This window comes from Vreelandella sp. 162(4c) (assembly GCF_058152265.1).
Map to the genome: position 1 here is coordinate 3,953,372 of NZ_CM176981.1, position 111,897 is coordinate 4,065,268.

At 55.2% G+C, this 111,897-nt stretch carries 109 protein-coding genes and 1 pseudogene (2 of these 110 only partly in view); 68 read left to right on the forward strand and 42 right to left on the reverse strand.

The features are described from left to right. Both betT and AC4EYZ_RS18140 read right to left on the reverse strand, forming a co-directional pair. Window positions 1-1,529, reverse strand: partial view of a choline BCCT transporter BetT gene (gene betT, locus AC4EYZ_RS18135; protein WP_009287370.1) — the 5' portion only. 520 nt of this gene lie to the left of the window's left edge; only the first 1,529 of its 2,049 coding nucleotides appear in the window; the start codon lies at window positions 1,527-1,529; the stop codon falls past the left edge of the window. Window positions 1,530-1,732: 203 nt separating this feature from the next. After that, window positions 1,733-2,155, reverse strand: coding sequence for a hypothetical protein (locus AC4EYZ_RS18140; RefSeq protein WP_027958072.1), 423 nt, complete (start codon window positions 2,153-2,155; stop codon window positions 1,733-1,735). Between the two features lie 149 nt (window positions 2,156-2,304). On the opposite strand from AC4EYZ_RS18140, the gene AC4EYZ_RS18145 reads away from it, so the two are divergent. Beyond that, on the forward strand, window positions 2,305-3,255 hold the full coding sequence (locus AC4EYZ_RS18145) for an alpha/beta hydrolase fold domain-containing protein (protein ID WP_342584366.1): 951 nt from the start codon (window positions 2,305-2,307) through the stop codon (window positions 3,253-3,255). 13 nt (window positions 3,256-3,268) lie between these two features. Here AC4EYZ_RS18145 and AC4EYZ_RS18150 read toward each other — a convergent pair whose 3' ends face one another. Further along, on the reverse strand, window positions 3,269-3,769 hold the full coding sequence (locus AC4EYZ_RS18150; RefSeq protein WP_342584367.1) for a hypothetical protein: 501 nt from the start codon (window positions 3,767-3,769) through the stop codon (window positions 3,269-3,271). 366 nt (window positions 3,770-4,135) lie between these two features. Here AC4EYZ_RS18150 and AC4EYZ_RS18155 point away from each other — a divergent pair, with 366 nt between their 5' ends. The 4 genes from AC4EYZ_RS18155 (at window position 4,136) to AC4EYZ_RS18170 (ending at window position 8,246) form a co-directional block, all read left to right on the forward strand. Next, a complete protein-coding gene (locus AC4EYZ_RS18155) occupies window positions 4,136-5,149 on the forward strand; it encodes a Bug family tripartite tricarboxylate transporter substrate binding protein (protein WP_009287368.1) in 1,014 nt (337 codons plus the stop codon). 97 nt (window positions 5,150-5,246) lie between these two features. Then, the gene (locus AC4EYZ_RS18160; protein WP_027958069.1) at window positions 5,247-5,696 is read left to right on the forward strand and encodes a tripartite tricarboxylate transporter TctB family protein; all 450 of its coding nucleotides are present in this window, start codon (window positions 5,247-5,249) and stop codon (window positions 5,694-5,696) included. Window positions 5,697-5,705: 9 nt separating this feature from the next. After that, a complete protein-coding gene (locus AC4EYZ_RS18165) occupies window positions 5,706-7,214 on the forward strand; it encodes a tripartite tricarboxylate transporter permease (RefSeq protein WP_009287367.1) in 1,509 nt (502 codons plus the stop codon). A 21-nt stretch (window positions 7,215-7,235) separates the two neighbouring features. After that, entirely contained in the window at window positions 7,236-8,246 is a 1,011-nt protein-coding gene (locus AC4EYZ_RS18170; RefSeq protein ID WP_039859385.1) for an AbrB family transcriptional regulator, read from the forward strand. On the opposite strand, the gene AC4EYZ_RS18175 is transcribed toward AC4EYZ_RS18170, so the two are convergent. The 6 genes from AC4EYZ_RS18175 to AC4EYZ_RS18200 form a co-directional block, all read right to left on the reverse strand. Further along, window positions 8,239-9,618, reverse strand: a complete 1,380-nt coding sequence (locus AC4EYZ_RS18175; protein ID WP_009287365.1) for a sensor histidine kinase — start codon at window positions 9,616-9,618, stop codon at window positions 8,239-8,241. The genes AC4EYZ_RS18170 and AC4EYZ_RS18175 overlap by 8 nt on opposite strands. Next, window positions 9,611-10,297, reverse strand: coding sequence for a response regulator transcription factor (locus AC4EYZ_RS18180; protein ID WP_009287364.1), 687 nt, complete (start codon window positions 10,295-10,297; stop codon window positions 9,611-9,613). The genes AC4EYZ_RS18175 and AC4EYZ_RS18180 overlap by 8 nt, the downstream gene beginning before the upstream one ends. Window positions 10,298-10,311: 14 nt before the next feature. Continuing rightward, window positions 10,312-11,007: a response regulator gene (locus AC4EYZ_RS18185; protein ID WP_009287363.1), complete on the reverse strand. Its 696-nt coding sequence runs from the start codon at window positions 11,005-11,007 to the stop codon at window positions 10,312-10,314. Between the two features lie 87 nt (window positions 11,008-11,094). Beyond that, window positions 11,095-12,501 (reverse strand): ATP-binding protein, encoded by a 1,407-nt coding sequence (locus AC4EYZ_RS18190; RefSeq protein ID WP_009287362.1) that lies wholly within the window; start codon window positions 12,499-12,501, stop codon window positions 11,095-11,097. Continuing rightward, a complete protein-coding gene (locus AC4EYZ_RS18195) occupies window positions 12,501-15,626 on the reverse strand; it encodes an efflux RND transporter permease subunit (RefSeq protein WP_342584368.1) in 3,126 nt (1,041 codons plus the stop codon). Before AC4EYZ_RS18195 ends, AC4EYZ_RS18190 begins: the two co-directional genes overlap by 1 nt. Continuing rightward, complete coding sequence (locus AC4EYZ_RS18200; protein ID WP_230803726.1) at window positions 15,623-16,837, reverse strand: efflux RND transporter periplasmic adaptor subunit; 1,215 nt, start codon at window positions 16,835-16,837, stop codon at window positions 15,623-15,625. Before AC4EYZ_RS18200 ends, AC4EYZ_RS18195 begins: the two co-directional genes overlap by 4 nt. 409 nt (window positions 16,838-17,246) lie before the next feature. On the opposite strand from AC4EYZ_RS18200, the gene AC4EYZ_RS18205 reads away from it, so the two are divergent. Continuing rightward, window positions 17,247-17,837, forward strand: coding sequence for a TetR/AcrR family transcriptional regulator (locus AC4EYZ_RS18205; RefSeq protein WP_022522312.1), 591 nt, complete (start codon window positions 17,247-17,249; stop codon window positions 17,835-17,837). 26 nt (window positions 17,838-17,863) lie between these two features. Here AC4EYZ_RS18205 and AC4EYZ_RS18210 read toward each other — a convergent pair whose 3' ends face one another. Together AC4EYZ_RS18210 and AC4EYZ_RS18215 are read right to left on the reverse strand one after the other, a co-directional pair. After that, window positions 17,864-18,667: a helix-turn-helix domain-containing protein gene (locus tag AC4EYZ_RS18210; protein WP_022522313.1), complete on the reverse strand. Its 804-nt coding sequence runs from the start codon at window positions 18,665-18,667 to the stop codon at window positions 17,864-17,866. Window positions 18,668-18,775: 108 nt separating this feature from the next. Further along, window positions 18,776-19,786 carry a zinc-binding alcohol dehydrogenase family protein gene (locus tag AC4EYZ_RS18215; RefSeq protein WP_022522314.1) on the reverse strand — a complete coding sequence of 337 codons (1,011 nt, stop codon included), beginning with the start codon at window positions 19,784-19,786 and terminating at the stop codon, window positions 18,776-18,778. 122 nt (window positions 19,787-19,908) lie between these two features. On the opposite strand from AC4EYZ_RS18215, the gene AC4EYZ_RS18220 reads away from it, so the two are divergent. Together AC4EYZ_RS18220 and AC4EYZ_RS18225 are read left to right on the forward strand one after the other, a co-directional pair. After that, the gene (locus AC4EYZ_RS18220) at window positions 19,909-20,793 is read left to right on the forward strand and encodes a LysR family transcriptional regulator (RefSeq protein WP_009287358.1); all 885 of its coding nucleotides are present in this window, start codon (window positions 19,909-19,911) and stop codon (window positions 20,791-20,793) included. A 117-nt stretch (window positions 20,794-20,910) separates the two neighbouring features. Continuing rightward, window positions 20,911-21,795, forward strand: coding sequence for an alpha/beta fold hydrolase (locus tag AC4EYZ_RS18225; protein WP_039859383.1), 885 nt, complete (start codon window positions 20,911-20,913; stop codon window positions 21,793-21,795). 61 nt (window positions 21,796-21,856) lie between these two features. Here AC4EYZ_RS18225 and fabF read toward each other — a convergent pair whose 3' ends face one another. Then, complete coding sequence (gene fabF / locus AC4EYZ_RS18230) at window positions 21,857-23,128, reverse strand: beta-ketoacyl-ACP synthase II (RefSeq protein ID WP_041158842.1); 1,272 nt, start codon at window positions 23,126-23,128, stop codon at window positions 21,857-21,859. 81 nt (window positions 23,129-23,209) lie between these two features. Here fabF and AC4EYZ_RS18235 point away from each other — a divergent pair, with 81 nt between their 5' ends. After that, window positions 23,210-23,851 carry a TetR/AcrR family transcriptional regulator gene (locus tag AC4EYZ_RS18235; protein ID WP_027958059.1) on the forward strand — a complete coding sequence of 214 codons (642 nt, stop codon included), beginning with the start codon at window positions 23,210-23,212 and terminating at the stop codon, window positions 23,849-23,851. Between the two features lie 172 nt (window positions 23,852-24,023). Then, the gene (locus AC4EYZ_RS18240; protein ID WP_039859382.1) at window positions 24,024-26,207 is read left to right on the forward strand and encodes an OsmC domain/YcaO domain-containing protein; all 2,184 of its coding nucleotides are present in this window, start codon (window positions 24,024-24,026) and stop codon (window positions 26,205-26,207) included. Window positions 26,208-26,415: 208 nt separating this feature from the next. On the opposite strand, the gene AC4EYZ_RS18245 is transcribed toward AC4EYZ_RS18240, so the two are convergent. After that, window positions 26,416-27,189: a LysR family transcriptional regulator gene (locus AC4EYZ_RS18245; RefSeq protein WP_474191644.1), complete on the reverse strand. Its 774-nt coding sequence runs from the start codon at window positions 27,187-27,189 to the stop codon at window positions 26,416-26,418. Window positions 27,190-27,289: 100 nt separating this feature from the next. Here AC4EYZ_RS18245 and AC4EYZ_RS18250 point away from each other — a divergent pair, with 100 nt between their 5' ends. From AC4EYZ_RS18250 to AC4EYZ_RS18260, 3 genes are all read left to right on the forward strand, one after another. Then, window positions 27,290-27,505: a DUF2798 domain-containing protein gene (locus AC4EYZ_RS18250; RefSeq protein WP_022522320.1), complete on the forward strand. Its 216-nt coding sequence runs from the start codon at window positions 27,290-27,292 to the stop codon at window positions 27,503-27,505. 185 nt (window positions 27,506-27,690) lie between these two features. Then, the gene (locus AC4EYZ_RS18255; RefSeq protein ID WP_009287354.1) at window positions 27,691-29,154 is read left to right on the forward strand and encodes an alanine/glycine:cation symporter family protein; all 1,464 of its coding nucleotides are present in this window, start codon (window positions 27,691-27,693) and stop codon (window positions 29,152-29,154) included. Between the two features lie 42 nt (window positions 29,155-29,196). Beyond that, window positions 29,197-30,210, forward strand: a complete 1,014-nt coding sequence (locus tag AC4EYZ_RS18260) for an asparaginase (RefSeq protein ID WP_039859381.1) — start codon at window positions 29,197-29,199, stop codon at window positions 30,208-30,210. 5 nt (window positions 30,211-30,215) lie between these two features. Here the strand turns inward: AC4EYZ_RS18260 and AC4EYZ_RS18265 are convergent, their stop codons facing one another. The 5 genes from AC4EYZ_RS18265 to AC4EYZ_RS18285 all read right to left on the reverse strand — a co-directional run bounded on the left by AC4EYZ_RS18265 (window position 30,216) and on the right by AC4EYZ_RS18285 (window position 35,236). Continuing rightward, window positions 30,216-31,082: a DMT family transporter gene (locus AC4EYZ_RS18265; protein WP_009287352.1), complete on the reverse strand. Its 867-nt coding sequence runs from the start codon at window positions 31,080-31,082 to the stop codon at window positions 30,216-30,218. 163 nt (window positions 31,083-31,245) lie between these two features. Further along, on the reverse strand, window positions 31,246-32,475 hold the full coding sequence (locus AC4EYZ_RS18270; protein ID WP_027958055.1) for a nucleoside recognition domain-containing protein: 1,230 nt from the start codon (window positions 32,473-32,475) through the stop codon (window positions 31,246-31,248). Between the two features lie 81 nt (window positions 32,476-32,556). Beyond that, window positions 32,557-33,489 carry a LysO family transporter gene (locus AC4EYZ_RS18275; RefSeq protein ID WP_009287351.1) on the reverse strand — a complete coding sequence of 311 codons (933 nt, stop codon included), beginning with the start codon at window positions 33,487-33,489 and terminating at the stop codon, window positions 32,557-32,559. After that, window positions 33,490-34,131, reverse strand: coding sequence for a hypothetical protein (locus AC4EYZ_RS18280; protein WP_083868797.1), 642 nt, complete (start codon window positions 34,129-34,131; stop codon window positions 33,490-33,492). Window positions 34,132-34,300: 169 nt separating this feature from the next. Continuing rightward, window positions 34,301-35,236 (reverse strand): 2-hydroxyacid dehydrogenase, encoded by a 936-nt coding sequence (locus tag AC4EYZ_RS18285; RefSeq protein ID WP_039859378.1) that lies wholly within the window; start codon window positions 35,234-35,236, stop codon window positions 34,301-34,303. Window positions 35,237-35,540: 304 nt separating this feature from the next. Here AC4EYZ_RS18285 and doeA point away from each other — a divergent pair, with 304 nt between their 5' ends. The 11 genes from doeA to AC4EYZ_RS18340 all read left to right on the forward strand — a co-directional run bounded on the left by doeA (window position 35,541) and on the right by AC4EYZ_RS18340 (window position 46,079). Continuing rightward, on the forward strand, window positions 35,541-36,740 hold the full coding sequence (doeA, locus tag AC4EYZ_RS18290; RefSeq protein ID WP_027958052.1) for an ectoine hydrolase DoeA: 1,200 nt from the start codon (window positions 35,541-35,543) through the stop codon (window positions 36,738-36,740). Between the two features lie 38 nt (window positions 36,741-36,778). Then, window positions 36,779-37,798 (forward strand): N(2)-acetyl-L-2,4-diaminobutanoate deacetylase DoeB, encoded by a 1,020-nt coding sequence (doeB, locus tag AC4EYZ_RS18295; RefSeq protein ID WP_022522327.1) that lies wholly within the window; start codon window positions 36,779-36,781, stop codon window positions 37,796-37,798. 8 nt (window positions 37,799-37,806) lie between these two features. Next, window positions 37,807-38,283, forward strand: coding sequence for an Lrp/AsnC family transcriptional regulator (locus AC4EYZ_RS18300; RefSeq protein ID WP_022522328.1), 477 nt, complete (start codon window positions 37,807-37,809; stop codon window positions 38,281-38,283). Window positions 38,284-38,507: 224 nt separating this feature from the next. Continuing rightward, window positions 38,508-40,004 carry an NAD-dependent succinate-semialdehyde dehydrogenase gene (locus AC4EYZ_RS18305; protein ID WP_027958051.1) on the forward strand — a complete coding sequence of 499 codons (1,497 nt, stop codon included), beginning with the start codon at window positions 38,508-38,510 and terminating at the stop codon, window positions 40,002-40,004. A 140-nt stretch (window positions 40,005-40,144) separates the two neighbouring features. Further along, on the forward strand, window positions 40,145-41,578 hold the full coding sequence (locus AC4EYZ_RS18310; protein ID WP_474192240.1) for an aspartate aminotransferase family protein: 1,434 nt from the start codon (window positions 40,145-40,147) through the stop codon (window positions 41,576-41,578). 129 nt (window positions 41,579-41,707) lie between these two features. Beyond that, window positions 41,708-42,385, forward strand: coding sequence for a haloacid dehalogenase type II (locus AC4EYZ_RS18315; RefSeq protein WP_027958050.1), 678 nt, complete (start codon window positions 41,708-41,710; stop codon window positions 42,383-42,385). A 61-nt stretch (window positions 42,386-42,446) separates the two neighbouring features. Further along, window positions 42,447-42,794, forward strand: a complete 348-nt coding sequence (locus AC4EYZ_RS18320; protein ID WP_027958049.1) for a putative quinol monooxygenase — start codon at window positions 42,447-42,449, stop codon at window positions 42,792-42,794. Between the two features lie 33 nt (window positions 42,795-42,827). Then, window positions 42,828-43,295 (forward strand): S-ribosylhomocysteine lyase, encoded by a 468-nt coding sequence (locus AC4EYZ_RS18325; protein WP_022522331.1) that lies wholly within the window; start codon window positions 42,828-42,830, stop codon window positions 43,293-43,295. Window positions 43,296-43,456: 161 nt separating this feature from the next. Then, on the forward strand, window positions 43,457-44,068 hold the full coding sequence (locus AC4EYZ_RS18330; protein WP_474192239.1) for a LysE family translocator: 612 nt from the start codon (window positions 43,457-43,459) through the stop codon (window positions 44,066-44,068). A 98-nt stretch (window positions 44,069-44,166) separates the two neighbouring features. Beyond that, window positions 44,167-45,204, forward strand: a complete 1,038-nt coding sequence (locus tag AC4EYZ_RS18335) for a CNNM domain-containing protein (RefSeq protein ID WP_009287346.1) — start codon at window positions 44,167-44,169, stop codon at window positions 45,202-45,204. 224 nt (window positions 45,205-45,428) lie between these two features. Then, window positions 45,429-46,079 (forward strand): peroxiredoxin, encoded by a 651-nt coding sequence (locus tag AC4EYZ_RS18340; RefSeq protein WP_022522333.1) that lies wholly within the window; start codon window positions 45,429-45,431, stop codon window positions 46,077-46,079. 170 nt (window positions 46,080-46,249) lie between these two features. On the opposite strand, the gene AC4EYZ_RS18345 is transcribed toward AC4EYZ_RS18340, so the two are convergent. Together AC4EYZ_RS18345 and AC4EYZ_RS18350 are read right to left on the reverse strand one after the other, a co-directional pair. Continuing rightward, entirely contained in the window at window positions 46,250-46,453 is a 204-nt protein-coding gene (locus AC4EYZ_RS18345) for a zf-HC2 domain-containing protein (RefSeq protein ID WP_081742556.1), read from the reverse strand. Between the two features lie 16 nt (window positions 46,454-46,469). Then, entirely contained in the window at window positions 46,470-47,039 is a 570-nt protein-coding gene (locus AC4EYZ_RS18350) for a sigma-70 family RNA polymerase sigma factor (RefSeq protein ID WP_474192238.1), read from the reverse strand. Window positions 47,040-47,188: 149 nt separating this feature from the next. Between AC4EYZ_RS18350 and AC4EYZ_RS18355 the strand changes: the two genes are divergently transcribed. Next, window positions 47,189-47,989, forward strand: a complete 801-nt coding sequence (locus tag AC4EYZ_RS18355) for a ZIP family metal transporter (protein ID WP_009287345.1) — start codon at window positions 47,189-47,191, stop codon at window positions 47,987-47,989. A 7-nt stretch (window positions 47,990-47,996) separates the two neighbouring features. On the opposite strand, the gene AC4EYZ_RS18360 is transcribed toward AC4EYZ_RS18355, so the two are convergent. Beyond that, window positions 47,997-48,476, reverse strand: a complete 480-nt coding sequence (locus tag AC4EYZ_RS18360; RefSeq protein WP_022522335.1) for a MerR family transcriptional regulator — start codon at window positions 48,474-48,476, stop codon at window positions 47,997-47,999. Window positions 48,477-48,544: 68 nt separating this feature from the next. On the opposite strand from AC4EYZ_RS18360, the gene AC4EYZ_RS18365 reads away from it, so the two are divergent. After that, window positions 48,545-50,755, forward strand: a complete 2,211-nt coding sequence (locus AC4EYZ_RS18365) for a heavy metal translocating P-type ATPase (RefSeq protein ID WP_490203940.1) — start codon at window positions 48,545-48,547, stop codon at window positions 50,753-50,755. Window positions 50,756-50,780: 25 nt separating this feature from the next. Here AC4EYZ_RS18365 and AC4EYZ_RS18370 read toward each other — a convergent pair whose 3' ends face one another. Then, entirely contained in the window at window positions 50,781-51,797 is a 1,017-nt protein-coding gene (locus tag AC4EYZ_RS18370; RefSeq protein WP_009287343.1) for an isocitrate dehydrogenase, read from the reverse strand. Between the two features lie 642 nt (window positions 51,798-52,439). On the opposite strand from AC4EYZ_RS18370, the gene AC4EYZ_RS18375 reads away from it, so the two are divergent. The 3 genes from AC4EYZ_RS18375 to cfa all read left to right on the forward strand — a co-directional run bounded on the left by AC4EYZ_RS18375 (window position 52,440) and on the right by cfa (window position 56,190). Further along, window positions 52,440-53,930: a SulP family inorganic anion transporter gene (locus AC4EYZ_RS18375; RefSeq protein WP_039859372.1), complete on the forward strand. Its 1,491-nt coding sequence runs from the start codon at window positions 52,440-52,442 to the stop codon at window positions 53,928-53,930. Window positions 53,931-53,949: 19 nt separating this feature from the next. Further along, a complete protein-coding gene (locus AC4EYZ_RS18380; protein ID WP_041158837.1) occupies window positions 53,950-54,807 on the forward strand; it encodes a universal stress protein in 858 nt (285 codons plus the stop codon). A gap of 222 nt (window positions 54,808-55,029) precedes the next feature. Next, window positions 55,030-56,190 (forward strand): cyclopropane fatty acyl phospholipid synthase, encoded by a 1,161-nt coding sequence (cfa, locus tag AC4EYZ_RS18385; RefSeq protein WP_474191923.1) that lies wholly within the window; start codon window positions 55,030-55,032, stop codon window positions 56,188-56,190. 17 nt (window positions 56,191-56,207) lie between these two features. On the opposite strand, the gene AC4EYZ_RS18390 is transcribed toward cfa, so the two are convergent. The 3 genes from AC4EYZ_RS18390 to AC4EYZ_RS18400 are packed head-to-tail and all read right to left on the reverse strand — an operon-like array spanning window position 56,208 to window position 57,995. Next, window positions 56,208-57,164, reverse strand: a complete 957-nt coding sequence (locus AC4EYZ_RS18390) for an arsenic resistance protein (RefSeq protein ID WP_009287340.1) — start codon at window positions 57,162-57,164, stop codon at window positions 56,208-56,210. A gap of 46 nt (window positions 57,165-57,210) precedes the next feature. Then, entirely contained in the window at window positions 57,211-57,597 is a 387-nt protein-coding gene (gene crcB, locus AC4EYZ_RS18395) for a fluoride efflux transporter CrcB (protein WP_027958040.1), read from the reverse strand. Beyond that, window positions 57,594-57,995, reverse strand: a complete 402-nt coding sequence (locus AC4EYZ_RS18400; protein WP_474191924.1) for a fluoride efflux transporter FluC — start codon at window positions 57,993-57,995, stop codon at window positions 57,594-57,596. The genes crcB and AC4EYZ_RS18400 overlap by 4 nt, the downstream gene beginning before the upstream one ends. Window positions 57,996-58,159: 164 nt before the next feature. On the opposite strand from AC4EYZ_RS18400, the gene AC4EYZ_RS18405 reads away from it, so the two are divergent. After that, window positions 58,160-59,014 (forward strand): universal stress protein, encoded by an 855-nt coding sequence (locus AC4EYZ_RS18405; RefSeq protein ID WP_490203941.1) that lies wholly within the window; start codon window positions 58,160-58,162, stop codon window positions 59,012-59,014. 11 nt (window positions 59,015-59,025) lie between these two features. Here AC4EYZ_RS18405 and AC4EYZ_RS18410 read toward each other — a convergent pair whose 3' ends face one another. Beyond that, a complete protein-coding gene (locus AC4EYZ_RS18410; protein WP_474191926.1) occupies window positions 59,026-60,222 on the reverse strand; it encodes an MFS transporter in 1,197 nt (398 codons plus the stop codon). Window positions 60,223-60,301: 79 nt separating this feature from the next. Here AC4EYZ_RS18410 and AC4EYZ_RS18415 point away from each other — a divergent pair, with 79 nt between their 5' ends. Further along, complete coding sequence (locus tag AC4EYZ_RS18415) at window positions 60,302-60,643, forward strand: TraR/DksA family transcriptional regulator (RefSeq protein WP_027958037.1); 342 nt, start codon at window positions 60,302-60,304, stop codon at window positions 60,641-60,643. 25 nt (window positions 60,644-60,668) lie between these two features. Here the strand turns inward: AC4EYZ_RS18415 and AC4EYZ_RS18420 are convergent, their stop codons facing one another. Next, complete coding sequence (locus tag AC4EYZ_RS18420) at window positions 60,669-62,360, reverse strand: 2-isopropylmalate synthase (RefSeq protein WP_009287338.1); 1,692 nt, start codon at window positions 62,358-62,360, stop codon at window positions 60,669-60,671. Window positions 62,361-62,638: 278 nt separating this feature from the next. Between AC4EYZ_RS18420 and AC4EYZ_RS18425 the strand changes: the two genes are divergently transcribed. From AC4EYZ_RS18425 to AC4EYZ_RS18450, 6 genes and pseudogenes are all read left to right on the forward strand, one after another. After that, on the forward strand, window positions 62,639-63,124 hold the full coding sequence (locus AC4EYZ_RS18425; protein ID WP_022522347.1) for an Lrp/AsnC family transcriptional regulator: 486 nt from the start codon (window positions 62,639-62,641) through the stop codon (window positions 63,122-63,124). A gap of 71 nt (window positions 63,125-63,195) precedes the next feature. Continuing rightward, window positions 63,196-63,552 carry a RidA family protein gene (locus AC4EYZ_RS18430; RefSeq protein WP_022522349.1) on the forward strand — a complete coding sequence of 119 codons (357 nt, stop codon included), beginning with the start codon at window positions 63,196-63,198 and terminating at the stop codon, window positions 63,550-63,552. 48 nt (window positions 63,553-63,600) lie between these two features. Next, window positions 63,601-63,918 carry a transposase gene (locus AC4EYZ_RS18435; protein WP_400675342.1) on the forward strand — a complete coding sequence of 106 codons (318 nt, stop codon included), beginning with the start codon at window positions 63,601-63,603 and terminating at the stop codon, window positions 63,916-63,918. Window positions 63,919-63,929: 11 nt separating this feature from the next. Then, window positions 63,930-64,535: a DDE-type integrase/transposase/recombinase gene (locus tag AC4EYZ_RS18440; RefSeq protein WP_490204292.1), complete on the forward strand. Its 606-nt coding sequence runs from the start codon at window positions 63,930-63,932 to the stop codon at window positions 64,533-64,535. Between the two features lie 58 nt (window positions 64,536-64,593). Next, the gene (locus AC4EYZ_RS18445) at window positions 64,594-65,586 is read left to right on the forward strand and encodes an IS30 family transposase (RefSeq protein WP_490203942.1); all 993 of its coding nucleotides are present in this window, start codon (window positions 64,594-64,596) and stop codon (window positions 65,584-65,586) included. Between the two features lie 8 nt (window positions 65,587-65,594). Continuing rightward, window positions 65,595-65,882: pseudogene (locus tag AC4EYZ_RS18450) on the forward strand (transposase); the annotation flags it as partial. A 97-nt stretch (window positions 65,883-65,979) separates the two neighbouring features. On the opposite strand, the gene AC4EYZ_RS18455 reads toward AC4EYZ_RS18450, so the two are convergent. Together AC4EYZ_RS18455 and AC4EYZ_RS18460 are read right to left on the reverse strand one after the other, a co-directional pair. Beyond that, window positions 65,980-66,843 carry a MurR/RpiR family transcriptional regulator gene (locus AC4EYZ_RS18455; protein ID WP_009287337.1) on the reverse strand — a complete coding sequence of 288 codons (864 nt, stop codon included), beginning with the start codon at window positions 66,841-66,843 and terminating at the stop codon, window positions 65,980-65,982. A 214-nt stretch (window positions 66,844-67,057) separates the two neighbouring features. Continuing rightward, window positions 67,058-68,413, reverse strand: a complete 1,356-nt coding sequence (locus AC4EYZ_RS18460) for an aldehyde dehydrogenase family protein (RefSeq protein WP_490203943.1) — start codon at window positions 68,411-68,413, stop codon at window positions 67,058-67,060. 211 nt (window positions 68,414-68,624) lie between these two features. On the opposite strand from AC4EYZ_RS18460, the gene AC4EYZ_RS18465 reads away from it, so the two are divergent. The 12 genes from AC4EYZ_RS18465 (at window position 68,625) to lpxL (ending at window position 79,425) form a co-directional block, all read left to right on the forward strand. Further along, window positions 68,625-69,773 (forward strand): GNAT family N-acetyltransferase, encoded by a 1,149-nt coding sequence (locus AC4EYZ_RS18465; RefSeq protein WP_474191815.1) that lies wholly within the window; start codon window positions 68,625-68,627, stop codon window positions 69,771-69,773. Between the two features lie 156 nt (window positions 69,774-69,929). After that, window positions 69,930-70,268, forward strand: a complete 339-nt coding sequence (gene ftsB / locus AC4EYZ_RS18470; RefSeq protein ID WP_022522352.1) for a cell division protein FtsB — start codon at window positions 69,930-69,932, stop codon at window positions 70,266-70,268. Beyond that, a complete protein-coding gene (gene ispD / locus AC4EYZ_RS18475; RefSeq protein WP_474191814.1) occupies window positions 70,265-70,972 on the forward strand; it encodes a 2-C-methyl-D-erythritol 4-phosphate cytidylyltransferase in 708 nt (235 codons plus the stop codon). The genes ftsB and ispD overlap by 4 nt, the downstream gene beginning before the upstream one ends. 16 nt (window positions 70,973-70,988) lie before the next feature. After that, the gene (gene ispF, locus AC4EYZ_RS18480) at window positions 70,989-71,477 is read left to right on the forward strand and encodes a 2-C-methyl-D-erythritol 2,4-cyclodiphosphate synthase (RefSeq protein WP_161463107.1); all 489 of its coding nucleotides are present in this window, start codon (window positions 70,989-70,991) and stop codon (window positions 71,475-71,477) included. Then, window positions 71,470-72,501, forward strand: a complete 1,032-nt coding sequence (truD, locus tag AC4EYZ_RS18485) for a tRNA pseudouridine(13) synthase TruD (protein ID WP_474191813.1) — start codon at window positions 71,470-71,472, stop codon at window positions 72,499-72,501. Before ispF ends, truD begins: the two co-directional genes overlap by 8 nt. Window positions 72,502-72,670: 169 nt before the next feature. Continuing rightward, a complete protein-coding gene (gene surE / locus AC4EYZ_RS18490; protein WP_474191812.1) occupies window positions 72,671-73,417 on the forward strand; it encodes a 5'/3'-nucleotidase SurE in 747 nt (248 codons plus the stop codon). Beyond that, on the forward strand, window positions 73,404-74,081 hold the full coding sequence (locus AC4EYZ_RS18495) for a protein-L-isoaspartate(D-aspartate) O-methyltransferase (RefSeq protein ID WP_022522357.1): 678 nt from the start codon (window positions 73,404-73,406) through the stop codon (window positions 74,079-74,081). Before surE ends, AC4EYZ_RS18495 begins: the two co-directional genes overlap by 14 nt. Next, window positions 74,078-75,037 (forward strand): DUF368 domain-containing protein, encoded by a 960-nt coding sequence (locus tag AC4EYZ_RS18500; RefSeq protein WP_474191810.1) that lies wholly within the window; start codon window positions 74,078-74,080, stop codon window positions 75,035-75,037. The genes AC4EYZ_RS18495 and AC4EYZ_RS18500 overlap by 4 nt, the downstream gene beginning before the upstream one ends. A gap of 6 nt (window positions 75,038-75,043) precedes the next feature. Next, window positions 75,044-76,123, forward strand: a complete 1,080-nt coding sequence (locus tag AC4EYZ_RS18505; protein ID WP_083868793.1) for a peptidoglycan DD-metalloendopeptidase family protein — start codon at window positions 75,044-75,046, stop codon at window positions 76,121-76,123. Window positions 76,124-76,288: 165 nt separating this feature from the next. Then, a complete protein-coding gene (rpoS, locus tag AC4EYZ_RS18510) occupies window positions 76,289-77,263 on the forward strand; it encodes an RNA polymerase sigma factor RpoS (protein ID WP_022522360.1) in 975 nt (324 codons plus the stop codon). A 134-nt stretch (window positions 77,264-77,397) separates the two neighbouring features. Then, window positions 77,398-78,498, forward strand: coding sequence for an alanine racemase (gene alr / locus AC4EYZ_RS18515; protein WP_022522361.1), 1,101 nt, complete (start codon window positions 77,398-77,400; stop codon window positions 78,496-78,498). A gap of 12 nt (window positions 78,499-78,510) precedes the next feature. Continuing rightward, the gene (lpxL, locus tag AC4EYZ_RS18520) at window positions 78,511-79,425 is read left to right on the forward strand and encodes an LpxL/LpxP family Kdo(2)-lipid IV(A) lauroyl/palmitoleoyl acyltransferase (protein WP_009287327.1); all 915 of its coding nucleotides are present in this window, start codon (window positions 78,511-78,513) and stop codon (window positions 79,423-79,425) included. A gap of 308 nt (window positions 79,426-79,733) precedes the next feature. Here the strand turns inward: lpxL and speD are convergent, their stop codons facing one another. From speD to AC4EYZ_RS18545, 5 genes are all read right to left on the reverse strand, one after another. Further along, window positions 79,734-80,528: an adenosylmethionine decarboxylase gene (speD, locus tag AC4EYZ_RS18525; RefSeq protein WP_022522363.1), complete on the reverse strand. Its 795-nt coding sequence runs from the start codon at window positions 80,526-80,528 to the stop codon at window positions 79,734-79,736. Then, a complete protein-coding gene (locus AC4EYZ_RS18530) occupies window positions 80,525-80,953 on the reverse strand; it encodes an OsmC family protein (protein WP_022522364.1) in 429 nt (142 codons plus the stop codon). The genes speD and AC4EYZ_RS18530 overlap by 4 nt, the downstream gene beginning before the upstream one ends. A gap of 71 nt (window positions 80,954-81,024) precedes the next feature. Then, complete coding sequence (locus AC4EYZ_RS18535; RefSeq protein ID WP_027958028.1) at window positions 81,025-81,447, reverse strand: gamma-glutamylcyclotransferase family protein; 423 nt, start codon at window positions 81,445-81,447, stop codon at window positions 81,025-81,027. Between the two features lie 3 nt (window positions 81,448-81,450). Further along, window positions 81,451-82,119, reverse strand: coding sequence for an N-acetylmuramate alpha-1-phosphate uridylyltransferase MurU (gene murU, locus AC4EYZ_RS18540; RefSeq protein WP_039859362.1), 669 nt, complete (start codon window positions 82,117-82,119; stop codon window positions 81,451-81,453). Next, a complete protein-coding gene (locus AC4EYZ_RS18545) occupies window positions 82,116-83,126 on the reverse strand; it encodes an aminoglycoside phosphotransferase family protein (RefSeq protein ID WP_022522367.1) in 1,011 nt (336 codons plus the stop codon). Before AC4EYZ_RS18545 ends, murU begins: the two co-directional genes overlap by 4 nt. 70 nt (window positions 83,127-83,196) lie before the next feature. Here AC4EYZ_RS18545 and AC4EYZ_RS18550 point away from each other — a divergent pair, with 70 nt between their 5' ends. The 5 genes from AC4EYZ_RS18550 to apaG all read left to right on the forward strand — a co-directional run bounded on the left by AC4EYZ_RS18550 (window position 83,197) and on the right by apaG (window position 89,085). Beyond that, window positions 83,197-85,647, forward strand: coding sequence for an LPS-assembly protein LptD (locus AC4EYZ_RS18550; protein ID WP_278371487.1), 2,451 nt, complete (start codon window positions 83,197-83,199; stop codon window positions 85,645-85,647). A 39-nt stretch (window positions 85,648-85,686) separates the two neighbouring features. Beyond that, window positions 85,687-86,712 carry a peptidylprolyl isomerase gene (locus AC4EYZ_RS18555; RefSeq protein WP_027958025.1) on the forward strand — a complete coding sequence of 342 codons (1,026 nt, stop codon included), beginning with the start codon at window positions 85,687-85,689 and terminating at the stop codon, window positions 86,710-86,712. Window positions 86,713-86,723: 11 nt separating this feature from the next. Continuing rightward, window positions 86,724-87,788: a 4-hydroxythreonine-4-phosphate dehydrogenase PdxA gene (pdxA, locus tag AC4EYZ_RS18560; RefSeq protein WP_278371486.1), complete on the forward strand. Its 1,065-nt coding sequence runs from the start codon at window positions 86,724-86,726 to the stop codon at window positions 87,786-87,788. 95 nt (window positions 87,789-87,883) lie between these two features. Further along, window positions 87,884-88,711, forward strand: a complete 828-nt coding sequence (rsmA, locus tag AC4EYZ_RS18565; protein WP_027958023.1) for a 16S rRNA (adenine(1518)-N(6)/adenine(1519)-N(6))-dimethyltransferase RsmA — start codon at window positions 87,884-87,886, stop codon at window positions 88,709-88,711. After that, complete coding sequence (apaG, locus tag AC4EYZ_RS18570; RefSeq protein WP_022522372.1) at window positions 88,708-89,085, forward strand: Co2+/Mg2+ efflux protein ApaG; 378 nt, start codon at window positions 88,708-88,710, stop codon at window positions 89,083-89,085. Before rsmA ends, apaG begins: the two co-directional genes overlap by 4 nt. Here apaG and AC4EYZ_RS18575 read toward each other — a convergent pair. Together AC4EYZ_RS18575 and AC4EYZ_RS18580 are read right to left on the reverse strand one after the other, a co-directional pair. Then, a complete protein-coding gene (locus AC4EYZ_RS18575) occupies window positions 89,082-90,530 on the reverse strand; it encodes an FAD-dependent oxidoreductase (RefSeq protein ID WP_027958022.1) in 1,449 nt (482 codons plus the stop codon). The two genes, apaG and AC4EYZ_RS18575, sit on opposite strands and share 4 nt — an antisense overlap. Beyond that, window positions 90,530-90,709, reverse strand: coding sequence for a hypothetical protein (locus AC4EYZ_RS18580; protein ID WP_081742558.1), 180 nt, complete (start codon window positions 90,707-90,709; stop codon window positions 90,530-90,532). The genes AC4EYZ_RS18575 and AC4EYZ_RS18580 overlap by 1 nt, the downstream gene beginning before the upstream one ends. Before the next feature lie 219 nt (window positions 90,710-90,928). Between AC4EYZ_RS18580 and AC4EYZ_RS18585 the strand changes: the two genes are divergently transcribed. Together AC4EYZ_RS18585 and AC4EYZ_RS18590 are read left to right on the forward strand one after the other, a co-directional pair. Beyond that, the gene (locus tag AC4EYZ_RS18585) at window positions 90,929-91,750 is read left to right on the forward strand and encodes a symmetrical bis(5'-nucleosyl)-tetraphosphatase (RefSeq protein WP_159177238.1); all 822 of its coding nucleotides are present in this window, start codon (window positions 90,929-90,931) and stop codon (window positions 91,748-91,750) included. After that, on the forward strand, window positions 91,747-92,904 hold the full coding sequence (locus AC4EYZ_RS18590) for a tRNA nucleotidyltransferase/poly(A) polymerase-related protein (RefSeq protein ID WP_052475663.1): 1,158 nt from the start codon (window positions 91,747-91,749) through the stop codon (window positions 92,902-92,904). The genes AC4EYZ_RS18585 and AC4EYZ_RS18590 overlap by 4 nt, the downstream gene beginning before the upstream one ends. A 1-nt stretch (window position 92,905) precedes the next feature. Here AC4EYZ_RS18590 and folK read toward each other — a convergent pair whose 3' ends face one another. Continuing rightward, entirely contained in the window at window positions 92,906-93,454 is a 549-nt protein-coding gene (gene folK, locus AC4EYZ_RS18595; protein WP_009287322.1) for a 2-amino-4-hydroxy-6-hydroxymethyldihydropteridine diphosphokinase, read from the reverse strand. Further along, window positions 93,451-93,831, reverse strand: a complete 381-nt coding sequence (gene folB, locus AC4EYZ_RS18600; protein WP_041158827.1) for a dihydroneopterin aldolase — start codon at window positions 93,829-93,831, stop codon at window positions 93,451-93,453. Before folB ends, folK begins: the two co-directional genes overlap by 4 nt. A 90-nt stretch (window positions 93,832-93,921) precedes the next feature. Here folB and plsY point away from each other — a divergent pair, with 90 nt between their 5' ends. Further along, on the forward strand, window positions 93,922-94,494 hold the full coding sequence (plsY, locus tag AC4EYZ_RS18605; RefSeq protein WP_022522379.1) for a glycerol-3-phosphate 1-O-acyltransferase PlsY: 573 nt from the start codon (window positions 93,922-93,924) through the stop codon (window positions 94,492-94,494). Here plsY and tsaD read toward each other — a convergent pair. Continuing rightward, window positions 94,491-95,540 carry a tRNA (adenosine(37)-N6)-threonylcarbamoyltransferase complex transferase subunit TsaD gene (gene tsaD / locus AC4EYZ_RS18610; protein WP_022522380.1) on the reverse strand — a complete coding sequence of 350 codons (1,050 nt, stop codon included), beginning with the start codon at window positions 95,538-95,540 and terminating at the stop codon, window positions 94,491-94,493. The genes plsY and tsaD overlap by 4 nt on opposite strands. Before the next feature lie 223 nt (window positions 95,541-95,763). Here tsaD and rpsU point away from each other — a divergent pair, with 223 nt between their 5' ends. The 3 genes from rpsU to rpoD all read left to right on the forward strand — a co-directional run bounded on the left by rpsU (window position 95,764) and on the right by rpoD (window position 100,213). Beyond that, window positions 95,764-95,979: a 30S ribosomal protein S21 gene (gene rpsU, locus AC4EYZ_RS18615; RefSeq protein ID WP_008956349.1), complete on the forward strand. Its 216-nt coding sequence runs from the start codon at window positions 95,764-95,766 to the stop codon at window positions 95,977-95,979. Window positions 95,980-96,264: 285 nt separating this feature from the next. Further along, window positions 96,265-98,136 (forward strand): DNA primase, encoded by a 1,872-nt coding sequence (gene dnaG, locus AC4EYZ_RS18620; RefSeq protein ID WP_027958017.1) that lies wholly within the window; start codon window positions 96,265-96,267, stop codon window positions 98,134-98,136. Between the two features lie 226 nt (window positions 98,137-98,362). Further along, on the forward strand, window positions 98,363-100,213 hold the full coding sequence (gene rpoD / locus AC4EYZ_RS18625; protein ID WP_027958016.1) for an RNA polymerase sigma factor RpoD: 1,851 nt from the start codon (window positions 98,363-98,365) through the stop codon (window positions 100,211-100,213). A 112-nt stretch (window positions 100,214-100,325) separates the two neighbouring features. Here the strand turns inward: rpoD and AC4EYZ_RS18630 are convergent, their stop codons facing one another. Next, window positions 100,326-100,973, reverse strand: coding sequence for a hypothetical protein (locus AC4EYZ_RS18630; protein ID WP_474192203.1), 648 nt, complete (start codon window positions 100,971-100,973; stop codon window positions 100,326-100,328). A 209-nt stretch (window positions 100,974-101,182) separates the two neighbouring features. Here AC4EYZ_RS18630 and AC4EYZ_RS18635 point away from each other — a divergent pair, with 209 nt between their 5' ends. After that, window positions 101,183-102,550 carry an L-serine ammonia-lyase gene (locus AC4EYZ_RS18635; RefSeq protein ID WP_159177236.1) on the forward strand — a complete coding sequence of 456 codons (1,368 nt, stop codon included), beginning with the start codon at window positions 101,183-101,185 and terminating at the stop codon, window positions 102,548-102,550. Window positions 102,551-102,561: 11 nt separating this feature from the next. On the opposite strand, the gene AC4EYZ_RS18640 is transcribed toward AC4EYZ_RS18635, so the two are convergent. Continuing rightward, window positions 102,562-103,458 (reverse strand): LysR family transcriptional regulator, encoded by an 897-nt coding sequence (locus AC4EYZ_RS18640; RefSeq protein ID WP_041158816.1) that lies wholly within the window; start codon window positions 103,456-103,458, stop codon window positions 102,562-102,564. 130 nt (window positions 103,459-103,588) lie between these two features. Here AC4EYZ_RS18640 and AC4EYZ_RS18645 point away from each other — a divergent pair, with 130 nt between their 5' ends. The 4 genes from AC4EYZ_RS18645 to mtgA all read left to right on the forward strand — a co-directional run bounded on the left by AC4EYZ_RS18645 (window position 103,589) and on the right by mtgA (window position 107,405). Next, window positions 103,589-104,572 carry an MBL fold metallo-hydrolase gene (locus AC4EYZ_RS18645; protein ID WP_342584388.1) on the forward strand — a complete coding sequence of 328 codons (984 nt, stop codon included), beginning with the start codon at window positions 103,589-103,591 and terminating at the stop codon, window positions 104,570-104,572. Between the two features lie 45 nt (window positions 104,573-104,617). After that, window positions 104,618-105,727, forward strand: a complete 1,110-nt coding sequence (locus tag AC4EYZ_RS18650; RefSeq protein ID WP_027958011.1) for an S-(hydroxymethyl)glutathione dehydrogenase/class III alcohol dehydrogenase — start codon at window positions 104,618-104,620, stop codon at window positions 105,725-105,727. Window positions 105,728-105,823: 96 nt separating this feature from the next. After that, window positions 105,824-106,678, forward strand: a complete 855-nt coding sequence (fghA, locus tag AC4EYZ_RS18655) for an S-formylglutathione hydrolase (protein WP_027958010.1) — start codon at window positions 105,824-105,826, stop codon at window positions 106,676-106,678. 10 nt (window positions 106,679-106,688) lie between these two features. After that, window positions 106,689-107,405 (forward strand): monofunctional biosynthetic peptidoglycan transglycosylase, encoded by a 717-nt coding sequence (gene mtgA / locus AC4EYZ_RS18660; RefSeq protein ID WP_009288686.1) that lies wholly within the window; start codon window positions 106,689-106,691, stop codon window positions 107,403-107,405. A gap of 395 nt (window positions 107,406-107,800) precedes the next feature. Here the strand turns inward: mtgA and AC4EYZ_RS18665 are convergent, their stop codons facing one another. Then, window positions 107,801-108,739 carry a DMT family transporter gene (locus AC4EYZ_RS18665; RefSeq protein ID WP_400672329.1) on the reverse strand — a complete coding sequence of 313 codons (939 nt, stop codon included), beginning with the start codon at window positions 108,737-108,739 and terminating at the stop codon, window positions 107,801-107,803. A gap of 144 nt (window positions 108,740-108,883) precedes the next feature. On the opposite strand from AC4EYZ_RS18665, the gene AC4EYZ_RS18670 reads away from it, so the two are divergent. The 3 genes from AC4EYZ_RS18670 to AC4EYZ_RS18680 form a co-directional block, all read left to right on the forward strand. After that, complete coding sequence (locus AC4EYZ_RS18670; protein ID WP_474192627.1) at window positions 108,884-109,276, forward strand: DUF4168 domain-containing protein; 393 nt, start codon at window positions 108,884-108,886, stop codon at window positions 109,274-109,276. Window positions 109,277-109,538: 262 nt separating this feature from the next. Further along, window positions 109,539-111,449 carry a DUF294 nucleotidyltransferase-like domain-containing protein gene (locus AC4EYZ_RS18675; RefSeq protein ID WP_027958007.1) on the forward strand — a complete coding sequence of 637 codons (1,911 nt, stop codon included), beginning with the start codon at window positions 109,539-109,541 and terminating at the stop codon, window positions 111,447-111,449. Between the two features lies 1 nt (window position 111,450). Then, window positions 111,451-111,897: the 5' portion of a 3'-5' exonuclease gene (locus AC4EYZ_RS18680; protein WP_022522392.1), read on the forward strand. 279 nt of this gene lie beyond the right edge of the window; the window shows 447 of its 726 coding nt (coding positions 1-447); the start codon lies at window positions 111,451-111,453; the stop codon falls past the right edge of the window.

A 111,897-nucleotide genomic window follows, 5' to 3' on the forward strand; every position in this document is an offset into this window, starting at 1 on the left:
TTGCTACCTTCAAGTTTCAGCGCTTTATACATGCCCACCATTACCGCGAAAATCACCACTGAGAAGGGCAGTGCGGTTATAACGACGGCACTCTGTAGTGCGTTCAAGCCTCCGGCCATCAGCAGAGCAATGGTGATCAACCCTATCGTCGCAGACCAGAAAATACGCAGTTTCACCGGCGCATCGTGGTTCACGTCGCTCAAAATAGAGGTGAAGTTGGCCAGTACCAGTGCACCGGAGTCCGCTGAGGTAATAAAGAACACGATACCCAGCACGGTGACAACCGCCGCAGTTAGGCCGACATAGGGGTAGTACTCAAGCAGCGTGTAGAGCGTTGTTTGTGGGGTGTTCAGAGCCTGTTCACCCAGTTCGACAACGCCCTGGTTGGCCACCAGCTCAATGCCGCTGTTACCAAATACCGACATCCACACCATCATAAAGGCCAGCGGAATAAACAAGGCGCCTGCGACAAATTCACGAATGGTGCGGCCGCGGGAGATACGTGCCAGGAACAGACCCACAAACGGTGTCCAGGCAATCCACCAGCCCCAGAAGAAGATCGTCCACCACATCTTCCACTCTTGGGCGCCTTCATCGGCAAAGGCGTAGGTGTCAAAGCTTGCAGCGACAAAACCGGATAGATAATCACCGGCGTTATTGACCACCTTATCCAGCAGTACCAGGGTGTCGCCTGAAAAGAGCACAAACAGCATCAGCGCCAATGCCAGCAGCATATTGAACTCAGAGAGGCGGCGAATGCCTTTCTCAACGCCGGTCACCACAGAAATCGTTGCTAATACCACCACCAGTACAATCAAAATCACCTGCACGGTGAGCGTTTCCGGCACGCCGAACATATAGGTGAGGCCGTAGTTGAGCTGCATCACCCCGATACCCAGGCTGGTAGCAATGCCGAACACGGTAGAAATAACCGCGGTAATGTCCACTGCGTTGCCAATGGGGCCGTGGATACGCTTCCCTAGAATTGGGTAGAGCGCGCTGCGGATCGCTAGCGGCAGGCGATGGCGGTAGCTAAAGTAGGCCAGCGCCATACCCATCAACACGTACAGCCCCCAGCCGGAGAGCCCCCAGTGCAGATAGGTTTGGACGACGGCGTTACGCATCGCAGCTTGGCTCTCCGGGGTTAAATCCGGCGGTGCCAAATAGTGGGCCACTGGCTCGGCAACGCTGAAAAACAGCAGGTCGATCCCGATACCCGCGGCAAACAGCATGGCTGACCATGAGAGCAGCGAAAACTCGGGCCGGGAGTGGTCGGGCCCTAGGCGAATACTGCCAAAGCGTGACATGCCAATAGCAACCACAAAGACCAGGTAGGCAACAATCGCCAGCATGTAGTACCAGCCAAAGGTTTTGCTGACCCAGGCAAGCCCGGCATCAAAAAAAGCACCGGCTTGCTCGGTGAACAGCATGGTGAGTACTAAAAAGATAACGATACCCGCCACACTGCCGTGGAAAACCACGGGATTGAGGCGGTCGCGGGAGGGGAGGATGGGGTTGTCTTTCGCCATGCAGGCGGACTCCTGTTGTTGAAAGATGAATTTTTATTTTGAATGAACGTTCAAATAAAATACGCGATTAAGTGTCCCCCTTCAAGTTAACCTTCCTATTTGGGTTGAATTAGCGTGGAGTTATCAGCGTGCTGATGAAAGCGCAGACACAAAAACGCCCGGAAAACCGGGCGTTGGATCAAGGTTTGAGGCTTGGCCTGCGTTTATTCGCTGTCGGCGTTTTCGTCACTATTACCATCGTGATGGCCACGTTTGCCGTGCTTGCCACGATACTCTTCATGGGCTTCTTGCATGGCGTTGCGCAGTGCTTGCTGCTCTTCTTCTGTGAGAATTTCAGCTACCCGTTCGTGATGCTCTTCACGCAGTGCCTGCATGGCTTCGCGATGTTCAGCGTGTGCTTCGTTAAGCTCTGCCTGTTTCTCTGCTGAGATATCTGCACGCTCGTACACTTCCTGGCGACGCTCCTCCATGCGCTCTTCCATGCGTTCGCGATCAGGGCCTTGCCCTTCATGGTCACCGTGGCTATTTGCTTGAGCGGTAAACGCTAATGGAGCAATGGCGATAGCCAGCAGGGCGGGGGCGAACAGTTGGCGAATTGACATTTTCCTAGCACTTGAAACGTTCATAAGTACTCTCCTGATGAGTTGACGATGACAGTATCGCTAGGTGACGTGCAAACCGTTTGCAGATAGTGTGCAACAATCATGATCTTATTGGCTTGTTGCAGGTCGTAGTTGCTAGGTGAGGGGTCACCTACTTTTCAAGGAGAAGCATCATGTCGCGAACCGAGCAACTTCGCGTATGGCAGCAGCGTTGCGCGTTTACCTCTCTCCGCCGCGTGACTGGCCTGGGGGCCATTGCCTTAATGCTGAGTGCTTGTAGCGCTGCCCAACACGTTAGCCAGGGTGAGCCTGCGATTGAGAGCAATGCGCTGCGCGAACCCCAGCCTTTTACGCGCTTGTCACCTGCCACTTATACGCCTGAAGAGTGGCTCCAGGCGTTAACAGCTGATGTTTATCTACCCGACGACTCGCTCGGTGGGTTGCGACCTGCTGCCTTAGTTGTGCATGGAGGCGGCTGGCGTAATCGCACACCGGAAGATATGCAGGGCATCGCTGAGCGCTTAGCAGGGCAAGGCTATGTGGCGGTTAATATTGAGCACCGCTTTGCGCCGGAGTATCGCTTCCCCAGCCAACTGCACGACTTGCAACAGGCGATGGCCTGGATTCACGCCAATGCCGATAGGTGGCAGGTGGATACGAGCCGTATTGTCGGGGTGGGGTTTTCATCGGGGGCGCATTTAGTGAGTTTGCTGGCAGTGGCGGGAGTAGAGGGGCCGCTGGCTGAACCTTACGGCGGTGAGCAGAGCCGTTTGGCTGCAGTATTGGCAGGAGGACTACCTAGTGATTTGCTTAAGTTTGACGATGGACGCTTAGTCGTCGACTTTATCGGCGGTACCCGCGCTGAAGAAAACGAAGCGTATCGCCTAGCCTCTCCCGCACGGCAAATTACTCCGCAGACGCCGCCATTTTTTCTGTTCCACGGCAAGTGGGATCAACTGGTGCCGGTGGATCACGCCACGGACTTCTATCAAGCCCTGCAGGAAAATAACATCGAGAGCGAGCTGTATCTGCAGCGCTGGCGCGGCCACTTCGCCAGCTTTCTATTCCGTGGCGGCGCCATTGATGCAGGCATTGCGTTTCTTAATCGGCAGGTCAATCCTTAACGGTTATACGTCATCAAGACATGGCCAATGACATCATTTCGATAACAGCGCCATCATCAAGATCCATCTGAGTGACGAGTTTGCTTAGTTGGCTCATAGCCTCTTGAAGCGAATTATTGAGGCTACTGATTTCCTGTTGCAGGGCGTCGAGTTTTGCTTGGCGTTGTTCATCGTTTAGGGACTTGTCGCGCATAACATCTTCAAGTTCCTGCTGTTTCTCCTTTAACTTTTCTCTATATTCAACAATTCGCTTTAGTAGTTCTTTAATCTCCTGCGGGAGATCGCTTTCATCGATTTTGGTGTTCTTCGCTTCCTGTGTGTTACCAGCCTTTTCTGAAGCTGAGGCGATGCCTCTAGCCACGGGCGAAAGATCCAAATGAATGCTGGTGTTGGCTTCTTCCTGGGCGGCGTTAGAAGTGACCGGTGTAGTTGTTACCTTCTCGGCATTTAACGGCTCACTACGTAAAGGATGTGCGTCTAAAGAAGCACTTCCGGTAGGTAAAGAGATGGTCATGGCAATCTCTCGTTAGTGTTAAGGGCTATTTTAAGCAGGCGCGACCGCGGCTACACAGGCTTGCTTAGAGAAATAGGTTCAAAGCAGGCTAATAGTGTTATCGACAGCCCGAGACAATACTTTAGCTTACGCTAAGGAACACCCAGGTGACCTGGAAGTCAGTGCAATAGGGATAGCCATCATTGCTGCATGACCATTGATGCAGGCATCACGTTTCTTAATCGGCAGGTAGTTAGCAGGGGTTAGACTTTAGTTGCGTTCTTACTTTATGCAAGGTTGGTGACAGTTTCGTGGGGTAGCGTCTTAAGCACACAAGGTAAGATCTGTGTCGAAAACCAAACAAACCTATAAAAAGAGAGCCACGCTATGCTTAACACTTCCAGTGCTTCCTTATCGTTTAATATCAAATCGATACTGGTAGGGGCAACGGCCGCCATTGCCTCTTTATCAATGGCGCTTCCTGCTGTAGCTGACGACTTTCCCTCTCGACCGCTCAATATGGTAGTAGGTTTTGGCACCGGCGGAAGCGCGGATCGTATGACCCGCATGATGTCAGGGCCTATTTCCGAAGAGCTAGGTGTACCGGTACAAGTAACTAATCGCCCCGGTGCGGGCACTCAGGTTGCTTCTAATTACGTTCTTAACGTGCCTGATGATGGTTATACCGTCTATGCCTCGACGTTTGCTCCCTACTTAACCAACTCGATCCTTACTGGTGATGCAGAGTTTAGTGTCGACGACTTTTCTTATATCAACTTCCAGTGGTTTGATTTGGATCTAATCGCTGCAAATAAAGACAGCGGCTATGAAGACCTGCCAAGCCTGCTTGAAGCGATCCGCGAAGAAGAGGGTCAAGTACGTGGCGCGGTGGTTCAAGGTTCTGCTGGTCACTTAATGGTGCGCTTGCTACTTGATGAGGCAGGCATTCCCCAAGATAACCTCAACTTGGTGACCTATAACAGCGGCGGTGAAGCCCGTTCAGCGGTAGCGGGTGGGCAGGTGGATTTCGTCTCTATTAGTGCCCAGGGCAGTGAGGGAATCCGTGAGTTCTTAACCCCGTTGGCGATCGTAAGTGATGAGCGCATTGAACAGTGGGATGCACTCCCTATCAATGAAGCGCTGGCACCGATGAATCTTGAGGTGCCCGTTCTTCAGGGCTCAATGCGCGGCTTTGCAGTGACCAGTGAAATGGAGCGCCAGCATCCTGAGCGTTTCGAGAAGATCTCCTCGGCTATTCAAAGTGCGCTTGCCCGCAAAGATGTTCAAGAGCAGCTCGAGCGCAACGAAATGGGCGGCGTTTGGGTAGGCCCAGAGCGCTCCAACGAGCTGATGCGCGAAAACTATCAGGTGTTTGAAAAGTACGCTCACCTGCTTAACTAGTTTTCACGACCAGGTTTTTCCGAACAGCTTTTCCGAACGAATCCTTCCATGATAGCTGGCCCCTCACATTAATGAGGGGCCAGTATGGGGTTTTACCATGTCTGAATGTAAACGTGACTATGGGGACTTTATCGTTCTCATGGGTCTGGCTGGCTTTACACTATGGTATTTATTAGATGCCATTCGCGTATCCGCCACACCGCAAAACCTGCTGCTTATACTGCCACTTGCCGTTATCGTGTTAGCGATTATTGCACTCGAGTTGATCCTGCGTATTAAACACGGCTCGCTGTTTCGCTCCTCTGAAGAAGAACCGCTGCATAAAACATTACCTGTTGTGGGCCTCTTCGCCGCCTATGTAATGTCGCTTGAAGCGATAGGCTTTGATATTGCCACCGTAGCGTTTCTGGCGCTTTTCCTGATCCTTAAGGGGGAGCGCAATTGGTTGTTGGTAGGTGGCTATAGCGTCGTTTTTGGGCTGAGTGTCGCGTTCTTTTTCTCGCAGATGCTGCCGTACCCGATGACACTGCTGCTGCTTCCAAGCTGAGGAGATACCATGATTGATTTTGGCGCAGTAGGGCAGAGTTTTGATCTGCTTTTTTCTAATTTTGGCCCTTGGTTGGTGGTAGTGCCGGGTATCGTACTCGGGCTTATTTTTGGCGCAACGCCAGGCCTGCAGATATCAATGGCTATGGCCATTTTCCTGCCAATGACCATGTACATGGACTTTATTCAAGCCATGTTGTTCCTTACCGCTATTTTTACTGGCGGCTCATTTGGTGCCGGTATCCCAGCCATTCTGATGAATATTCCGGGTACCTCTTCGGCAATCGCTACCGCGTTTGATGGTTACCCCATGGCGCGGAAGGGGCAGCATAACCAGGCGTTAGGCGTCGCGTTAGCCTCCTCGGTGATTGGCGCGCTGATGGGCTACGTGGTGCTGTTCTTTATGATACAACCGCTTTCCTACATGGTGCTGAGATTGGGGCCAGCAGAGATGTTTGTAGTGATTCTCTGGGGGATGACGCTGATCGCGAGCTTAAAAGGCGAACAGGTGCTTAAAGGCTTGATTGCAGGGTTTGTTGGCCTGTTAGTCGGGACGATTGGGTTTAGCGAAATCGGCTTGGCACGCGGTACGATGGGGCAGACTTACCTGTTGGACGGCGTGCCTGTTATCCCTGCCATGATGGGTATGTTTGCGGCCTCTGAGCTATTTAAGCTGGCCAACAAGGGCTTCATCGTTGAATCCGCCGATGCCCGTAAGGTCAAGGTGAGCGAGATCTTCGAAGGTTGCAGAATGGCGATGCGCTACCCTGTTGTGATGATTCGGGGTGGTTTGATCGGGGTGTTGGTCGGGGCGGTTCCTGGTGTGGGCTCATCCGTGTCTAACCTGCTCTCTTACATAGAAACTAAGCGCCGTGACCGGGATCCCGATTCATTTGGGAAGGGCAATCCGAAAGGGGTCGTGGCATCTGAGGCGGCTAACAGCAGCTCCGAAGGGGGCTCGATGGCAACACTGCTGGCACTAGGAATTCCCGGCGGTGGCGCTACAGCAGTAATGTTAGCGGCTTTTGCTATGCATAACATCACTGGCGGCCCGCAGTTTATTCGCCAGCAAACGGATGTGGTTTACGCGATTATCTTCGCTAACTTTGCCCAGGTGTTTCTACTGGTGATCATCGGCTTACTGTTTATTCCTCTCTTGGCCAATATCGTCAAAGTGCCCATGCGCTACTTGATTCCTTCTGTGTTGGTGCTGGCGGTAATGGGATCCTTCGGGCTAACCGGCAATATGACTGGGCCCGCTACGGTGCTGGTGTTTGCGGTGATCGGTTGGATATTTCGCCACTACGGCTACTCCGTACCCGCTGCCGTGATCGGCATGCTATTAGGATCGTTGGCTGAAAAATCACTACTTCACTCCTATCAAATCAGTGGTGGCGACATTACGTACGTTTTTGAGCGCCCAGTAACGCTGGCTATTTTTGCCTTACTGCTGATCTCACTATTTAGCCAGCCTGTAATGAAGCGGCTTAAAGCGCGTCAAGAGGCTGCTCAGCTATGATTCCTGAATTCAGAATTTGAAATGTTGAAAAGAACTGTCATTACCGTTGGCTTGGGTTTTATGGGTGGCTGGTTTGCCACCCTTTTTTCATTGCCCTTGGCTTGGATGCTTGGGTCTCTGTTTATGGTGATGGGCTTATCACTGATGGGGGTGAAAACAGGTGTCGATAAGCGCGTACACCGCACCGCCATCGCACTGCTAGGGCTATTTATCGGGAGTCGAATCCAAGCAGATGAGCTCGTAGGATTGGTTTTGTGGTACCCCAGTGTGCTGGCAATGCTGGTTTATATGGGACTAATGTTGATCGGCGGGTTCTGGATTTTTAACCGAGCAAGAGTAGGGCGGATGAATGCTATTTTTTGCTCGTACCCAGGGAGTATGAATTCAGCGCTGGTGCTGGCTGAACGTGCAAATGGAGATTTACGTTGGATCGCCATCTCTCACTCACTACGCTTAGTCACCGTGGTCTCGGGTGCGGCTTTCGTGGCGAGTTTTTTTGTTGATGATGTGGCGCTTGCCAGTTCGCCATCAGCGCTAGCCTTAGTCGATATCTTGCCTCTGTTATTGGCACCACTATGTTGGTGGTTAGCGCGCTTGTTAAGAATTCCCCTGCCTGAGTTTTTAGGGCCCATGGCCGCAGGGGCCATTATTGCTAACCTTGGATTTGATTACTCCCTGCCGACTGGGGTAGTGCTTGCTGCATTTCTGGTGCTGGGGGCTTCTGTAGGCTCGCGTTTTTCAGGAACTCAGTGGTCGCAGGTAGTCAGCATGGGGCGCTATGGGATTACATTTGCCCTATTTGCGTTGGTGGTAGCGGCGCTAATGGCATGGTTGGTTTCAAGTTTTACTCAGCTAGCCTTCGTTGCCGTCCTGCTTGCGTTAATTCCTGGTGGAGTAGGAGAAATGGCGGTGATCGCCATGGTGATGGGTATCGACCCAGTCTATGTTGTTTCTCACCACATACTGCGCCTACTGCTATTGATCTTTATGACCCCGCTAATGCTGCGGATAGTCAATCAGCCGCTTAAATAGCGGGGAAAGTCACCGTGACCTCAAAGCCGCCCTGGGGCCGATTCGTTAACGCCAGTCGGGCAGAGTGCGTCGTTGCAATTTGTTCCACAATGGCCAGCCCTAATCCGCTTCCAGGCGTATGTTTGTTGTGGCGGAAAAAGCGCTCCGTCAATTTGGAAAGCTGCGCTTCCTCCACGCCGGTACCCTCATCGCTAACCGTTAACGTTACTTGGCGCGTGTCAGCCGTTAGTGCAACGGTTATAACGCCTCTATAGGCCATGCTGCCACCCGCATGCACGCTGGCATTTTCGATGAGATTGGTCACCAACCAGCGCAGCATAATGGGGTCGCCCAAAATGTTAGGTATTGCTTTATGTTGATCAAAGGCGAGTTCTTGGCTTTGTTTATAAATATTAGGGGCAGTCTGGGCACAGGCATCATGGCAAATGGCGATTAAATCGACACTTTCGAGATGAGACGTATCGACTAATTCGCTGCGTGTCTTGGCGTATTTAAGCAGTTGCTTAACGGTATGACTGGCATGTTCAGCGATGCGTTGAATCTCTCGCAGGCTAGTATGAGCGGGTGATTGCGAGGGGTCTTTAAGCGACATTTCCGTTAAAGCGCGAATCTCTGAGACCGGTGTTCTAAGCTGATGCGAGACATCAGCATTGAGCTGCTGAGTGCTTTCAATACTGCGCCGCATACGCTGCATTAAATGATTAATACTCTGGATTAGCGGCAGGATCTCTTTTGGGGCTGCATCATCCAATGCATGCAAGTCATTCGGTGAACGTTGTCGCAAGGCTTGGCTAACCGCGTTAAGAGGTGCTAACCCAAGGTGAATGGCTAAAAGTGCAATTGAAATTGCTAGTAATCCTGTAACGACCATTAATCCTGTGAGCGTTATCATGAAGTCGTTGGTAAGGGTGTGGCGGGCTTCCTTTGATTCGGCGACGACGACTTCAATGTCTACCGGTTCGCCTCCGCGCCGGAACGGAAGGGTGAGCGCAACAGCTCTTAAAGCATTGCCCGCATAATCTACATCATAAAAAATTGGCTCATGCGACGTTTGGGGTGGATCTGTCAAACCGCTAAAGCCTGCGATTATGTCTCCGTCATTTTCTTTAATGCGATAGAAAATTTTTCCTTCACCTCTGCTGCCAAGTGTACTGATGCTGAAATAGTGCATATTGATGCGTAGCTCACCATCCGCTGTGTAAATTCGACGCTCCAGTCTCTGAGCTGCATTAAGTAGCAGGTCATCAAAGGTGGCATTAATTTGGCGAGACAGCAGCAGGTGACTAGAGATCAATGCCAAGATCGCGAGGGCGGTGAAAGGCAGTCCAATCCATAAAAGCAGCCGACTGCGGATCGATTGGCGTTTATTCATAATCAGGGGCTTTCACTTCTTTAGATTCCAGGTAATAGCCCAGGCCGCGTACCGTTTTTAAGCCGAAATCGTAGCCAATTTTTTTACGAATCCGGGAGATGTAAGTTTCCACTGCGGCGTAGCTGACCGACTCATCGGAGGTAGATAGTCGGTCGATAATTTGATCCTTATTAACGAGGCGATTTTGGTTTATCAGCAGGTACTCCATGACTTCTAACTCGCGGCGATGCAACAGCAAGGGTTTGCCATCAAGCCGAAGCTCCATGGCATCGGGTAAAAACTCTAAGCGCCCACACTGCAGCGTTTCTCCGCCAAAGTGCTTGGCACGCCGCACTAACGCACGGGCACGTGCAGTAACTTCTTCCAACGAAAAAGGCTTGCATAGATAGTCGTCTGCGCCCACTTCAAGACCATGTATGCGCTGATCCAGGCTGTCGCGTGCCGAAATAATCAAGACAGGGATCGTATCCTGCTGGTGGCGTAATGTGCGTAGTAGGGAGATGCCATCCAATTCAGGCAGGCCAAGATCCAACACCAACAGGTCGTATCCGCCCTGTTCAAGCATATGGAGTGCTTTTCTGCCATCGTCGGCGACATCAATGCTAAAGGCAGCCTCGCTAAGTGTGGCTGCAATAGAGTTGGCTAAATTAACGTTGTCTTCTACTACAAGCGCCTTCATAAGCAGTCCTGTTGTTATCCCTCCGGCTGGTACTTATACCCTACGCCATAGACAGAACGGATGATCTCCAGCTCCGGAAGCGCTTCGTGGATCTTCTTGCGCAGCTTTTTGATGTGGCTGTCTACGGTGCGCTCCGAGACGATGCGGTTGTCGCGATACATGTGATCCATCAGCTGTTCGCGGCTGAAGATACGTCCTGGCGCCTGCATCATCACCCGCAGCAGTTGAAACTCCACCGCCGTTAGGCCTAAATCCTGCCCGTGGGCGAGCGCTTGCCAGCCGTCTTCGTTTAATACCACGGGGGCGTTTTGCACCTTGGTTGGGGCATCGGCGACTGCTTGGCTGCGGCGCAGCACCGCCTTCACCCGGGCGACTACTTCCCGGGGGCTGAATGGCTTGCAGATGTAGTCATCGGCACCCAGCTCTAGCCCCAGCAAGCGATCCACCTCTTCTACCTTGGCGGTGACCATAATGATCGCAATGGTCGGCCACTTTTGACGAATTTCCCGGCTTAGGGTGAGGCCATCTTTGCCTGGTAGCATGATATCGAGCAGCACCAAAGCGGGGGAGTGTTGCTCCAGCCACGGCATTACCTCATCGCCATGGCCTAAGGTCGTCACCTCAAAACCATGAGTGGTTAAGTAGTCCGTCATTAGGCGGGCAATCTTCGGTTCATCCTCAACAATCAGTAAAGAGGCAGCATCAGACATAGCGGTAGACTCGCTTAACAGTGAACGTAAAAGCAGGGCGTAACGGTTCTTGTACTATCAGTTTTGGTGACACTAATCCCGGAAATATTAATCAGCAGCCAACAGCGGAAAACGTAGCGTCCAGCGTAGCCCACCTAGCGTTGAGCTAGAGGGTGTCAGCGTTGCGCCGTGGGCATTAACCAGGGCGCTGGCAATTGAGAGTCCTAAACCGCTGCCGCCACTGGCACGGCTGCGCGAGCCTTCAACGCGATAGAGCCGCTCGGTCAAGCGGGCTAATTCACCTTCCGGCACGCCTGGCGTACTGTCTTCCCAGATGACTACGGCCATTCCCTGCTGAGCGGTAAGCGTGACGCGTAGCTCTCCCGGCGGCTGGGTATAAGCGCAGCTGTTATCCAACAGGTTGTTCCACAGCTGGCGCAGGCGTTGGGCATCGCCACGAATCATAATGCCAGGCTCGATCTGTTCGGTCAGCGTTAAACCGCTTTCGACTAACCAGCGGTCGGCGTCGGACAGGCGGCTGGCAAGGCAGTCGCTAAGATCCATCGGCGCCAGCTGAATATCCAGCGCGCCAGCATCGCTTTGCGATAGCAAGCGTAAATCCGCCACTAAACGCTCTAGCTGCCCCACTTCCTGGGCGAGGGAGCTAAGGTTCTCCTGATTCAATGGACGAATCCCATCCTGCATGGCTTCGATTTCGCCGCGCAGCACCGCCAGCGGCGTGCGCAGCTCGTGGGCGGTATCAGAAACCCAGCGGGCGCGGGCATCGCGGCTGGCCTCCAGCGTTGCCGCCAATACGTTGAAGTCGCGTGCCAGGCGCGATAGCTCATCGCGACCGCGTTCAGGCAGTCGAGTGCGATAGTCGCCCTCGGTAAGCCGCAGCGTGGCGCCCGCCAGTGCCCGAGTGCGTCGCCCCAGCCACCAGGAGAGCCCGCCTGCCAGTAGCAGTGAGGCAACGCAGAGTGATATCACGATAAGCACCAAGTTACGCTGTTGGCGCTCAAGGAAGCGGCTCTCCATACGCTCCATCATTTCTCGGGGCGGCCGAAAACCCAGCGAGCCGATATCGGTATCGCCGCTGCGAAGGGTGAGCCAATGCCAACTGCCCGAACCTTCGCGCCCGCTCCTGGGGAGCACCACAAAACGGCCATCCGCTGCGCGCAGGGTGAAGTCCCGCGCCTCACCGAGTGGCGAAGGGCGGTCACTATGCTCCTGACCCAGTTCAAAGCGGACAATATACGGCCAGCGTTCCGGTGACTGCTCCAGCCATCCCCAGCTCTGCTGGGTTTCCCAGCGAGTCACGAGGCCGTCAGCCAGCAGTGTGGCACGGCGTTCCTGGGCCTGGTTGAGGTAGTCGAGAAAGCCGCGGTCAATACTGTACGAGACAGCAAGAAACATACTCGCTGAGATCGCTACATTGACACTGAGAATAATCACGAACAGCTTGAGCCCCAGCCGAGAGGGGCGCCATTGACGTATGGCTGTGAGCAAGGCCATCAGTGGGCTCCTTCTTCTTCTTGGCTAGGGTTTTTATCTAGTGTCGGTTGGCGTGGCGCGCTGAGCCGCTCGCGAACATTCTCCATGCCTAAATAGAGGCAGGGCACCAGGATCAGCAGTATCACTGTGGCGAAAAGCATACCGAAGCCGAGCGAGATCGCCATGGGGATCATAAAGCGCGCTTGTCTGGACGTTTCCAAGATCATCGGTGCCAGACCTAGAAAGGTCGTCAGCGTGGTCATCATTATTGGGCGTAAGCGGCGGGTGGCTGCTGCCACAATGGCTTCCCGGGCGGCCATGCCCTCACGGCGTTTGCGGTTGGCGTAATCAATCAGCACCAAGGCGTCGTTAATGACCACGCCTGAGAGCGCCAGCATACCCAGCAGGCTAATGATGGATAGCCCGAAGCCCATGATCATATGTCCAGCGACGGCACCAACAATGCCAAAGGGGATCGCGGCCAGCACCAGCAGTGGTTGTAGGTAGCTTCTAAACGGGATCGCCAGCAGTGCATAGAGCGCGGCAATCATTAACCACATGGAAGTTCTTAGCGTGGCTAAATTGTCGGCGGTATCCTGCTGACGGCCCCCCATGCTGACTTCCAACCCCGGCCAGGTCGCTTCCAGACTGGGAAACTCCTCTTCCTGGAGCGTGGCGAGCACTTGATTGATGGCCACATCGCTTTCCGAGTCAGCGGTAACGGTAATAATCCGCCGCCCGTTAATGCGTTCAAGGCTGCTAGAGGCTTGGCTGATGGTAATGTCGGCCACTCGCGATAGCGGTACACTCAGCCCATCAGGTGTGCGCACCGGCATGCGGTAGAGCTCATTCAAACTGTCGCGGTTGTCGGTGGGTAAACGTACCTCAACGCTGATTTCGCTGCGCCCCACGTACTGTTCAAGCGCGGTGGCGCCCTGGAGTGGCCCGCGCAGGGCTTGGGCTAGATTATTACCCGTGAGCCCCAAGGCGCGGCCTTCGGCCGAAAGACGCATCTCTAACTGCGGTTTACCGTCACCAAGGCCGCTGTCGATATCTGTGAGGCCATAGCCGCCCAGCGTTTCCGCTAAGCGTTCGGCGGCGGCTTCCAGCACCTGAGTATCCGGGTGCGAAAGACGTAGGCTGAGTGCCGCGCCGCTACCGGGCCCGCCGACATCGGCTTCAAAACGCACCGACTGGGCGCCGAGTAAATCGCCGGTGAGATCACGCCACTCCCGGGCGATACGCGAGGGTGGCCACGCTTCCAGGCTCTCGCTGGCAATATCCAAACGCACTTCCAAACTTTCGCCATCTAAGCGGCTGCGTGAGCTGCTGAAGCTAAGTGTCTCTTCGCGCTCGCTGAGGGCATCGGCGGCGTCGAGCAACTGTTGGCTAAGCTCGCGGCTAACGTTGATATTGCTGCCAATGGGCAGGGTGACCGTGGCCTGCACCTGATCCGATTCGACCCGTGGCATCAGGGAAAAGCCCAAACGCCCACTCATCGCCCAGGAGAGCGCGATCAACAGAATCGCGATGCCCAGCGAAACACTGAGCAGGCGCTGATTGAGGGCGCGTTGCAGGAACGGTTCGAACTGGTGATAAGTAAAGTGGTGCAGGCCCCCCTGAAGGCGCTGGCGCAGTGCTTCAAGGGGACGCTGCCACGCCGGGGTTTGGCGCGGTTTGCGACTATGCGCCAGGTGAGCGGGTAGAATCACCAAGGCTTCCAGCCAGGAGATCAAGAATACCGTGACCACCACTACCGGCACGGTGGCAAAAATCAGCCCCAAAAAGCCGGGTAAAAATAGCAGCGGCAGGAAGGCGACGATATTGGACAGAATCGCGAAGGTTAGCGGGGTGGCAATTTCGCTGGCACCTTTGACCGCCGCATCGCGCAGTGAGTAACCCTCTTCCCGGTAGCTGTAGATATTCTCACCAACGATAATGGCGTCATCTACCACGATCCCCAGGGCGATAATAAAGGCGAACATCGACATCATGTTGAGCGAGACGCCGATCCAGGGCAGAAACAGCATAGCACCCAGAAACGCCGTTGGAATGCCCAGGGTGACCCAGAACGCCAACCGCGCTTCCAAAAATAGCGCCATGAGTACCAATACCAGCGCTAGCCCCATCCAGGCGTTTTTTAACAGCAGGCTAAGACGATCTTCGTAAACTTCTGAGCTGTCGCGGGAAATATCCAGGCTGACGCCTTCTGGCATACCTGCGCGTAGGCGCTCAAGCTCACCGTTGACCGCTTCCGAAATACTGGTCGGGGTTTGATCACCAATCTGGTAAACATCCACAGAGAGACCGGGCTGGCCGTTATAAAACTCCTCTCGGTCGGTTTCGGCAAAGCCATCGCTGACTCTGGCGATCTCGCCCAGGGTAATCGGCGCCCCCTGGGTGCTGGTCAGAATCGGCAGCTCGGCAAAGGCCTCGGCGCTGTTACGCCGCCCCTGATAGCGAATCAGCCACTCACCTTCTTCCGTTGTGAGCTGGCCACTAGCAAGGTCAAGGGCTTCTTCGGCAATGCGGTTGGCAAGTTCCTGGTGATCAAGGCCATAGCGCTCGATGGCCTCTTCGTCCAAGTGGACTTGAATCTCTCGCTCGCGGTTGCCGGATAGCTCCGCACGGGAGATGCCGGGAGTGGCTTGCAGTTCACCGCGCACGTCTTCGGCCGCGTTGTGCAGTGCTTCCAGACCGACTTGGCCGTAAACCTGTAGGCTCAACACGCTGCGGGAGCGCCCCGCGAGGGTAAAGCGGGGTGGATCGGCAGCGCTGGGTAGGGTTGTGATGGCGTTCACCGCCTGCTGGATATCCTGATAGGCGCGCATCACATCCACACCATCAATCAGCGTTGCGTAGACGCTGGCGCTGCCTTCACTGGCCGTCGCGGTCAGCTCGTCGATGCCCTCTACATCGGAAATCGCGGCTTCCACCGGTAGCAGCAGGCTCTGTTCCACATCCTCCGGCGTGGCGCCAGGGTAGCTGATAGTGACTTGCACGACTTCGATGTCGAATTCAGGAAACACTTCCTTTTTAATCGCTAGCGACGCCATTAGGCCGCCGACGATAAACAGCACCATCAATAAGTTGGGGGCTACCCCGTGATCTACCATCCAAGCCAATGGGCCGCGTGGTACCTTCATGATTCATCTCCCGGTCCATCTCCTGCTTGAGCCGGGGTGTCGTTGGGGTGACGAATGCGCACTAGCTGGCCTTCTCTGGGCTGGGCCAAGCCCGCGGTGACGACCTGCTGGCCGGTTTCCAAGCCGCCCCGAATCAAAGCATCATCTTCCCCGCGATAAGCCAGGGTGACCGGCGTTCGGCGTAAACGATTCTCTTCATCTACCCGCCACGCTACGTCACCCGGGCGGAGAGCCGCAGAAGGTAGTGAAATAAGCTGCTCCTGAATAGCCGGTTGAAAAGAGGCGCGCAGGACATCGCCCAGGCGCAGGGCAGGGCCGTCGGTCTCTAGGGCGAGCGGGTCGTTAACCGCAATCAACAGCTGTGCCTGCAGGCCATTCTCTTCAAGGCTGGGTAGCATTGAGACCAGGAGTCCTTCGCGTGTGGCGCCTTCGGGCCAGCCGCGGCTGGTTAACGTAACGCTGCTACCCGCTTCCAGCCACTCCGTCCACTCGCTGGGAAGCGAGGCGCGCACCCAAAACTGCTCAACGCCCACCAAGTGGACTACTTCTGTACCCTGACTGAGCAGGCTGCCGGCGCCGACCAGGCGCTCTTGCACCATGGCCCGCCAGGGAGCAGTGAGAGTGGCGCGTTCCACATTCAGAGCCGCTTGGTCGCGGGCCACTCGTGCTTGGGTGACTTGGGCCTGTGCTTGGCGCAGCTGCGGTTCGCGTAGTACCAGTGACCGCCGCTCTGCTGAGAGCTGACGACCAAAAGATTCGTACTCGCTGCGGGCGCGTTGCTGCTCCGCCTGCTCTAGCGCCAGCTGCGCTTGAGCATTGGCTAGTTGCGCCTCAGCATCTTCAAGGCTCAGTGCCAGGTCGGCTTGATCAATATAGGCCACAGGGGCTTGCTGCTCGACCACCTGACCGGGCACAACGTTATCAGCAAAACGCTCCAATTGGCCCGCTACACGGCTGGCCAGCATCGTCTCCTGCTCTGCTTCAACACGCCCAAAAGCGTACAGGTTGGGTGCCTGGGAACTGGCATTCACCGTGACGACGTCTACCACACTAGGCAGAGGCTCAGGCGGTGGGGTACGCTCTATACGCGGTGGTTGAGTAATGATCCACCAAGCAAGGGTCAATGTGGTAATAAGAATCAATAATGCGACCACAGCACCCAAACGAATGCGGCCATGTTGATTCGTAGCGTAATAGCGAGAAAGAGTCATTACCGCGCGTCATCCATTGGGAGCGAAAATTCCAGAAAAATAAGCGTATGATGCTAGGGTTTGTACGAAAAGTCGCCGAGCGAAGGCTAGATAAGGCAAAAATCAACGAAAAAAGGATCGGATTCGCGTGCGAATTTACGGGTGTAAATGAGCATTTTGATCGGACTCGCGCACGAGTTGATTTTTAACGCCGTATTGGCGAGAGCAGTCAGTTTTCGTACAAAGCCCAGCATCGCGCATTGTTAAGCAGCCATTAGTCAAAAAATGTGCAAATAACATGCAACTGCCACTTAACCAGGCTTTCTTACAGCTAGATTTTCTTACAATTGGGTTCTCTTACAAATTGGCTTTCATTCACTTGGCTTTCTCTCACTTGAAAGCAATAGACTGACTGGTCTACTTTAGGCATATGAAAAATACTGCAACGCGCGACAAATTAATCGATAGCGGCGCCCAGCTGATTAGTCAGCAAGGCTACAACGCAACGGGCATTAATGCCGTTTTAAAAACCTGCGGTGTGCCTAAAGGCTCTTTCTATCACTACTTTTCCAGCAAAGAAGATTTCGGGTTGGCGGTGATCGAGCGTTTTGCCGCCAGCTATGATGAAACGTTGATGGCGCTGCTGGAAGATAATGACACGCCGCCGCTTGAGCGTCTAAAACGTTACTTCGCGGCTGGCCGTGAGCATATGCACGAGTGCGACCACGCCACGGGCTGTTTGATTGGCAACCTTGGCCAAGAGCTTTCGGGGCAGAGCGATACCTTCCGCGATGCGCTAAATCTAGTCTTTCAGCGCTGGGAGCAGCGTTTTGTGCGCTGCCTGGAAGATGCCCAGGCGCGGGGAGATATTGCCACCCATTCGCCCCCAGAAGCGCTAGCCAGCTTTATTCTTACCGGCTGGGAAGGCGCTATTCTACGCGCCAAGACGTTGAAATCCGTCGAGCCCATGGAACACTTTGAAAAGATTCTGTTCCAGCAAGTGCTGGTGCCTTCCTCTTAACGCTTACCTACTTAAACATCCGTGCTCTAGTGACGAGCTCTGAAGTGATGCTCATCAGCGGCCACATCGTTTCGAGTGGCGGCTATTAGAGCGTCATCAAGTGAAGGGTCGTCCAGTGTTATTAAACCGCACTGTGCCAGCGCTTCGCGCAGGCTGACCTGTTCATCCAGGCGTTGATACACCACCCGCACACAGCAGGGCATGCGTTCACTGTTATCCGCCACGCCTATTTTTAAGCCGGTCAAACGCGTTACTTGGCTCTGAAAACTCGGAAACAGAATCGTCTGAGTGATTTCATGGCCGTTAAGGGTTTCGTGGTCGACCAAAAAGAGTCGATCAGCAAGCTTAACCGCGGTACCTACATAACGATTGTGACACGGGCGGGAGCCGGGCGTGGTCTGCATCCGCTCGGTGCGCTGATAGACCACGCCACCTTCCCGTGCTTCCAGGCACACCAAAGTTCGCATTAACTGCCCCGGTCGCGACATTGAGTGATAAAGCTCAAAGTAACGGCCAATATAGCGCTCCATGCCTTCGCTGCCGCGCTGAACCAGCGCGTTAGGCCAAGGCAGCGTTGCTGGGGTTGCTTCTCTATTGAGCTGGCCGGTTTGTACCAGAGCACGAAAATCATGATGGGGTAGCGCGATATCCTCAGTGGTGACGCCGAAAAAGTGGCAAATGCGCTGAAGAGCGGCGTGGCTGGGGCGGTAGCGCCCACTCAGGTAGCGGTTAAACTGAGCACGGTTGATCGTTAAACGCCGACAAACCTCTGCAATAGACGGGTAGTAGCTGCAGAGCAGGCGCAGGTTGGCCACAAAATCGTCATGCATGGGGTGACTCGATTCTCTTGGTGTCGTGGCTGCCTAATGTGATGGTTCACGCCTCAGAGTGCAACGGCCTTGTGCCAGGGCCGTCGCGCCCATTAAGCAATTTTTTGTTTAAAAACCTTCCAAGACCAGTTTGCCGATCGTGCGGTTGCTCTCAATAAGTGCGTGCGCGCGTTTTAGATTCTCAGCATTAATGGGGCCTAACACCTCGCCTAAGGTGGTTGTTAGCCTTCCATCATCGACCATGGCTGCCACTTCTGTGAGCAGATCGTGCTGCTTGGCAAGATCGTCGGTGGTGAATAACGGGCGGGTAAACATCAGCTCCCAATGCAGCGAAAGGCTTTTCACTTTGAGCTTCCGCACATCGATCAGTTCCGGGTCATCAATCAGTGCCAATTTGCCCTGAGGCTTAAGGGCTTCAACAATGGCCTCAAAGTGGTGATCGGTTTGGTTAAGGCTGATCACCATATCCACCCCGTCAAAGCCTGCCACTTTAAGCGCCTGATCAAGTGGTTGGTGGTGGTCAATCACTGCGTCCGCGCCTAGCGACTTCACCCAGGATTGGCTTTCGGGCCGAGACGCCGTACCAATAACAGTAATATCGGTGAGCTGTTTGGCAAGTTGCACAAGGATTGAGCCCACGCCCCCCGCTGCGCCAATCACCAACAGGCTTTTGCCTTGGGTATCGCGCATGCCCAGCTCTAGCCGGTCAAACAGCAGTTCCCAAGCGGTAATGGCGGTTAATGGAAGCGCAGCGGCTTCAGTGTCAGAAAGGCTTTTTGGCGCTAGGCTGGCGATGCGCTCATCGACCAGTTGAAACTCGGCGTTAGAGCCTTGGCGAGCAACGTTACCCGCATACCACACCCGGTCACCTGGCTGAAAACGCGTAACGGCGCTGCCAACGGCATCCACAATGCCCACAGCATCGTACCCAAGTACGCGCGGCTCGCCGGTTTTCGGCAAGGCGCTGTTGCGCACTTTGGCATCAACGGGGTTTACGGAAATGGCGCTAACCGCAACACGAATATCGTGGGCTTCTGGTGTTGGGATCGGTAACTCAATCTCTTGAAGTGCATCAGGATGATCAATAGGCAGACTTTGGGTAAAGGCAATCGCTTTCATAATGGGGAGTCTCGTGAGTTGTCGTTGCGCCATCATGCCTGGATGTTGTTTTGCTAAAAAGAGGGGTAATCTTGCTAACAGTTTCTAATAAATTTTGAAGATAGCAGGCGCCAGGGGGTCTAATGCGTGTCGATGATCTAAAAGTGCTGACCTATGCCGCCGAGTACGGCAGCCTTTCTGCCGCTGCGCGGGAGTTAGCGATTACTCCAGCGGTGGCCAGTGTGGCCATCAAACGTTTGGAAGACGCGCTAGGCACACGGCTATTGGTGCGCTCTACCCGCAGTTTGCGGCTAACCACCGCGGGCGCACACTACCTTGTGCACGCTAAAGCGGCGCTCAATGCTCTCAACCAAGGCGAGAAAGAACTTCACCGCGAGCGCCAAGAGATCGCTGGAGAGCTCAGTCTTGCCATGCCTTCCGACCTGGGTCGCAATGTGCTGCTGGGCTGGTTGGACACCTTTATGGCCCAGCACCCGCAGTTGCATTTACGCCTGCGAGTAAGTGACCGCGTGAGTGACCTGTTCCGCCAACCCGTAGAAATCGCCCTGCGATACGGCGTTCCGGAAGACTCCAGCCTCGTCGCATTGCCGCTTAAAAGCGATAACTATCGCGTGGTATGTGCCTCTCCAGACTATATTACGCGTCATGGCAGTCCTGCTTACCCCGACGATTTACACCAGCACAACTGTCTGTGTTTCGTGCTTGGCGAACGTGTTCATAACCAGTGGAAGTTCGGGAGTGACAACATCAACGTAAAAGGCAATCGGGTGAGCGACGATGCCGATTGTGTGCGGCGCTGGGCATTGGCTGGCGAGGGCATTGCTTACAAGTCACGGCTAGACGTTGAAGAAGATCTTCGCAATGGTCGCCTAGTGGCAATGCTGGAGGAGTTTCCCTGCGAGCCAACGCCGCTTTACCTTGTGTGCCCTCATCGCCTTTCATTGACGCCTGCCGTGATAGCGTTAAAAGACTTTCTTATTCAGCAGTTAAAAGGTTACAGCCGCTAGCGACTGAGGTCAGGGTTTAACATCAACTTGTATTGCGAATCACTGATATAGGCGTTTATAAAAGGGTTACGCGATTACGTTGTGTTAGTTACATTGCCAGCAGACCAGGAGAACACCATGTTTCATGGGTTTGAAAAACAAACGCGCCACGTTAATGGCGTCGAGATCGCTTTTCGAATGGGTGGCAGAGGCCCGGCACTGCTACTGCTTCATGGCCACCCTCAGACCCACGTGATTTGGCACAAAGTGGCAGAAGAACTTGCCCCATATTTCACCATTATCGCCGCGGATCTGCGCGGATACGGTGACAGCAGTAAACCCGACGATGATCCTGAGCATCTAAATTACTCCAAGCGCGCTATGGCGCAGGATATGGCTGAGCTAATGAGCGCGCTGGGTTTCGAGCGTTTTAAAGTGCTGGCCCATGATCGCGGCGCGCGGGTCGCCCACCGTTTAGGGGTTGACCACGCTGAACGCGTAGAGCGCATGGTGCTATTGGATATCGCCCCGACGCTTGCCATGTATCGCGGCACCAACGAGGCCTTTGCACGCAGTTACTGGCACTGGTTCTTCTTGATTCGGCCTCAGCCGCTGCCGGAAATGCTGATCCAGAGCGATCCCGCCCAATATCTGAAAAGCGTAATGGGTGCCCGCAGTGCCGGTATGGCGCCTTTCTCCTCAGAAGCCCTGGCCGAATATGAGCGCTGCTTGTCGCTCCCCGGTACCGCCACCGGCATTTGCGGCGACTACCGCGCCAGCGCCACGATTGATTTAGCGCACGATCAGGCAGATATCGACGCGGGTGTAAAACTCACCTGCCCGATAAAAGTGATGTGGGGCGCTGAAGGCGCTATTGAAGCCTGCTTCGATGCTTTAAGCGAGTGGCAAAAAGTCGCCACCGATGTAGACGGCAAAGCGCTGCCTTGCGGCCACTACATCGCTGAGGAAGTTCCCGAAATGCTGCTTGAGGAAGCGCTGTCGTTTCTATGCAAGAAAGGGTGACAATAGTGTTTAGATAAACCGATCATAGCCTGGCGGCAGATCGGTTTATTTATTTCCGTCTTTAACGCTCGATACTGCTAACAATAAGCGCCGCATTGACGCCACCAAAACCGAATCCGTTGCACAATACATGCTTAGTGACGTGCTTCTGATGAGTCGCCGTGACGAAGGTTAAATCCTGCATATCATCATCGCAGTGCTCAAGATTGATGGTAGGCGGAAGTTGCTGCGTATTGGCTGCCAATACAGAAAAAATACTCTCTATGCCCCCTGCTGCGCCTAAGAGATGGCCTGTGGCGGCTTTGGTTGCCGAAATAGGAATGGCGGGCAAGCGCTCACCGAATACATTACGCAATGAGGCAATTTCAGCCCGGTCGCCAACGGGCGTCGAGGTAGCGTGGGCATTGATATGGTCAATAGCATCAGTGGTAAGGTTCGCCATGCCTAGCGCCGCTTGAATCGCTGCCGCTGCGCCGGCCCCATCCTTTGGGCCTGCCGTTAGATGATAGGCATCTGCGCTGGTGCCGTAGCCGCTAATCACCGCTAACGGCGTTGCACCCCGCGCGACCGCATGCTCAAGCGTTTCGATCACCATAACGCCAGCGCCTTCTCCCATCACAAAACCGTTACGGGCTTTATCAAAGGGTCTGGACGCGCGTTCAGGGTTGTCTGCTTCTGTGGAAACGGCCTTTAGAGCGTTAAAGCTGGCCAGTGAAAGCGGGTCAATACATGCCTCGGCGCCGCCGACGAGGGCTACATCGGCTTCTCCATTGCGTATGATGCGCATACCGTCACCAATGGCCTGTAGACCTGCCGCGCAAGCTGTAACCGGGCACCCCAGTGGGCCTTGAAAGCCATAGCGAATGGACAGATTGCCAGCAGCCAAATTGGCTAGAAAGGCGGGCACTGTGAAGGGGGAGAGTTTGCGATAGCCGCGCTCGGCAAGGTTTTTTTGGGCTTGCGTAATGGTCGGGAAACCGCCAATGCCAGAACCAATAATGGTGGCCGTTCTGCGTTTTTGAGCCTGCTCAGCGGGGAACCAGTTGGCCTGTGACAGTGCCTCATGGGCTGCTGCTAACGCGTAAAGGCTGAACAAGTCCATTTTGCGCTGCTCTTTGGGGTCAGCTATCTCATTCAGGTCAATACCGCCGCTGGGGTCTTGGTTAATGCTAGGCACCACCCCAGCAATTTTGATCGGGATATTGCTGGTGTCAAAGCGGTCAATGGTGCTGATGCCAGACTGGCCGTCAACCAGTCGCTGCCAACTTTTATTGACGCTGTTGCCTAGCGGGCTGACCATACCCATGCCGGTAATCACGATAGGTGAGTGCATAGTGGCTCCTAATTTATTGATATGGTCACCCTAGCAATGGGCACTATATGATCAAGATAATATTTAGCTGACGAGGTAGATATGCCTTATCCCAAGAGCCATAAATCGAAAACCAAAGAGCGCATTTTGGCTTCGGCGACAGAGCTATTCAGCCGTAATGGGTTTCAAAAGGTATCGATTGGCCAGATCATGAAGCTAGCCAAGATGACGCATGGCGCTTTTTACGCCCATTTCGCTTCCAAAGAGGCCCTTTACAATGAGTCTGTTCGCCTAACCATTGATAACAGCCGGGCGGCCAGGCTGGTAAAAGGCCCACTTTCGTTACAACATCTAACCGAATTAGTCGCCAACTACTGCAATCTCCAAGAGTTGGAAGCTAAGCATAAGCCGGGGCCTGAAGCGGTACTGTTCAACGAAATAGGCAGTGAAAAAGCCGAAATCCGCACCTTGTTTGAAGCGTCATATATGAGTATGAAAAAGATGCTTGAAACGCGATTGATAGCGCTGAGTAAGCTGAAACAACTTCCCTTTGCCGATGACCGCAAAGCGATTGCTGATAAATCCCGGGTCATATTGGCCTCCCTGGTAGGGGCCGTCGCCATTGCCAAAAGTTTGCCGGGGGAGGTGGAGCGAAAGCAGGTGTTGGTAGCCACACAACGCCAGATTTTGCTGATGCTCGGGGTCAGCGAAGCTGAGGCGGAGCGTATGATGCAAGCTCAATAGTTCGTGAAGAGAACCCCGAGTTGCTGCTGTAGTAAGAACAACCATTTTTGCACGACATGTGGTAGATGATTTGGGAGACTGACCAAGACGAAGCGGGTAAAAAACTGGATAATGGGCCGCAATTCGCCTACTGCCTACTGCTAGGCAAACTCATTGCTCCGGATGCCCGCTCATGGAAATCAAAGTTAACTATCTCGACAACCTCCGCTTGGAGGCTAAGTTCGACGATTTTACGGTTATCTCCGACCAGCCGATTCGCTACAAAGGTGACGGCTCGGCACCGGGGCCGTTTGACTACTTTCTGGCATCGTCTGCCATGTGTGCGGCCTACTTTGTAAAGGTGTACTGCAACGCCCGCGATATCCCTACCGAAAATATTCGCCTGTCACAAAACAACATCGTCGACCCGGAAGACCGTTATAAGCAGATTTTCAAAATTCAGGTCGAGTTGCCGGAAGATATTTCTGAAAAAGATCGCCAGGGCATTCTGCGCTCCATCGACCGCTGCACGGTTAAGAAGGTGGTGCAAACCGGCCCTGATTTCCAGATCGAGACGGTAGAAAACATCGACGAGGACGCCCAGGCGCTGCTGATGGGCGCACCGGAAGGCGGCAGTACCTACATCGAGGGTAAAGACCTGCCGCTGGAGCAGACCATTGCCAATATGAGCGCGATACTGGCCAACCTAGGCATGAAGATCGAAATCGCCTCCTGGCGTAATATCGTGCCTCATGTTTGGTCACTGCATATTCGCGATGCGGCCTCCCCCATGTGCTTTACCAACGGCAAAGGCGCGACCAAAGAGAGTGCGCTGTGTTCGGCGTTGGGCGAGTTTATCGAACGTCTGAGCTGCAACTTCTTCTATAACGACCAGTTCTTTGGCGAAGAGATGGCGGGCAGCGCCTTTGTTCACTACCCCAATGAGAAGTGGTTCAAGCCAGGGCCGAATGACGAGCTCCCCGAAGGGATTCTCGATGAACACTGCCTTGATATCTACAACCCCGAAGGCGAGCTGTGCGGCTCGAATCTGATTGATACCAACTCTGGCCGCGAAGACCGGGGCATTGTCTCACTGCCGTTTGTGCGCCAAAGCGACGGTGAAACGATCTATTTCCCCTCCAATTTGATCGAAAACCTGTTCCTGAGTAACGGCATGAGTGCGGGCAACACTCTGGTGGAAGCCCAGGTGCAGTGTCTGTCGGAAATTTTCGAACGGGCAGTGAAGCGTGAAATCCTTGAGCAGGAGCTAACCCTGCCGGATGTACCGCAGGAAGTGTTAGCAAAGTACCCAAGCATAGTAGAGGGTATTAACGCTCTGGAAGCCCAGGGGTTCCCAGTGTTGGTCAAAGATGCCTCCATGGGCGGGCAGTTCCCGGTGATGTGCGTCACCTTGATGAACCCGCGCACCGGCGGCGTGTTTGCCTCCTTTGGCGCCCATCCAAGCTTTGAAGTGGCGCTGGAGCGCAGCCTGACCGAGCTGTTGCAGGGCCGCAGTTTCGAAGGCCTGAACGATCTGCCGCTACCGACGTTTAATTCGCAGACGGTTTCCGAGCCCAATAACTTCGTTGAGCACTTTATCGACTCGGTAGGTGTGGTCTCCTGGCGCTTCTTTAGCGCCAAGCCCGATTTTGAATTCAGTGAGTGGGATTTCTCCGGCAGCAACCAAGAAGAGGCCGACACGCTGTTTGGTATCTTTGAAGAGCTAGATGCCGAAGTGTACATGGCGGTACACGAAGACTTGGGCGCACCGGTGTGCCGTATTCTGGTGCCGGGCTACTCGGAGGTATATCCCATCGAGGACTTGATCTGGGATAACACCAATAAGGCGTTGGATTACCGTGAAGATATTCTCAATCTGCACCACCTGGATGACGATCAACTCACCGACCTAGTCGAGCGGCTGGAAGAGAGCCAGATGGATGACCACGCCGATATCATTACGCTGATTGGTATTGAGTTTGATGAAAACACCGAGTGGGGACAGCTGACGATTCTGGAACTGAAGCTGTTGGTCTACCTGGCGCTTGGCCGTCACGAAGAAGCGCTGGACTGTGTTCAGATGTTCCTGCAGTACAACGACAATACCGTCGAGCGCGGCCTGTTCTACCAGGCGGTGAACGCGGTGCTGGAAATTGTGTTGGATGACGAGCTGGCGCTTGAAGATTATCTGCATAACTTCCAGCGCATGTTCGGCGAAGCCACCATGGTGGCGGTGGTTGGTTCAGTGAGTGGCGAGGTGCGTTTCCACGGCCTAACGCCCACTAACATGCAGTTAGAAGGCCTAGAGCGCCACCAGCGCTTGATTGAAAGCTATAAAAAGCTCCACGCTGCTCGGGCGGCAAAAGCGGGCATCTAAGCATTATCCAAAAATGATGATCGTTAACTGCTGGCGTTACGGCGCCAGTAGAGAAGCCAGTTTGCTCCGTACAGTCGGTCTAATCAGCAGAGTGGAACCAGGATTGGTGACTGAGGAATTCGATTAACTCGCTGCGAAACAGCTTGGCCCGCGCTGAAAGGCTTCGCCGGTAGGGCCATACCAGGAAAATTTCCCTGTTGAGCCCCTGCTACTCAGGCAGTACTCGGATTAACTCCCCCGTTTGTAGGCTGTTGGCCACCATGCTGGTAGGCATCAAGGAAACGCCGGCGCCCGATTGGGTGAGATTCAGCACAATACTCATGTCGTTACTGATGTGAAAATGGCTTTTGCGGCAAGTGTACTGACTGCCTTCCCTGTGCGTGAGATGCCAGTCGCTAAACATTTTGGCGGCCACGCTGGGGCACGCTTCTAACTCATCAATCTTACTGGGAAGAGGATGCATCATGGTGGGTGATGCCACCAATATGATCTCTATATAGCCCAGGTATTTCTGGATCAGCGTATCGTCTTTTTGTGGCCCAGAGCGTAGTGCAATATCCGCTTGTTGGCCGCGAATGTCGGCTACGTTGTTGTCCAGCTCGATGGTCAGCGAAATCTCAGGGTAGCGATGGATAAAGTGACGCCAAAATGCATCTAGCGGCCCGCTGCCCAAATTGACCGGCGCCATAATTTTCAACGGCCCGCTTAGGCTATGCAGCGTTTGATCCAGATCCAAAATGCGCTGATCTAGTGCGAGCACCAATTCCTCACATTCGCGGTAGTAGGATTCGCCGTGAGGCGTCAACGTCAACCCCTTGGTTGAGCGATAGAGCAACTCAACGCCTAGCGTGGCTTCTAATGCGCTTATACGCCTCGACACGGTGGCAATAGTCATCTTCAACGATGCCGCCGCAGCCGTGAGACTGCGTTGATTAGCGGCCACGATAAAGATATTTAGGTCATCTAACGAGGGTTTTCGCATTTTGCAATTCTGTAAAATTGATTCTCATATATTGGCATATATTACCGTTATAGATGTTTGTTAATCTACCTGCACTTATACATCATCCTTAGGTACTCTCATGAAACATAGAATTATCTTCGCTATTCTCATGTCGTTTACGCTATCGCTAATTATGTCTGCCTGGGTGACCTACGTGAATATCGGCATGCATGCTGATTTTGTTGGCATCTGGATGCACGCTTGGTTTCTTGCCTGGCCAGCCGCTGGGATCATTGCGTTTATCAGCGGCCCCTTTATCCATAAGTTAGCCCACCGCATTGCCGAGAAGGTCTGACGGCTTGCCTGATGCACTATGGTGCACCCACTGATGCAGCGAGTGCACACAACTGCACCGCTGCGCCAAATTTAATCCTGCCCCACACTTGGTAAAACGTTCTCCGCGGCGCGAATTCCACAAGCGCGATAACAAACGACGCGAATTCAAACATAACGCTAATACAAAAACGCGGAGAGAATCACATGCTCGATATGCTCAATGACCTCCTGTGGGGGAAGGTTCTACTAGTGCTGCTGGTGGGCGTTGGCATCGGTTTTACCGTTGCGTCCCGCTTTGTGCAGTTTCGTTATTTCGGTGAGATGTTTCGCATCCTCGGTTCCGGCCAAGCCTTTAAGCGCAATAAACACGGCCATTTAAGCTCGTTTCAGGCGCTGGTGCTCTCAGTGGCTGGGCGCGTTGGTGGTGGCAACATCGCCGGCGTAGCGGTTGCGATTACCTTGGGTGGCCCAGGGGCGATTTTTTGGATGTGGTTGGTGGGCTTAATGGGTATGGCCACCAGCTTTTTGGAATGCACCCTGGCACAGACCTATAAAGAAGCCGAAGGTGACGGCACCTATCGCGGCGGCCCCGCGTACTACATTGTTAAAGGGCTGGGTAAGCAGTGGCGCTGGCTGGCAGCGTTCTACTCGGTACTGCTGCTGTTGACCTTCGGTTTTGCCTTTACCGCACTGCAATCCTATGCGGTGGCAACCTCTTTCGGCGATGCTTTTGGCGTACCGGTGTTGTATAGCGGCATTGCTCTGGCGATGTTGGTAGGGCTGATTATTTTCGGCGGTATTAAGCGTATTGCACGTATTTCCGAGGTTTTGGTGCCCTTTATGGCGGTGAGCTATATCGCCATTGCGCTGCTGGTCATCGCCATGAATATTACGGAAATACCTGGCGTGATTGTGCTGATTGTAAAGAGCGCTTTCGGCCTTGAACCACTGATTGGTGGCGGTATTGGCGCGGCAATTATGATGGGCCTGAAGCGTGGCCTGTTCTCTAATGAAGCGGGCTTGGGTAGTGCGCCAAACGTCGCGGCGGTGGCCTATGTGCCGCACCCTGCCAACCAGGGCATCGTGCAGGCGTTTTCGGTATTTATCGATACCGTGATTATCTGTTCCGCCACGGCGTTTGTGATTCTGCTCAGCGGTGCTTATGACCCGACCGTAGGTGCTGGTGTTGAAGGCATCGCCCTGACCCAGGCAGCGCTGGCCGACCATGTGGGCGAATGGGGCCGCACTTTTGTCAGTTTGGCACTGTTGCTGTTTGCGTTTAGCACCATTCTCTACAACTACTACTTGGGTGAGAACAGCCTCAACTTCTTTAGCCGCGACAACCAGAACCTGTTTAACGCCTTCCGCGTTGCCATCGTGCTGTTGGTTTGCTGGGGCGCGACCACTGATTTGGGCACCGTGTTCGGCTTTGCTGATGTCACCATGGGGCTGCTCGCAGTGGTCAACCTGATTGCGCTGATCATGCTGTTTAAGTGCGGCCTGCGCATTTTGAAAGACTTCGATGGTCAGCGTCGGCAGGGCATCAAACAGCCGATTTTTGACGCTAACCAGCATCCGGATCTTGACCTGGATCCAAAAGCCTGGGAGCTAGAGCCTGAAGAGGCCGAAGCGTTAAAGCAGCGCCTGGAAGGCGCGCCTGCGAAGTAAGTATTTATTTAGACGACTGTACTGATTAGGAAAGGAGTGACCATGCCCCGCGTACTGATGCTCTATACCGGTGGGACTATTGGTATGCAACCATCGTCACAGGGTTATATACCTTGCGCGGGGCTGGCCGAACGCCTAGCGGCGTATTTGGCATTGGACGATCTTTACCGGCTGCCAGCGTTTGATGTGCTGGAAATGCAGCCGTTGATTGATAGCGCCGAGCTAATGCCAGAGGCCTGGAACCGTTTGGTGGCACAGCTGGAAATCCACTGGTCGTGCTATGAAGCGTTTGTGATACTCCATGGCACCGATACCATGGCGTACAGCGCCGCGGCGCTTTCGTTTATGCTCGGTGCGTTGAATAAGCCGGTGATCTTCACCGGCTCCCAAATTCCACTGGGTGAGCCAAGAAGCGATGCGCTGAATAATGTGTTCAGCGCGCTGCAGCTTGCGGCTCACCCCGCAACACCTTGTGAAGTAAGCCTGGTGTTTCACGACCGGCTGTTGCGCGGTAACCGAGCCCGCAAGGTGCGCACTCAAGGCTTGGATGCCTTCGACTCACCCAACTTCCCCTGGCTTGCCGAGCTTGGTATTGGCATTAGTTTTCCCCAACCTTCGGCGCTGCTAAGCGGTATACCCAACTTTGTACCTATTGAGGTGGACGACGAGGCGGTGGCGGTACTGCCGCTGCATCCAGGAATGTCGCTGCGCCGCGCAAAGGCGTTGCTGGCGGATAAAACGCTAAAAGGGCTGGTGCTTTATAGCTACGGGGTTGGCAACCCGTTGAGCTTTGAAGGCGAGCTGCTTGACGCCTTGAAGGCGGCCAGCGAGAGAGGCGTAGCGCTGCTTAACGTCACCCAGTGTGCCCAAGGTGAGGTAGTGCAGGGCGCCTACGCCAGCGGTGCTGCACTCAATCAAGCGGGCGTGATTGCCGGCAGCGATATCACTCTGGAAGCCGCCATCGCAAAGCTCACCGTACTCATTGGGCAAGGGCTGGTGGGGTCAATGCTGAGCAAGGCATTGAGTGCGCCCATGCGCGGTGAGTGTAGCCGTTAAGCTTATCAGCGGGAAGAAACGCTCAGCGCGGTGACGGTTAGCAAGATGATCCCCATACCGACCATTTGAATAACGCCCAGGCTTTCGTTTAACACCGCTACACCAAACAGGGTGGCGGTAATCGGCTCGACCATGGCAACCATGGAGGCTAGCGCAGGTGCCGCATGCTTGATACCTACCACGTACAGCAGAAAAGATAGTCCAGCGCCGAGAATGCCCAGCGCCACAAACAGCGGCAGCTCCGGAGCGCTGATAACGCTGACAGCCTGGTTAATGTCCGTTGGAAACAGCAGTGCGATGGCTAGCACGGTGAAGGCGACCGAAAGAATTGCCTGAGGACTGCCATGGGGCGCGGCATACTTGAAACCAAAAATGAACGCTGCATAAGAGAGCCCGGCAAGCAGCCCGGTGCCTACGCCAATTAACGAGAGACCACTGGCGCTGATGGCATACAGCTTGGTTAACAGCACAATACCCACCATGACCAGCGCAATGGCCAGCCACTTGGCAGCGGTGGGGCGCTCTAGTTTGAGGGAAAATGAGACGAGGTAGACAAAAACAGGGGCGCAGTACATCAGGGTGGCAGCGACCGCAACGTTGCCATACTCAATACTAAGAAAATAGAACGTAAAATTGCCAGCGACGCCCAGGCCTGCAACCACTGACCAGAACCAAAGCCGCTTGCTGTTTAGTCCGCTATGCCGACGTTGAAGCAGCAGCCACCCAAGTGCGAAGAGAAGCCCTATAAACCCTCGATAAAATGACACGACGGCTGCATCCCAGCCGTCGTCTAACAAAATGCCTGCGATTCCCCCAGATATCCCCCAGCAGAAGGCCGCCAGCGCTATCAATAAACTGCTTGCGCCTGCCATATTTCACCTATCGTCCTTGAGCGGTAAACACTCGGGAGCAACGAATGTTTAAACGCATTTCTACTGCTTAGCGATGGCTCCTGATCTACTGCCTGTAGACCTTAATGCGGCTCCCCTGAAAGGTAGACGCTGAGCCCAGTGAACGAAAGCCAGCTAACACCAGCTATCCAAAAAACCAGTAACACACCGCAATCGCAGTGGTTACTCCCGCCACATCGGCGACCAACGCACAGCCCAACCCGTGGCGAATGCGAGTGATACCCACGGCGCCAAAGTAGACAGCCAGCACATAGAAGGTGGTTTCAGTGCTACCTTGCATAGTGGCCGCGAGTAGCCCGGCGAAGCTGTCTACGCCGAAAGTATCCATGGTTTCGATCATCATGGCGCGGGCGCCGCTGCCAGAAAGCGGTTTCACAAAGGCGGTGGGGAGAGCATCGACAAAGCGGGTGTCCCAGCCAAAGCCTTCTACTATCCAGCGGATACCGCCTAAGCCAGCGTCTAAAACGCCGCTGGCGCGCAGTACGCCGACCGCCACCAGCATGGCGATCAAGTAAGGCAGCAACGTGATGGTAAAGCTCAGCCCCTCTTTTGCGCCTTCAATAAAGGCGTCGTACACCCTCACCCCACGTAACGCCCCGACCACTAAAAACATCATCACGATGCTAAATAGCGTCAGGTTACCGACTAGCGTAGAGGCCGCGGCTAGCGCCTGGGCGGACATGCCTGCCAGCGTGGTGATCAGTAGCCCCAACGCAAGTGCAGCAATCGCTAAATAGGCTAGCACCACGGGCTGCCAAAGTTTTAAGCGCTGCATCAGTGCCACCGCCAAAAGCCCTGCCAGGCTGGAGGCGGTTGTCGCTAGTAAAATAGGTAAAAAGACCAGCGTGGGGTCGGCGGCGCCTTGCTGGGCGCGATACATAAAAATCGTTACCGGCAATAGCGTGAGAGAAGAGGTATTGAGCACCAGAAACAAAATTTGTGCGTTGCTGGCGGTCTCACTGCTGGGGTTAAGGCTCTGCAGCGAGTGCATCGCCTTGATGCCAATCGGCGTAGCGGCGTTATCCAGACCCAGGATGTTCGCCGCGAAGTTCATACTGATTAGCCCCATAGCAGGGTGGCCGCGGGGAACTTCTGGCATCAAGCGGCAGAACAGCGGGTCGAGCACCCGTCCAAGCAGGCGAATCAAGCCTGCCTTTTCGGCAATCGAAAGAAACCCCAGCCACAGCGTCATGGTGCCCAGCAGCACCAGGATAATATCAACGCTCACTTCCGCCATGTCGAACAGCGACTGCACCAAGCGGGCAAATACCTCGCTATCGCCGCCAACCAACCACTGCCAGAGTGAGGCCGCGAAGGCAGCGATAAAGAAGCTTAACCAAATTCCGTTGAGCATGGGGAGTGGGCATCCTGGGGGTTAAGAGTTTTTATATCTCCAGCAATGCCACTTATCCTAACCAATGAGCGCCCGTCACCGCTAACCTGACAGCGAAAGAAAGAACAGAATTAGCGGCGGGGAGAGCAGTGAAAGGATAAACCCGCTGACCACGGCAATGGGTACGCAGGCCACACCGCCGTGCTGCTGAATGACGGGCAGGGTGAAATCCATGGAGGTGGCGCCGCCGTAACCAATCGCCAGTGCGGTATGGCGGTGAATCACCAGTGGAATCAATATAAACGCCAGCAGCTCCCGGGTCAGGTCGTTGAAGAACGCCACACCGCCCATCAGTGGGCCTAGCTGGTCGCCGATCAAGATGGCCGAAAGAGAGTACCAGCCAAAGCCTGACGCCATCGCCAGGCCTTCGTTCCAGCTTAATGAGAGCAGCGGGGCGGCAGCCAAGCCTGCCAGCAGCGAACTTATTGCTAGCGTCACCGCAATCGCCAGCCCCATGCGGTTAAGTAAGATCTGCCTGAGTGGCATGCCGGAGTTACGCAGCTGGCAGCCAATCAGTGCCAGCAGCAGGTAGAGTACCCATTCGGCCAGTAAATCTGCGCTGTTGAAAAGCCTATCACCCAGGAGTGGCCCCAGCAGCAGGCCAGCGATAACGCCCCCTGCCACCACTGCGACCAATAAAAGCGAACCCTGCATGGCCGCCAGCTTACTGGTCGGAGCATTTTTCACCACCGGTGAGCTACCGGCCTTAAGCGTTAAACGGCGCGATAGCCACCATAGTGCTGCTAAGTTAAATAGCGTGGTAATGCTAAATAACAGCAAGGCGTTGCCACCCAGGCGCGAAAGCTGGCTAGTCAGGTTTTCAAGCCCGGCAAGGCTTATGCCCATGAATAGCAGAATCAGGTAAACCGAGCCATTAACCGCTCGGTTGATCAGATTCTGTAACTGTATGGAACGGACGCGAACCAGATAGCCAAGAAAAAGCGGTAGTAGAACAATCAATAAACCGGAAAACATTTAGGGCGTCGCGCCACCGTTTGGGTTGAAGTTAGTTAATGTCAGCTGCGTTTCGCGGCGACCCTCTTTTCGATACACCGCAGAAAGAATCAGCCCGGGCCAGTCAGGGTGAAAGCTAATGGTTAGCAGGCGGTCGGGCTTCTCGATATCGATGAGCGATACGTTCAGTGCTTCAAACTCTCCTGCGGGAACCTCAATGCTGCCTGGGGCGGTAACATAATATTGAAAGTGCTCATCGCGGCCTTTTTGATCGACAAACTCAATCGCGCAGGGCGTACTCTGTGTACAGTTTTCGTGTCCCGCCCGGCGGGAGAGATCAAATAGCGCCGCTTGGCGATCTAAAGTGGGGATCTCACCTTCGTTCAGTTGATAGCTATCACCCACGCCCAGCACCGAATAGCTGCTGCTAAAGAGCAGAGCGTTGGTGTCATTGCCATTGAGCGAAAAACGGCTGAACTCCTGGCCGCGCGCCACGGTGATTGAAAAGCGCATATCGCTTAACCAGTGATTCCCTTCGTTAGAGAGGCGATGGGTAATGGTAGCCCCAGGCCAACCGCGAACCTCAAGCCGGTACTGTGCTTCAAAGGGCTGGGGGGTTTCAAAGGGCTGCGGCTCTTTGAATGTCTCAGTTGCTAATGCCATGCCACTTGAGCAGGAAATAGCAAAACCCAACCCCACACACCTGAGCGCGCGGCCAGGTAGTCGTGCGAAAACATTGACCAAGGGCCTTTCCTCCATAAAGGGTATCTTCCTAAGAGCCTTTAGCCACTGCTTGGTTCCCAGTGCGCCAGTATAGCCTGGGTGGGGGGCGTCAGTAACCTGCCTCCGGGTTGATGGTGGAGAGTTTTTCACCCGATTCAAAGGCATGCAAGTAGGCGATCACTTGGTCGATGGCATCATTCAGCGGAGTAGGTGCCGCCATATGGGGTGTGACGATTACCTTAGGATGCTGCCAGAGCGGGTTGTCAGCGGGCAGCGGCTCTTCCTGGAATACATCCAATAGCGCACCCCGCAGGTGCCCCGGCTGGCGACCGCTACCCAGTGCTTCCAATAGCGCCTGCTCATCAATCAAACTACCTCGGCCAGGATTAATCACACTAGCCCCTTGGGGCAGCTGGGCCAGCCGCTCGGCGTTGAGAATATGTTGAGTGGCGGCCGTATCGGGCAAAATGGTGATCAGGCTCTGCACTTGGCCGAGCAGTTCGCTTAATCCATCGTCGCCATGAAAGCAGTGCACACCACGGATCTGCTTGGGGGAGCGGCTCCAACCCAGTACTGGGAAACCTGCTTGCTCCAAGGCGCTGGCCACAAAGCTGCCAATAGCGCCCAGGCCTAATACACCCACCGGCCACTGGGATTTTTCCACCACCTCTTGCGGCGCCCAAGTGGCGCTTTGCTGCTGCTCTGAGTAACGATCCATGCTGCGGTAAAAGTGCAGTACGCCATAGAGGGCGTAATCGGCCATCAGCTCTCCCATGCCCGCATCGCGTAATTTTACAATTGGCACGTCGTTGGGTAGGCCTGGGGTTTTCAGCAGATAATCCACCCCTGCGCCTAAATTGATGATGCCTTTGAGCTGGGTCTGCTCTTGCAGTAAATGGGCGGGGGCTTTCCAGATGGCGAGATAGTCAGCATCTTTACGCTCATCCGCTGGTGCCTCGCTGGTGAGTACAGTGGCTTGGGGCAACGCTTCCGCAAGCGCCGCTTGCCACTGTGCCGCCTCATCAATATGCACGACAATTTTCATTTCGTTTCCTCTCGCTAAACGTGTTTCCAATGCAGGTTATCATGGTGAGCGATAGGGGCCGTTGCAAGCTCGCATAGTGCAAATAACGATGCCGTATGCACTTTTTGTCATAAAGCCTTTGACCGCTAACCAAGGGTCGGTGCTAGTATCGGCTTAAGACGACATTGGCGGGCCTGCTGCAAGCGCGGCAGATGCAACCCCGACGCCTGATCGGTGGTGGCCAGGTCGATCCTGTGGCCCAGCGTTGCGTGCCTATCGTAGGCAGTGCGCTGGTTCTTGGTGATCTTTAATGGCGAGTTGCCCGATGACTCAGGTTTCCCTGCCTTTCACGCGCGAAGAGTACGCTAACCGCCTGTGGAAAGTGCGTGCTGAAATGGCCAGTCGTGGTATTGACGTACTGATCGTCAGTGACCCTTCCAATATGGCTTGGCTGACCGGCTACGACGGTTGGTCGTTTTATGTGCATCAGTGTGTGCTGGTGGGCCTTGAAGGCGAGCCGGTATGGTTCGGGCGGCGCATGGATGCCAACGGTGCTCTGCTCACCTGTTGGATCGATCCCGAAAACATTACCTACTATCCAGATTACTACGTACAGAATCCGGACATGCACCCGATGGAGTATCTGGCTCAGTCGATCATGCCGGATCGCGGCTGGCATCTGGGGGTGGTGGGTATGGAGATGGATAACTACTACTTCTCCGCCAAGGCCTATCTAAGCCTACTGCGCGAACTCCCCCATGCGCGTTTTATGGATGCCAATGCGCTGGTTAACTGGTGCCGGGCGATCAAATCGCCGCAAGAAGTGGCCTATATGCGCATTGCCGCCAAGATTGTGGAAGGCATGCATACGCGTATTCTTGAAGTGATTGAGCCTGGCTTGCCCAAGAGCAAGCTGGTGTCAGAGATTTACCGCGTTGGCATCGAAGGTTTTGTGGATGAGAACGGCAAAGTATTTGGCGGCGACTATCCCGCCATAGTGCCCATGCTGCCTACTGGTAAAGACGCCGCCGCGCCACACCTAACCTGGGACGACACGCCGTTCCGCAAAGGTGAAGGTACTTTCTTTGAGATTGCCGGGGTGTTTAAACGCTATCATGCGCCGATGTCGCGCACCGTATTTCTGGGCACCCCGCCGACGGATTTTATTCGCGCGGAATCAGCTCTGCTGGAAGGCATCGAAAATGGTTTGGCAGTGGCCAAACCTGGTAACCGTACGGCGGATATCGCCATGGCACTGGGTGCGGCGATGGATAAATACGGTTTTGACCGTGGCGGCGCCCGCTGTGGTTACCCTATCGGTATCTCCTACCCGCCTGACTGGGGCGAGCGCACCATGAGTCTGCGCCCCTCGGATGAAACCATTCTCCAGCCAGGCATGACGTTCCACTTCATGCCTGGGCTATGGGTCGATGACTGGGGCCTGGAAATTACCGAAAGCATTCTGATTACCGACGATGGCTGTGAGACGCTGGCCAATTTCCCGCGCCAGCTGTTTGTGAAGTAGTGCTGAGATAGCTGCCCGTAACATAAAGGAATTTTTTCATGACGACGATGCGACCAAGTCCCATTTCCGCCACCGTTGATTTTGATGCCGATGGCGTTCAGCACGGCTTTTTAAAACTACCGATCTCTACCGATGAGTCTGCCTGGGGCGCGGTAATGATTCCTGTGACCGTGGTTAAAAACGGCGAAGGCCCCACGGCACTGCTGACCGGCGGCAACCATGGCGATGAATATGAAGGCATCACCTCGCTACTGAAACTCTCTTCAACGCTGAAGGCAGAGGACGTGACAGGGCGGGTGATTATTGTGCCGTGCATGAATACTCCGGCAGTCATGGCAGGCAAGCGTACCTCGCCGATGGACAAGGGCAATCTCAACCGCAGCTTTCCCGGCGACCCCAATGGCAGCGTCACGCCGCAAATTGCCGACTACTTCACCCGTGTGTTGGTACCCATGGCGGACGTGGTGCTCGACCTTCACTCGGGCGGCCGCACGCTGGATATTCTGCCCTTCGGCGCGTCTCACGTGCTGGATAATAAAGAGCAGCAGCAGGCCGCTCTGGAAGGTGCCAAAGCGTTCGGCGCCCCCTATGCCATGGTGATGTTTGAGCTGGATGCGGAAAAACTCTTCGACACTGCCTGCGAGCGCCAGGGCAAAGTCTTTGTGGCCACCGAGCTTGGCGGCGGCGGTACTTCCACCCCACAAAGCATTGCCATTGCCGAGCGCGGCGTGCGCAATTTCCTGATTCACTACGGCCTTGTAGAAGGCGAAGTGGAAATGCCCACAGGTGGGCAGCTGTATCTCGATATGCCCGACGCCAGTTGCTACGTGCAGAGCCAGCACTCCGGCGTGTTAGAGCTATTGGTGGCCCTGGGTGATGAAGTGAAAAAAGGCCAAACCATCGCCTACGTGTACGACATGACCCGCAGCGGCACCGATCCGGTTGCCTATAAAGCAGAGCGCGACGGCATTCTAATGGCTCGCCGTGCCCCCTCACTGATCAATATGGGGGATACCCTGGCGGTGATTGCCGATGTTGTTGAACGCCTGGAGGCGTAATCCTCGGCATGATGAAACTTGACCGTTACGATCTGAAAATTCTCGATATCCTCTCCCGCGATGGGCGAATCACCAAGTCGAAGCTAGCCGAGGCGATCAATCTCTCGGTCAGCCCCTGCTGGGAGCGGGTAAAGCGCCTGGAAAAGGCTGGCATCATTGAAGGGTATACCGCGCGCATCAACGCGGACGTGTTGGTGCCGCGCAATCCTGTCTGGGTGCAGATTGAGCTCAAGCAGCACAACGCCGAAAGCTTCACTCGTTTTGAAGCGCTAGTGATGCAAACCCCGGAAGTTACCGAGTGTGTGGCGGTGGGCGGTGGGGTGGATTACTTAGTGAAGTTTGAAGCGCGCACCATCGATAGCTACCAGCGTTTGATGGATAAGTGGCTGGTCTCTGAAGCCGGTATCGAGCGCTACTTCACCTATATCGTGACCAAAACCGTCAAGCGCGTTCCTATAGGCATTGATACCGACGACATTCTTTAATGTAGTTTTGGCCCCCTATCGTAAGCCCACCAAAAAAAAAGCACTGCCAAACGCTCTCTGACAAAAAAAGTCGCGTGATAAGTCTCGGTTTTCAAAAACACTTCGTGGCTCCTCTCCGTTAACCTGTGGGCATTCGACGGCAAGGCTAATCAGCGCTTGCTGACAATGCCACACAGTGACTGCAGCGCTCGGTTAGCCAGACTGCATTTGAGGGGGAGGTTCCCATGACCACACTATCGACCACGCTCGCCAAGCGCCTGGAAGATCCGCGTCTGTTCCGGCAGTACGCCTACGTGAACGGTAAGTGGACTCACGGGGAAGGCGGTCGCGAAGAGGCTGTCTATGACCCCGCTACCAATGAAGCCATTGGTCATATCCCGTTGCTGGAAGCCGAGCAGATAACCGCCGCTGTAGATGCCGCTGAAGCCGCTTTTGTACAGTGGCGGGCGCTACGCGCCGATGAGCGCTGCGAGCGCCTGCTGGCCTGGTATGACCTGATTCAAGCTAACCGTGAAGACCTTGCGACCATCATGACGCTGGAGCAGGGTAAGCCGCTGCCCGATGCCCGTGGGGAGGTGCAGTACGGTGCCAGTTTCGTGCGCTGGTTCGCCGAAGAGGGTAAGCGTACCTATGGCGAAACCATCCCCAGCCATATTCCCAACGCATCACTCGGTACCATTAAAGAGCCGGTGGGCATCGCGGCGATGATTACGCCGTGGAACTTTCCGCTGGCGATGATTACCCGCAAAGCTGCGGCGGCGCTGGCAGCGGGCTGCCCGGTGATCGTCAAACCCGCCAATGAAACGCCCTTCTCGGCGTTGGCGCTGGCGGAGCTGGCCGAGCGTGCTGGGATTCCCGCGGGGATTTTCAATGTGGTGCTGGGCGACCCTGCGGAAGTCTCAAAGATTCTCTGCGCCGAATCGCGTATTCGGGCGTTGTCGTTCACCGGTTCCACCCGCGTGGGCCGTCTGCTGATTGAGCAGAGCGCTAATACCGTCAAGCGGCTCTCCCTGGAGTTGGGGGGCAATGCGCCGTTTATTGTTGGGCCCGATATGGATCCCAAAGAGGCGGCCTTTGCGGCCATTGACGCCAAGTTCCAAACCGCTGGGCAGGACTGTCTGGCTGCCAATCGCATTCTGGTGCATGAATCTATCCACGATGAATTCGTAGAGCATTTCAGCGAGCGTATGGCGGCGCTTACCGTGGGCAATGGCCTCCACAGTGAGATAGACCTTGGCCCGTTGATTCACCGTCAGGCGGTAGAAAAGGCGGCCGCGATTGTCGATGACGCCATTTCCAAAGGCGCCAAGATGGTGGGTGGTGATCAAAGCCAGGCACCGGGGGAAAATTTCTTTATGCCGGTGATGCTGACCGGCGTGACGGCGCAGATGAAAGTGTGGCGGGAAGAGAACTTCGCGCCTGTGGCCGGGATCACCGCCTACAGCACCGACGACGAAGTGATTGAAATGGCCAACGACACTGAGTACGGCCTGGCGGCGTATATCTATACCCACGATATTCGCCGCATCTGGAAGCTGATGCGCGCCCTGGAGTACGGCATGGTCAGCGTTAACTCGGTTAAGATGACCGGCCCGCCGGTTCCCTTTGGTGGCGTGAAGCAGTCTGGCCTTGGCCGTGAAGGCGGTGCCACGGGTATCGATGAATACCTGGAAACGAAGTATTACTGCCTGGGCGCGCTGGGCTCAGTATCGGGTAGTTAAGTCCGGGAACTTGAGTTGGCCTTGTGGGAGGCCGGCTCGGCCGGGGGAAGGCACCGTTAGGTGCCCAAAAATAAGTTCATCATTAATGAATAAAGCACCTCCCCGCTGACTGGGGAGGTTTACCGTACAGAGAGAACACTATGAGCTTGCATCAGGATTTGATCGAACGCGACCGTAAAGTCACTTTCCACGCCTCTACCCACTTGCGCGATTTCGCCCATGGCGATGCGCCGGGCCGCGTGATTACCGGCGGCAAAGGCATCAATATCGTGGATAAGGACGGCCGCGAATTTATCGACGGCTTTGCCGGGCTTTACTGCGTCAACATCGGCTACGGGCGCACCGAAGTCGCCGAGGCGATCTATAAGCAGGCACTTGAACTCTCTTACTATCATACCTACGTAGGTCACTCCAACGAGCCGCAGATCGAGCTTTCCGAGCGTATTCTAAAAATCGCCGGGATGAATATGTCCAAGGTTTACTACGGCATGTCGGGTTCTGATGCCAACGAAACCCAGCTCAAGATCGTACGCTACTACAACAACGTGCTGGGCCGTCCGCAGAAGAAAAAGGTTATCTCACGTATGCGTGGTTACCATGGTTCGGGCATTGCCTCGGGCTCGCTGACCGGCCTGAAAGCGTTCCACGACCACTTCGATCTGCCCATCGATACCATTCGCCATACCGAAGCGCCGCATTACTACCTGCGTGCCGCCGAACAGCACGGCATGACCGAGCTGGAGTTCTCTGCGTATTGCGCTGAGAAACTGGAAGCGATGATTCTGGAAGAAGGCCCGGATACCGTGGCCGCCTTTATCGGTGAGCCGGTACTGGGTACTGGCGGTATCGTACCGCCGCCGGAAGGCTACTGGGATGCCATTCAAAGCGTGCTGGCGAAGTATGACGTGCTGCTGATTGCCGATGAAGTGGTCTGTGGCTTTGGCCGTACCGGCTCTGACTTCGGTAGCCACCACTACAATATGAAGCCTGATCTGGTCACCATCGCCAAGGGCTTAACTAGCGCCTACCAGCCGCTCTCCGGCGTGATTGTGGGTGAGAAAGTCTGGCAGGTGCTGGAGCAGGGCACCGGTGAGTACGGCCCCATCGGCCACGGCTGGACCTACTCTGGCCACGCCCTGGGCTGTGCGGCAGGGCTAGCTAACCTGGATATCATCGAGCGTGAAAACCTGGTGGGTAACGCGTCGGAAACCGGTGCTTACTTCCAGCAGCAGCTAAAAGCCAATTTCGAAGGTCATCCGTTGCTGGGCGACGTTCGTGGTGTAGGCCTGATGGCGGCACTGGAGTTCTCTCTGGATGCCAAGCAGCGCCTGCACTTCGACCCAGCGCTTAAAGTTGGCCCTCGCGTGGCGGCTGCCGCCATGGAAGAGAACCTGATTGCCCGGGCCATGCCGCAAGGCGATATTCTCGGCTTTGCGCCGCCGCTGACCATTAATCGTGGTGAAGTGGACGAGATGATTGGCCGCGCCAAGCGCGCCATTGACCGGGTTACCGATGAGCTTACGCGCTCTGGCGACCTGAAAAGCGGTGAAAAAGAGGCCGCGTTTACGGTCTGACCGAGTGTCGTAGCCTTCTGAGCGCCGCTGCCTGTGCAGCGGCGCTTTTGTTATTGAAGGTGTCGTCTATGCTAAAGATATAAGCTGAACTCAGGTCACAATCAATTGAAAGTTAAGGAGTAGCCAACGATGCAACCGGTCTTAGCCTTCGATGTATACGGTACGCTGATCGATACCCAAGGCGTTACCGTTGAGCTCGAACATCGCCTAACGGATGCTTCCAAAGCTGGCGAATTTGCTCGCCGCTGGCGCGATAAGCAGCTTGAGTACAGCTTTCGCCACGGCCTGATGGGGGCTTACGTGCCGTTCTCGGAGTGCACCCGCGAAGCGCTGGTTTTTATTGACCGTGCACTGCAAACCGGGCTTTCGGATAATGACCAAGATCATCTGATGACGGTGTATGCTGAGCTGCCCGCGTTTGACGATGTAGTGCCTGCGCTCGATCAGCTTCGCGAAGCGGGCATACGCTGCGTGGCGTTTTCGAACGGCACAGCAGATGCCGTGTCCAAGTTACTCACTCGAGCAGGCGTTGAGAGCCATATGGACGATGTAATCAGCGCCGATGAGGTAAAACGCTTTAAGCCAGACCCCGCAGTGTACGCGCATTTGCGTAGCCGCTTAGAGACACGCCCCGAGCACACATGGTTGGTTTCCAGTAACCCTTTTGATGTGATTGGCGCCACCCACGCAGGCCTACGCAGTGCCTGGATACGGCGCAGTTCCGACGCCCCTTTCGACCCTTGGGGTGTCGAGCCGGATATGACGGTTACCGATCTAGAAGCATTGGCAGAGCGCATAATCCGCTAGGTTGTTAACCTACGTCGACAAGCCGCATAATGACGTACGCTTAACGACTTAGGAGATGACCATGTCAGAAAAAATTTACTGTGTTGCCGGTTTTAGGCCCAAACCTGGCAAAGAAGAAGCGGTATTCAAAGCGCTTCAGTCGTTAGAGCCGAACACCCACCGGGAAGATGCGTGCATTCACTACACCGTAACCCGGCAGATTGATAACCCCTTCGCCCAGGGCACCAGTTATCCGATTGTTTTTCATGAAATCTGGGCCAGTCGCGAAGAGTTTGAAGCCCATTGTCAGCGCAAAGAGATTCAAGACTTCTTTGCCAAGCACGTTGAAGCGCCGGATGGCGATATCGAAGATGCCAACGTGTGTGTTTATACCGACGAACCATGGAATTTTGACGCGCCCAAGGTTTAAGCGAATCAAGGTTTCAGTGAAAAAGGAGCCAACATGACCGATAAAAAGATGAACGTCGAGAGCTTTAACCTTGATCACACCAAGGTAAAAGCCCCGTACGTTCGGTTAGCCGATATTAAAGAAGGCCAGAACGGCGACCGTATTCATAAATATGACTTGCGTATCTGCCAGCCCAATAAAGAGCATATGGAGATGCCGGCGCTGCACTCCCTTGAGCACTTGATGGCTGAGCTGTCGCGCAATCACACCGATAAAGTGGTCGATATCAGCCCCATGGGCTGCCAAACCGGCTTCTACATCGCAATGATTAACCACGACGACTACGACGGTGTGATCACTATCATCGAACAAACCCTGAACGATGTGCTAGAAGCCACCGAAGTACCTGCCTGCAACGAGATGCAGTGCGGCTGGGCCGCCAGCCACAGCCTGGAAGGCGCTAAAGAATTGGCCAAAGGCCTACTGGCCAAGCGTAGTGAGTGGACTGAAGTGTTCGCCTAAGCGCTATGTGGCAGCAAAAGGTCGTTAGACGGCGCCTCCCCCTTGTTACATATAGCAAAGGGGAGGCGTTTTTATTGAGTGTGCTTTAACGAATGGAAAACGCCGACCAACAGTGACATGCTGGCGCATTGAAAGCATTTTTTCATGGGGGAGGCGTTACTATGCTGTTGGACACGTGGCTTTTATACCTAATCGCCTGCCTTGGCCTTTCGCTTTCGCCTGGGCCAAACGGCCTGCTGGCGCTGGCCCACGGCGCGCTACATGGCAGCCGTAGAACCCTGTTTACCATCGTAGGCGGCGCCACAGGATTTATGCTGATTATTGCCCTGTGCATGTTTGGCATTGGTGCGCTGCTTAAGTCGTCGGTGGTGTGGTTAACAGTGCTGAAATGGGTCGGTGGGGGGTATCTTATTTGGCTGGGCATCCAGGTATGGCGCTCGCCGCCGATTACGGGCGAGGTGGATGTGAGCGCAAGCCAAGCGAGCGGGTGGCATCTGTACCGCCAGGGGGTGCTGGCATCGGTTACCAACCCCAAGGTACTGTTATTTTTTAGCGCTTTTCTACCTCAGTTTATCGACCCACAGCGCAGTTTGATGCTGCAATATTTCGTGCTGGCAGGCACCTTTGTGGCTATTGAATGTATGGTTGAAGGCCTGCTCGCCAATATGGCTAACCGCATTCGCCACTGGCTGAAGCGTGTTGGCCGCGGCTTCAATCGCACTTGCGGCGGCATCTTCGTTGCCATCGGGGCTGCGTTGCCGCTGCGCCCATGAATGCGGCTTTGCGTGGTGGCGAGCGCACGATAGAGAACCATTGACTTCCGCTTATGATGCCCCTATAAACTGGGTACAACCCATCACTCTAGGCCCTCATGTTCCTCCTAATCACGATTGCTACCCTTTCAATCGCGTTCTCGTTTTTATGTTCCATCCTTGAAGCGGCGCTTCTTTCAATTACACCCAGCTATATTGCTAAGCAGAAAGAAGACAACCCCAAGCTGCACGCCTCGCTTACGCGCCTGAAGGCTAATATCGACCGGCCCCTAGCCGCTATTTTGACGCTCAATACGATTGCCCATACTGTGGGTGCAACTGCTGTGGGGGCTCAAGCGGCGGTCGTGTTTGGCGAAGCCTCTATTGCCATCGTTTCGGCAGTAATGACAATGGCGATTTTAATACTGTCGGAAATTATTCCTAAAACCATAGGCGCGACGTACTGGCGCGGCTTGTCACCGTATTTGCCACGCCTGTTAAACCCGATGATCATTGGCTTGCTGCCTTTTATCTGGATGTCGGAGCAGATCACCCGCCGGCTAGGTAAGTCAGAGCATGATGTCGATCTGCGTGATGAAATTAAAGTACTTGCCCGCGTCGGCCTGGAAGAGAAGGTTCTGGACGAGGACGAGTCGCGCACCATTATCAATATGCTCAACTTGCACGATATCGTCGTCAGCAAAGCGATGACGCCGCGCACGGTGTGTGAAACCGTTTTGCCTGACATGACCGTGAAAACGTTCGATGAGCAGTATGGCAAAGCACCGTTTACGCGCTTCCCAGTGATGGACAACGGTGAGCAGGCCTTTGGTTATGTGCATAAAGCAGATATGTACCACGCTGACGATGCCAAAACGATGCGCGAGTTGATGCATCCGATTGGCAGCGTGGACGTCTCACATAACATCGAGCAGGTATTCACCTCTATGCTAAAAGATCACCTGCACATGCGGGTTGTCTACGACGAGCATGGCACTTTTGTAGGTTTAATCACGTTAGAAGACATTATCGAAACCATTCTGGGGCAAGATATTGTCGATGAGACCGACAATGTGGCCAATCTACGCCACTATGCTAAACAGCAGTGGATCAAGCGGGTTAAACGGGAAGATAAAGCTGCCAAAGCAGCCGAGTAATCCCAAAGAAGGTGCTCTCTGTTGTTGATTTAAAGCGGCGCCTTGGGGCGCCGTTCTGCTTTTACAGGCATTTATATTCAGGCTTTTACGCCGTTAGACTACGCTTGGCAGAGCGAGGGAACGTTGTACTACGACTCGCTGTCTTAGCGCTAAATGATCTATAGTGAAGGTGTTGAAAGTCAAATAAGCTATTAGGGCGTCTAACGCCCATTAAGGAGGAAAGCATGTCATTACGTATTAATGCAGTCGTGCCCGATTTCGAAGCGGAGACGAGCCAAGGGCCGATTCGTTTTCATGACTGGATTGGCGACAGCTGGGCGATCCTGTTTTCGCATCCTAAAGACTTTACCCCGGTTTGCACGACAGAATTCGGTGCCGTCGCGCAGCTGAGCGCAGAGTGGAAGAAACGTGGCACCAAAGTAATCGGTGTTTCCGTGGATGGTGTTGAAGACCACAAACGCTGGGGCAATGACATCCAAACCGTCAGCGGCAGCGAAGTCGATTTTCCGATCATCGCCGACGACGGTCTTACGGTGTCAAAGCTGTATGACATGCTGCCGGAAGATGCCTACCTGCCCGATGGCCGCACGCCAGCAGACAGCGCAACGGTGCGCTCGGTGTTTATTATCGGGCCGGATAAGCAGTTGAAGCTTTCCATGACCTATCCAATGACCGTAGGGCGTAACTTTGCGGAAATCCTACGCGCCCTGGATGCATTGCAAACCACGACGAAACACGGCGTTGCCACCCCAGCTGATTGGACGATAGGTCAGGACGTGATTATTCCGCCTAGCGTTTCTGACGCCGATGCCAAGCAGAAGTATGGCGAGTATGAAACGGTTCTTCCTTACCTGCGTAAGACGCCACTGCGTTAATTGCGTTAGTAGAATAGTGTAAAAAGCGAAAAGCCAGCGCCTATGCGCTGGCTTTTGCATGGGCCATCAAGTGGACTCTATACAATGTTTTTGTCGGGCGTACGTAGGAGTTCGCTGACGGAGAAGCGAAGCAGGAGAGAGTAGTGGTTTGCAGCACTTAGCCGAAAAAGCTAATCGTCTAGCGTTTTGCGGGAAGAGATTCGCGAGGCGGGGTGGTGGTCGCTAATGTTGTGCAACAGATCAAATTGGCGGGCGCAGTGACGGCAATCCCGGCACATCGACAGGTGAAGACGAAGAGCCATCTTTTCACGCAATGTTAATATTTTGTCCTGTTTTAAAGACATCAACCTCGTGGCTTCGCGGCACATAAGCATATCAGGTTCCCCTCAGCTAATTTAACCAACCATGATCCAAGCACTCTCTTAGCCGTAAACGCGCACGGTGTAAGATGACCCAGCAGTTGGTTTCAGTAATGCCGGTTTCCTTACAGATCTCTGTGGTGGAGAGCCCCATGAGTTCACGCAAGGTAAATACGCGTGCGATATTCTCCGGTAAGGCTATCAAGCAGGCATCAAATACTTGCCAAAAACGCTGGTTTTCTAACACCTGCTCAGGCTCTCCCCAGTGGCTGGGGCGGGCAGCGCTTTGCCAGTGACCATCCTGTTGAAATAGACGGTCAAGGGTGTCGTCATCTAAGTCCAGGCCTAACGGTTGCCAAGTACCTTGACGGCGCTGTTGACGCAGTTGATCCAGAATTTTGTATTTTAATATGCCAAATACCCAGGTCTCGAACTCGGAGCGCCCTTCAAAGGTGGCGCTTTTCTCAAAGGCGGTGAGCAGGGTCTCCTGTACAGCATCTTCAGCGGCGGTAGAGTCGCGTAACTGCAGGCGCGCAAAGGCCACTAAGCGGGGTCGTAGCTGGGTAAAGTGGGCGGCGTCGAACGTAGCGGAATGAGGCACGAGAATCCCCTTTTAATGTTCCCAAGGCGCACTACTGACATCGCGCTAATGAAAACCATCGTTATTTATTCATTAGGCATTAATGCGTTAAAGTACGTGTTGATACCACGTTAGACAACAACGTGTCGTTCTCTTTGATGCCTTTCTGAATGCCAACCGAGTTTATGCTGTCCATGGAAAATACGTTGTTATTAGGGTTTTTGGGCAGCTTAATTGCTGGATTGTTGACGGCGGTAGGTGCGCTACCGGTGCTGCTAGGTAAAACGCCTAGCCGTGGCTTTCGTGATTTGGCGTTAGGTTTTGCGGCGGGGGTAATGCTGGCAGCGTCATTCTTTTCGCTGATTATTCCAGCGCTTGACGCTGCGGAAATCTATTATCCCGGTGGCCCCGTGCCTGCCGCGATTGTTTGTGCGGCTATTTTGTTAGGAATGGGCGCGATTGCGCTGCTTAACGAGCATCTGCCCCATGAGCATTTTGCCCAGGGCCGTGAAGGGCCGGAGGCTGCATCGCTTCGCCGGGTGTGGCTGTTTGTGTTTGCGATTACTATCCACAACCTGCCGGAAGGCATGGCAGTGGGCGTTGGCTTTGGGGCCAATGGGTTAGAGGGCGGTATGCCCCTGGCGATCGGTATTGGCTTACAGAACATGCCAGAAGGACTCGCCGTTGCGGTCGCCTTAATGGGCGAAGGCTACTCAAAGTGGCGCTCCTGGTCGATTGCTGCGCTAACCGGCCTAATCGAGCCCGTTGGCGGGCTATTTGGTGCCAGTATTGTCAGCGTTTCCCAAATACTGCTGCCCTGGGGCCTGGCCTTTGCCGCCGGCGCGATGCTGTACGTGATCAGCCACGAAATCATCCCCGAAACCCACCGCTGCGGGCACCAGAAAAAAGCCACCTTTGGCTTGGCGATGGGGCTGGTGATTATGCTGTTCTTGGATGTGTGGCTGGGTTAATTGCGCGTTAACCTATGACATCCGCGCCACCGTGAGGCCCCGTTTGATGGCACAATCGGTGGTCGCTGAGTACGTCAATAATATGGCACTGGCCAACATTGCCCCCCGCACATTGATTGATCATGCGTTTGAGCTCATCGCGTACCGAGGTGAGTCGTGCAAGTCGTGCCTCGACCTCGGCTAGGTGACGCTTCGCTAGCGTGTCTACCTCTTCGCAGGGCATAGTGGGGTAATCCGCCATTTGTAACAGCTCCCGGACTGCCTCCACCGAAAAGCCAAAATCCCGCGCATGGCGAATAAACGTCAAACGGCGGATAGCAGCAGTAGTGTAGCGCCGCTGATTGCCTTCGTTGCGCGGTGCTGAAGGCAGTAGCCCAATCTGTTCGTAGTAGCGCACCGTTTCTGGCTTGCAGCCGGACTCGCGTGCCAGCTCACCAATGCCGATATAACGCTCAGTGGCAGTTGGCTCAGGGGTTTGATCTTTCATTACTTGAACCTCTAGTGACTACAGGTATTACGCTGCTCCTAAGATAGACTAACTTGGAGCAAAGAGCGATGAGTACGACCACACCGGCTAAAACCTCTGCAGTTTCTCCGTCGCCGACCACCCTGCGCGTGCAAGGTATGGACTGCGGTGGCTGCGAACGTAAAGTTGAGGCGGCGCTAAATCGTTTAAACCATGTTGAACATGTTTCCGCGAGTTCTGTCACCGGCTCGGTGCGATTAACCGCACCGCCCGGTAAGACCCTGCCACATTCCGATATTGAGTCAACGATCACGGCTCTGGGCTACCAGGTAATCGATGAGTCGGTGAACACAACTGAATCGGAAAAGTCGTCCTCATGGTGGCAGTCGCCTAAAGGGCGTTTGGTGATTGTCAGTGGTGTATTGCTGGCGCTTGCCTGGGGGCTTAAATTCGCCTGGCCCACCCTGGGCAGTTGGCCGTTCATCGCCGCAACGGTCGTTGGTCTTGTGCCGGTTATTCAGCGTGCTTGGCAGGCGCTTAAGATGGGTAACCCTTTCACCATTGAAATGCTGATGAGCATCGCAGCCCTAGGGGCACTGGCGATAAACGCCGCCGCTGAAGCGGCAGTGGTGGTGTTTCTATTTGCAGTGGGGGAGATGCTGGAAGGCGTTGCCGCCGCTCAGGCGCGCCGCAGTATTTCGACGCTTTCCAAGCTGACTCCCTCTACTGCGCGGTTGATGGAGCAGGGCGAAGCTCGGGAAGTTGCTGCCGCGTCTCTGGTGCCGGGGCAACGAGTGCAGGTACGCCCTGGCGACCGTCTGCCCTGTGACGGGCAAATTATTGCCGGTCACTCCTCGATTGATGAATCGCCTGTGAATGGTGAGTCGGTGCCACGGGAGCGTAGCGAAGGCGAGTCAGTATTTGCTGGCACCGTCAATCTGGATGGCGTGCTTGAAGTTGAGGTAACCCGCAGCGCTGAAAACAACACCATCGCCCGAGTGATTAAGCTCGTGGAGGAGGCTCAGGCGGCCAAAGCACCAGTGGCGCGTTTTATTGACCGCTTTGCGTTTTACTATATGCCTGCGGTCGTCGGGGTGGCGCTGCTGGTCGCTATCGTACCGCCGCTGGTATCGACGATGCTGTGGTCGGAATCCATCTATCGCGCCCTAGCGCTACTGCTTATTGCTTGCCCCTGTGCGCTGGTGATTTCGACGCCCGCGGCCATTGCAGCCGGGTTATCGGTGGGCGCTCGCAACGGTCTGCTGATGAAAGGCGGTGCGGTATTAGAGCAGTTAGGCAAACTCAAGCGGGTCGCGCTGGATAAAACCGGCACGCTAACCGCGGGCAAACCCACCGTGACGGATGTAGAGAGCCTTGAAGCTGGTAGCCGTCTTGATAAAAGCCGTTGCGCTGAGATAGTGCGTCTTGCTGCCGCTCTGGAGCAGGGCTCGAGCCACCCCCTCGCTGTGGCGATCAGTGACTATTATGACCGGCAGGAGGGGGCTTCGGTACCTACTGTGCAAGGTGCTCGTGCGCTAGCAGGGCAGGGCGTTGCCGGACACGTCGAAGGACGTGAGTTAATGCTGGTGAGCCCGCGCTATTTACAATCTTTCACCCAGCACACCGGTGAGATAAAAGCCCGTATTGCGGCGTTGGAAGCGCAGGGCAAAAGCCTGGCCGTACTGATAGAAAGAGGGATAGAAGGAGAGGACGGGATAGAAAGTGAGCGCCTATTAGGACTAATCGCTCTGCGTGATGAACCCCGTGAAGATGCTCGCGAAGGTCTTCAAGCGTTAGAGCGCCTAGGTGTGCAAGCCGTGATGCTCAGCGGTGATAATGCCCGCACCGTGGCGGCCATTGGTGAACAGTTGGGCATTGAAGCAGAAGGCGAGCTGATGCCGGAAGATAAAGCCCAGCGCGTGCGCGAGTGGCAGGCGCAAGGGCTTGGGCCAGTGGGTAAAGTGGGCGATGGTATTAACGATGCACCAGCACTCGCAGCGGCAGAAGTGGGTATTGCCATGGGTAGCGGTACCGATGTGGCGCTTGAAACCGCCGACGCCGCGCTGCTTAAAAACCGCGTAGGTGGGATAGCCGAGATGATCGCACTTTCCCGGGCGACCATGCGCAATGTAAAAACCAACGTGGCCTTGGCGCTTGGCTTCAAGGCGCTGTTTTTGGTCTCTACGGTGCTGGGGATTACAGGGATGTGGGTCGCGGTAATGGCTGACACTGGGGCGACCGTGCTGGTCACCCTCAATGCATTGTACTTATTGCGTTACCGCTTTAATGAAATTGGCTAGAAAGCGATCAGCTAGAAAGAGTCGACTAGTGGCTCTGTACGTACTCAACCAACGCCTGGGCGAAGGAGTCGGTAGAGCCAGTGCCGCCCATATCGGGGGTGACCATATCGCGGCGGGTTTCCAGCACGGTACGGATACCCTGGCGGATGGCGGTGCCTTTCTCTGTCATGCCCAGGTGATCAAGCATTTGTGCTGCGGCGAGCAGCAAGGCGCAGGGGTTAGCGATGTTTTTGCCTTCGATATCCGGCGCTGAGCCATGCACAGCTTCAAAGATCGCTGCTTTTTCGCCGATGTTCGCCCCTGGAGCCAAACCCAAACCGCCGACTAAGCCTGCGCAAAGGTCAGAGAGAATATCGCCAAACAGGTTGGTAGTGACCACCACATCAAACTGATGTGGGTTCATTACCAGCTGCATGCAGGCGTTATCGACGATCATCTCTTGGAATTCGATCTCGGGGTACTCTTTGGCAATCTCCCGCGCTACGTCCAGAAATAAACCCGAGCTGGTTTTGATAATGTTGGCTTTGTGTACCGCGGTGACTTTTTTGCGACCGTTGTTTTTGGCCAGCTCAAAGGCGTAGCGCACAATGCGCTCGGAGCCTTTGCGAGTCACTTTGATCACCGAAATGCCAGTATCGCCGTCGTCGATCATCTCCTGGCCGTCGGAAAGATACGCGCCTTCGGTGTTTTCGCGCACGGTGATCATATCAATATCGTCGTAGCGCGAACGAGTACCGGGGAAGCTAATCGCCGGGCGCACGTTGGCATAAAGGTCAAAGTGACGACGTAGCTGTACGTTAATCGAGGAGAAGCCCTTGCCAATCGGCGTGGTTAGCGGGCCTTTCAGCGCGATGCCGTATTTTTCGATGGCATCCAACGACTCTTGAGGAATCAGCGTGCCATGCTTTTCAAGGGCACCTAAACCAGCATCGATGTGCTGGTAGGTTAAGCCACAATCCAAGGCGTCGAGTACTCGCAGCGTGGCCTCCATAATTTCGGGGCCGATACCGTCGCCCTTGATGACTGCAATAGATTGGCTCATTGACTGCTCCTCTTTAAATCGGCAGGCGTGTTCAGTAAAGAATAGCGTGCCGCTTCAACGTGCAAAGTTGGGATTTAATATCCTGTTAGTTAGCGGCGCAATGGTACTTCAGAAAGGGGGCAGAGGTCACTTTACCTATCGTAGTGGTCTATTACGTAGTGGTAGAACCTGACTAGCGGTGTTAGACGTGAGGTGCAATGCAGCAGAATTCCTGGTAGGATACGGCACTTTGTCGCACCTTGCTTGCCTACAATATGCTTTTTTGCGACACGTTTTATGCACGACTCTTTCTTTTCGCAACTGTAAAAGAATCTCTGCCAATGAATGTATTCAAACATTGCTTTTCAGGGCTGATGACTCCGCCCTAGCCCCTCGCTTCCCCTAAAGGTGCTGATAGTGCATTCATTGTGCTGTCATCGCTTTCTGGTACTTGTTTCTAGTGCCTTCTTTTAAAGTGCTTATGTTTTCAGTACTCAAGTTTTCAGTACCTGAATTTAGCGGCACCTAACGCTAGCTCACCACTATTTAAAATAAAAAGCTGATTATCCCAGCGTGCCAATGTGTTGGCGGTGCTTCCTCTTGTTGGCTGCGCTGTTTGACCGCTTTTGGCCTGTTATTAACCTAAAACCATGGATCCCTTGCATGTACGAAAAGTTTAAACAATCCTGGCTCTCCAACCTCAAGGGCGACACCCTTGCGGGGATTGTCGTGGCTCTTGCGCTAATCCCCGAGGCCATTGCGTTCTCGATCATCGCTGGCGTTGACCCGAAAGTCGGCCTTTACGCCTCCTTCGCTATCTGTGTGATTATCGCCTTTACTGGCGGCCGCTCCGGCATGATTTCAGCGGCAACCGGCGCCATGGCGCTACTCATGATTACCCTGGTGAAAGAGCACGGTTTAGAGTACCTGCTGGCCGCCACGCTGTTGACCGGTGTGCTGCAGATTGTGGCAGGATATCTAAAGCTTGCTGAGTTGATGCGATTCGTATCGCGCTCGGTGGTGACTGGGTTTGTCAACGCGCTCGCTATCCTGATCTTTATGGCCCAGTTGCCTGAACTGACGGGCGTCACTTGGCACGTTTATGCCATGACCGTTGCGGGCTTAGCCATCATTTACGGCTTCCCCTATGTGCCGGTAGTTGGTAAAGCCATTCCTTCGCCACTGGTATGTATTGTCGTGCTCACCGCTGTGTACATGCTGACTGGCATGGATATTCGCAGCGTTGGCGATATGGGCGAGCTGCCCGATAGCCTGCCGATGTTTTTGTGGCCTGATGTGCCGCTGAACGTTGAAACCCTAATGATCATCCTGCCCTATTCGCTAATGTTAACCGTGGTGGGCCTGCTTGAATCGATGATGACGGCGACCATTATTGATGACTTAACTGATACCAAGAGCGATAAAAACCGCGAGTGTAAAGGCCAGGGTATTGCCAACATTGGCGCGGGTTTGATTGGCGGTATGGCGGGCTGCGCCATGATTGGCCAATCAGTGATCAACATTAAATCCGGTGGTCGTCGTCGTACCTCGACGTTAATTGCCGGTATCGCACTACTGCTGATGGTGGTCTTCCTGGCGGATTGGGTATCCCAGATCCCCATGGCCGCGCTGGTGGCGGTAATGATTATGGTCTCTATCGGTACCTTTAGTTGGGAATCGATTCGCGATCTGAAAAAGCACCCCATGAGCACCAATATCGTCATGGTGGCCACCGTTATCGTTACGGTAGGTACTCACAACTTGGCGATTGGCGTGTTCGTTGGTGTGCTGTTGGCGGCGATGTTCTTTGCCAACAAAGTCGGCAACATCATGTATATCGGCTCCAAAGAAATAGAGCCGGGGAAAGAGCGTGAATACGAAGTCGTCGGTCAGGTATTTTTTGCTTCCTCCGAACGCTTTATCGGCGCGTTCGATTTCAAAGAGAGTATCGATAAAGTCACTATCAACCTCTCCCGGGCGCATTTCTGGGATATTACCGCCGTGCAGGCGCTGGATCGCGTGGTGATTAAATTCCGCCGTGAAGGGACCGAGGTAGAGCTTGTGGGCTTGAGCGAGGCCAGTGCGACGGTCGTGGATCGCTATGCGGTACACAACGACCCCGAAGCGGTTGAAAAGCTGATGGGCGGCCACTAACCAACGCAAGGAGAGCGACATGACAGATCAAGTATTAGCCGCTATTGACGGCTCCCAGTTTTCTGAAGGCGTCTGCGATTATGCTGCCTGGGCAAGCTTGGCTATGGATGCACCGTTAACCTTTGTGCATGTGGTCGACAACCACTCAGCAGTACCCGAAGAGCAGAACCTTTCCGGCAACCTGCGTTTCGGTGCCCGCGAAAGGCTGATGAAAGAGCTTTCCGAGCTTGATGAGCAGCGCGCTAAAGTGAATCGCGAGCATGGCAAGCTGATGCTGGAAGCAGCTAAAGAGCGGGCAATTGAGGATGGGGTCATTGACCCCGTTACTCGCCAGCGCAATGGCACCCTGGTAGAGAGCCTGTTAGAGCTTGAAAACGAGGTGCGTTTGCTGGTGGTGGGTAAGCGCGGTGAAACCGCCCACCAGGCCAGTGGCCACCTTGGCTCTAACCTTGAACGGGTGGCGCGTGAATTGCACCGTCCGATCCTGATGGTGCCGAAAACCTTCAAGCGACCTGAAAAGATATTGATGGCCTTTGACGGCAGCAAAACCGCCCGTAAAGGCGTCGAGATGCTGGCTCGTTCGCCGCTTTTTGCTGGCACTGAGTGCCATGTGCTGATCGTGGGTGCGGAAACGGCTGAACGCCGTTCCGAGCTTGAGTGGGCGTTAGGCATATTGCGCGATGCGGGCCACCAAGCCGAAGGCGCCATTCGTGCAGGCGAGGTAGATGAAGCCCTGCAAGCTTACGAAAAAGAGCATGGTATTGACCTGCTGGTGATGGGCGCTTATGGGCACTCGCGTATTCGCCACTTGCTGGTAGGTAGCACCACAACGGCTATGCTACGTGGTAGCCGCATACCGGTGCTGATTTTGCGCTAAGGCTCAATAAGCTAAAACTCAAAAAAAGCAGCAGCGCATAACCGTTTAGCTCGCTTTGCGTATTACCTTCGCAGCCGGCCCTCTTTCTTGAGTGAGCCGGCTTTTTAGTCTCTGCAGTGCATAAATGATCTCCATCAAATGATGCTAATGTTGCCATGCGCTTCTATGCTAGTAGTCAGGTTGTAACCTATTCACCCACTGGAATAGCGTAAGGAGCCTGCTGTGAACATGCCTATGTTGGAAAAAAAGCCTGTTGGCTTCGACGAAGCCTCTACTTCCCACCGTTTTGTTGCTGAGCTACTGGCCCAAGCCGATATTCATTTCGACGGGCACCGCCCCTGGGATATCCAATTGAATGCCCCCGGCGTTATTGATAGCGCTCTTTCGCGAGGCAATCTTGGGTTTGGCGAAAGCTACATGAAGGGGGACTGGAACGCCGATCGGCTTGATGAGCTGTTTTACCGCTTAATGCGTGCCCAGCTCGGGCAGCGTATCAAGCCCACTCAATTGATTTATCACTCTCTGCGTTCGCGCCTGCTGAATCGGCAAACGGTGAAGCGTGCCTGGGAAGTGGGCGAAAAGCATTACGATCTGGGTAATGACTTCTACGCGGCCATGCTCGATCAGCGCATGACCTACACCTGCGGCTACTGGAAAGATGCCAAAACCCTGGACGAGGCCCAGGGAGCCAAGCTCGATCTCGTCTGCCGTAAATTGCAATTAAAGCCAGGCATGCGCGTGCTGGATATTGGCTGCGGCTGGGGAAGCTTCATGGCCTACGCGGCTGAGCACTATGGTGTTGAGTGCGTGGGCCTGACTATCTCCAAAGAGCAAGCGGAGTTTGGGCAACGATTGATCAAAAAGGGCTTGCCGGTAGAGTTTCGACTGCAGGATTACCGCAATGAAAGCGAGCAGTTTGACCGTATTGTCAGCATCGGCATGTTTGAGCATGTGGGGCATAAAAATTATCGCGAGTATATGAACGTGGTTAACCGCTGCTTAAAGGATGACGGCCTGTTTTTGCTACATACCATCGGCAAAAACTTAAGCAACACGGTGACTGACCCCTGGATTGATAAATATATTTTCCCCAATGGCGAACTGCCCACCTTGGGGCAAATAGCTGATGCCGCCGAAGCACTGTTTGTGGTGGAGGATGTGCATAACTTTGGGGCTGATTACGACCGTACTCTGATGGCATGGCACAATAATTTCGAGAGGCACTGGCCCACATTCGAAAGCCAGTATGGCGAGCGTTTCTATCGCATGTGGCGCTACTACCTGCTGAGTTGCGCCGGTGCTTTCCGAGCCAGAGAAATTCATCTTTGGCAACTGGTGATGAGTAAGCAGGGGGTACTGGGCGGTTATTCCCGCGTTAGCTAATCGCTATCTAACACAAGCTAGGGATCTGGCAGTAGCTTATTGGGCACCCAGCGTAAGAGTGTCACCATACCAAATAGCTCTACCAGTGATTGAAACACCACCACCACAACCGCCGCCTGCCAAGCGCTGGGTAGCGTCAGGGCGATGGGCAACATCATAAAAGAGTTACGTGTACCAAAGCTAAACGCTAGCGTTCTAGCGCTGGCGGTGGGTAGCTTAAACAACTTGCCAAGCCCCTTACCCAATAGAGCTGCAAAGAGTAAAAAACCAATAAAAATAAACACCACCTGAACCAACACTTGGCTAAGGCCGAACACAGTGTTGACCTGGGAAGCGGCGATCATAAACACCACTAAGGCCAGTAAGGGCACTGGCAGTATTCCCAGGTAATACACGGTGCGTTTAACTGCCTTGTGACGCTGGGCTATGTACTCGGTTAACCAGGCGAGTGCTAAAGGCGTGAGAATAAGCCCTGCAAAAGCGCTCAATAGTTCTTTAGAGAGCGTTAGCTGAAACCACTCACTGCCCAGGAACAGCCACAAATAAACGGGTAACGCGACTAACTGCACCAGCAGCAGTAGTGGGGCGGCGGCAACGGCCCGAGCGCTATCGCCCTTGCCTAAATGCGTGAAGGTGATAAACCAATCGGTGCAGGGCACCAGCAGTACCAGTAAAACGCCTGCCAGCACGGCGGGGGAGAGTGGTAGCCAAATAACGGTAAGGGCTAAAAAGGCTGGAATGGCAATAAAGTTACCGACCATCAACGCGGCCATAAAGCGTGTGTCAGCGAAGCTTCGGGCAATATGCAGCAAAGGAATTTGCGTAAAGGTGGCGTAAAGCAGCACCGCTAACAGCGGCCATAAAAAATGCGCTAGCGGCTCAGCGAATTGCGGTGCTCTGATGCCTAACGTTAGGCCTAAGCCAATGAAAATCAGGTAGAGCCAAGACTGATGCTTTTCCATCTGATCGCGCATGCTGGCACATCCTGTCGCTAACGGTTTTGCAATCGGGGCTGTTTTGCTAACGAAAAAGCGCCATGCGCTCACCCACCACGGCAGCGCCCAGCCAAAGGGGAAGGCTAACCACAATGTAAACCAGCGCAATCCCCGGGCGGCCTAACTGCACCAGATGCAGTGTCTCTAAGCTAAATAGCGAAAAGGTGGTAAAACCGCCGCAAAAACCGGCCACCAATAATGGCTGAAAACGCGCTAGCTGGCTGTGGGGGGAGCGCGAGAGGGTGGCGGCCAACCAACCGATTAAGCACGAACCCAGTACGTTAACAATGAGTGTTCCCCAGGGGAAATAGCCCCCTAGTGCTGCCTGGGATAATAGCGAAACGCCGTAGCGCAGCGCGCTGCCCACGCCGCTACCGACACCTACCGCAAGGTAAGCCTTCCAGGCGCTCATAAGGTCGCTCCTGACAGAGAAGCCCCTGATAACAACCAGCCCAGGGTGACCATGACTAAACCAAGCAGCAGCGTGGTGCCCACATTAATGCCTGCGCGGAGTTGCTGGCCGCCCTGCCATAGCTCAATGGTCTGCAAGCTAAAAGAGGAGACAGTGGTGTAGCCACCTAACACACCTCCGATGGTGAACAGCCATACAGAAGAGGGGGCGCTAGCGATACCTAGGCTGCCGAGCAGCCAGCCCGCTAGAAAGGCTCCGCTGGCGTTAACCGCCAGGGTTCCCCAGGGGAAGGCCTTGCCGAGATAGCAGGCGAGTAGATTTGAAACCGCAAATCGTCCCATCCCGCCCAGCGCGCCGCCTAGTGCGACTAACAGTACGCTTGTTAAGCCATGCCCCATGCTTTCCTCCGAGTCGCCAACTTCAATAGGCAGCTAAGTTTAGCATGTGCGTTTTATAGCGTCCGAAGCACGCAAGAACGTTTTAGGGTGTCGTGGGGTAATGAGTTCGTGTAGAAAAGGGTGAGAATATAAAAATAATGTTGATGCTCAAGGAGAAGTACCTCATGTCAGATCGCGTGTTGGCAGCTATTGATAGTTCTCAGTTTTCAGAAGGCGTGTGTGATTATGCGGCTTGGGCCGCCCAAGCCCTGGATGCTCCGCTCAGTTTTATTCATACCGTGGATAACCATGCCCAAGTAGCTGAGCCGGATTTAACCGGTAACCTGGGACTAGGTACTAGAGAGCACCTGCTGGAAAAGCTGTCAGCTATTGAAGAGCAGCATGCCAAAGTCTCCCGCGAGCGGGGCCGCCTGCTACTCGACGCCGCCAAGGAGCGCGCGGCCAACGCCGGTATTGCCGACCCGCAGTGTTTGCAGCGCAACGGCACTCTGGTGGAAACCCTGGTCGAGAATGAAAAAGATGTAAGGCTGTTAGTGGTAGGCAAGCGGGGCGAGACGGCGCACCAAGCCAGTGGTCATTTAGGTTCCAACCTAGAGCGCGTGGTGCGGGAAATGCATCGCCCGATTCTCATGGTGCCGAAAGAGTTTACTCAACCGCACAATGTGATGATGGCGTTTGACGGCAGTAAAACGGCTCGTAAAGGCGTGGAAATGCTGGCCAAAAGCCCGCTGTTTGAGGACGCTACCTGCCACGTGGTGATTGTGGGCGCGGAAACCGCTGAAAACCGCTCGCAGCTGAGCTGGGCGCTGGAAACCTTACGCGAGGCCAGGCACACCGCCGAAGGGGCGATACGCGCGGGCGAGGTGGAAGAGACGCTGCGTACCTATAAGCAAGAGCATGATATCGACATGCTGGTGATGGGCGCCTACGGCCACTCGCGGATCCGTCACCTGCTGGTCGGCAGTACTACCACCACAATGTTGCGTAATGCCCAGTTGCCGGTGCTGATTTTGCGCTGATTTCTGCACTTTTATGGCTCAGCCGGGATAGTGGAGGTTTCCCGCAGTACACGCTGAGCCAGTAGCCAACCGGCGATGATAAACAATAGCATGCCTAATAGAAGGGCATGAAAAGGTGCGCCTGCCCCAAGGGCTAACCCCAGTACGGCGGGCGCGACGCCGGTGGAGAACACCATGGCAGCGCTAAGAGCGGAGCGAACCCTCCCTAGGTGCTCAGCTCCCCATAGCTTGATCAGCAGACCCGATGCAATTAGCTCTTGCGCGCCCATGGCCAAGCCGCCCCCTACCATCAATGCCCAAATGCTGATATGCCCGCCAATGGTGAGTGCCATCACCATGGCAAAGGCGTAGGGGAGTAGGTAAAGGCGGGCTAGCTTTACGGGGCCCAGTTTATCCACCCAGCGGCCTCCTAATAAGGCCCCCGGCAGTTTGGCGATTCCCATGCCGGTCAGCGCCAGGGCGTAAACCGCCAGGGAGCTCTCCAGAGACTCCGTTAATTGCGCTTGATAGATAAACAGCCCCGTCATGGTGATGGGGAGGGCCATTAATAGTGGCATTAGCAGCCAAAAGCGTTTTTCGCGAAAGGGACGAGGGCCATGGGGCGTCTGCCTGGTTGGTTTAACGCCCGGTGCGTCGGGCCAAGGTGCTTTTAACAGTAGCCACAGCCAAGGCAAGGCGATGACGCCACACAGTAGCCACCAGAAGGTTTGCCAACTGCTCCAGATAAGCGCAGCCGCCACTAACGGGGGCAGCAGCGCTTCTCCCAGCGGTATCCCTAGGTTAGCCAGGCCAATGGCACGGCCGCGCATGGTGGAAAACTCTCGGGCAGCGAGGGTGTTACCCAAATGGGTCAACATGCCCTGGCCGCATAGCCGCACTATGCCAAGGCCGACTATCCCTAGCCACCACCAGGGCGATAAGGTAAGCAGTACAACGCCGGTTAACAGCAGTGACAAGACGATTGCCGCAAAGCGCTGTGGGTTAATCCAGTCGATGGAGGGCCCAAAGCGCAGCATGCAGAAACCCGCTATCAGGGTAACCACGGCATAGGCGGTGCCAAACTGGCCGACGCTAAGACCCAGGTGGTCTGAAAGGGGCGCTTGAAAAAGACCAATAAAGTAGCTCTGCCCAAGGCTTGAGCTAAACATCGCTAGAAAAGCGATACTGAGTACGCTGCGGTGATCGCGCAGCAGGGTGCGATAGCCCATCGTAACGTTCCCTTCGCGATCAAATAATTAGTAGGTTAACGATTGTTGGTAAATGATTGTAGGCTAGTGGGAGGTGCAGATGAATCACCCTGAGGTGGATATAGTCGTTATCCGTGAGAAATTACTTGCTCTTGACGCCACGCTCCGCGAGGAGAGCGCCAGCAGTGAAGAGTCCCGGGATACGGTGATGCTGGATCAAACGTCGGTAGGTCGGCTGTCGCGTATGGATGCAATGCAAGGGCAAGCGATGGCCAAAGCAGGCGAGCAGCGACGTCAGCTAAAGCTGAAGCAGATTGCCGCTGCCCTGCAACGCATTGAGAGTGAAAGCTTTGGTGAGTGTATAGAGTGCGGCGAATGGATTGGGGCCAAACGCCTCACCTGGGACCCATTAGTGCTGAAGTGTATTGAGTGTGCTGATTAGACCCTGCTCCTTAGAGCCAAGCCGTTTACGCTTCGGCGGCAGCTTCTTGCTGCTGCTCAGTTGTCTGACCAGGATTAATCGTTGCGTTAATACCTGACAACAGTGCCTTGAGCGATGCACTCACGGTGTCGCTATCTTCGGCCACTGCGCAAAGCCGTTGGCCATCGATATTGAGCTGAACGAAGGCGATGGCATTGGCTTCACTGCTGGCACCCAGCGAATGCTCGCTGTAATCGATAATCCCTACACTGCTGCCGGAGTGGCGTTGCCACGCATCGGTAAATGCCGACATCGCGCCGTTGCCCTTGCCAGAAAGGCGCAGCGTTTCGTCACCCTGTTTCAGTGTCAGCTCAATGCCTTCCTGCTGGCCTTTGGAGAGCTGATAATCCACAAGAGATAGGGGCGCTTCCTGGGTGAAATTGTCGAACATCACCTGGCGAATCATTTCACTGGAGAGTTCGCTGGCGCGCCGCTCGCTCTCTTGCTGAACAAAGGGGGCCAAAGCCAGCATCATCCAGCGCGGCAGGTTAATGCCGTAATCCCGCTCAAGCAGGAAAGCCATACCGCCCTTGCCGGACTGACTATTGACGCGAATTACCGCCTGATAATCGCGGCCGATATCATGGGGGTCGATGGGCAGATAAGCCACTTGCCAAGGCTCGTCGGGTTTTTGGTGCTTGAGGGATTTACGAATCGCATCCTGGTGGCTGCCCGAGAAAGCGGTGTAGACCATCTCGCCCACCCAGGGGTGACGCGGGTGTATAGCGATACCGGTGCACTCGTTGACCACCTGAATGATTTCATCAGGGTTGGATAGATCCAGTTCAGGATCGATGCCCTGGCTGTAGAGATTCATCGCCAGGGTGACGATATCCATATTGCCCGTGCGCTCGCCATTGCCCAGCAGGGTGCCTTCTACCCGCTCGGCGCCGGCCAGCAGGGCGAGTTCAGCAGAGGCTACCGCACCACCGCGGTCATTGTGGGTGTGCACCGAGATAATCACGCTGTCGCGGCGGCTAATGTGCTGGCAAAAGTACTCAATCTGATCGGCGTGATGGTGCGGCCCGGCCACTTCCACCGTGGTGGGCAGGTTGAGAATGCATTTATTCTCTGGCGTCGGCTGCCACACATCCATCACCGCTTCGCAGATTTCCAGCGAAAAATCGATCTCGGTGCTGGAGAAACTTTCCGGGGTGTACTCGAAACACCACTCAATCTCGGGGTATTGGTCGGCGTAGGTTTTGACCCAGGTGGCCCCTTGTACCGCAATATCGACAATCCCGGCACGATCCATCTCAAACACCCGCTCGCGCTGAATGGTGGAGGTGGAATTATATAGGTGAACAATGGCGCGCTTGGCACCCACCAGCGAGGCAAAGGTCTTCTCAATCAGGTGTTCACGGCACTGCACTAGTACCGCTATGGTGACGTCATCGGGAATTTGATTCTCTTCGATCAGCCAACGCACGAAGTCGTAGTCGGGCTGGCTGGCCGAAGGAAAGCCTACCATGACTTCTTTAATGCCCACTTTAACGATCTGCTGCCAGAAGCGTTGCTTTTGCTCAACGGTCATCGGCTCAAGCAGCGCCTGATTGCCGTCGCGTAGGTCTTCGCTCACCCAGATCGGGGCATGATCCAGGTCACGATCTGGCCATTGGCGATTGAAGGCAGGTACGCGGGGCGCAGGGCGATATTTGCGATGATCAAAAGCAGACATGGTGAGTTTCCTAAAGGCGGTGAGTTGTTAAAAGCGGCCGCTTGTGGCGTATGCCGCATTGCTGCAGTGCCAGGGTGAGGCACTTTAAGGGGCTGCTTGTGGCAATGACTCTTGTGGTACTGAGCTATCTCTTACTGGACTATCTTTTACTAGCTATCTCGTACTTGACATAGTGTATGCGGAGAGCGACGAAAGGTTATTGCGAAAATGTAGTGTTATCGCCAATAATTGACATTAAATATCGCATAATTCGATTTTATTGGTAGGAGCTGCTTTCTATGGCCGTAATGCCGCTGTCGCTTGATCGATTTGATCGCCATATTCTGGATATTGTGCAGCAGGAGGGGCGCATCAGTAATCAGGAGTTGGCTGATCGAATCGGGCTTTCGCCTTCGCCCTGCTTGCGCCGGGTGCGGGCTCTGGAGGAGCACGGCCTAATACTGCGCTACCGTGCGGAGGTCGATTCCCGCCAACTGGGCTATCAGTTAATGGCGCTGCTGCATATTTCCATGGATCAGCATACGCCGGAGCGCTTCGATAATTTTGAGCGCCATATTCGTGAGATACCCAACGTTATCGAGTGCCTGATCATTACCGGTCAGGCGGCGGATTTTCAGCTCAAAATCCTGGTGCGGGACATGGATGACTACCAACACCTGCTGTTGCATGTGATTAACCGCATCGAGGGTGTTACCGGCGCGCATACCAGCTTTGTGCTGCGGCGGGTCTTTGAGCATCGGCCGGTACCTACGGATCGGCTTTGATAAGAAGGCATAGTCAAGGATAAGCCAAGCGGTTTAGACTGCTTTTCTTAAACCCACTAGGAGTTTTCCCTATGACCATTCAACGCCACGATACAAAAGCCCGCATGAGCCGTGCGGTGATTCACCAGGGCGTGGCCTATTTGTGCGGCCAAGTGGCTGGCCCGGAGGCCCGCGAGGGCGACATTACTGCCCAAACGGAAAGCATGCTGGCGCGGGTGGATGCGCTACTGAAAGAGATTGGTTCAAGCCGTGAGCAGCTGCTTAGCGCGACGATCTACCTGAAAGAGGGCAGTGACTTTGCCGCTATGAACGGGGTATGGGATGCCTGGATGCCCGCAGGCTACGCACCGGCGCGCACCTGCGTCTGCGCGCCCATGCCCGCCGATGAGCTTAAAGTGGAAATTACGGTGACTGCCGCAGTGAGCTAACTTGGAGTGGCCCTGAAAAAGTAGACACCTTTATAGAGAGAAGGTGTTATGAAATTTAAATCTAGCCCTCGCTACAGTGACGAGTTCAGACGTCAGGTTATTCAGGTCTCACTCACTTCGCCGCAGACACAGGCTCAACTTGCTGCCAAGCTAAACATTCACCCGAACACGTTAAGCCGCTGGCGTAGGGAGTGGATGATGGGCAAGAATTCGTCGGATAAATTAATCAGGGATACGCAACCAGAGAAGAGTGTTCAAGAACTAGAACGCGAAGTGAAGCGCTTGAAAAAGCAGCTGAAGCGCGCTGAGCTGGAGAATGACATTCTAAAAAAGGCGGACGAGTACTTCGTCAAACACGGCAAATAAGGTTTGCTTTTATTGATGCTCGCCGTTGTCAGCAATGGCCAGTATCGGTCGTTTGTGAAGTACTCGGCGTCTCGCGTGCAGGTTACTATCGTTGGCGGGAGCGACAGTGTCGTCCTGGCCCGCGTCAAGCGCGACACCTAGCTATCAAGGAATTTCTGCTTAATCGTGCTCGCCAAATGGAGCATGTGCCGGGGTATCGGAAATTATGGCTAGAGGCTCAGGATGCTGGTTTCTGCTGTGGCAAAAATCAGGTACAACGTCTGTTACAAGAGGCAGGATACCGCTCACGAACAGCCTCAAAGCCAGGCTATAGGCGTAGCAAGTCATCCTTGCCTGTCCTGCCAAATCTGTTGAATCGCCAGTTTTCGGTAGGGGCTGGCAATCGAGTTTGGGTATCAGACATTACTCAGGTTCGCTGTCGGGAGGGATGGCTTTATATCGCCGCGGTGCTTGATTTAGGTACTCGCCAAATCGTGGGTCGGGCGATGGGGCCAGTTAATAGCTCACAGCTTGTTTTGAAGGCGTTAGAACATGCATGGCAGCATCAACGGCCGACGGGAAAGAATCTCTTGTCCTGGATTCATAGAATAACCGCAGCACTTTGGATCACACAGTAGAGGAAGGAGGGCCAGCGCCGGTACCCTCTCGACTTTACCGACCAAAGTGAAGCAGAGAATGGGATACCGACAACTGACCCAGGCCCAACGATACCAAATTTTCGCTTACCTCGAGACTGGCATCAGCCAGCGACAGATAGCCAAGGCTATTGGGGTTCACAGCAGCACCATTAGCCGGGAGATAAAGCGCAATGGGCTTACTGCTGGCTATGCGCCTGAGCAGGCTCAATTGAGAAGTGATCAGCGTCGACGCAGCGCCTGGAAAGTGACGAAGCGACTGCCCAGCCTAATTCGATGGGTCACTGATCAACTGATGGACGAATGGAGCCCCCAGCAAATTAGTGGCTTCATGGCGAATGCCAACGGCGTTTGCGTAAGCCATCAGTGGATCTATGCGTTAATCTGGGACGACAAGAAACACGGCGGCGACTTATGGAAGCGACTCCGCTTACCACACCAGCGGCGCTATCAGCGCCGATTGGCCAAGCATGCGGGATTGGGCAAAATTCCACACCGGGTAGGTATTGAACAACGTCCCGCCGAAGTGGAAGAAAGGCGCCATATCGGCCATTGGGAAGGCGATACGGTGCTCAAGGGCCACAAAGAATCCGGCCTGGTGACCCTGGTCGAGAGACGCAGCGGATACCTCTTGGCAGCGCGCCTGCCGACAATCACGGCCACAGGAACGGCCAAAGCGATGACCCGGTTATTAAAACCACGCCGAGGTGCAGTGCAGACCATCACCTTGGATAACGGTTCGGAATTCGCCGAGCACCGACAGGTTGCCAAGGCCGTCTCGGCCAAGACCTATTTTTGCGACCCGTACCGCTCATGCCAGCGTGGCACCAATGAAAACACCAACGGACTGATTCGCCAATATTTCCCGAAAGGGACGGACTTCCGAAAGGTGAGCGACTCAGCACTGAGGCGAGTCGTTGCCAAGCTGAATAATCGCCCCAGAAAACGCTTGGGGTATCGGACACCGGCACAAGTGTTCCTGGGAGAGTATTCAGGAGCGCTGGAAACCGCGGGTGCTGCGCTTAATGTTTGAATTCAGGGTTCCACTCCGACCAGGGGACTCAGTACCGAAGCGAAGAGGTGATGACTTGGCTAAACAATCGGCAAGTAACGATTAGCATGTCTCGTCGAGGTAATTGTTGGGACAATGCCTGTGCGGAAAGCTTCTTTGCTCTACTGAAGAAAGAATGGATTCAGCCGCTAGGTATGATCCATCGAGACGAGATGGTAGATGAAGTTCGCTATTATATTGATCATTATTATTCGAAAGTGAGGCGTCATATGACGCTGGGTGGGTTGACCCCCAGCGCCTACGTAGCCGCCTCTTAACATCAAGTGTCTACTAAACTAGGGGCACTCCAACTGCTTTCTATTCGCTACTCACCATTCACCCCTCACTATTTTCCATTCACTTGCTATTTATCATTCACTTACCGGGCTTTTCTACCGGAAAGCGGGTGTCGCGCAGGCTGTCTTTGATTTTCTTGAGGTGGGGTAAGAAGTCTTCACCACGCCTCAAGGTTACCCCAGTGGCCAGCGCATCAATCAGCGTTAATTGAATTACCCGCGAGGTCATCGGCATGTAGTGGTCGGTGTCTTCGGGGGTAGCGACATCCAGGGTGGCGGTGCATTCGTTGGCCAGTGGCGAGTTTGGCGCGGTTATACCAAGAACGACGGCCCCTGCATCCCTCGCCAAACGGGCGATATCCACCAGCTCCCGGGTGCGCCCGGTGTAGGAGATAATCACCACCACATCCCCCGTATGGCAAGCGGCGGCGACCATACGCTGCATCAGCACATCAATGTAGGCCATCACCGGCAGGTTGAAGCGGAAGAACTTGTGCTGGGCATCCTGGGCCACCGCGCCAGAGGCACCCAAGCCAAAAATATGGATCTGCTTGGCCTGGGTAAGGTAGTCGACCATGCGCTCGACAGCACCCATATCGATGTCGCGCTGGGCTTCATCGAGGGCGGCGATGGTGGCGCCAAAGATTTTGTGGGTGTACTGGGTGGCGGAGTCGCCAGGCTCCACTGCACGGGTCACATAGGGTGTGCCGCCAGCTAAGCTCTGGGCCAATTTGATTTTAAAATCGGGATAGCCCTTGGCGCCAAAGTTACGGCAAAACCGGTTAACCGTGGGTTCGCTGACGCTAGCTGCCTGGGCCAGGCTGGCAATGCTTAGGCTGGTGGCGACCGTTGGGTCTTCAAGAATTACATTGGCGACTTTACGCTCCGATCGGTTGAGTTCTTCTAAACGTTCGCGTAAGCGGTCAAGTAAGTCATGAGCCATTAACGGTCTCCGTGTCGTGTATGGAAAGCAGCAAATTTCCTATGCTTACAAAAGTTTTCCCACGAGTTTCAGTAAGCTGTTGCAAATGCTCAGGGCAGTTTCTGCTGTGCTTACGTGGGCTTTGTAGATAATTTCAATGTAGAGCGTATGTGAAATATATCATAAGGGCATTGTGAAAATTTGTTATTAGCAAACGATCATCAGTTCTTAAGCTTTAACCGACTCCTAACAATTTCATTAACCAGCGCCGATAAGGTGGATAAAGCAAGTGGCTCGAGGTGCGTTTTGATTGATAAAAAACGCTGCGTAAGTGGCTAAAACGCTCAAAGCCGTGACGGCCATGGTAGGCGCCCATGCCACTCTCGCCGACGCCGCCAAAGGGCAGTGAAGGAACGGCGTGATGAAGAAGCGTGGCATTAAACACCAGTGCGCCAGAGCGTGTCGTTTGCAGCAACTGCTGCTGTAAGCCCTTATCATGTGTGAAGGCATACAGTGCCAGCGGGTGAGGGCGGGCATTCACATAACGTATTGCGGCCGACATATCGCTAATGCCAATTACCGGTAGGCAGCGGCCAAAAATCTCTTCGCGCATCACCTGTAGCCCCTGGTGGGGGTCGATAATCAGCGCTGGGGCATGAGTGCCGTGATCGATGACTCTGCAGCCGTGGTCTTGGGCTTCTTGCAGCATGGCATCTAGCCGCTGCTGGTGGGCCGCGTTAATCGCGTGGGTGGCCGCATGATCGTCGGGGCGCTGCCGTTGAATAGCCTCGCTCAACGCTTTAACCAAGGCATTAATATGGCGGCTCTCAACCAGCACGTAGTCGGGGGCGATACAGGTTTGCCCGCCGTTCATGCCTTTTCCAAAAATAATATCTGCTGCCGCTTTGTCGAAATCCGCATCGCCTGCCACGATGGCGGGCGACTTGCCGCCCAGTTCAAGCGTCGTTGGGGTCAAATTCGCCGCGGCTGCTTGGGCCACTTGCCGACCTACCGCGCTGGAGCCGGTGAACACCAGGTGATCGAACGGCAAACTGCTAAAACGACGCGCCACCTCTACATCGCCTTCTACTACCTTGAGTTCTTCAGGGGTGAAGTATTGCGGCACCAGTCGCTGCAGTAGGGCGCTGGTAGTGGGGGAGTGCTCGCTGGGTTTAAGCATCACCACATTGCCCGCAGCAAATGCATCCACTATCGGCATTAGCGCCAAACTCCAGGGGTAATTCCAGGGTGACATCACGCCGACAACGCCCAGCGGCTGCGGCGCGATGCGTGCCCGGGCAGGCATCAATCGCCATGGCATGCTGACCGACCAAGGGCGCATCCAGCGCCATAGATGCAGTCTGGCATGGCGAATGGCGTGGAGCACCGCGCTGATTTCAGCCATGCGTATTTCCACCTCGTTGCGCTGACCAAAATCCGTTTGAATCGCGCGGATAATCTCAAGCTGGTGATGCTTGGTCATACGAGCGAGGCGGGCCAGCCGGTCACGACGCACCGTTAGCGTCGGGTAGGGCATTTGATCGACAGCGTGGCGCTGCGTTTGAAAGTCACCCGTCATATCGCGCGTCATGGACTCTCCTCATATGCCGTTACCGGCGTGGCGTTAACGTTAAATACTGCAGTTCAATAGCCGTATCTGCTTTCGTTGGCATAGCCCGATGGCATAGCTCGTTGATTTAGCCAGTTGATTTAGACATCGGTGTAGATGGTTAGTGTAAACGGTTTATATAAACAGTTAGTGTAAAGTGACCTTTTAGCCCCCACACGTTCGGGAAGGTGCTATGCCGTTACCCCCACTATCGATCACCATTCTACCCACCATTGAGGCCGTTACGGCAAGCCAGTGGGATTCACTGGTCGATAATGATCAGCCCTTTTTGCGTCACGCGTTTTTACACGCCCTGGAGGCAAGCGGCTCGGTCAGTGAGGCCACGGGCTGGGAACCGTGCCATCTGAGTGTATGGCAAGGCGAGCAGTTGGTAGCGGCGCTGCCGATGTACCGCAAGCACCACTCTTACGGTGAGTATGTGTTTGATTGGGGTTGGGCGGAAGCGCTAGAGCGTTCCGGTGGTCGCTACTATCCAAAAGCCCTCAGTGCGGTACCGTTTACGCCAGTGCCTGGCGCGCGCACGTTAATCGCCAGGCATGTCGATGCCCGCGCCGTCCGTGGGCTGCTGGCCGGCGCCTGGCGCGAGCAGTGTGAAAGTCTCGGTCTGTCTAGCTGGCACTTGCTATTTGCCGACGAGGCCGATGTCACCGCCTGGCAGGCGCAGTGTCCTGAGCTTATTACGCGTGAAGGCGTACAGTTTCAGTGGCGTGATCGCGGCTTCGGCGATTTTGAGGGCTTTCTAGCCAGCATGACATCGAAACGGCGCAAGATGATCAAGCGCGAGCGTCGCTTGGTCGCCGAGCAGGGGCTACAGGTAGCGCACCTTGAGGGTGATGCAATTACATCAGCGGACATGGTGCATTTCTATCGCTGCTATGCAATTACCTACCATGAGCGCGGCAGGCCGCCTTACTTAAACTATGACTTTTTTGAGCGCCTGCGCCAAACCATGCCAGAGGCGCTGGTGCTGGTGCAGGCTTACGTTGAAGGGCGCCCGGTGGCGTCAGCACTCTATTTTCGTGGCAGTAGCACGCTCTATGGGCGCTACTGGGGGAGTGAAGTCGTCGCCGATTGCCTGCATTTTGAGGCATGTTACTACCAGGGTATCGAGTACTGTTTGCAGCACGGCTTAACGCTGTTTGATCCGGGCACCCAGGGCGAGCACAAGCTGGTACGCGGGTTTGCGCCCCAGCGTGTGCGTTCGCTGCACTATATTAGCCACCCTGGGCTTGCCGCAGGTGTTGCCCAGTTTTGTCATGAAGAGGGCGAGCATGTCAGCGCCTACCGCGATGCGGCCCATCAAGCGCTGCCATTTAAGTAGTTATTTAAGCTGTCATTATAACGACGTGCGGCTCGCTGGTGCTGCCCCTTAATGGCATAATGCGCGCCGATAAGCACTCTTTAGTGTATCAACGCCGCTTTTGATCAAACCAGGGCTTTGAATAAAATCCAGCCGATATTTCCAAGGAGTGCCGTGATGCGTAAATGGTTAGTGATGACATTGCTCGCTGTCTTGGCGCTGCTTCAGTACGAGCTGTGGTTAGGCAACGGTGGCTGGCACGATTTGCAGCAAGTGGAGCAGCGGGTCGCGGTGCAAGAGGCGGCCAATGTGCCCATGCGCGAGCGCAATGCGCGGCTGGCGGCCGAAGTGACGGATTTAAAAAACGGTTTAGACGCCATTGAGGAGCGGGCACGTAGCGATATGGGCATGGTGCGCACCGACGAGCAGTTCTTCTGGGTGCCTGGTGTAGCGATTGAGAAGGAGCTTATCGGTATTAATGCGGGTCTGGTCGCTCCCCAGGAGCCGCCACAGTGAGCCAAACCTGGTTAATTGTTCCCGCGGCGGGTCAAGGGCGCCGTATGGGGGCCGATAAGCCCAAACAGTACTTAACCTTGGCCGATGAGCAGCCGGTGTTGGCGCATACTTTGGCTCGCCTTCATAGCGCCTTTCCTAGCGCTCGCTTGGTGCTCTGTTTAGATGCCGACGACTGCTGGTTCTCGCCCCGCTGGGTGCCTTTTACTGACTGGCAGCGCGTGACCGGGGGCGATGAGCGAATGGACAGCGTCTTAAATGCCCTGCACGCGATGACTGCCGATGATAATGACGTAGTGATGGTGCATGATGTGGCTCGCCCCTGTATCACTGTGGATGATCTTCAGGCGCTGTATCAGGCCGCCGCGACGCACCCCGCAGGCGCGCTTTTGGCGATGCCGGTGGCGGATACCATGAAGCGTGCCGATGATCAGTGCCAAAGCGCGCGAACCGAACCGCGGGATGACTTGTGGCACGCGCTAACGCCTCAAGGGTTTCGCTATGCGCTACTGCGGCGAGCCTTAGAAACCGCCCGCCAGCAGCGAACCTTGGTAACCGATGAAGCCTCGGCGGTTGAAGCCTTGGGCGAATGCCCACAGTTGGTAAGCGGACGGCGCGACAACCTGAAAATTACCCACCCGGATGACTTGGCGCTGGCAGCCGCGATTATGGCGGCACAAACCGTTAACACGCCTGACAGGCTTTAATCACTAGGAGCTTATAATGCGTATCGGCCACGGATTCGATGTACACCGCTTCGGCCCCGGCGATCATTTGATGATCGGCGGCGTTAAGCTGCCGTTTGAACACGGTTTCGTAGCCCACTCCGACGGCGATGTACTGCTTCACGCGATTAGTGATGCACTGTTGGGCGCCTGTGCGCTGGGCGATATTGGCCGCCACTTCCCCGATACTGACCCGGCGTGGGCGGGGGCTAATAGCCGCGAGCTGCTGCGTCATGTAGTCACGCTGATTCAAGGTCAGGGCTATGGGGTGGTCAATATCGACGCCACGCTAATGGCTCAAGCACCTAAAATGGCACCGCATATCGAGGCAATGCGAGAAGTCATTGCTGCCGATCTAGGCGTCGCGCTTGGTCAAGTCAACGTTAAAGCCACCACCACCGAACGATTAGGTTTCACCGGGCGCGGTGAAGGTATCGCCGCGGAGGCGGTGGTGCTGCTTAACCGTGCTGAGGCGCTTAATGATTAATATGCCTGAGTGGCAGCGTTGTCTCGATGCTCAATTTGGTTCTCCCAAACCGGGCCAGTATCGTGCCCAGCCGGAAGATTTTTGGGTCGATGAGCAGCTGGATTTCACCCCTGAAGCACACGGGGAACATTTGTGGCTGCGAGTTGAAAAGCGCAATCAAACCACGTTAGATGTCGTCAATACATTAAGTCGGCTTTGCGGCGTAACGCCCCGTGATATCGGTTACTCTGGCATGAAAGACCGCATTGCCGTCACGCGCCAGTGGCTGAGCGTGCATCTGCCCGGCCGCGACGCGCCCACGGAGCTTGAGCAGTCGCTTAATGCGCTGGGGATCATTGTCGTTGAGCAGGCGCGCCACCCACGTAAGCTGAAGCGTGGCGTTCACCGCACTAACCGTTTTGTATTGCGCCTTAGCGGTGAGGCCATTGAAAGCGAAGATTTTGTCAGCCGCTGGGAAGCCCTTTGTCAGCATGGCGTGCCTAACTATTTTGGCCCCCAGCGCTTTGGGCCCGAAGGACGTAATCTTCAGCGTGCCGAAGCATTACTTAACCGAGGTTGGCGAAAACGCGACGATCGCCAGGGTATGATGCTCTCCACTGCGCGCAGTTTTTTGTTTAACGAACTGCTCAGCGCGCGCATTGCGGATGGCACCTGGTCGCAGCCGCTGGCGGGAGACACGTTGATGCTGGACGGCACCCAAAGTGTGTTTCGTATCGACGCTTCTGATCCGACGTTTCAGGCCCGCGCCGCTGAACTGGATGTGCATCCCACTGGGGTGCTTTGGGGCGTTGGTGAAGCTGACCAGGGCGACGCCGCTGGCTATGAAGCCCGTTTGCTGGAGCACTACCCTGGGCTATGCAGTGGCTTACAACGCAGCGGAGTAAAGCAGGCACGCCGTGCACTTCGTATGCGGCTGCTGGAACCCCAGTATGCTTGGGAGTCAGGTGCTGTCCGGCTTTCGTTTTCGCTGCCGCGGGGCAGCTTTGCCACCGCTGTGCTGGGTGAGCTGATGTTAGCGAACTGATTTAGCTATTAGATTTGAGATTAGCATACAGAAAAGTTAGTAAAAGAGAGGGATATGAGCGGCCGCGTTTCGTGCATATGCTTTTGCGCTCACGTCTCTTGTGGCTATCACTCTTGGCTTACGACTCTTGTGCTTATAACTTTTGTGGTTAAGAACAGGGAGACCCACTATGCGGCGACTGCTGCTTTCCAATGATGATGGTGTGTACGCGCCCGGACTGCGTGCGCTGCACGATGCGCTGTTGGCCCATGCCAATATTCGCGTAGTGGCGCCTGATCGAGACCGCAGTGGTGCTAGCAACTCGCTTACTCTGTCACGGCCTCTCTCGTTGACGCCTCTGGATAACGGCTTTTATAGCGTCGATGGTACTCCCGCGGACTGCGTTTATTTGGGCGTTCACGGCGTATGGGATGAAAAACCCGATTTAGTCATCTCCGGCATCAATCACGGCAGTAATCTGGGCGATGACGTGCTCTATTCAGGCACTGTCGCGGCGGCGATGGAGGGGCGTAATTTAGGTATGACGGCGATTGCCATGTCGCTGTGTGGCGAGCGTCATTTCGCCACCGCTGCCAGGGTCGCTGCCACCTTGATTGGTGCTGCTGATCAGCTCTCTCTGCCGCCGAGAACGCTGCTGAATGTCAATGTGCCCGATGTGCTCTGGGAGGAGGTTAAAGGCGTAAAAGTGACTCGCTTAGGCTATCGTGGGCCAGCCGAGAAACCGTTAGCGGTAAAAGACCCGCGGGGGCGTACGCGCTACTGGATTGCGCCGGTAGCGGCCAATGCCGATGACGGTGATGATACCGATTTTGCTGCCGTCGAGGCGGGCTATGTGTCGATTACTCCCTTACAAACAGACCTAACGCGGCACCCCGCGCTTAACGATGTGCAGGAATGGTTGGATGTTTTTGCCTGATATCTCTCCAGGAGAGCTGCGCGGTCGCGGCATGACCTCCCAGCGTACTCGTGACCGCATGGTCGAGCGCCTCATGCAGCAGGGCATCAGCGATGCCCGGGTGCTGGAAGTCATGGCCAGAGAGCCGCGTCATCTATTTGTTGATGAAGCGCTGGCCCATCGCGCTTACGAAGATACCGCGCTACCGATTGGCTTTAGCCAAACGCTGTCGCAGCCGTTCATCGTGGCGCGCATGACGGAGCTTGTGTTGCGCGCCGAGCCGCGCAGGGTATTGGAACTGGGGACAGGGTCTGGCTATCAGACGTTAATACTGTCGCGCTTGGTCGAAGAGCTCTACTCCATTGAGCGCATCAGTGCGCTACACGAGCGTGCGGCGGAGCGGTTAAGACGGCTAGCAGCACCTGCCAGACTGGCGGTGGCGGACGGCGGCTATGGTTGGCCAGACGTTGCGCCGTTTGACGTTATTTTGCTAACCGCCTGCGCACAGACGCTACCCACACCGCTACTAGAGCAATTGAGCCACGACGGGGTGCTGATTGCTCCGTTGGAAGAGCCCGATGGCAACCAGTGGCTTACTCAGGTAAAGCGCATTGGCAGTGCCTTTGAAAAACGTCGGCTTGAGCCCGTGCGTTTTGTACCCTTACTGCAAGGAGTAGTGGATTGAAGCGGCAACCCTTGGGAATATTTTTACGAGGCGCAGGGATGGGCGCCGCCGACGCAGTGCCTGGCGTGTCGGGAGGAACGATTGCATTTATTAGCGGTATCTATGAAGAGCTGATCAATACGATCAAACAGTTTGGCCCCGGTGCCATCGGCGCTTGGCACCGCGGTGGCTGGCGGGCTCTTAGCAACCATTTGAATCTCACCTTTCTGGTGCCGCTATTGGCGGGGGTCGCGGTTAGCCTGTTTAGCGTAGCGCATTTAGCGCTCTGGTTGATGGAAGCGCACCCGCTGCTGCTGGATGGCTTCTTTTTTGGCCTGGTGGCAGCCTCTGCTCTGGTGGTCGGACAGGCGAGTAGCGGCTGGAAGCTTTGGTATCTATTGCCGCTACTGGTGGGGCTAGTGCTCGCCCAGGCGTTACCGGGCATGATGCCGCTTGTGTTATTAATTGGTAATGAAGCGCTGGTAGTCATGGTGGCAGGCTGCATCGCGATTAGCGCCATGCTGTTACCGGGCGTGTCAGGTAGCTTTCTATTGCTGACTATGGGCCTCTACGGCACCATTATGGGTGCAATTCGCAGTTTGGATCTGGGCATTATCGTGCTGTTTGGCATGGGCTGCATAGTCGGCTTAGCGCTGTTTTCACGACTTCTGTCCTGGCTGTTACGGCGTCACCATACCCCAACGATGCAACTGCTATTGGGGTTTATTGCCGGTTCGCTGCCGGTTCTCTGGCCATGGCGCGAGCTGTTACGCTACCAAATCGGGCCAGAAGGGCAAATGATTCCTCTGGAGTACCGCTATTTATTGCCCGCTGACTATGCCGTATTGACCGGCGCTTCGGCACAAGTGACCGGTGTTGTTGCGCTAATGGCCGTGGGTGCCCTCATTGTCGTGTTACTCAACCGACATGCAGATCGTCGGCCAATCGATACCCAGCTTGGCGCTGAAAAGGAGTAGGTTTGAATGCGTAAAGGTCATATACCTAAAGTACTCATGATGTCGGCGCTGGCATTAGCCATTGCTGGCTGTGCCAGCCAGCAAGGCGGAAGCCCCCAGGTGCGCGATTTGAGCCAAGCACGCCAGGCGGTGGAAAACTCGCCCCAGTACACGGTGAAAGCGGGTGATACTTTGTATGGCATTGCTTGGCAGCACAATTTGGATTATCGCCAGCTCGCGGCAATCAATAACATTGATCCGCCCTACCAAATTCGGCCAGGGCAAACGATTGCCCTGCGTGAAGGCGCTGGGTTGGCATCAACGGCCAGTAACCAGCCCACGACGAATACCTCAAGTGGCGCAGTGGCGACCGGGCTGAGCCCACAGACGGCCTCAGTGGCCAGCGACGACCAGGAGTTGGATTGGCTACTGCCCGATGAATCCGCGATTCAACGCAACCAGCGCCTTACCGCTGAACGCAATGCAGCAGAGCAAGAGGCTGATGAATCGTCCTCAACACCTCAGCCTGAAGTCGTCGCGGCGGCTGAGCCTGAGCCCGCCGAGCAACCTGAACCACAGCCATCATCAGAACCCGAACAAGCTGAGCCACAGCAAGCGCCGGCACCGCAGCCCGAATCTGAGGCCGAATCTGAGCCCGAACCACAGCCTGAAGCAGCGTCTGCCACACAAAGTGCCAGCGTAGACCGTTCATCGCGTACCTATACGCCCGCCGAAAACATCGACTGGCAGTGGCCTGCCGATGGTAATGTGGTCGGGGCATTTGGTCAGGGTGATAGCATCACCGCCGGGATTGATATCGCTGGTGAAAAGGGGCAACCTGTTAAAGCAGCAGGCCCCGGCATTGTGGTTTATGCGGGCAGTGGCGTCAGGGGGTACGGCAACCTCATCCTTCTCAAGCACAACGATCAGTTCCTGAGCGCGTATGCTCATAACGACAGCTTACGGGTCAGTGAAAATGACGTAGTAGAGGCTGGTGAGGTGATTGCCACAATGGGGGATAGCGATGCTGAAAACGTCAGATTACACTTTGAAGTTCGCCGTGATGGGCAGCCGCAAGATCCCATGGACTTCCTGCCTTCTCGCTAATGCACTCACCGGGAGAGTGAGCAGTCAGCGCATAACTTGGACGTTGCCCGAATCGCAGCATTCGAGCGTCATATAACAATCGTCACATAACAATATGGTGTGCGTCTTAGAACGCACCCTTTGACTTTCTAAATGGCGGGTAGGCGACAAACGAGGGGTAAGGCCATGAGTATGTTGGAGAAAGATCTACAGGAGGTTGACCTGGACGCTGCTGAGGAGGCACTTGATGATACCGATGACGATGTCACGATAGAAGAAGATGCCTTTGAGAAAGCGCTAGGGCGTGAGGATCGTCAATCGACCCAAAGCTTGGATGCGACGCAAATCTACCTCAACGAAATCGGCTTTTCGCCACTGTTAACGCCAGAAGAGGAAGTTTACTACGGCCGCTTAGCGCGTAAAGGCGACCCCTTGGGTCGCTCACGAATGATTGAATCCAACCTGCGGCTGGTAGTGAAAATTGCCCGCCGCTACCTAAACCGTGGCTTGACGTTGCTGGATTTGATCGAAGAGGGCAATTTAGGTTTGATTCGCGCGGTAGAGAAGTTTGACCCCGAACGGGGCTTTCGTTTCTCGACCTACGCCACCTGGTGGATTCGTCAAACCATTGAGCGGGCGCTGATGAACCAGACGCGGACGATCCGCTTGCCCATTCACGTGGTCAAAGAGCTCAATATTTACCTGCGTGCGGCGCGTGAATTGACTCAAAAGTTTGACCATGAAGCCACCGCCGAAGAGATCGCTGATCACCTTGATAAACCGGTCGATGTGGTCAAAAAGATGCTCGGTCTTAATGAGCGCGTATCATCTGTCGATTACCCCATGGGTGGTGAAAGTGATAAACCGCTGATCGATACATTGGCTGACGATGAAGTGCAGGGGCCTGAGGCGCGGCTAGTGGATGGCGACGTTAAAGAGCATGTGGATCTTTGGTTGGATGAGCTGAGCGAAAAACAGCGCGAAGTGGTGGTGCGCCGTTTTGGTTTGCGCGGTCACGAATCGGCCACCTTGGAAGAGGTGGGCGCCGAAATCGGTTTAACCCGCGAGCGAGTTCGCCAGATTCAGGTCGAAGCACTCAAGAAACTACGCCGTGCATTGGAAAAACAGGGCCTTTCTTTAGAGGCGCTGTTTGAAACCTGAGTGAAGCTTAGGCGAACGTAAATCGCGTTATCTCTCTAAGCCGGGCGAGCGCCAGTGAGCGCTTACTCGGCTTTTTATTGCTGGCAGTTTTATTAATAAACTTTTATTGCTAAATCAGGTAAGTGAGAAAGCACATGCGCCCCCTTGTGGCCGATATTGATCTGGACGCGCTGCGTCACAACTATCAATTGGCGTGCCGCTGCGCGCCGCAAAGCCGCTCAGTGGCAGTTATCAAAGCCGATGGGTATGGGCATGGCGCGCTGGCCTGCGCTCAGGCGCTGGAAGGCCAGGCTCCCGCGTTTGCCGTTGCCTGTATCGAAGAGGCGCTTACCCTGCGCCAGGGCGGCATTACCCAACCCATCATCCTGTTGGAAGGTATCTTCAGCGCCGACGAGCTGGAGCTGGTGGATTCCCACGGCTTCTGGATTGCGGTACACAGCCAATGGCAGGTTGATGCTTTGTTAGCCGCTTCACCTAAAAAGCCAATTCCTGTCTGGTTGAAAGTTGACTCCGGCATGCACCGCCTGGGCTTTGCCATCGACGAGGCCGCCGCTATCTGGCGTCAGCTAAGTGCCGCGCCAAGCGTGGCCTCGCTCCACCTTATGAGTCATTTTGCCAGCGCCGATTCCCGCGATAACCGCTATTTCAACCAGCAAATGACCCGGCTGCAAGGTCTTGCTAGCGAGCTAGAAGCGCCGCTGTGCCTGGCCAACTCACCGGCTACCCTGGCGTGGCCGGTGGCCCATGGTGACTGGAACCGGCCAGGTGTGATGCTCTACGGCAGCGACCCCTTGGAAGTTGCCAACGAAATCACTCAGCAACTGCAGCCGGTGATGACCCTACGCTCGGAAATAATTGCCCTGAGGGAGCTGGAAGAGGGCGAGCCCGTTGGCTATAGCGGGCGCTGGCGCGCACCGCGGCGTTCACGCATTGCCGTGGTCGCCTGCGGCTACGGTGATGGCTATGACCGTCATGCCCGCGATGGCACGCCGGTACTGGTCAACGGCCAGCGCTGTGCGATTGCCGGAAAAGTCTCCATGGATATGTTGACCGTTGATGTGACGGACGTACCCGACGCCGCGATTGGCAGCGACGTTGTATTGTGGGGCAGGGCCAGCAACGGCGAGGTGCTGTCGGTGGATGAAGTGGCCCGCTACTGCGATACCATCAGCTATACGCTGCTAACAGGGGTACTGCCTCGGGCGCCGCGGCGTTATCATGGGCGTTCTGCTTAAACGGTTGTTTGCATGTCGAAATCACGTTACCCGCGCTCATTCGCCCACCCGCGTTACTGGCCCACATGGCTGGCTATTGGTGCCATGTATATCGCTGCCTGGTTGCCTTGGCGATTAAAAATGGCCATTGGCAAAGGGCTTGGACTGCTCGCCTGGCGCTTTGCCAAACGGCGGCGCCATATTACCGAAACCAATATAGCGCTCTGTTTTCCCGAAAAGAGTCCCCAGCAACAGTATCAGCTCGTTAAAGATACCTTTATTGCCAATGGCATTGGTCTGATTGAAACCGCAACCGGCTGGTGTCGCGATGGCGAAAGCCTACGCCACCGGGTCGCTTACATCGGCGAAGAGCATATGGCCCGCGCCGAGGCCCGGGGTAAAGGCGTGATCATTGTGGGGGTTCACTTCTCTTCCCTCGATTTAGGGGGTGCCCTGCACGCGCTGTTTTTCTCTGCCGATGCGGTCTATCGACCGCATAATAACCCGCTGTTTGAGCGTTTTATGACCCGCGCCCGCGGGCGCAATTTTGGTGTTGCCCTCGACCGTTATGACTTGCGTGGCGCGGTGCGTCAGCTCAAGGATGGACGTATGGTGTGGTACTCACCGGATCAGGATTTTGGCCGCGATGTGAGCGTATTTGCGCCGCTATTTGGTCAGCAGGCCGCGACTATTCGCTTAACGGCCAAGCTTGCGCGTATGACCGGCGCGTCAGTGGTGCCGATGATGTTTCACCGCAACCCGGATAACGCCACCTATACCATTGAAAGCCTGCCTGCCCTGGAAGGTTTTCCCAGCGGCGATGAAGTTGCCGATGCCACACGAATCAACCAGTTTATTGAACTGGCCATTCGCAAGCATCCCGAGCAGTACCTCTGGCTACACCGACGTTTTAAGACTCGCCCTGAAGGCGAGCCAAGCGTTTATTAAACGGCGATAGCCCTTCCTGTCATCGCGAGCGAAGCGCGGCGATCTCGGCTTGAGTGCCCACCGTAGGTAGAGATTGCTTCGTCGCAGGCTCCTCGCAATGACAGATAAGCCAGGCTCCTAATGCCCTTCCTGTCATCGCGAGCGAAGCGCGGCGATCTCGACTTGAGTGCCACCGCGGGTAGAGATTGCTTCGTCGCAGGCTCCTCGCAATGACAGGATAAGCCAGTATATTTAGTTGATATGAAAAAAAAGCCAGCGTTCGCTGGCTTTTTGGTGTTTCGGTGCTGCGTTGAGACCCGTTTGGGGGCTTAATCCAGATTGCGGGAGTAGAAAATTTCCAGCATCTCTTTACGCAAACGGCCCTCGATATCCCGGGCTTCTTCAAAGGTAATATCGCGACGCGACGTGCCGAACAGGTAGTTATCCAGTTCGAAGTCTTTGAGCAGCATCTTGGTGTGGAACATATTCTCCTGATACACGTTGACGTCCATCATCTGATACGCATTCTTGGTGTCTTCAGCGAGGTAGTCTTGAATGGAAGTAATACCGTGATCGATAAACAGTTTTTTGCCATCCACATCGCGAGTAAAGCCACGCACCCGGTAATCCATGGTGACGATATCGGAGTCGAAGCTGTGGATCAGGTAGTTCAGCGCTTTTAATGGGCTGATATGACCACAGGTGGAGACATCAATATCCAGGCGGAAGGTGCTAATACCGTTGTCGGGGTGCGACTCGGGGTAGCTGTGCACCGTCACGTGGCTTTTATCCAGGTGGCCAACCACCGTCTCCGGTAGCGGGCCGGGACCTGGCTCAATTTGCTCAGGCGCCGCCTCATCAAGCTCATGTTCGGCAATCAAAATCGTCACGCTCGCGCCGTGGGGCTCGTAGTCCTGGCGGGCGATATTGAGCACATGGGCGCCGATGATATTGGTGACGTCTTTAAGAATCTGCGTCAAACGTTCGGCGTTATACAGCTCATCGATATAGTCGATGTAAGCCGCCGTCTGCTCTTCGGTTTTGGCATAACAGATATCGTAAATGTTGAAGCTCAGCGAGCTGGTCAGGTTGTTAAACCCGTGGAGTCGGAGATTGTCTGTCACGTCCGAGCCTCCTCCATAATCTCAAAGGAATGGGTGATCTCAACGCCGCCGTTAACGAGCATGATCGAGGCACTGCAGTATTTTTCAGCGGAGAGCTCAACCGCGCGGGCCACCTGCTTCTCTTTCAGCGCGCGACCGGTCACCACGAAATGGACGTGGATCTTGGTAAAAACGGCGGGCACTTCATCGGCGCGTTCGGCGTCTAGCTCAGCAACGCAGTCGGTCACATTGGCACGCGCTTTATCAAGAATATTCAAGATATCAAAAGCGGTGCAGCTGCCCATGCCCATTAGCAGCATTTCCATTGGGCGAGGCCCTGTGTTGCGACCACCGTGGTCGGGCGGGCCGTCGATCACAACGCTGTGCCCGCTACCGGATTCCGCCACGAATTGGCGGCCTTCTGTCCATTTTACCCGTGCTTTCACGTTGCTCTCCTCATCTAGGCGACGAAAGGTAAGTCGCGCAGCATAACATTTCTTGGCCTGCGCGCCTCTTCTCAGCGCCGCTGTTGAACATTGCTAATGTTCGGCATGCGCCAGCCACTCTCATAAATAGCTGTTTTACCTGTCACACTCGGATTGTAAAGATACACCCAGGCGAGACCAAAACAGGTGGTTATCTGCTGGCGGTCATACTCACCCTCTGACGGCGCATCGATGCGGTAGTCCTCTAACCAGTCTAGCTGGGCCAGATGGTCAATACTGATCTGATAGACTTCAATCGTCACCCCTTTTGACCGCTGCCATTTGGCACCGGGGTAGGGGCCAATATCGTAAAGCGTGAGCGCTTTGGTAACGTCGCTCCCGAGCAGAGTGGCTCCGTTTAGCCAGTGGGCATTGTTGAAACCTTGCTTGAGCGTGCCGTAGACCGCTACCCGTGGAGTGTTGGCGATTGCCTCACGTAAGTGGTGCGGATGCATAGGCTAACCCCTTTCGCTCTGTAGCTGGCGTTCCAGCGCCGCCAGTCGTTCAGGGGTTCCAACGTCGACCCAATGCCCTTTATAGTGCTCGCCGCTTACCCGGTTGTTATCGATAGCAGTTCTCAGCAGTGGCGCCAAGGCAAAGGTGCCCTGGGGTTGTCCGGCGAGCAGCCCTGGGTGAATCACGCTGATACCTGAGTAGGTCAAACGCTCAGTGCTGGTTTGATTCACGCGCCCTCCTGCTAGTCCAAAATCCCCACTGGCGTGATGAGAAGGGTTTTCCACCAGCATCAGGTGAGCCAGATCATTGCCTTGCAGCGCGTGCTGGGTGGGGAGCGCTGCGCACCAAACATCGCCGTTAATCAACAGAAACGGCGCCTCGCCAAGCATCGGCAGCGCTTGCTGAATACCGCCTCCGGTTTCCAACGGTTCGGTTTCGCGACTCCAGTGAATGTGCAGTCCATAGGCGTCACCATCGCCGAGCGCTGCGATAATCTGCTCTGCACGGTAGCTGACATTGATGACGACCTCATGAATACCTGCCTGGCGAAGACGCGCCAGGTGGTGCACGATTAGCGGCTTGCCCGCCACGGGCAGCAGCGGCTTGGGGCAGTGGTCGGTGAGCGGACGCATTCGCTTGCCTAGGCCTGCGGCTAAAATCATCGCTTTCATGACGGTATTTCCGCTAGTCGTTTCATAATGGCAGGTCTTAAGGTGAGTTGGAGCCACTCAGCGAACTCAGCCTGCTCGGTCAGAAACGAAAAGCTATCTTCCAGATGATCCAGAAAGTGGGGTAAGCGCTCGAGATAGCCACTTTTTTGATCGCGCAGGGTTAAGCGGCAGAAAATCCCCAGCACTTTTAGTGAGCGCTGGGCAGCCATCGCGTGGCACTGGAGCAGAAAAGTGGCAAAATCGACACTGCTGGGCAGTCGACCATCATGGCGGGCCTGGTGATAAAAAGCCTCGACAAAGCCAGCGAACTGCTCATTGCTAAAGCGGCAGTATCGCCCCCGTAACAGCGAGATCACATCGTAGCTGAGCGGGCCAGCCACGGCGTCCTGAAAGTCGATCATAAACAGACGCTGATCGTGCAGCATCAGGTTCATGGCATCAAAATCACGGTGCACAGTCACTACCGGCTGCGCTAAGGCATGCTGGATAAGCTGCTCACGAACAACGTGCCAGCTCTCTGGCGATGGCAGCGTTAACCAAGCGCTGAGACACCACTCGGGAAACAGGTCGAGTTCGCGGCCCAACAACGCCGTATCATACACGGGCAGCGAGTCAGGGCCTGCGCGATTTTGCAGCTCGGCGATCAGCGTGAGAGCCTGCTGATGGTAAGCCTGTATGCTAGCGTCGTCGCTAAACAAACACTGTAGGGGGGTGTTACCCAAGTCTTCAAGCAGCAGAAAGCCGTCCGCCAGGTTGGTGGCGTGCACCTTGGGTACCGGCAGTCCGGCGCTTCGCCAGCGCTTGGCAATGGTTACAAACGGCTGGGAGTCCTCTTGCTCAGGCGGGGCATCCATGACCACCTGGGTGGTGCCGTCGGGTAGTGTTAGGCGAAAATAGCGCCGAAAACTCGCATCGCCCACGGCGGATGAAAGCGAAATATCGGTCTCAGAGAGACCGTTTTGTTGGGCGGCCCACATGGTGAGGGCGTTAATCCGATATGAGGACATGCAAGCTCCTTGCTGGTCGGGCATCATGCGGGCTGTATAATACCGATTCTGGATGCCAAGGATAACGAACATGGGCAAGCGATTTTCGCGCACGTTGCCGGTTGCGCATACGCTGATGGGCAGTTTGCTTGCTGGCGCCTCGTTTACAGCGGTGGCTCAGGGTCAAACCATGTCCGCTGAAGCGTTGGATTGGCAACCCTGGGGGGAAGAGGAAGCGGCTAACCAACTGTGCCGGGGCCGCTATGTAATGCCCAGCTACCGCTTGCCAGCGGAAGATAACCCGGAAACCGTCTCGTTGGAGGCCCGGGAAGTCGATTACGCTGCCGATGGCGAAGCATTGCTACGCGGCGATGTGGTACTGCGCCGCGGCAATGAAGAAGTGGAAGCGGAGCGTATCTTTTTACCCGCTGACCGTCAGCAGGTCGACGCAGAAGGTAATATCGCCATCCGCGATGGGCGCGCTTTGGTGCGTGGCGAACAGGCGATGCTCCGGCTAAACGAAGATCGGGCCACCCTGGGTGACAGCCACTATGTGCTCTACGAGCAGCATCTGCGCGGTCAGGCTAGTCAGCTAGAGCAGACCGGGGAGGGCGAGTACCGCCTGCAAGACGCAAGCTTCACCACCTGTGACCCAGGCGCCAATAGCTGGCAACTGGTCAGCAGCGATATTCGCTTGAACCAAGCCGAAGGCTTTGGCACAGCGCGTCATGCGCGCCTGGAAGTGAAAGATGTGCCGGTATTTTACTGGCCATGGCTGCGCTTTCCCATCGACGATCGCCGCCATACAGGCTTGCTGTCTCCGTCGATTGGCTTTTCAACGGACGGTTTTGACTACGCCCAGCCGTTTTATTGGAATATTGCCGCAAACCACGATGCGACGATCACGCCGCGCTGGATGAGTGACCGCGGGCTGTTGATGAACGGTGAGTACCGCTACCTGTTTGAGGAGAGCTCGGGCATCGTTGAAGGCGGCTATTTAAACAGTGATAACGGTGGCTCTGGCGGCGGAGAAAATCGCTTTGAGGGTGATGATCGCTGGTATGTGGATGCCCGCCATGCGGGGCGGGTAAATGAGCGCAGTAATTATCGGCTGCGCTACGGGGCCGCCAGTGACGGGCGCTATTTCGATGACTTCGGCGGTGAGTTTGGCGAGAGCGAGCGCGCCAGTATGGAGCGTTTGGCCCAGGTCGATTACCGCGGCCAGCGTTGGCAGTTGGATGCCCGCGCCCAGGGTTTCCAGCGCTTGGAAGACCCGCTTAGCGATAGCGATAAACCCTTTTATCAACTGCCGAGTCTGAGCGCTAATGCTAACTGGCAGTTCGACAACGGGCTGTATACCCAGTGGCGATCAAACGCGACCTATTTTTGGCGCGACGTGGATGAGCGTCGCGTGCCGGAGCGCGAAGCGGCCACCGGTAGCCGTTTGCACCTAATGCCTGCGGTTGGCTGGCGTTTCGAGCGCCCTTGGGGCTATCTGGAGCCGCGTACCGAGCTGTGGAACACTGCTTACGAGCTGGATTACGGCGAGCGCGACACACAGCGTAGCGACTCACCCAGCCGCAGTGTTGCGCTGACCTCCATCGACAGTGGGCTCGTCTTTGAGCGTGAACTCGCCCTGGGGGGGCGGGACTACCGCCAAACCCTGGAGCCACGTCTTAACTACGCTTATGTGCCGCGCACCGATCAGAGCGAACTGCCTGACTTTGACAGTCGCGAACGCGCTTTCTCCTGGGATCAGCTTTGGTCAGCCCAGCGCTTTTCCGGCACTGACCGCGTTGGCGATCTCAACCGGCTTTCTTACGGCGTGCAGTCACGCTTATTGGAAGATGCCTCCGGTCGTGACCGGCTCTCGTTCGGGGTAGGTCAGAGCGTTTACTTTGATGACCGCCGTATCGATAGCGAGGGCGACGCCGATACGCTGCCGGATCGGCCGGAAGACAACCCAAGCGTCAATCCGGAAAGCCGCTATCAGGCTACGCGGGATCGTTCGCCTTTGGTCACCCGCCTTGACTGGCAGATTAATGATCGCTGGAGCAGCGGAGCAGAATGGCTCTACGATGACCACCGGGAACGCACCGAACGATCAAGTGTTGATGTTAGTTACCGGCATCCCGAAGGGCACGTAGTGAACCTTGGCTACCGTTGGGAGATCGAAGGGTTCGATCCAGGCGTATTGCCGGGCGATAACGGCTTTCGCGACTATGACCGCGAAGAGTGGGATCTCTCATTTGCCTGGAAAGCCAGCACCAACATTGATTTGATTGGCCGCTACCTGCACGATCAAACCAATGAACGCTCACTGGAGCAATTGGCAGGCGTGCAGTGGAACAACTGCTGTTACGGTCTGCAGTTGGTGTGGCGCGAATGGGTAGATGACAATGACACCGCACCCATTAATGATGACTTTAATGATCGCGGGCTATTTTTACGCTTCGTATTCCGTGGCTTAGGCGGCGTTGGCCAGGATGCGGATAGCTATTTTGAACAGACCATTCCTGGCTATCGTCCGACTGCCCTGTAAATGACTTCCATAGAATGGCTAATGAAAGAGACGTTTGTTATGAAAATGAGAAAGCCCCTGCTAGGCCGTATGAAACAGCTATCCGCTGGTAGCCTGCTCGCTTTGTGTGTAGGCGCAGGCCTTGCATTGGCCCCGCTAGCCCTTCAGGCGCAGAACTTCCAGTCCACCCAGCGCCAAGTGCTGGACAGCGTCGTGGCCGTGGTCAATAACGATGTGATTATGCGCAGCGAATTAGATGATCGCATGACGCAAATCGAGCAGCAGGCGCAGGCCCAGGGTGGTAATCTCCCTCCGCGCTCCCAGTTGGAGCGCCAGGTGCTTGAGCGCATGGTGATGGAAGAGATTCAACTGCAGATGGCGAAAGATGCCAACTTGAGCGTCGATGATACCGAGCTCAATGGGCAGGTGCGCTCGATTGCCGAATCCAATGGCATGACGCTTGATCAGTTTGCCGATGCCGTGGAAGCTGATGGTATGACGCTGGCCAGCGTGCGCGAAGATATTCGCCGCGAAATGCTGATGCGTCAGGTGCAGCAGCGCCAAATTAGCAACCGCGTATCGGTCAGCGATCGCGACGTTGAGCGCTTTCTAAACCAGCAGCCCGGCCAGTCCGGCGAGCAGAACTTTATTGAAGAGACCCGTGCCCGCCACGTGCTGATTGCACTGACCCCTAATCGCGATGAAAACCAGGCCCGCGCGCGAGCGGAAGAGGTACGTCAGCGCCTTTCACAAGGCGAGGATTTTGCTTCGGTGGCGCGTGAGATGAGCGACGACAGTGGCACTGCCCTCAACGGCGGCGAGCTGGGCTGGGTTCGCCCAGGGCAAACCGTACCCGCCTTTGAAGAGGCGATGCGCGACCTGGATGTTAACCAGATATCTCAGCCGGTTCGCTCTCAGTTTGGCTACCACGTGATTGAGGTGGAAGAGCGCCGTCGTCAAAACGTTACCCAAGAGAGCCAGCGTGAGCAGGTGCGCCAGGCGATCTTCCAGCGTCGCGCGAACGAAGAGTTAGAGACATGGCAACAAGAGATTCGCTCCCAGGCCTTTGTTGATATTCGACTCTAATGGTAGTGGGAATGGTAGCGGGCACTTTATCTTCCGATAGCGAGCTGCCGGTAGTAGTGACCACCGGCGAGCCAGCGGGCATTGGCCCCGAGCTAATGCTGATGCTAGCGGCCCAGGGCATCCTCCCCGCGGGTACAGTAGCGATTGGCGACCCGGATATGCTGCGCCAGCGTGCAGCAGCGCTGGGATTAAGTGTCACGGTGATTGAATGTTCGCCTGGCGAGTACCCAAGTGGCACCCATGGTTTGCCGGTCTGGCCGGTTGCGCTGAACGAACCGGCCACGCCGGGCGTTCTCAATCCGGCCAACGCTGACTATGTGCTGGCTACCTTGGCGCTGGCGGTGGATGCCTGCCAAAAAGGTCAGGCGGCCGCTATGGTTACGGCGCCACTTCATAAAGGCGTCATCATCGAAGGTGGTCACCCAGCCTTTACCGGCCACACTGAGTGGTTGCGCGATGCCTGCGGCGTCGATGAGGTGGTAATGATGCTCGCCACCGATACGGCGCTGCATGCTGCGTCACCAAGCTGGCAGGGTGGCGGCGATCTGCGTGTGGCGCTGGTGACCACCCATTTGCCGCTGCGCAATGTTGCCGACGCCATCACCTTTGAGCGGGTAACCCGTATTAGCCGACTGCTTGCGGCTGATTTACAGCGCCAGTTTGGGATTGCCCAGCCACGTATTGCGGTATGTGGCTTGAATCCCCACGCCGGTGAAGATGGTCACCTGGGGCGCGAGGAGCTGGATGTTATTATTCCCGCCCTTGATGCACTGCGCGCTGAGGGAATGGATATACTTGGCCCCTTGCCCGCCGACACGCTGTTTACCCCCAGACATTTGGCTGGTGTCGATGCGGTGCTGGCTATGTACCACGACCAGGGTTTAGCGGTGTTAAAATACGCAGGCTTTGGTCAAGCCGCTAACATTACTCTGGGCTTGCCATTGGTACGCACTTCGGTCGACCATGGCACCGCGCTGGATCTGGCAGGCAGAGGCGTGGCAGATCCCGGCAGCCTAAACGTCGCTATCGCCCTTGCGCGCCGTCTAGCTGCAAGGCGGTTGTCTGCTGAGATATAACCTGCTCTGGCACCGATTCGTGCAAACGACCAGTTGCAACAGTGCTGGCTACTACATACTCCCGATTGAATCCGCACCCCAAGGAACACCGTTTGATGTCTACTGTGCCCCAACACCGCGCTCGTAAACGCTTTGGTCAGAATTTTTTACGCGACCTTGGCATTATCTCGCGGATCGTTCGCGCCGTTGGCCCGCGCTCGACGGATCGCCTCGTCGAAATTGGCCCAGGCCAGGGGGCGCTGACCGAGCCGTTGCTGGAAGCCGCGGGGCACTTGGAGGTGATCGAACTCGACCGTGATCTGATTCCCGGTTTGCGGGTACAGTTTTTCAACTATCCCGATTTTGTGATTCATGAAGGCGACGCACTGAAGTTCGATTTTGCTGCGCTGAAAGGCGATGGGCCCGCGCTACGCGTGGTAGGCAACCTACCCTACAACATCTCCACACCACTGATAATACATCTGCTGGCTGCAGGAAGTGCCATACAAGATATGCACTTTATGCTGCAAAAAGAGGTGGTTGAACGCTTAGCCGCAGAACCCGGCGGTGCTGATTGGGGGCGTCTGTCGGTTATGGCTCAGTACTACTGCCAGGTCGAACAGCTGTTTATCGTGCCACCGGAAGCCTTTGTGCCACGACCCAAAGTCGACTCCGCCATTGTGCGCTTAACCCCCCATGAAACGCTGCCCCATACGGCGGATGACCCAGCGATGCTGTTTGAGCTGGTGAAGCTCGCCTTTGGTCAGCGGCGCAAAACGCTGCGCAATAACTTCAAAGGGCGGGTGAGTGCCGACACCCTGGAAGATCTGGGCATTGACCCCATCCGCCGTCCGCAAACGTTGACCGTGGCGGAGTACGTGGCGATTGCCAACCGTGTCGCCGCCGATGAGCAGGCAAGCGGTGAGCGGGGCAGCCAAACGTGAGTGGCCTAGCAATCAAAGTGAGCGTCGTCCCTAGCTATCGCGCTGATGAGTCTAACGATGGAGAGTCGCGCTATGTGTTTAGCTACACCGTGACTGTCCACAATCAGAGCCCCCATAGCGTTCAGCTGATGGCGCGCTACTGGAAAATCACCCAGGGCAGCGGCGACTGCCAGGAAGTCCGCGGCAAAGGCGTCGTCGGCCAACAGCCGCTAATTGGCCCCGGCCAGAGTTTTCGTTACACCAGTCGCGCCATTCTGCAAACCCCGGTGGGGGTGATGGAGGGTGCCTATACGCTGTTGGATACCTCTACTCAGCGTGTTTTTGAGGTAGCCATTACTCCTTTTAGGTTAGCCGTACCGCTTCAGCTCCATTAGACAGTTTGGGTTAGCCTGCTCTCCAGGTGATCGCAAAGCCGCAGGGCCAGCTGTACTAGCGTTAACGTCGGGTTGGCGTGCCCGGCGCTGGCAAAAACGCTGGAACCCGCCACATAGAAGTTATCCTGGGCAAACAGTCGGCAGTCGGGGTTAACAATGCCTTCCTCGGCATTAAGACTCATACGCGTGCCGCCCATATGGTGACGGCCAGCCAACTCGCCCTCGGTAGGCAGTTGTACCGGCGTATCGGCCAGCCAGTCAGCCATTTGCAGCCTTCCCACCTCGTGGTCGCGCAGATACTCCCCTAATAGCAGCATGCTCTCGCGGATCGTATGGCGATCCAGCTCGGACTGCTGCCACACCAATCGGCTGCGGGGTACGTCCAGATCATCCAGCTCTTCGCTTAACTCTATGCGATTGTCAAAGCGCGGCTCTTGCTCCCAGGCGGCTCTGAGTACCGCGCCGTGTATCACCCGTCCCTGGGCCTGCCAGACACGCAGTCGTCCCGCCAGCGTGGGGGCCTGATCCGCGAGCTCGTCAATCAGTTCCTGGGTGGCTTCAGCGTTCATGCGGTGCAAGCGCAGCCCACAATTCAGTATTTGGCGTGAGCTGATGGATTGAGCGGTGGGGGAGAGGAACACGTTGTAATCCTCGTCCAGCCCCAGTGCCGCTGGCTCAAAAATTAGCGCCTGACCCACCGTGGCGTGGGGGTGCTCCATCCAGTAATGCCCTAGGGTGTCGGCTTGAGGTATAAGCTGGCCATTTAACTGTTGGTTGCACCACAGCAGCAAGCGCGAGTTTTCGATGCCGCCACAGGCCAGCACAAAGTAGCGCGCCTGAACCTTTCGGTAATCGCCTTGGTAGTTTTTGAAGATAGCGCCGGTGACTTTGCCATTCTGGCTTTCCAGCGCCACCAAGTTGGCCGTTAGGCAGCACTCCAACGTGTTCGATTCGCTTAGCGTGGTGGCATATTTCTCCTTCAGACGCGTCGGGTGGCCCAGTGAGAAATAGATGCGCTTGAGCCCAGAATCCGTGATCGGCTGATCAGCAGGCGTAGGCGCCAAGTCGAGCACGCTGGCCGCGGCGCGGTAGTAGGGCGATAACGCATCCCGGCCAATAGGCCAGGCCGTCTCACTGGCAGCACTTTTGGCGGTAAAGTCATAGCGATCGAGTGGTCGGCAGATGCCACCCCAGTGGTTGGTCGACCCGCCCAAATAGCGCAGGCGAGCGCCATAAAGGGGAATATAAGGGTCGCCGACGACTTCGCCCCGGTAGCACTCCTGGGAGCGTTCGCTGTAGTCCGCATCGCCACCTTCGCAGAGCAGTACGCGGTGGCCCCGCTCCGCCAGGGTAACGGCCATGGAAATGCCCGCCGCACCCGCGCCGATAATGCAGACATCCACTGCATGGCTGTGTTCGCTAATGTCCTCAAAAGCGATATACATCAGCGGTCACTGCTGCGCAGGAGCCAACCATTAACCGTCACCGCAGCGGGCGGTGGGTCAAGCTTGGGAGTGGTGGCTCGTGCGGCTGGAAGAAGCGTTGTGCCGGGGAGTATAAGCGCGCCAAGACCTGCCAGCGTTGCCGCTCGCAATAGCCCGCGTCGAGAGTAATCCATTGTCATAAGCGTACCGTTTTCCTTAACAGTTGTTGCGAGGTGGCTACTCGATTGAGTGGTTAAGCTAGCGAGAAGCTCAAGAGCGCCAAAGCGTACTTTTTATAGTGATCCAGGTTTGTACTTTTCACCAGTGCTAATCATCAACATAAGCCACCAGCGACAGGCATAGGATGTCGGTGAAGTGGTAGTATTTAGCCTACTCATTTTATTAAAAAGGCCTCGTGCATGAGCACCTATGCGATCGGCGATCTGCACGGCTGTCACGCCGAATTTGTAGCCCTTCTTGAAAAGCTTAGCTTCAACCCCGCGCGGGATACGCTATGGCTGGTGGGCGATTTGATTAATCGTGGGCCTGGTTCATTGGAGTGTCTGCGAGAAGTGCGCGCACTGGGTAGCTCGGCACGCAGCGTATTGGGCAACCACGATTTTCATTTGCTGGTCGTAGCGCGCGGGGGCGGCAAGCTGAAAAAAAACGATACCTTGAGCGATATTCTTGGCGCGCCTGATCGCGAAGCGCTGCTGGATTGGCTGCAGAGCCAACCGCTTAGCGTGTTTGAAAACAGTACGTTAATGACCCACGCGGGGCTGCTTCCCCAATGGAGCGTAGCCCAGACCGAATCTTTAGGGCGCGAAGTGCAGATGGCGCTAGGCAGTGAGGCATCCGGTGAGTTTTTAACCCAACTGTTTGGTAACCAGCCGGATAGCTGGCACGATGATTTAGACGGCATGGATCGGCTGCGCCTGACTGTCAATGTGCTGACTCGGATGCGCTTTATTGATGCCCAGGGCCGTTTGGACTTTGCGGCCAAAGAGGGATTGGACAGTGCCCCAGAGGGCTTTCTGCCCTGGTTTCAATACCCGCGTGACGATGACACCCGCCTACTCTTCGGCCACTGGGCGGCGCTGGAGGGGAATACCCCCCAGGCGCGGGTACCCGTTGAGGCGTTGGATACGGGCTGCGTGTGGGGCGGACGTCTAACCGCGCTCAATCTGGACAGCGGCGAGCGAACCAGTGTAGCTAGCCTTCAGCAGGAAAAACGACAGTGAAAGAAACAAACAGTGATCCCCGCTTAGCAGGCTTGAACGTGTATCGGGTAGGCGGCGCCGTGCGCGATGAGTTACTCGGCTGGCCGGTATATGACAATGACTGGGTCGTGGTGGGCACTACGCCAGATGCCATGCGCAAGCGCGGATTTAAGCCCGTGGGGCGCGACTTTCCAGTTTTTCTGCATCCCGAAACCGCTGAGGAATACGCCCTGGCCCGCACCGAACGCAAGTCTGGCCACGGCTATGGCGGGTTTGAAGTGCATGCCAGCCCCGATGTCAGCCTGGAAGAGGATCTATTGCGGCGTGATTTAACCATTAATGCCATTGCCCAGAGTACTGAGGGCGAATTAACCGATCCGTTTAATGGTCAAGGCGATATCGAACGGCGCGTGTTGCGGCATATCTCCGCGGCGTTTAGCGAAGACCCGCTGCGAGTGCTGCGTACCGCACGTTTTCTGGCCCGCTATGCGTCACTGGGCTTCACCATTGCCCCTGAAACCCAGGCACTAATGCGTAAGGTGAGCCACAGCGGCGAACTTGAGCACCTGGCCGCCGAGCGGGTGTGGGTCGAAACGGAAAAAGCGCTGGGTGAGCCAAGCCCAGAGGTCTATTTCACCACCCTTGAACGTTGCGACGCGCTCAACGTCTGGTGGCCAGAATTGGCGGGCGAAGCGTTAGTGAAGGGCTTGGCAGCGATGGCTGAGGTACCTGATAGCGATATGTTCCCATTGGCTCATTGGCGCCATGCGCAGTTGGTATCGCCGCTAAGCGCTGAGCAGCGCGATGCCTTGTCGGAACGACTCAAACTGCCCAATGCCGTTGCCCAATTGGCTCGCCATACCGCGCTTACCTATTCTTTAATAAACCATTCGCTAAAAAACCATGCGCTGCCTTCCGACGCATTAGAGGGCCCCAGCGTGCTACGTTGGCTGGAACGTTTGGATGGTTGGCGTAAGCCTGAGCAGGTCGAGGGACAGCTGGCGTTAGTCAAAGTGTTGGCGCCTGAGCAGGTTGGCCCGCTCGAAAACGCCTGGCAGGCTGCTCGGGAGGTAAGCCCCCAGGCACTGATAGCTGAGGGATATCAAGGTGCAGCGCTGGGCGAGGCCTTGCGAGCGCGCCGCGGGCAGGCCGTGGAGGCGGCGCTAACCAAGTAATTTACCGGCGTGCCGCCGCCAGCAGGGGCTGTTCATCCGCTTGGGAGATCCAGCGGCCGCGCCAGCTGAAATCCACCGCCCAAAGGCGCTGGCTGCCTAGCTCGAAGGCGCTCCATAGCGCGGCATAGGACGTGCCGCAGCGGGGGTGGCACTGATTGGGGAGCAGCTCAGCAAGCGGCTGTAGCACGAACGCATTATGGGTAATTTCGCTACGCGGTAAGGCGATTTCGTCAACCGTGCCGCAAAGGCTGCCCACCGTGAGCAAGTCGATATCCAGAGCGCGGGGACTAAATTTGGCAAGACCAGGCAGGCGGCCATGCTCTATTTCCAGTTGCTTCCCCCATGCCTGAAGTTCGCCGGGTGTCCAAGCACTGTGAAACGCCACCACCAGGTTGTAGAAATTGCGGCTGTCGGCGAAACCGACCGGCTCGCTTTCAAACACACGGGAGATCTGCAGGGGGCCGAAGGTATCAGCAAGCGCATCCAGGCAGCAGCGAATATGCCGAGTAGGGTGAATATTGCTGCCTAAGCTGACGGTCACCAGGTTCATGCGCTGATCTCCTGGGTTGCCTCCGGCAGGTTGCCGCGGGTGATTTCCAGGCCGACGCTAACGGCGTTGGCAACCGCGCCCGGTTTACGTACCGTCAAGCGCAGCCAAGTGATAGGGAATTCCGTACGCAGGCACTCAGCGAGCCGTTCGGCAAAGGTCTCTACCAGGGCGAACTGATGGGCATCGGCAAACTGCTGAATGCGCTGGCAGATAGCAGCGTAATCCAGGGTAAGGCGCAGATCGTCAGTGGCTGCCGCCGAGCGAATGTCGGTCGCCAACACCAAGTCTAAGCTTAGCGACTGTTGAATCGAGCGCTCCCAGTCGTAGACACCAATCACGGTGTCGACGCTTAACGCTTCAATCAAAATGCGATCCATCCAGCTTCCCCCTACGGTAACAAGCGGGCGATTGTACGTTAGGATGGGGCTAAACGACAGTATATCGGGCCACAAAGCGAGCATGGCGCCATGGTATGGATAGTGGTGGGTTATTTAAGTGGCAGTTGGCTGGCAGCGCTGAGCGTTTGCCGCCTGGCGGGTGTGGGCGACCCCCGTCAACACGGTTCATTTAATCCCGGCTTTTCCAACGTACTGCGCCTATATGGCCCCCGCTTAGCGGCAGCCACCCTGCTGTTAGACGCCTTAAAAGCCATGCCTGCTGTTTTGGGTGCCAAGCTGATGGGCTATCCGGTCTGGCTGCAGGGGCTTGTGGGATTGGCAGTATTGCTAGGCCACAGCTTTCCACTGTGGCATGGCTTTCGTGGCGGTAAAGCGGTCGCCAGTGCCTTTGGTGTGTTGTTGGTATTAGTGCCTCAGGTGGCGTTACTGAGTGCATCGATATGGGCGCTGCTAGCGTGGCGATTAAAAACAGCTGCGCTGGCGTCGCTAGTGAGTGCTCTCGTGGCGCCGCTGGCCTGCGGCTGGCTGGCACCGGAGTACGTCATGGTGGTGGGTGGATTCAGCCTGCTGGTGCTGGCACGTCACGGGCTTAATATTCGCCGACTGCGACGCGGTGAGGAGCCACCGTTTCGTGGTTCTTAGGGTGAGACAGGCGGTATCAACTGATCGAGAGGCCAGCGGGGCGTCGCCTGCATCATGCCAGAAGTGTCGCACTCTCCCGCTGCCAGGCGTTGAGCACCCACATAGGCAATCATGGCGCCATTGTCGGTACAGAATCGCCCGCGCGGGTAGTAGGCGCGGGCTTGGCGTTTTTCGCACTCAGTCTGCAGTCGTTCGCGCAGGCGATGGTTGGCGCTGACTCCGCCCGCCACCACTAAGCGCTTCAAGCCGGTTTGATCCAGCGCTCGACGGCACTTAATCACCAGCGTATCGACAACGGCCTCTTCAAAGGCGCGGGCAACGTCGGCGCGGGCCTGGGCGTCGAATTCGTCGGCTGTTTCCAACTGGCGAATGGCCGTCATGGTGTGGGTTTTTAGGCCCGAAAAACTGAAGTCTAGCCCTGGCCGGTCGGTCATGGGGCGCGGGAAGCGAAAGCGCTTGGGGTCACCCTGTTCCGCCAGCTTGGCGACCTGAGGGCCGCCTGGGTAGGCCAGTCCGAGCATCTTGGCAGCTTTATCAAACGCTTCACCAGCCGCGTCATCCACCGATTCGCCGAGCAGTTGATAGCGACCCAGCCCCTGAACTTCGACGAGCTGGGTATGGCCGCCGGAGACCAGCAGCGCCACGAAAGGGAATTCGGGTGGCTCGTCTTCCAGCATCGGTGCCAGTAAATGGCCTTCCATATGGTGTACGCCGAGCACGGGGATGTTCAAGGCCCGAGCCATGCCATGGGCGGTACTGGCACCCACCATTAATGCGCCGACTAAGCCGGGGCCTGCGGTGTAAGTGATGCCATCCAGGTCGCGGCGCGTTAGCTTGGCGTCGCCGAGCACTTGCTCGATCAGCGGCAGCAGTTTGCGGGTGTGATCGCGAGAGGCGAGTTCGGGCACTACGCCGCCAAATTCTGCATGCATGGCGATTTGGCTATACAGCGCATCGGCAAGCAGCCCCTGGCCGCCGGTTAACGAGGTGTCGTAAAGCGCGACACCCGTTTCGTCGCAGGATGTTTCAATGCCCAGAACTCGCATAAAAAGGGACTCTCAAAGGCTATTCAAAAGATGTAAAGGTGAAAACAGAAGTGCGCTAGTCTAGCATTATCGCCGTGGATCAGCGTAAGCATTTGCAAAGATGGTCAACGGCGACTAAACTACTGTGCGCTGTAAAACTGGGTCGTACACCGTGTTCTAAAATGTAATATCGCAGTGTACGTACTATCCGAACTCAAGACTCCTTAAGGTAGGTGAGTGCTTAATGCCTTCTGTAAAAGTACGTGATAACGAGCCGTTTGACGTCGCCCTGCGTCGCTTCAAGCGTTCTTGCGAAAAAGCCGGTGTTCTTTCTGAAGTACGCCGCCGCGAGCACTATGAGAAGCCGACTGCTGAGCGTAAACGCAAAGCGGCAGCTGCCGTAAAACGCCACGCTAAGAAAGTTCAGCGTGAGCAAAAGCGTTTCGAACGGCTCTATTGATCCGTACCCGAGGGGGCCGGAGCAGTTAGCTGGTCGTCTCAAGAGGGATGCCAAGCGGCCGCCACTAGGTGGCCGTTTGTTTTTGACTGTTGTTCTTCAAAGCTGTCGTTGCTAAAGGCCGTCGCTGTTTATGATGATCTGATCTGGCAATGGGTCTGATGACCTTAGGCAGTGTTTTAAAAAACTGGTTTTGAAAACTGGTTTTAAAAAACAGGGCTTTTAAAAAACAGGGCTTTTAAAAACAGTCTCGAAAGTTAGCGCTTTGCGCGAGGATGCCCGTAGTTCATGGCAGGCCAAATTCCACAGCGTTTCATTGATGATCTGTTAGGCCGCGTTGACGTGGTCGAGGTGGTTGGTGAGCGCGTGCAGCTTAAAAAGGCTGGTCGTAACTACTCTGGGCTGTGTCCCTTCCATCAAGAGAAAACCCCATCGTTTACCGTCAGTGCTGATAAGCAGTTTTATCACTGCTTTGGCTGCGGAGCTAATGGTAATGCACTACGCTTCTTGATGGAGTACGACAAACTACCGTTTCCTGAGGCGGTAGAGCAGTTGGCCGGTCGCCTGGGTATTGAAGTGCCGCGTGAAGGCGCTGATGACCCGCGTGCCCAGCAGCGTGAAAAGAAGCGCAAAGAGGGTGTTAACCTGCTCGAACTCGCCGCCAGTTTTTATCGCGAGCGATTAAAGATGCAGGAGGGCCAGCCTGCCCAACGCTATTTGTCGGGTCGTGGGCTCTCGGACGAGGTGATCAAGACCTACGGCATTGGCTATGCCCCGGCGGGTTGGGAGGCGCTAAAACAGCACCTCAGCGAGCGCGGTATTGGTGAGCCAGTGCAGGTGGAGTACGGCCTGCTGATTCACCGTGAGGATACCGGGCGTACCTACGACCGTTTTCGTGATCGGGTAATGTTCCCCATTCGCGATTTGCGCGGTCGTACGATTGCCTTTGGTGGTCGAGTGATGGGCGATGACCAGCCCAAATATCTCAACTCTCCGGAAACACCCGTATTCCATAAAGGTCGTGAGCTTTACGGCTTGTATGAGGCGCGCCAAGCCTCGAACAAGCTTGAGCAGTTGATCATGGTCGAAGGCTATATGGATGTGGTGGCACTGGCGCAATACGGTATTCATAATGCTGTGGCGACGCTGGGTACCGCCACCACGGAAGACCATTTGACCCGCCTGTTTCGACTGGTGAGTCGCGTAGTGTTCTGTTTCGACGGTGATCGTGCCGGGAGGCAGGCGGCTAGCCGGGCATTGGAAACCGCACTGCCGCAAATGATTGATGGCCGTGAAGCGCGCTTTCTGTTTCTGCCCGAAGGTGATGACCCGGACACCCTGGTGCGTCGTGAAGGCACCCAGGCATTTCAGGATCGCGTGACCTGTGCCATGCCTCTGTCGGAGTTTCTATTCGAACAGGCGGCCCAAGGGCGCGACTTGAATACCGTGGAAGGGCGCGAGCGGTTTGCCAGTCAGGTGCTCGAAGCATTGAACAAAGTGCCTGAAGGCATGCTCAAATCGCTACTGCTGGAGTCATTGGCAAAGCGTAGTGGGCTGGCGCAAGAGCAGTTGAAAGTGCTGCTCGAAAAGCGTTCCCAGGCGTCGCAGCGATCCGTCACCCAAGGTGATGTTTCGCAGGAGCCGGTAGAGCAGTTGGAGTCCGAATCGGCCTCATCCGCCATGAACAACGGCGCTGTTTTGGCAGCGCCAGCCCGCTCATCGCGCTCACGTTCTCAGGCGCTCTCCCCGGTTGGGCGTATCGTGCAGCTGTTATTGCATGAGCCCAACCTGGTGGCCACGCTCCCTGATCATTTGGAGTGGTTGCCGGAAGATGACGATGCGCCGCTATGCCGCGAGCTGATTGAGTTGCTCAATGCAGGGCGCTACCGCAGCCCACAAGTGGTGTTGGCGCATTTTCAAGGCAGCCAGCAGGGGCAGGCCTTGGCGGCTTTCGCCAAGCGCGAGCTGTTGATTCCCAAGGCAGATCGGGAAGCAGAGCTGAAGGGGTTGGTGGAACACTTGCAGTACGTTCAGCGCCAGCGTTCTCCTCAAGAGGAGTACACGGCGTTGCTGGCGCAGGAGCGCGCTGGGCAAAAGTTGGATAAGGAGCAGCGCCAGCGTTTGGCAAGCTTGGTAATGGAGCTTGCTCAGCGCCAATGAGGCGGTGTCTTGGGCGATGGGGGTTGAATTCCTAGCGTTTCAGCACCAGATATAGGGTCAGCCACCGAGCGTTGGCCTAACCGAACAAACTAACACACCTGAATTACCGCGCAAATACGTCGAGCTGGAAAATTTCCTGCTTTTTACGCTATACTGTACGGCTTGTTGAGTTTAATCGATTCAGCGCTCCAGGTGTTTCATTCTTCTTCGTCGAGATAGGGTTTCTATGGCTGGAAATGCGCAGCAGCAGTCGCGTCTGAAGGAGTTGATCGCTCGAGGCAAGGAACAGGGTTACCTGACCTATGCCGAGGTCAACGACCATCTACCTGAGGATATCGCCGACCCGGATCAAGTGGAAGACATCATTGGCATGATCAACGACATGGGTATAAGTGTCGCTGAAGAAGCGCCAGATGAAGACACTTTGATGATGTCGGATCAATCCACGGACGAGTCCGCTGCGGAAGAGGCCGTAGCGGCCCTTGCCGCCGTGGAAAGCGATGTAGGCCGCACCACTGACCCCGTACGCATGTATATGCGTGAAATGGGCACGGTTGAGCTTTTGACCCGTGAAGGCGAAATCGAAATCGCCAAACGGATCGAAGAGGGTACCCGTGAAGTGATGTCGTCTCTGGCCTATTTGCCGGGTGCCGTCGCGTCTATTTTGGACGCCTATGACGCTACCCAGGATGAAGAAGCGCCGGGGCGTCTTTCGGATCTGTTTTCTGGTTTCATCGATCCCGATGAGGGTATCCCCGGCGTTGCCGAAGCAGAGGTGCCGGAACCGGAGCCTGAAGCCGAGATTGACGACGACGTTGAGAGCGACGGCGACGATGAGGACGAGGATTCTACGGCCAGCGAGGGCGGCCCGGATCCTGAAGAAGCGCGTGCGCGTTTCGAGCAGATTCGCGAGCAGAACGCCTTGGTGGAAGAGGCGTTTGCCAAGCATGGCCGCGGCAGTGCTGAGTTAAAGGCCGAGCAAGCCCGCTTGGCGGTGCTTTTCTCGCCTATCAAGCTGGTGCCTAAGCACTTCGAGCGCTTGGTCGGTCAGGTGCGTATCAGTGTTGAGCAGGTGCGTGCCCAAGAGAAAGCGGTCATGCAGCTGTGCGTGAAAAAAGCCAAGGTGCCGCGTAAGACGTTTATAAAGTCGTTTCCTGGTAATGAGTCGAGCAAAACATGGCTGGATGAATTCCAGGCAGCGCAGAGCAAGTACGCAGACCGCCTTGAGCCATTGCGCGCCGATATTGCTCGTGCTCAGCGCAAGATCGCCTTCGAAGAGGATATGGTGCAGCTCTCGGTTGCCGACCTTAAAGAGGTGAATCGCAAGCTCTCGATTGGTGAGGCGAAAGCTCGCCGTGCCAAGAAAGAGATGGTTGAGGCTAACCTGCGCTTGGTGATTTCGATCGCCAAGAAGTATACCAACCGTGGTTTGCAGTTCTTGGATCTCATCCAGGAAGGCAACATCGGCTTGATGAAAGCGGTCGATAAGTTCGAATACCGCCGTGGTTATAAGTTCTCGACTTACGCCACCTGGTGGATTCGTCAGGCAATTACCCGCTCGATTGCCGACCAGGCACGCACCATCCGTATCCCGGTACATATGATTGAGACGATCAACAAGCTCAATCGCGTATCGCGCCAGATGTTGCAGGAAATGGGCCGTGAGCCAACGCCGGAAGAACTCGGCGAGCGTTTGGAAATGCCGGAAGATAAAGTACGCAAAGTGCTCAAAATCGCCAAAGAGCCGATCTCCATGGAGACGCCGATTGGTGACGATGATGATTCACACCTGGGTGACTTTATCGAAGACGGTACCATGCTGCTGCCCATTGATATGGCTACCGGTGAAGGTCTTATCGAAGCAACGCGCAACGTGTTAGGCGGCTTGACCGCCCGCGAAGCGAAGGTACTACGCATGCGTTTCGGTATCGATATGAACACCGATCATACGCTGGAAGAGGTGGGCAAACAGTTTGACGTAACCCGTGAGCGAATTCGTCAGATTGAAGCCAAAGCGCTGCGTAAGCTGCGTCACCCCAGCCGCTCTGAGCCGCTGCGTTCGTTCCTCGACGAGTGAATGTCGTAAGTGGTGAATAGAAAGTAGTCGCCGCTAAGACCAAAAAGCCCGCCGTTCTCTGAACGGCGGGCTTTTTTATGGGGACTATTGTTGAAGACGATGTGTGCCGCGCTTAATTGGGTATCTGCTGGGCTTTATAAATGCGGCGAGCCAGTAGTAGCAATTCCAGGGTGGCGATCAGAATTAGGCTATAACCGAGTAGTTCGACGACTTCTTCAGCAACACTCTTAAAGGTTCCTGAATAGCTGTCTTCAAGAACGGCTTGCCAGAACTCTTGTCGCCCATACAGGCGCGAGAATATATAAGTGGTCAGCACGCCTGCCGTAAACAAACCAAAGGCGAAGGTGTTGCTGTAATGAGTGAACTCCGCAAGAAAGCGTTGGCGCTGCTTCACCACCCAAAAAAGCGATGGGAGAATAATCAGTGCAACGAGTACCTTCCAGGTGTTCTCAGCCACATAGTTATCTAAAAAGTGATCCTGTTCGCGTACCAAGGAGGCGGCCACAAATGCCAGCAGTAGCAGTGTAACGGTGGGCCACACTTTAAGTACATGACGAATGTAAATCAGCATTGCACAGCAGGTGGCCAGCACCAGGGTCTGGGTAAACTCGGTAAAGCCCAGCTCAGAAAACCGAACTGAGGGTAAATAGAGCGCTTCTAAATAGGCACCTTGGGTAATCGCGCCGATAAACAGCACGTACAGCACCGCACGTACTAAGATGGTTCGAAATCCGATAGGCCAGGCAGGGGGGGAAGACATACCAACATCCTTTGTGGGTAAGCAGCGTAGCTACTACACAATTTTGCAATGACATGTGCATATAAAAACATGCAGGGTTGAATGTTCATTATATCGTCACAGTTATGTGTTGGCACGTCGATATTGCGGTTAATCACTCGACGTTTGGTCATCGGCGCTGCAAAGTGTCCCATAGGCAGGTAATAACAGTGTTGTGAGGCGTAATAGACATGGCTATTAGTGTGTTTGATCTTTTCCGAATTGGCATCGGGCCATCGAGTTCCCATACTGTGGGCCCGATGCGCGCGTCGCGAGATTTTGCCTTGGCGCTTGGCGATACCCGCGTTACCCGGCTGGTGGTAAGGCTTCATGGGTCACTTGCCGCCACCGGGGTGGGCCACGGTACCGATCAAGCCGTCATCATGGGGCTGATGGGCGAAGCACCAGAAAGTATCGATCCAGACACGATTACGTCGCGGTTAAAACAACTTGCCGAAGGCGAGCCGCTGTTGTTGGCCAATGGCCAACAGATCGCTTTTGACGCTCATAACGATGTCGAATGGGATGAGGCCTGTTTGCCGTTCCATCCCAATGCCATGGTGCTGAGCGCCTATTGTGATGACGCGCTAGTGGCGACCAATACGTTTTACTCCCTCGGCGGCGGTTTTTATGTCGATCAAGCGAAGGCAGATCAAGGCGAGGTCGGTGAAGATGCTACTGAACTGACTTACCCCTTCAATACGGCGGCCGAACTACTCGCACTATGCCGGCAGCATCAACTGCGTATTAGCCAGCTTATGTTAGAAAACGAGAAAGCCTGGCGTAGCGAATCGGCCATTCGTGAAGAGCTGCTGACCATCTGGCACGCCATGAGCGATAGCATTGAGAATGGCCTACGCGCTACAGGCCATTTGCCCGGTGGATTAAATGTGCGCCGCCGTGCGCAACTGCTCCACCAGCAGTTGCTTCATCCACCGGAAAATCAGCGTCTGATCGTGTCGAGTTTTACCGTAATGGATTGGGTTAACGTGTTTGCGTTGGCAGTAAATGAAGAGAACGCCGCCGGGCGGCGGATGGTCACTGCTCCGACCAACGGCGCAGCAGGCATCGTGCCCGCCGTATTAGCGTACTACTTGAAGTTTGAACCCGACGCTAGCGAAGCTGATGTGGTGGATTTTCTGCTTACCGCCGGGGCCGTAGGCATTTTATGCAAAAAGAACGCCTCCATTTCTGGTGCTGAAGTGGGCTGTCAGGGCGAAGTTGGCTCCGCTTGTGCTATGGCAGCCGCAGGGCTTGCCGAAGTGCTAGGCGGCTCACCTGGGCAGGTGGAAAATGCCGCTGAGATCGGCTTGGAACATAACCTTGGTTTGACCTGCGACCCGGTCGGCGGGCTTGTCCAAGTGCCCTGCATCGAGCGCAATGCGATCGCCTCCGTCAAAGCTATAAACGCTGCAAGAATGGCGCTGCACGGCGATGGAGAACACTTTATATCGCTGGATAAAGTGATCCGCACCATGCGCGATACTGGCCGTGACATGCAGGATAAGTATAAAGAGACATCCAAGGGCGGGCTCGCCGTCAATGCCATTGAGTGCTAGGTCATCAAGTGCTAGGCCAGCGGATTAGGAGGCAGTAAGCTGTCAATATTGGTGACTAGGTAGTCGACCAGCTGGCGGATTTTGGGCGACAGGTGACGGTGGCGAGGGTATACCGCCCAGACAGCGGTATCGTGGTGCTGAAAAGGCTCAAGCACGGCCACCAGCTCACCGCTGGCCAAGTAGGGCGCTACGTAATAGTCGGGCAGTTGTGCAAGGCCGAGCCCTTTAAGTGCAGCATCTAATAAAGCAGGGCCAGAATTACCGCTCCAGCGCCCTTCTACGCGCACCTCGCGTCGTTGACCGTTGACTTCAAACAGCCAGTTGGGCCGTGAGCCAATCAAGCAGCGGTGCTGGCTAAGCTCGCTCAACGTATGCGGGCGTGGCGCTTGGCGAAAGTAGCTGTGTGAGCCGACGATATACTCGCGGCGGTCGCATAACCGTCTGGCGATCAGGCTGGAATCCTTCAACACCCCCATCCGTATGGCAATATCGTAGCCCTCTTCAATTAGCTCCACCGGTCGGTTAGTGAAGTGCATGTGAACATCCAGCTGCGGATGCAAACACTGGAAGTCATTAACCAGCGGTGCGATAAAACGCTCGCCAAAGGTGGTGGCCGAGGTAAGTTTAAGCAGCCCATTGGGGGTAGCCTGAAGTTCGCTAAGCGCCTGCTCGGCATCGCGTAGCCCATCAAATAGATGGCGGCAGTGTTCCACGTAAATAGTGCCCGCATCGGTTAAGCGTATCTGGCGGGTGGTACGATAGAGCAACTGCACGCCCAGCTGGTTTTCGAGCTGGCTGACCAAACGGCTGATATGCGAGGTCGATACCTTCAGGTGGCGGGCCGCAGCAGAGAACGTGCCTAAACGCACCACCTCAACAAAGGCTTCGATACGGCTCCAGTGCTGCATGCTAACTCCCTGGGTTGATAGCGATTGTTGCTGTGTGGCAATAATTTTATGAGTGTATCCCGGTTTATCAAGAGCGCCTAGCTGGCCTACACTGCTAGCATCGCTAGCCTATGACTGGAGTCTTTTGCTTATGTCTATATCTTTATCTCAGTGGTCTCGCGGTGCGCTAGCAGTGGCCGTGAGCGCTGGCTGGGCAGTCAGTGCCCAGGCAGAGCTGCCCGCCCAGCAGCAGGAGCAGGCGCCAGGTTGGTTTCGCATGATGGTTGGGGAGTATGAGGTAACCGCGCTATACGATGGCCATACGGCTATTGATACCTCCTTGCTAAAAGGCATGGAGCAAGAAGAGATTCTCCGCCACTTGGATGCGCTATTTATCGATGCAGAGAGTGGCATGCAAACTGCGGTCAATGCCTTTCTTATTCACACTGGCGAGAACCTTGTGCTGGTCGATGCCGGCTCGGCTGCTTGCTTTGGCCCCTCATTAGGTCAGGTGGAGAGTAACCTACGCGCTTCTGGCTACTCGCCGGAGGATGTCGACACGGTGTTGATGACTCATCTGCATCCTGACCACGTGTGTGGTTTGGCCAATGAGGAGGGCGAAGCGGTTTATCCCAATGCTGAACTGCGTGCCAGCCAAGCGGATGCCGATTTTTGGCTGGATGAGGAGCGTGCGGCTGCGGCGCCTGAAGCCAATCAACCCTTCTTTACCATGGCTCAAGACGCGGTAGCGCCTTATCAGGAAGCTGATCGTTTCAACCCCTTCACGGCTGGTGATGAAGTTCTGATGGGCATTGTTGCCCAAGATACACATGGCCACACCGCCGGACACTCAAGCTTTATGCTCAATAGCGATGATGACGCCATGCTGGTATGGGGGGACGTAGTACACAGCTACGGCGTTCAATTTGCTGATCCCACTGTCGCTATCGAGTTTGACTCAGACCCCGAGCAAGCCATTCGCACTCGAGAAGAAGTGCTCGAAAGCGCGGTTGAAGATAAGCACTGGGTCGCCGGTGCCCACATGCCATTTCCCGGCATTGGTCATATCGTAAAAGATGAAGAAGGCTATCGCTGGCTGCCGATTGAATTTGGCCCAGTGGCTACTGACGAGTAACGCCTTAGTTTTTGTTTTTGAAGTAATGAACATTTAGGAGTCAAAATGAAGTCACGCGCAGCTGTTGCATTGGAAGCGGGTAAGCCGCTTGAACTGGTCGAGATTGATGTCGAAGGCCCGAAGGCGGGGGAAGTGCTGGTTAAAATGGCCGCGACAAGCGTTTGCCATACCGATGCTTACACGCTCTCCGGTGCTGATCCCGAAGGTAACTTCCCTGCCGTGTTGGGCCATGAAGGTGCTGGCGTTGTACAGGAAGTCGGCGAGGGCGTTACCAGCCTTAAGCCAGGCGACCATGTTATTCCGCTTTACACCGCTGAGTGTGGAAAGTGTAAATTCTGTTTGTCGGGCAAAACCAACCTGTGTGGCAGCGTGCGTGCTACCCAAGGTAAAGGGGTCATGCCTGACGGTACCTCGCGTTTTTCACTCGAGGGCAAAATGCTTCATCACTATATGGGCACCTCCACGTTCAGCGAGTACACCGTGTTGCCTGAAGTCTCCCTGGCGGTGGTTTCTAAAGAAGCACCCATGGATAAAATCTGCCTACTGGGCTGCGGCGTGACCACCGGCATCGGTGCGGTGCTCAATACCGCTAAAGTAGAGCCGGGCGCCACGGTGGCGGTGTTTGGTCTCGGGGCTATCGGTTTGGCCGTCATCCAAGGCGCGGTCATGGCCAAGGCGGGGCGTATTATTGCTATCGACGTCAATGCTGATAAATTTGAGCTGGCCAAGCAGTTTGGCGCCACTGATTTTGTGAACCCCAAAGAGTATTCAGATCCAATCCAGCAGGTCATTGTCGATTTGACCGATGGCGGCGTTGACTACTCCTTTGAGTGTATCGGCAACGTCAATGTGATGCGCTCAGCGCTGGAGTGCTGCCACAAAGGCTGGGGTGAATCGATCATCATTGGTGTCGCTGGAGCCGGTGAAGAGATCTCCACACGGCCATTCCAGTTGGTCACCGGGCGGGTCTGGAAAGGCTCCGCCTTTGGTGGCGTAAAAGGACGCAGCGAGCTGCCGGGCTACGTTGATCGTTATATGAACGGCGAAATCAATATCGACGATTTCATTACCCACGATATGCCATTCGAAAAGATCAACGAAGCGTTTGAATTACTGCATGCGGGTAAGAGCATTCGTACCGTGCTGCATTACTAGGCCTAGCATTATTAAGTAGTATAGAAAGCACGTTTGAAACGCTAAAACGCGGTAGGGTAGACCTGCCGCGTTTGCTGTATTTAAAGGAACCTGCCCATGAGCATGAGTGAAACTCTAGAACTGGTGTCTGCCAACCGTAGTTTCGGGGGCTGGCATAAGCGCTACCGCCACTATTCCCGTGCGCTGGACTGCGACATGATCTTCGCCGTTTACTTACCACCCCAGGCGGAAAACGAGCGCGTACCGCTGCTGTGGTGGCTCTCGGGGCTGACCTGTAATGACGAAAATTTCATGCAGAAAGCGGGCGCTCACCGTATTGCCGCTGAGCTGGGCGTGGCGATTGTTTGCCCTGATACCAGCCCACGGGGCACCGACTTGCCCGGCGAGCATGAAAGCTATGATTTAGGCTCTGGGGCTGGGTTTTACGTCAATGCTACCGAGTCACCCTGGAAGCCCCACTATCGCATGTATGACTATGTGATTGAGGAGCTGCCTTCCGTGGTGCGTCAGCACTTCCCGGTCAATGGGCGCGAATCTATTAGCGGACACTCGATGGGTGGGCACGGAGCATTGATCCTGGCGCTGCGTCATCCAGGTCGTTTCCGCTCTGTGTCGGCCTTCTCTCCAGTGGTCAACCCGATGAACTGCCCTTGGGGGCAGCAGGCGTTTAACGCCTACTTGGGGGACGATCAGTCCCGCTGGCGTCAGTACGATGCCTGTGAGCTGGTGGCCAACGGCGCATCACGCCAGCGCCTGTTTATCGACCAGGGCGAAGCGGATCAATTCCTGGAGGAGCAGCTTAAGCCAGAGCGTTTAGAAGCCGTTTGCGAAGAGCATGATCATCCGTTAACGCTGCGCCGCCAGCCGGGCTACGATCACAGTTACTTCTTCATTGCCTCGTTCATTGAGGATCATCTGCGCTATCATGCAGATCACCTCATGAAGCGTTAAGGATAACGGGATGCTCAATCGCTTGCTGCGCCGTTTTATGCGTCTGCTATGGCGGATTGTATGGCGCGGCGTTTTAGCGTTTGTACTGTTGTCGGTCGCGCTGGTCTTGCTGTTTCGAGTCGTTCCACCACCGGGGTCGATGGTGATGGTCGAGCGCAAAATTCAGAGCTGGATCCACAGCGATCCGATTCGTATACAGCGCGAGTGGCGAGGCTGGGACTCGCTCTCGGTGAACGCTAAGCTGGCAGTGATTGCCGCGGAGGATCAGCGCTTTCCACACCACGGCGGGTTTGATCTGGTCGAACTGCGCCGCGCATTGCAGGCTAGTCGGGACGGCGGACGACTGCGCGGTGCCAGTACCTTGAGCCAACAAACGGCTAAAAACGTTTTTCTGTGGACAGGTCGCAGCTGGACGCGGAAGGGGCTAGAAGCGTGGTTTACGCTACTGATCGAGATACTCTGGAGCAAGCAGCGTATTTTAGAGGTCTATCTCAATGTCGCCGAGTGGGATCGCGGTGTGTTTGGCCTAGAAGCCGCTGCTCAGCACTATTTTGGCGTCTCTTCAGCTTCGTTAACTGAGCGCCAGGCAAGTCTTCTCGCGGCTATCTTACCCAGCCCCCTGACGCGCAGCGCCGCACGCCCCGATGCCCAGGTTGAGCGGCGAAGTCAGTGGATTCGCCAGCAGATGCGTAACTTAGGTGGGGCTGATTATTTGCAACATCTATAGCTATTTTTATATAGCTATTTTTAGCCACGCTATTCGTATTTAGCGTCGTCAATTTCCGCGAGTGCTTCCAGATTGGGATAGGAGAAGTAATAGCCCTGCTACATGGGAAGACCCAAGGGCAGCAGGCCGCGTGATTCCTCACGGGTTTCAACACCTTCAGCAATTAGCTGAGTTCCCAAGGTTTTTGCTAGTGCCACCAGGCTATGCAGTATGGCTTGGTAGCACTTGTCGTTATCGCCCCCCAATTGATGATCGGTTGAAACACCATCGTGAATGCAAAAGGTACCGGAGAATTGCAACGGTTACAGTGTCCGTTCACCCTGGCACAGTGGTGTTGTGCTGACATGTTTAGCCAAGCCCTGGAATAAAATTATCGACCGATTATAAAAATCGGGTCATCGTCTACTCGCCTTAGGGCCGGGTTTCCGTATCACCATCACTACCCCAGTGATGGCCACCAACATACCCACAAGCCCTAACAAGGGAAGGCGTTCGTCAAAGAGCCACCACGCCTGAAGCGCCGTGACTGGCGGCACAAGATAAAAAAGACTCGCTACACGCGAGGCTTCCCCCTTTTTAATCAAGGCCATGAGTAACAGAATAGCTGCAATTGAGAGAATCAACACCAACCAGCCCAGGGTCAGCACAAAGGTGCTGCTCCATTCCACCTGGCGGGACTCAAAAAGCAGGGCTCCAACGCCCAGCAGAGCGCCCGCTGCTAAGTACTGAATCACCGCCCCTGAAAGCAGCGGCATGCTGGTGCAGTATCTTTTCTGATAGAGCGTACCCAGCGAAATCCCCATTAACGCGGCGGTGACACACAGCAGAGCACTAATCCCGAAGCCGTCAAACAGCGACTCACCCAGCTCAAGCTTACTGCCGAGGACTAAACTGATACCTATCAGGCCCAGCGCTAGCCCTGTCCATTGGCGCCAAGAGAGCTGCTCACCCAGCAGTGGGCCAGCGAAGGCGGCGGTCAGAAGCGGCTGCAGCCCCACCAGTAAGGCCGCTAAACCGGCGGGCATGCCTAGGTAAATGCCATAGAAGACGCCACCTAAGTAAGCACCATGAACTAGAAAGCCTGATATGGCGATATGTGTCCATAGCCTGGGTGATGAGGGCCAAGGTATCCGCATCACGACGACCAGCGGAGTCAGTAGCAGTAGCGTGAGTACAAAGCGAATAAACAGAAACGTAAAAGGTTCTGCGTAAGGCAGGCCGAACTTTGCACCAATAAAGCCAGTGCTCCAAAGCAGAACAAAAAGTGCGGGCATGGCGGCAAGCCCTGCTGAAGGTAAGTCGTTTTTACGTAACTTGCTGAATATGCTAGACATATTATTTCCGAGGTGGCGTGTTTAATTCGTCTTTTAGATACATTTAGTTCTTTTTGTTACTAGCTTTTACATAAAAGATTGAACCTGCTTGAGCATGGCGCGTCACAGAGGGCACATACACAACGCAATATTGAGGTTTCTTCTATGCAACGTATGACTGCTCTGTTCTCCGCTGCTCTGCTCGCGACCGGTTTGATGACGGCCACCGCCCACGCCCAGGAAGAGCAGCAAGGCGCTGCACAAGATCCAATGGCAACCCAGCAAGCTCCTGCCCAGGATTTTTCTGACGACCAGCTCCAGCAGTTTGCCGATGCTTCTCAAGAAATTGCGGTTATTTCTCAGGAATATACCCAGCGTCTGCAGGAAGCGGAAGATGAATCAGCGCAACAGGAAGTGCGCACCGAAGCTAACGACCGCATGATCGAAGTGGTCGAAGACAGCGGCCTAGATGTTGATACCTTCAACGCTATTGGTCAATCCATTCAGCAAGATCCGAAAATGATGCAGCGTGTGCAGGAAATGGCTAACCAGTCATAAGTCATACTGCTAAAAGTGGCTGATGTGTTTTTGCTAATTTGGTCTGGCTAATATAGCAACCTTTATTTAGCAACGTTAATATTAGTATGGTTTCGGCCACCAAAGCCCGGTGCATGACTGCACCGGGCTTTTTTTGTGAGCCGATTGGCCTACGGTTAGTTTTATTATCCTTAGTGGGGTTTACCTAACTTAGCCTTCCCGCCACACTTTAGATTATGCGTTGATTATCCCGCCTATTGACCGGCAACACCAAGGAGTCCGTATGGATGTCGAACTGTTAGAAATACGCCAACATATGGGACGGTTTCCCCCTTTTGATGGGCTGTCGGATGATCTCCTTGATGCCATTGCTGAGCAGGTGGAAGTGAGCTACTTCAAAACAGGTAGCAGCATATTAACGCTTAACGAGATGCTCAATGATCTTTGCTATATCCGCAGTGGCGCTGTGGAGGTTTATCGTAGTCAGGGCGAGCTGTATAACCGCCTGGGCGAAGGCGATATTTTCGGTCACTTCAGCCTCTTGCGTAACCATAAGGTGCGTTTCCCAGCCCAGGCGATCGAAGATACCCTGATCTATTTTATTCCCAAGGCGGTCTTCCTGCGATTGTGCGAGGAGGATGACCATTTTGCGGATTTTGTCGAGTTGGAGCGACCGCGGCTTGAGAGCGCTGCCGAGCAGCAAAAGAAATCCAACGACATGATGGTGACGCGGATACGCAAGCTGCTAACCCGCTATCCAGTAATGGTGGAAACGTCTACCAGCGTTCAGCACGCCGCGCAGCAAATGAGCGAGGCTCAAGCCTCCGCCCTGCTGGTAATAAAAGAGGGGAGCGATAACCCGCGCTACAGTTTTAAAGATAGCGAAGGCCAAACTTGGCAGATGTGCGGTATTTTAACCGATAGTGATTTTCGTACCCGCATTGTGGCCGAGGGGCTATCGCCACAAACCTCCGTCGGTGAAGTGATTTCCTCGCGGCTAATTACTATCCAGTCTGACGCCTCTGTTTATGAAGCGATGCTGACGATGTTGCGCAGTAACGTGCATCACCTGCCTGTGCTCTATCGTCAGCGCCCTGTGGGCGTAGTGCATCTCTCCGACATTATTCGCTACGAGACCCACAGTGGTCTCTATCTGGTCAGCAATATTTTTAATCAGTCCAGCGCCCAGGGGCTGGCACGCTTGGCGCCGGATGTGAGCGCGGCGTTTGTGCGTATGGTGCAAGAGGGCGCTAACTCGCAGATGGTGGGTAGCGCCCTTTCCACGATCGGACGCAGCTTTACTCGACGGTTGCTGGAAATGGCTGAAGCAGAACTTGGCCCCCCGCCGGTGCCTTATTGTTTTATGGTGAATGGCTCAATGGCCCGCAATGAGCAGAGCATCGTCACTGACCAGGATAATGCGCTGATCCTCTCCGACGAGTTTAATCCCGAAGAGCATGACGACTACTTTTACGCCCTGGCAAAAATTGTCAGCGATGGCTTAGATGCCTGCGGTTACACCTACTGCAAAGGTGACGTTATGGCGACCAACGTTCAGTGGCGTCAGCCGCTCAGCGTTTGGAAGGGGTATTTTCAGGATTGGATGGCCAATCCCACGCCTGAACGGCTGCTGCACAGCTCGATTTTCTTTGACCTGGATAGTTGCTATGGCGAAGACCTTTATGTGGAAACGCTGCAAGATTTGATTGCCGAGACAGCGCCAAAATCACCGCTGTTTTTAGCCGCCATGGCGCGCAATGCCTTAAACCGTACGCCACCGCTGGGGTTTTTCCGTACCTTTGTGATGGAGCAAGATGGCAAGCACAACAACTCGATCAACTTGAAGCGCCGGGGAACTGCGCCGATGGTGGATTTGGTGCGTATTCACGCTTTGGCCTGCGGTTCCAAAGCGCAGAACTCCTTTCAGCGCTTGAATGACATCAGTAAGACCCAACTATTGGCGACCGGCATGAGCGACAAGCTAAGTTATGCGTTTGAGTTTTTATGCATGTCGCGGATTCGCCATCAAATGATTGACCTACAAGAGGATCGCCTGCCGGATAACAATATCGAGCCCGAAAACGTGGCGGACAGCGAACGCCACACCCTGAAAGACGCTTTCCAAGTGCTTAGCAACGCACAAAAATTTCTGAAGTTCCGCTATCCCATGCCTGCACAACGGCAGGGGCGCTAAGATGCGCGGTATACGCCCACGTCAAAAAATCGTCCAGGCCGATTGGAAGGGCTATATGGCCCAACGAGCGCAACAAGCGAAAAATCCTGCCCTTCAGCAATTCTTTGGTACGCCGTTGCCTGATCCTGAAACGCCCATTTCTGAGGTGCCCATGGTGGCGCTGGATATGGAAACCACTGGGCTGGATGAGAGGCGCCATGCGATTGTTAGTATTGGCCTCGTGCCCTTCACGTTAAATCGTATCAAATTGGCTGAGCGGCGCTATTGGGTAGTGAACCCTTCGCGGCCGCTAGCAGAAGCCTCAATTACCTACCACCACATTACCCATTCAGAGATCGCCCAGGCGCCGGACTTAGATGCGATACTGGACGAACTGCTGGCCCAGCTAGCAGGTCGCCTAGTGGTCGTTCATTTTCGCAATATTGAACGGCCTTTTTTGAATGCAGCT

Bases quoted from the DNA above. Each gene is read 5' to 3' on its own strand.
- AC4EYZ_RS18545 (WP_022522367.1), bottom strand. From the start codon at position 83,126: ATGTCCTCATATCGGATTAACGCCCTCACCATGTGGGCCGCCCAACAA.
- rpoD (WP_027958016.1), top strand. From the start codon at position 98,363: ATGGCTGGAAATGCGCAGCAGCAGTCGCGTCTGAAGGAGTTGATCGCT.
- AC4EYZ_RS18370 (WP_009287343.1), bottom strand. From the start codon at position 51,797: ATGAGCCAATCTATTGCAGTCATCAAGGGCGACGGTATCGGCCCCGAA.
- AC4EYZ_RS18145 (WP_342584366.1), top strand. From the start codon at position 2,305: ATGTCGCGAACCGAGCAACTTCGCGTATGGCAGCAGCGTTGCGCGTTT.
- crcB (WP_027958040.1), bottom strand. From the start codon at position 57,597: ATGAGCGCCTGGAAGGCTTACCTTGCGGTAGGTGTCGGTAGCGGCGTG.
- AC4EYZ_RS18400 (WP_474191924.1), bottom strand. From the start codon at position 57,995: ATGGGGCATGGCTTAACAAGCGTACTGTTAGTCGCACTAGGCGGCGCG.
- AC4EYZ_RS18650 (WP_027958011.1), top strand. From the start codon at position 104,618: ATGAAGTCACGCGCAGCTGTTGCATTGGAAGCGGGTAAGCCGCTTGAA.
- AC4EYZ_RS18630 (WP_474192203.1), bottom strand. From the start codon at position 100,973: ATGTCTTCCCCCCCTGCCTGGCCTATCGGATTTCGAACCATCTTAGTA.
- truD (WP_474191813.1), top strand. From the start codon at position 71,470: ATGATTAATATGCCTGAGTGGCAGCGTTGTCTCGATGCTCAATTTGGT.
- AC4EYZ_RS18235 (WP_027958059.1), top strand. From the start codon at position 23,210: ATGCCTTATCCCAAGAGCCATAAATCGAAAACCAAAGAGCGCATTTTG.
- AC4EYZ_RS18435 (WP_400675342.1), top strand. From the start codon at position 63,601: ATGAAATTTAAATCTAGCCCTCGCTACAGTGACGAGTTCAGACGTCAG.
- dnaG (WP_027958017.1), top strand. From the start codon at position 96,265: ATGGCAGGCCAAATTCCACAGCGTTTCATTGATGATCTGTTAGGCCGC.
- AC4EYZ_RS18155 (WP_009287368.1), top strand. From the start codon at position 4,136: ATGCTTAACACTTCCAGTGCTTCCTTATCGTTTAATATCAAATCGATA.
- rpoS (WP_022522360.1), top strand. From the start codon at position 76,289: ATGAGTATGTTGGAGAAAGATCTACAGGAGGTTGACCTGGACGCTGCT.
- ftsB (WP_022522352.1), top strand. From the start codon at position 69,930: ATGCGTAAATGGTTAGTGATGACATTGCTCGCTGTCTTGGCGCTGCTT.
- AC4EYZ_RS18270 (WP_027958055.1), bottom strand. From the start codon at position 32,475: ATGCTCAACGGAATTTGGTTAAGCTTCTTTATCGCTGCCTTCGCGGCC.
- AC4EYZ_RS18420 (WP_009287338.1), bottom strand. From the start codon at position 62,360: ATGTCTGCTTTTGATCATCGCAAATATCGCCCTGCGCCCCGCGTACCT.
- AC4EYZ_RS18390 (WP_009287340.1), bottom strand. From the start codon at position 57,164: ATGCGCGATCAGATGGAAAAGCATCAGTCTTGGCTCTACCTGATTTTC.
- AC4EYZ_RS18205 (WP_022522312.1), top strand. From the start codon at position 17,247: ATGAAAAATACTGCAACGCGCGACAAATTAATCGATAGCGGCGCCCAG.
- AC4EYZ_RS18180 (WP_009287364.1), bottom strand. From the start codon at position 10,297: ATGAAGGCGCTTGTAGTAGAAGACAACGTTAATTTAGCCAACTCTATT.
- AC4EYZ_RS18495 (WP_022522357.1), top strand. From the start codon at position 73,404: ATGTTTTTGCCTGATATCTCTCCAGGAGAGCTGCGCGGTCGCGGCATG.
- tsaD (WP_022522380.1), bottom strand. From the start codon at position 95,540: ATGCGAGTTCTGGGCATTGAAACATCCTGCGACGAAACGGGTGTCGCG.
- mtgA (WP_009288686.1), top strand. From the start codon at position 106,689: ATGCTCAATCGCTTGCTGCGCCGTTTTATGCGTCTGCTATGGCGGATT.
- AC4EYZ_RS18150 (WP_342584367.1), bottom strand. From the start codon at position 3,769: ATGACCATCTCTTTACCTACCGGAAGTGCTTCTTTAGACGCACATCCT.
- AC4EYZ_RS18430 (WP_022522349.1), top strand. From the start codon at position 63,196: ATGACCATTCAACGCCACGATACAAAAGCCCGCATGAGCCGTGCGGTG.
- AC4EYZ_RS18175 (WP_009287365.1), bottom strand. From the start codon at position 9,618: ATGAATAAACGCCAATCGATCCGCAGTCGGCTGCTTTTATGGATTGGA.
- fghA (WP_027958010.1), top strand. From the start codon at position 105,824: ATGAGCATGAGTGAAACTCTAGAACTGGTGTCTGCCAACCGTAGTTTC.
- AC4EYZ_RS18425 (WP_022522347.1), top strand. From the start codon at position 62,639: ATGGCCGTAATGCCGCTGTCGCTTGATCGATTTGATCGCCATATTCTG.
- alr (WP_022522361.1), top strand. From the start codon at position 77,398: ATGCGCCCCCTTGTGGCCGATATTGATCTGGACGCGCTGCGTCACAAC.
- AC4EYZ_RS18415 (WP_027958037.1), top strand. From the start codon at position 60,302: ATGAATCACCCTGAGGTGGATATAGTCGTTATCCGTGAGAAATTACTT.
- AC4EYZ_RS18245 (WP_474191644.1), bottom strand. From the start codon at position 27,189: ATGCGAAAACCCTCGTTAGATGACCTAAATATCTTTATCGTGGCCGCT.
- AC4EYZ_RS18330 (WP_474192239.1), top strand. From the start codon at position 43,457: ATGCTGTTGGACACGTGGCTTTTATACCTAATCGCCTGCCTTGGCCTT.
- AC4EYZ_RS18255 (WP_009287354.1), top strand. From the start codon at position 27,691: ATGCTCGATATGCTCAATGACCTCCTGTGGGGGAAGGTTCTACTAGTG.
- AC4EYZ_RS18285 (WP_039859378.1), bottom strand. From the start codon at position 35,236: ATGAAAATTGTCGTGCATATTGATGAGGCGGCACAGTGGCAAGCGGCG.
- AC4EYZ_RS18360 (WP_022522335.1), bottom strand. From the start codon at position 48,476: ATGAAAGATCAAACCCCTGAGCCAACTGCCACTGAGCGTTATATCGGC.
- plsY (WP_022522379.1), top strand. From the start codon at position 93,922: ATGGTATGGATAGTGGTGGGTTATTTAAGTGGCAGTTGGCTGGCAGCG.
- AC4EYZ_RS18225 (WP_039859383.1), top strand. From the start codon at position 20,911: ATGTTTCATGGGTTTGAAAAACAAACGCGCCACGTTAATGGCGTCGAG.
- AC4EYZ_RS18265 (WP_009287352.1), bottom strand. From the start codon at position 31,082: ATGGCAGGCGCAAGCAGTTTATTGATAGCGCTGGCGGCCTTCTGCTGG.
- AC4EYZ_RS18325 (WP_022522331.1), top strand. From the start codon at position 42,828: ATGACCGATAAAAAGATGAACGTCGAGAGCTTTAACCTTGATCACACC.
- AC4EYZ_RS18355 (WP_009287345.1), top strand. From the start codon at position 47,189: ATGCCAACCGAGTTTATGCTGTCCATGGAAAATACGTTGTTATTAGGG.
- folB (WP_041158827.1), bottom strand. From the start codon at position 93,831: ATGGATCGCATTTTGATTGAAGCGTTAAGCGTCGACACCGTGATTGGT.
- AC4EYZ_RS18240 (WP_039859382.1), top strand. From the start codon at position 24,024: ATGGAAATCAAAGTTAACTATCTCGACAACCTCCGCTTGGAGGCTAAG.
- doeA (WP_027958052.1), top strand. From the start codon at position 35,541: ATGACTCAGGTTTCCCTGCCTTTCACGCGCGAAGAGTACGCTAACCGC.
- surE (WP_474191812.1), top strand. From the start codon at position 72,671: ATGCGGCGACTGCTGCTTTCCAATGATGATGGTGTGTACGCGCCCGGA.
- AC4EYZ_RS18585 (WP_159177238.1), top strand. From the start codon at position 90,929: ATGAGCACCTATGCGATCGGCGATCTGCACGGCTGTCACGCCGAATTT.
- doeB (WP_022522327.1), top strand. From the start codon at position 36,779: ATGACGACGATGCGACCAAGTCCCATTTCCGCCACCGTTGATTTTGAT.
- AC4EYZ_RS18280 (WP_083868797.1), bottom strand. From the start codon at position 34,131: ATGGCATTAGCAACTGAGACATTCAAAGAGCCGCAGCCCTTTGAAACC.
- rsmA (WP_027958023.1), top strand. From the start codon at position 87,884: ATGTCTACTGTGCCCCAACACCGCGCTCGTAAACGCTTTGGTCAGAAT.
- AC4EYZ_RS18260 (WP_039859381.1), top strand. From the start codon at position 29,197: ATGCCCCGCGTACTGATGCTCTATACCGGTGGGACTATTGGTATGCAA.
- AC4EYZ_RS18460 (WP_490203943.1), bottom strand. From the start codon at position 68,413: ATGACGCGCGATATGACGGGTGACTTTCAAACGCAGCGCCACGCTGTC.
- AC4EYZ_RS18320 (WP_027958049.1), top strand. From the start codon at position 42,447: ATGTCAGAAAAAATTTACTGTGTTGCCGGTTTTAGGCCCAAACCTGGC.
- AC4EYZ_RS18575 (WP_027958022.1), bottom strand. From the start codon at position 90,530: ATGTATATCGCTTTTGAGGACATTAGCGAACACAGCCATGCAGTGGAT.
- AC4EYZ_RS18365 (WP_490203940.1), top strand. From the start codon at position 48,545: ATGAGTACGACCACACCGGCTAAAACCTCTGCAGTTTCTCCGTCGCCG.
- AC4EYZ_RS18640 (WP_041158816.1), bottom strand. From the start codon at position 103,458: ATGCAGCACTGGAGCCGTATCGAAGCCTTTGTTGAGGTGGTGCGTTTA.
- AC4EYZ_RS18200 (WP_230803726.1), bottom strand. From the start codon at position 16,837: ATGACTCTTTCTCGCTATTACGCTACGAATCAACATGGCCGCATTCGT.
- AC4EYZ_RS18140 (WP_027958072.1), bottom strand. From the start codon at position 2,155: ATGAACGTTTCAAGTGCTAGGAAAATGTCAATTCGCCAACTGTTCGCC.
- AC4EYZ_RS18675 (WP_027958007.1), top strand. From the start codon at position 109,539: ATGGATGTCGAACTGTTAGAAATACGCCAACATATGGGACGGTTTCCC.
- AC4EYZ_RS18215 (WP_022522314.1), bottom strand. From the start codon at position 19,786: ATGAAAGCGATTGCCTTTACCCAAAGTCTGCCTATTGATCATCCTGAT.
- AC4EYZ_RS18635 (WP_159177236.1), top strand. From the start codon at position 101,183: ATGGCTATTAGTGTGTTTGATCTTTTCCGAATTGGCATCGGGCCATCG.
- AC4EYZ_RS18220 (WP_009287358.1), top strand. From the start codon at position 19,909: ATGCGTGTCGATGATCTAAAAGTGCTGACCTATGCCGCCGAGTACGGC.
- AC4EYZ_RS18195 (WP_342584368.1), bottom strand. From the start codon at position 15,626: ATGAAGGTACCACGCGGCCCATTGGCTTGGATGGTAGATCACGGGGTA.
- AC4EYZ_RS18345 (WP_081742556.1), bottom strand. From the start codon at position 46,453: ATGCTTATGTGCCGCGAAGCCACGAGGTTGATGTCTTTAAAACAGGAC.
- AC4EYZ_RS18535 (WP_027958028.1), bottom strand. From the start codon at position 81,447: ATGCATCCGCACCACTTACGTGAGGCAATCGCCAACACTCCACGGGTA.
- folK (WP_009287322.1), bottom strand. From the start codon at position 93,454: ATGAACCTGGTGACCGTCAGCTTAGGCAGCAATATTCACCCTACTCGG.
- AC4EYZ_RS18300 (WP_022522328.1), top strand. From the start codon at position 37,807: ATGATGAAACTTGACCGTTACGATCTGAAAATTCTCGATATCCTCTCC.
- rpsU (WP_008956349.1), top strand. From the start codon at position 95,764: ATGCCTTCTGTAAAAGTACGTGATAACGAGCCGTTTGACGTCGCCCTG.
- AC4EYZ_RS18410 (WP_474191926.1), bottom strand. From the start codon at position 60,222: ATGGGCTATCGCACCCTGCTGCGCGATCACCGCAGCGTACTCAGTATC.
- AC4EYZ_RS18315 (WP_027958050.1), top strand. From the start codon at position 41,708: ATGCAACCGGTCTTAGCCTTCGATGTATACGGTACGCTGATCGATACC.
- AC4EYZ_RS18335 (WP_009287346.1), top strand. From the start codon at position 44,167: ATGTTCCTCCTAATCACGATTGCTACCCTTTCAATCGCGTTCTCGTTT.
- AC4EYZ_RS18505 (WP_083868793.1), top strand. From the start codon at position 75,044: ATGCGTAAAGGTCATATACCTAAAGTACTCATGATGTCGGCGCTGGCA.
- AC4EYZ_RS18165 (WP_009287367.1), top strand. From the start codon at position 5,706: ATGATTGATTTTGGCGCAGTAGGGCAGAGTTTTGATCTGCTTTTTTCT.
- AC4EYZ_RS18455 (WP_009287337.1), bottom strand. From the start codon at position 66,843: ATGGCTCATGACTTACTTGACCGCTTACGCGAACGTTTAGAAGAACTC.
- AC4EYZ_RS18210 (WP_022522313.1), bottom strand. From the start codon at position 18,667: ATGCATGACGATTTTGTGGCCAACCTGCGCCTGCTCTGCAGCTACTAC.
- pdxA (WP_278371486.1), top strand. From the start codon at position 86,724: ATGGTAGCGGGCACTTTATCTTCCGATAGCGAGCTGCCGGTAGTAGTG.
- AC4EYZ_RS18445 (WP_490203942.1), top strand. From the start codon at position 64,594: ATGGGATACCGACAACTGACCCAGGCCCAACGATACCAAATTTTCGCT.
- AC4EYZ_RS18190 (WP_009287362.1), bottom strand. From the start codon at position 12,501: ATGGCCTTGCTCACAGCCATACGTCAATGGCGCCCCTCTCGGCTGGGG.
- AC4EYZ_RS18665 (WP_400672329.1), bottom strand. From the start codon at position 108,739: ATGTCTAGCATATTCAGCAAGTTACGTAAAAACGACTTACCTTCAGCA.
- AC4EYZ_RS18405 (WP_490203941.1), top strand. From the start codon at position 58,160: ATGTCAGATCGCGTGTTGGCAGCTATTGATAGTTCTCAGTTTTCAGAA.
- lpxL (WP_009287327.1), top strand. From the start codon at position 78,511: ATGTCGAAATCACGTTACCCGCGCTCATTCGCCCACCCGCGTTACTGG.
- AC4EYZ_RS18580 (WP_081742558.1), bottom strand. From the start codon at position 90,709: ATGACAATGGATTACTCTCGACGCGGGCTATTGCGAGCGGCAACGCTG.
- AC4EYZ_RS18380 (WP_041158837.1), top strand. From the start codon at position 53,950: ATGACAGATCAAGTATTAGCCGCTATTGACGGCTCCCAGTTTTCTGAA.
- ispF (WP_161463107.1), top strand. From the start codon at position 70,989: ATGCGTATCGGCCACGGATTCGATGTACACCGCTTCGGCCCCGGCGAT.
- murU (WP_039859362.1), bottom strand. From the start codon at position 82,119: ATGAAAGCGATGATTTTAGCCGCAGGCCTAGGCAAGCGAATGCGTCCG.
- AC4EYZ_RS18250 (WP_022522320.1), top strand. From the start codon at position 27,290: ATGAAACATAGAATTATCTTCGCTATTCTCATGTCGTTTACGCTATCG.
- AC4EYZ_RS18275 (WP_009287351.1), bottom strand. From the start codon at position 33,489: ATGTTTTCCGGTTTATTGATTGTTCTACTACCGCTTTTTCTTGGCTAT.
- fabF (WP_041158842.1), bottom strand. From the start codon at position 23,128: ATGCACTCACCTATCGTGATTACCGGCATGGGTATGGTCAGCCCGCTA.
- AC4EYZ_RS18670 (WP_474192627.1), top strand. From the start codon at position 108,884: ATGCAACGTATGACTGCTCTGTTCTCCGCTGCTCTGCTCGCGACCGGT.
- AC4EYZ_RS18310 (WP_474192240.1), top strand. From the start codon at position 40,145: ATGAGCTTGCATCAGGATTTGATCGAACGCGACCGTAAAGTCACTTTC.
- AC4EYZ_RS18465 (WP_474191815.1), top strand. From the start codon at position 68,625: ATGCCGTTACCCCCACTATCGATCACCATTCTACCCACCATTGAGGCC.
- AC4EYZ_RS18160 (WP_027958069.1), top strand. From the start codon at position 5,247: ATGTCTGAATGTAAACGTGACTATGGGGACTTTATCGTTCTCATGGGT.
- AC4EYZ_RS18340 (WP_022522333.1), top strand. From the start codon at position 45,429: ATGTCATTACGTATTAATGCAGTCGTGCCCGATTTCGAAGCGGAGACG.
- AC4EYZ_RS18375 (WP_039859372.1), top strand. From the start codon at position 52,440: ATGTACGAAAAGTTTAAACAATCCTGGCTCTCCAACCTCAAGGGCGAC.
- AC4EYZ_RS18170 (WP_039859385.1), top strand. From the start codon at position 7,236: ATGTTGAAAAGAACTGTCATTACCGTTGGCTTGGGTTTTATGGGTGGC.
- AC4EYZ_RS18185 (WP_009287363.1), bottom strand. From the start codon at position 11,007: ATGTCTGATGCTGCCTCTTTACTGATTGTTGAGGATGAACCGAAGATT.
- AC4EYZ_RS18555 (WP_027958025.1), top strand. From the start codon at position 85,687: ATGAAAATGAGAAAGCCCCTGCTAGGCCGTATGAAACAGCTATCCGCT.
- AC4EYZ_RS18645 (WP_342584388.1), top strand. From the start codon at position 103,589: ATGTCTATATCTTTATCTCAGTGGTCTCGCGGTGCGCTAGCAGTGGCC.
- AC4EYZ_RS18305 (WP_027958051.1), top strand. From the start codon at position 38,508: ATGACCACACTATCGACCACGCTCGCCAAGCGCCTGGAAGATCCGCGT.
- AC4EYZ_RS18550 (WP_278371487.1), top strand. From the start codon at position 83,197: ATGGGCAAGCGATTTTCGCGCACGTTGCCGGTTGCGCATACGCTGATG.